The 112,853-nt window shown below is 62.4% G+C and carries 109 protein-coding genes and 4 pseudogenes (2 of these 113 cut by a window edge); 64 read left to right on the top strand and 49 right to left on the bottom strand.

What is annotated here, in order from left to right:
• Nucleotides 1–83, bottom strand: the 5' end (the start) of a protein-coding gene (locus EJ073_RS09115) for a globin family protein (protein ID WP_126055423.1). 343 nt of this gene lie to the left of the window's left edge; 83 of the gene's 426 nt are visible here — the first part of the coding sequence; it begins with the start codon at nt 81–83; its stop codon lies beyond the left edge, outside the window.
• 56 nt (nt 84–139) lie between these two features.
• Between EJ073_RS09115 and EJ073_RS32040 the strand changes: the two genes are divergently transcribed.
• Both EJ073_RS32040 and EJ073_RS09120 read left to right on the top strand, forming a co-directional pair.
• The gene (locus tag EJ073_RS32040) at nt 140–517 is read left to right on the top strand and encodes a hypothetical protein (protein ID WP_245455517.1); all 378 of its coding nucleotides are present in this window, start codon (nt 140–142) and stop codon (nt 515–517) included.
• A 12-nt stretch (nt 518–529) separates the two neighbouring features.
• Nucleotides 530–925: a group 1 truncated hemoglobin gene (locus EJ073_RS09120; RefSeq protein WP_245455518.1), complete on the top strand. Its 396-nt coding sequence runs from the start codon at nt 530–532 to the stop codon at nt 923–925.
• Nucleotides 926–1,061: 136 nt separating this feature from the next.
• On the opposite strand, the gene EJ073_RS09125 is transcribed toward EJ073_RS09120, so the two are convergent.
• The 3 genes from EJ073_RS09125 to EJ073_RS09135 form a co-directional block, all read right to left on the bottom strand.
• Nucleotides 1,062–1,211: a hypothetical protein gene (locus EJ073_RS09125; RefSeq protein ID WP_126055424.1), complete on the bottom strand. Its 150-nt coding sequence runs from the start codon at nt 1,209–1,211 to the stop codon at nt 1,062–1,064.
• 47 nt (nt 1,212–1,258) lie between these two features.
• Complete coding sequence (locus tag EJ073_RS09130) at nt 1,259–1,543, bottom strand: PRC-barrel domain containing protein (RefSeq protein ID WP_126055425.1); 285 nt, start codon at nt 1,541–1,543, stop codon at nt 1,259–1,261.
• Between the two features lie 436 nt (nt 1,544–1,979).
• On the bottom strand, nt 1,980–2,303 hold the full coding sequence (locus EJ073_RS09135) for a DUF2934 domain-containing protein (protein WP_126055426.1): 324 nt from the start codon (nt 2,301–2,303) through the stop codon (nt 1,980–1,982).
• Nucleotides 2,304–2,453: 150 nt separating this feature from the next.
• On the opposite strand from EJ073_RS09135, the gene EJ073_RS09140 reads away from it, so the two are divergent.
• The 3 genes from EJ073_RS09140 (at nt 2,454) to EJ073_RS09150 (ending at nt 4,631) form a co-directional block, all read left to right on the top strand.
• On the top strand, nt 2,454–3,845 hold the full coding sequence (locus EJ073_RS09140) for an FAD-binding oxidoreductase (RefSeq protein ID WP_189347556.1): 1,392 nt from the start codon (nt 2,454–2,456) through the stop codon (nt 3,843–3,845).
• Nucleotides 3,846–3,974: 129 nt separating this feature from the next.
• Nucleotides 3,975–4,055, top strand: coding sequence for an alpha-hydroxy-acid oxidizing protein (locus tag EJ073_RS32045; protein WP_245455704.1), 81 nt, complete (start codon nt 3,975–3,977; stop codon nt 4,053–4,055).
• Nucleotides 4,056–4,178: 123 nt separating this feature from the next.
• Nucleotides 4,179–4,631: a hypothetical protein gene (locus EJ073_RS09150; protein ID WP_126055428.1), complete on the top strand. Its 453-nt coding sequence runs from the start codon at nt 4,179–4,181 to the stop codon at nt 4,629–4,631.
• Nucleotides 4,632–4,704: 73 nt separating this feature from the next.
• Here the strand turns inward: EJ073_RS09150 and EJ073_RS09155 are convergent, their stop codons facing one another.
• Both EJ073_RS09155 and EJ073_RS09160 read right to left on the bottom strand, forming a co-directional pair.
• Nucleotides 4,705–5,397, bottom strand: a complete 693-nt coding sequence (locus EJ073_RS09155) for a BA14K family protein (RefSeq protein WP_126055429.1) — start codon at nt 5,395–5,397, stop codon at nt 4,705–4,707.
• 142 nt (nt 5,398–5,539) lie between these two features.
• Entirely contained in the window at nt 5,540–6,658 is a 1,119-nt protein-coding gene (locus EJ073_RS09160) for a KamA family radical SAM protein (protein ID WP_126055430.1), read from the bottom strand.
• 425 nt (nt 6,659–7,083) lie between these two features.
• Here EJ073_RS09160 and EJ073_RS09165 point away from each other — a divergent pair, with 425 nt between their 5' ends.
• From EJ073_RS09165 to EJ073_RS09175, 3 genes are all read left to right on the top strand, one after another.
• Complete coding sequence (locus EJ073_RS09165; RefSeq protein ID WP_126055431.1) at nt 7,084–7,293, top strand: cold-shock protein; 210 nt, start codon at nt 7,084–7,086, stop codon at nt 7,291–7,293.
• A 115-nt stretch (nt 7,294–7,408) separates the two neighbouring features.
• A complete protein-coding gene (locus EJ073_RS09170) occupies nt 7,409–7,645 on the top strand; it encodes a hypothetical protein (protein ID WP_126055432.1) in 237 nt (78 codons plus the stop codon).
• Nucleotides 7,646–7,741: 96 nt separating this feature from the next.
• Nucleotides 7,742–8,677, top strand: a complete 936-nt coding sequence (locus EJ073_RS09175; protein ID WP_126055433.1) for a hypothetical protein — start codon at nt 7,742–7,744, stop codon at nt 8,675–8,677.
• A gap of 558 nt (nt 8,678–9,235) precedes the next feature.
• On the opposite strand, the gene EJ073_RS09180 is transcribed toward EJ073_RS09175, so the two are convergent.
• From EJ073_RS09180 to EJ073_RS09190, 3 genes are all read right to left on the bottom strand, one after another.
• Complete coding sequence (locus EJ073_RS09180; RefSeq protein WP_126055434.1) at nt 9,236–10,303, bottom strand: cyclic nucleotide-gated potassium channel; 1,068 nt, start codon at nt 10,301–10,303, stop codon at nt 9,236–9,238.
• A 112-nt stretch (nt 10,304–10,415) separates the two neighbouring features.
• Nucleotides 10,416–11,972 (bottom strand): serine hydrolase, encoded by a 1,557-nt coding sequence (locus EJ073_RS09185; protein WP_126055435.1) that lies wholly within the window; start codon nt 11,970–11,972, stop codon nt 10,416–10,418.
• Between the two features lie 98 nt (nt 11,973–12,070).
• Nucleotides 12,071–12,475: a VOC family protein gene (locus EJ073_RS09190; protein ID WP_126055436.1), complete on the bottom strand. Its 405-nt coding sequence runs from the start codon at nt 12,473–12,475 to the stop codon at nt 12,071–12,073.
• Between the two features lie 120 nt (nt 12,476–12,595).
• Between EJ073_RS09190 and EJ073_RS09195 the strand changes: the two genes are divergently transcribed.
• The 4 genes and pseudogenes from EJ073_RS09195 to EJ073_RS09210 all read left to right on the top strand — a co-directional run bounded on the left by EJ073_RS09195 (nt 12,596) and on the right by EJ073_RS09210 (nt 18,949).
• Nucleotides 12,596–13,294, top strand: a complete 699-nt coding sequence (locus EJ073_RS09195; protein WP_126055437.1) for a YafY family protein — start codon at nt 12,596–12,598, stop codon at nt 13,292–13,294.
• A 172-nt stretch (nt 13,295–13,466) separates the two neighbouring features.
• Nucleotides 13,467–15,133: pseudogene (locus tag EJ073_RS32050) on the top strand (acyl-CoA synthetase).
• A 94-nt stretch (nt 15,134–15,227) separates the two neighbouring features.
• A complete protein-coding gene (locus tag EJ073_RS09205) occupies nt 15,228–16,121 on the top strand; it encodes a hypothetical protein (protein ID WP_126055438.1) in 894 nt (297 codons plus the stop codon).
• A 233-nt stretch (nt 16,122–16,354) separates the two neighbouring features.
• The gene (locus EJ073_RS09210; RefSeq protein WP_126055439.1) at nt 16,355–18,949 is read left to right on the top strand and encodes an EAL domain-containing protein; all 2,595 of its coding nucleotides are present in this window, start codon (nt 16,355–16,357) and stop codon (nt 18,947–18,949) included.
• Between the two features lie 15 nt (nt 18,950–18,964).
• On the opposite strand, the pseudogene EJ073_RS09215 reads toward EJ073_RS09210, so the two are convergent.
• From EJ073_RS09215 to EJ073_RS09245, 7 genes and pseudogenes are all read right to left on the bottom strand, one after another.
• Nucleotides 18,965–20,580, bottom strand: a pseudogene (locus tag EJ073_RS09215) (ABC-F family ATP-binding cassette domain-containing protein); the annotation flags it as partial.
• Nucleotides 20,581–20,861: 281 nt separating this feature from the next.
• Nucleotides 20,862–21,605 (bottom strand): 2OG-Fe(II) oxygenase, encoded by a 744-nt coding sequence (locus tag EJ073_RS09220; RefSeq protein WP_126055440.1) that lies wholly within the window; start codon nt 21,603–21,605, stop codon nt 20,862–20,864.
• Nucleotides 21,606–21,731: 126 nt separating this feature from the next.
• Nucleotides 21,732–22,256 carry a hypothetical protein gene (locus tag EJ073_RS09225; protein WP_126055441.1) on the bottom strand — a complete coding sequence of 175 codons (525 nt, stop codon included), beginning with the start codon at nt 22,254–22,256 and terminating at the stop codon, nt 21,732–21,734.
• 14 nt (nt 22,257–22,270) lie between these two features.
• Nucleotides 22,271–22,693, bottom strand: a complete 423-nt coding sequence (locus EJ073_RS09230; protein ID WP_126055442.1) for an OsmC family protein — start codon at nt 22,691–22,693, stop codon at nt 22,271–22,273.
• Nucleotides 22,694–22,729: 36 nt separating this feature from the next.
• Nucleotides 22,730–23,179 carry a hypothetical protein gene (locus EJ073_RS09235; protein ID WP_126055443.1) on the bottom strand — a complete coding sequence of 150 codons (450 nt, stop codon included), beginning with the start codon at nt 23,177–23,179 and terminating at the stop codon, nt 22,730–22,732.
• 61 nt (nt 23,180–23,240) lie between these two features.
• Nucleotides 23,241–24,731 (bottom strand): AMP-binding protein, encoded by a 1,491-nt coding sequence (locus EJ073_RS09240; RefSeq protein WP_126055444.1) that lies wholly within the window; start codon nt 24,729–24,731, stop codon nt 23,241–23,243.
• 81 nt (nt 24,732–24,812) lie between these two features.
• Nucleotides 24,813–25,637, bottom strand: a complete 825-nt coding sequence (locus tag EJ073_RS09245) for a p-hydroxycinnamoyl CoA hydratase/lyase (protein ID WP_126055445.1) — start codon at nt 25,635–25,637, stop codon at nt 24,813–24,815.
• A gap of 104 nt (nt 25,638–25,741) precedes the next feature.
• Here EJ073_RS09245 and EJ073_RS09250 point away from each other — a divergent pair, with 104 nt between their 5' ends.
• A complete protein-coding gene (locus EJ073_RS09250) occupies nt 25,742–26,194 on the top strand; it encodes a MarR family transcriptional regulator (RefSeq protein WP_126055446.1) in 453 nt (150 codons plus the stop codon).
• Nucleotides 26,195–26,332: 138 nt separating this feature from the next.
• Here the strand turns inward: EJ073_RS09250 and EJ073_RS09255 are convergent, their stop codons facing one another.
• Nucleotides 26,333–27,865, bottom strand: a complete 1,533-nt coding sequence (locus EJ073_RS09255) for an acid phosphatase (RefSeq protein ID WP_126055447.1) — start codon at nt 27,863–27,865, stop codon at nt 26,333–26,335.
• Nucleotides 27,866–28,112: 247 nt separating this feature from the next.
• Here EJ073_RS09255 and EJ073_RS09260 point away from each other — a divergent pair.
• The 3 genes and pseudogenes from EJ073_RS09260 (at nt 28,113) to EJ073_RS09270 (ending at nt 30,481) form a co-directional block, all read left to right on the top strand.
• Nucleotides 28,113–29,320, top strand: a pseudogene (locus EJ073_RS09260) (cytochrome-c peroxidase).
• Between the two features lie 104 nt (nt 29,321–29,424).
• Nucleotides 29,425–30,087 (top strand): phytochelatin synthase family protein, encoded by a 663-nt coding sequence (locus tag EJ073_RS09265; protein ID WP_126055448.1) that lies wholly within the window; start codon nt 29,425–29,427, stop codon nt 30,085–30,087.
• 172 nt (nt 30,088–30,259) lie between these two features.
• The gene (locus EJ073_RS09270; RefSeq protein ID WP_126055449.1) at nt 30,260–30,481 is read left to right on the top strand and encodes a hypothetical protein; all 222 of its coding nucleotides are present in this window, start codon (nt 30,260–30,262) and stop codon (nt 30,479–30,481) included.
• Nucleotides 30,482–30,490: 9 nt separating this feature from the next.
• Here the strand turns inward: EJ073_RS09270 and EJ073_RS09275 are convergent, their stop codons facing one another.
• Nucleotides 30,491–31,078, bottom strand: coding sequence for a dihydrofolate reductase family protein (locus EJ073_RS09275; protein WP_126055450.1), 588 nt, complete (start codon nt 31,076–31,078; stop codon nt 30,491–30,493).
• Between the two features lie 103 nt (nt 31,079–31,181).
• Here EJ073_RS09275 and EJ073_RS09280 point away from each other — a divergent pair, with 103 nt between their 5' ends.
• Both EJ073_RS09280 and EJ073_RS09285 read left to right on the top strand, forming a co-directional pair.
• Nucleotides 31,182–31,598 carry a helix-turn-helix domain-containing protein gene (locus EJ073_RS09280; RefSeq protein WP_126055451.1) on the top strand — a complete coding sequence of 139 codons (417 nt, stop codon included), beginning with the start codon at nt 31,182–31,184 and terminating at the stop codon, nt 31,596–31,598.
• Nucleotides 31,599–31,725: 127 nt separating this feature from the next.
• Complete coding sequence (locus EJ073_RS09285; RefSeq protein ID WP_126055452.1) at nt 31,726–32,460, top strand: 3-keto-5-aminohexanoate cleavage protein; 735 nt, start codon at nt 31,726–31,728, stop codon at nt 32,458–32,460.
• 16 nt (nt 32,461–32,476) lie between these two features.
• On the opposite strand, the gene EJ073_RS09290 is transcribed toward EJ073_RS09285, so the two are convergent.
• Together EJ073_RS09290 and add are read right to left on the bottom strand one after the other, a co-directional pair.
• The gene (locus tag EJ073_RS09290; protein WP_126055453.1) at nt 32,477–32,878 is read right to left on the bottom strand and encodes a GFA family protein; all 402 of its coding nucleotides are present in this window, start codon (nt 32,876–32,878) and stop codon (nt 32,477–32,479) included.
• Nucleotides 32,879–32,993: 115 nt separating this feature from the next.
• Entirely contained in the window at nt 32,994–33,986 is a 993-nt protein-coding gene (add, locus tag EJ073_RS09295) for an adenosine deaminase (protein WP_126055454.1), read from the bottom strand.
• Between the two features lie 158 nt (nt 33,987–34,144).
• Here add and EJ073_RS09300 point away from each other — a divergent pair, with 158 nt between their 5' ends.
• The gene (locus tag EJ073_RS09300; RefSeq protein WP_126055455.1) at nt 34,145–34,537 is read left to right on the top strand and encodes a GFA family protein; all 393 of its coding nucleotides are present in this window, start codon (nt 34,145–34,147) and stop codon (nt 34,535–34,537) included.
• Nucleotides 34,538–34,567: 30 nt separating this feature from the next.
• Here EJ073_RS09300 and EJ073_RS09305 read toward each other — a convergent pair whose 3' ends face one another.
• Nucleotides 34,568–36,076 carry a winged helix-turn-helix domain-containing protein gene (locus tag EJ073_RS09305; protein ID WP_126055456.1) on the bottom strand — a complete coding sequence of 503 codons (1,509 nt, stop codon included), beginning with the start codon at nt 36,074–36,076 and terminating at the stop codon, nt 34,568–34,570.
• Between the two features lie 142 nt (nt 36,077–36,218).
• Between EJ073_RS09305 and EJ073_RS09310 the strand changes: the two genes are divergently transcribed.
• Nucleotides 36,219–36,461 (top strand): DUF1127 domain-containing protein, encoded by a 243-nt coding sequence (locus EJ073_RS09310; protein WP_126055457.1) that lies wholly within the window; start codon nt 36,219–36,221, stop codon nt 36,459–36,461.
• Nucleotides 36,462–36,480: 19 nt separating this feature from the next.
• Here the strand turns inward: EJ073_RS09310 and EJ073_RS09315 are convergent, their stop codons facing one another.
• A complete protein-coding gene (locus EJ073_RS09315) occupies nt 36,481–37,539 on the bottom strand; it encodes a Gfo/Idh/MocA family oxidoreductase (RefSeq protein ID WP_126055458.1) in 1,059 nt (352 codons plus the stop codon).
• 94 nt (nt 37,540–37,633) lie between these two features.
• A complete protein-coding gene (locus tag EJ073_RS09320; protein WP_126055459.1) occupies nt 37,634–38,419 on the bottom strand; it encodes a ThuA domain-containing protein in 786 nt (261 codons plus the stop codon).
• Between the two features lie 301 nt (nt 38,420–38,720).
• Here EJ073_RS09320 and EJ073_RS09325 point away from each other — a divergent pair, with 301 nt between their 5' ends.
• Nucleotides 38,721–39,476, top strand: coding sequence for a DUF4239 domain-containing protein (locus EJ073_RS09325; protein ID WP_126055460.1), 756 nt, complete (start codon nt 38,721–38,723; stop codon nt 39,474–39,476).
• A 141-nt stretch (nt 39,477–39,617) separates the two neighbouring features.
• On the opposite strand, the gene EJ073_RS09330 is transcribed toward EJ073_RS09325, so the two are convergent.
• The 7 genes and pseudogenes from EJ073_RS09330 to EJ073_RS09355 all read right to left on the bottom strand — a co-directional run bounded on the left by EJ073_RS09330 (nt 39,618) and on the right by EJ073_RS09355 (nt 47,829).
• Entirely contained in the window at nt 39,618–41,144 is a 1,527-nt protein-coding gene (locus tag EJ073_RS09330) for a tlde1 domain-containing protein (protein WP_245455520.1), read from the bottom strand.
• Nucleotides 41,145–41,757: 613 nt separating this feature from the next.
• A complete protein-coding gene (locus EJ073_RS09335) occupies nt 41,758–42,237 on the bottom strand; it encodes a DUF2231 domain-containing protein (RefSeq protein ID WP_245455521.1) in 480 nt (159 codons plus the stop codon).
• A 120-nt stretch (nt 42,238–42,357) separates the two neighbouring features.
• A complete protein-coding gene (locus EJ073_RS09340; protein WP_126055461.1) occupies nt 42,358–43,626 on the bottom strand; it encodes an FAD-dependent oxidoreductase in 1,269 nt (422 codons plus the stop codon).
• Nucleotides 43,623–44,345, bottom strand: a complete 723-nt coding sequence (locus tag EJ073_RS09345) for a class I SAM-dependent methyltransferase (RefSeq protein ID WP_126055462.1) — start codon at nt 44,343–44,345, stop codon at nt 43,623–43,625. The genes EJ073_RS09340 and EJ073_RS09345 overlap by 4 nt, the downstream gene beginning before the upstream one ends.
• Complete coding sequence (locus tag EJ073_RS09350) at nt 44,342–45,409, bottom strand: type III polyketide synthase (protein WP_126055463.1); 1,068 nt, start codon at nt 45,407–45,409, stop codon at nt 44,342–44,344. Before EJ073_RS09350 ends, EJ073_RS09345 begins: the two co-directional genes overlap by 4 nt.
• A gap of 252 nt (nt 45,410–45,661) precedes the next feature.
• Complete coding sequence (locus EJ073_RS31445) at nt 45,662–45,823, bottom strand: hypothetical protein (RefSeq protein ID WP_189347868.1); 162 nt, start codon at nt 45,821–45,823, stop codon at nt 45,662–45,664.
• Nucleotides 45,824–45,914: 91 nt separating this feature from the next.
• Nucleotides 45,915–47,829 (bottom strand): annotated as a pseudogene (locus EJ073_RS09355) (DUF4396 domain-containing protein).
• 179 nt (nt 47,830–48,008) lie between these two features.
• On the opposite strand from EJ073_RS09355, the gene EJ073_RS09360 reads away from it, so the two are divergent.
• The 5 genes from EJ073_RS09360 to EJ073_RS09375 all read left to right on the top strand — a co-directional run bounded on the left by EJ073_RS09360 (nt 48,009) and on the right by EJ073_RS09375 (nt 52,210).
• Nucleotides 48,009–49,535, top strand: a complete 1,527-nt coding sequence (locus EJ073_RS09360; RefSeq protein ID WP_126055464.1) for a multicopper oxidase family protein — start codon at nt 48,009–48,011, stop codon at nt 49,533–49,535.
• Entirely contained in the window at nt 49,532–50,098 is a 567-nt protein-coding gene (locus EJ073_RS09365; protein WP_126055465.1) for a cytochrome c, read from the top strand. The genes EJ073_RS09360 and EJ073_RS09365 overlap by 4 nt, the downstream gene beginning before the upstream one ends.
• A gap of 56 nt (nt 50,099–50,154) precedes the next feature.
• Nucleotides 50,155–50,304 carry a hypothetical protein gene (locus EJ073_RS31450; RefSeq protein ID WP_190233872.1) on the top strand — a complete coding sequence of 50 codons (150 nt, stop codon included), beginning with the start codon at nt 50,155–50,157 and terminating at the stop codon, nt 50,302–50,304.
• Between the two features lie 114 nt (nt 50,305–50,418).
• A complete protein-coding gene (locus EJ073_RS09370) occupies nt 50,419–50,877 on the top strand; it encodes a hypothetical protein (protein WP_126055466.1) in 459 nt (152 codons plus the stop codon).
• Nucleotides 50,878–51,505: 628 nt separating this feature from the next.
• Nucleotides 51,506–52,210: an SOS response-associated peptidase gene (locus tag EJ073_RS09375; RefSeq protein ID WP_126055467.1), complete on the top strand. Its 705-nt coding sequence runs from the start codon at nt 51,506–51,508 to the stop codon at nt 52,208–52,210.
• 29 nt (nt 52,211–52,239) lie between these two features.
• Here EJ073_RS09375 and EJ073_RS09380 read toward each other — a convergent pair whose 3' ends face one another.
• Nucleotides 52,240–52,560: a hypothetical protein gene (locus EJ073_RS09380; RefSeq protein WP_126055468.1), complete on the bottom strand. Its 321-nt coding sequence runs from the start codon at nt 52,558–52,560 to the stop codon at nt 52,240–52,242.
• A 100-nt stretch (nt 52,561–52,660) separates the two neighbouring features.
• Here EJ073_RS09380 and EJ073_RS09385 point away from each other — a divergent pair, with 100 nt between their 5' ends.
• Nucleotides 52,661–52,837, top strand: a complete 177-nt coding sequence (locus EJ073_RS09385) for a hypothetical protein (protein ID WP_126055469.1) — start codon at nt 52,661–52,663, stop codon at nt 52,835–52,837.
• Nucleotides 52,834–53,043, top strand: coding sequence for a hypothetical protein (locus EJ073_RS09390; RefSeq protein WP_126055470.1), 210 nt, complete (start codon nt 52,834–52,836; stop codon nt 53,041–53,043). The genes EJ073_RS09385 and EJ073_RS09390 overlap by 4 nt, the downstream gene beginning before the upstream one ends.
• A gap of 53 nt (nt 53,044–53,096) precedes the next feature.
• On the opposite strand, the gene EJ073_RS09395 is transcribed toward EJ073_RS09390, so the two are convergent.
• Nucleotides 53,097–54,536, bottom strand: a complete 1,440-nt coding sequence (locus EJ073_RS09395; protein WP_126055471.1) for an FAD-binding oxidoreductase — start codon at nt 54,534–54,536, stop codon at nt 53,097–53,099.
• A 270-nt stretch (nt 54,537–54,806) separates the two neighbouring features.
• On the opposite strand from EJ073_RS09395, the gene EJ073_RS09400 reads away from it, so the two are divergent.
• On the top strand, nt 54,807–55,136 hold the full coding sequence (locus EJ073_RS09400) for a hypothetical protein (RefSeq protein WP_126055472.1): 330 nt from the start codon (nt 54,807–54,809) through the stop codon (nt 55,134–55,136).
• A gap of 115 nt (nt 55,137–55,251) precedes the next feature.
• On the opposite strand, the gene EJ073_RS09405 is transcribed toward EJ073_RS09400, so the two are convergent.
• A complete protein-coding gene (locus EJ073_RS09405; protein WP_126055473.1) occupies nt 55,252–56,184 on the bottom strand; it encodes a dimethylarginine dimethylaminohydrolase family protein in 933 nt (310 codons plus the stop codon).
• Nucleotides 56,185–56,214: 30 nt separating this feature from the next.
• Nucleotides 56,215–57,807 carry an amidohydrolase gene (locus tag EJ073_RS09410; protein ID WP_126055474.1) on the bottom strand — a complete coding sequence of 531 codons (1,593 nt, stop codon included), beginning with the start codon at nt 57,805–57,807 and terminating at the stop codon, nt 56,215–56,217.
• 82 nt (nt 57,808–57,889) lie between these two features.
• Between EJ073_RS09410 and EJ073_RS09415 the strand changes: the two genes are divergently transcribed.
• The 34 genes from EJ073_RS09415 (at nt 57,890) to EJ073_RS09575 (ending at nt 86,534) form a co-directional block, all read left to right on the top strand.
• The gene (locus EJ073_RS09415; protein WP_126055475.1) at nt 57,890–58,786 is read left to right on the top strand and encodes a LysR substrate-binding domain-containing protein; all 897 of its coding nucleotides are present in this window, start codon (nt 57,890–57,892) and stop codon (nt 58,784–58,786) included.
• Between the two features lie 131 nt (nt 58,787–58,917).
• Complete coding sequence (locus EJ073_RS09420) at nt 58,918–60,012, top strand: ABC transporter ATP-binding protein (protein WP_126055476.1); 1,095 nt, start codon at nt 58,918–58,920, stop codon at nt 60,010–60,012.
• Nucleotides 60,013–60,079: 67 nt separating this feature from the next.
• The gene (locus EJ073_RS09425; protein ID WP_126055477.1) at nt 60,080–61,192 is read left to right on the top strand and encodes an ABC transporter substrate-binding protein; all 1,113 of its coding nucleotides are present in this window, start codon (nt 60,080–60,082) and stop codon (nt 61,190–61,192) included.
• A 22-nt stretch (nt 61,193–61,214) separates the two neighbouring features.
• Nucleotides 61,215–62,048, top strand: a complete 834-nt coding sequence (locus EJ073_RS09430; protein WP_126055478.1) for an ABC transporter permease — start codon at nt 61,215–61,217, stop codon at nt 62,046–62,048.
• Between the two features lie 4 nt (nt 62,049–62,052).
• Complete coding sequence (locus tag EJ073_RS09435) at nt 62,053–62,859, top strand: ABC transporter permease (protein WP_126055479.1); 807 nt, start codon at nt 62,053–62,055, stop codon at nt 62,857–62,859.
• Nucleotides 62,860–62,968: 109 nt separating this feature from the next.
• The gene (locus tag EJ073_RS09440) at nt 62,969–63,688 is read left to right on the top strand and encodes an SDR family NAD(P)-dependent oxidoreductase (RefSeq protein ID WP_245455522.1); all 720 of its coding nucleotides are present in this window, start codon (nt 62,969–62,971) and stop codon (nt 63,686–63,688) included.
• 752 nt (nt 63,689–64,440) lie between these two features.
• The gene (locus tag EJ073_RS09445) at nt 64,441–64,716 is read left to right on the top strand and encodes a hypothetical protein (RefSeq protein ID WP_126055481.1); all 276 of its coding nucleotides are present in this window, start codon (nt 64,441–64,443) and stop codon (nt 64,714–64,716) included.
• Nucleotides 64,716–64,940: a hypothetical protein gene (locus tag EJ073_RS09450; protein ID WP_126055482.1), complete on the top strand. Its 225-nt coding sequence runs from the start codon at nt 64,716–64,718 to the stop codon at nt 64,938–64,940. Before EJ073_RS09445 ends, EJ073_RS09450 begins: the two co-directional genes overlap by 1 nt.
• Entirely contained in the window at nt 64,941–65,996 is a 1,056-nt protein-coding gene (locus EJ073_RS09455; RefSeq protein ID WP_126055483.1) for an ATP-binding protein, read from the top strand.
• On the top strand, nt 65,971–67,206 hold the full coding sequence (locus EJ073_RS09460; protein ID WP_126055484.1) for a VWA-like domain-containing protein: 1,236 nt from the start codon (nt 65,971–65,973) through the stop codon (nt 67,204–67,206). The genes EJ073_RS09455 and EJ073_RS09460 overlap by 26 nt, the downstream gene beginning before the upstream one ends.
• Nucleotides 67,207–67,420: 214 nt before the next feature.
• Entirely contained in the window at nt 67,421–67,867 is a 447-nt protein-coding gene (locus tag EJ073_RS09465) for a dCMP deaminase family protein (protein ID WP_126055485.1), read from the top strand.
• Nucleotides 67,867–68,118: a helix-turn-helix domain-containing protein gene (locus EJ073_RS09470; RefSeq protein WP_126055486.1), complete on the top strand. Its 252-nt coding sequence runs from the start codon at nt 67,867–67,869 to the stop codon at nt 68,116–68,118. The genes EJ073_RS09465 and EJ073_RS09470 overlap by 1 nt, the downstream gene beginning before the upstream one ends.
• The gene (locus EJ073_RS09475) at nt 68,111–68,302 is read left to right on the top strand and encodes a hypothetical protein (RefSeq protein ID WP_126055487.1); all 192 of its coding nucleotides are present in this window, start codon (nt 68,111–68,113) and stop codon (nt 68,300–68,302) included. Before EJ073_RS09470 ends, EJ073_RS09475 begins: the two co-directional genes overlap by 8 nt.
• Nucleotides 68,299–68,454, top strand: coding sequence for a hypothetical protein (locus tag EJ073_RS31455; protein WP_190233839.1), 156 nt, complete (start codon nt 68,299–68,301; stop codon nt 68,452–68,454). Before EJ073_RS09475 ends, EJ073_RS31455 begins: the two co-directional genes overlap by 4 nt.
• Before the next feature lie 175 nt (nt 68,455–68,629).
• A complete protein-coding gene (locus tag EJ073_RS31460) occupies nt 68,630–68,806 on the top strand; it encodes a hypothetical protein (protein WP_190233840.1) in 177 nt (58 codons plus the stop codon).
• A 208-nt stretch (nt 68,807–69,014) separates the two neighbouring features.
• Nucleotides 69,015–69,884 carry a hypothetical protein gene (locus tag EJ073_RS09480; protein WP_126055488.1) on the top strand — a complete coding sequence of 290 codons (870 nt, stop codon included), beginning with the start codon at nt 69,015–69,017 and terminating at the stop codon, nt 69,882–69,884.
• 405 nt (nt 69,885–70,289) lie between these two features.
• Nucleotides 70,290–71,222, top strand: a complete 933-nt coding sequence (locus EJ073_RS09485) for an FAD-dependent thymidylate synthase (RefSeq protein ID WP_126055489.1) — start codon at nt 70,290–70,292, stop codon at nt 71,220–71,222.
• Nucleotides 71,223–72,151: 929 nt separating this feature from the next.
• Entirely contained in the window at nt 72,152–72,466 is a 315-nt protein-coding gene (locus EJ073_RS09495) for a hypothetical protein (protein WP_126055491.1), read from the top strand.
• Nucleotides 72,467–72,616: 150 nt separating this feature from the next.
• Nucleotides 72,617–73,231 (top strand): H-NS histone family protein, encoded by a 615-nt coding sequence (locus EJ073_RS09500; protein ID WP_126055492.1) that lies wholly within the window; start codon nt 72,617–72,619, stop codon nt 73,229–73,231.
• A gap of 176 nt (nt 73,232–73,407) precedes the next feature.
• Nucleotides 73,408–74,730, top strand: a complete 1,323-nt coding sequence (locus EJ073_RS09505; RefSeq protein WP_126055493.1) for an AAA family ATPase — start codon at nt 73,408–73,410, stop codon at nt 74,728–74,730.
• A gap of 15 nt (nt 74,731–74,745) precedes the next feature.
• Entirely contained in the window at nt 74,746–75,261 is a 516-nt protein-coding gene (locus tag EJ073_RS09510; protein ID WP_126055494.1) for a hypothetical protein, read from the top strand.
• 17 nt (nt 75,262–75,278) lie between these two features.
• Nucleotides 75,279–78,029: a DNA polymerase gene (locus EJ073_RS09515; RefSeq protein ID WP_126055495.1), complete on the top strand. Its 2,751-nt coding sequence runs from the start codon at nt 75,279–75,281 to the stop codon at nt 78,027–78,029.
• 248 nt (nt 78,030–78,277) lie between these two features.
• Complete coding sequence (locus EJ073_RS09520; protein ID WP_126055496.1) at nt 78,278–78,592, top strand: hypothetical protein; 315 nt, start codon at nt 78,278–78,280, stop codon at nt 78,590–78,592.
• A gap of 1 nt (nt 78,593) precedes the next feature.
• A complete protein-coding gene (locus EJ073_RS09525; protein ID WP_190233841.1) occupies nt 78,594–79,019 on the top strand; it encodes a dATP/dGTP diphosphohydrolase domain-containing protein in 426 nt (141 codons plus the stop codon).
• Nucleotides 79,020–79,119: 100 nt separating this feature from the next.
• Nucleotides 79,120–80,103: a hypothetical protein gene (locus tag EJ073_RS09530; protein WP_126055497.1), complete on the top strand. Its 984-nt coding sequence runs from the start codon at nt 79,120–79,122 to the stop codon at nt 80,101–80,103.
• Entirely contained in the window at nt 80,093–82,252 is a 2,160-nt protein-coding gene (locus EJ073_RS09535; RefSeq protein WP_126055498.1) for a primase C-terminal domain-containing protein, read from the top strand. Before EJ073_RS09530 ends, EJ073_RS09535 begins: the two co-directional genes overlap by 11 nt.
• Nucleotides 82,249–82,791 (top strand): HNH endonuclease, encoded by a 543-nt coding sequence (locus EJ073_RS09540; protein ID WP_126055499.1) that lies wholly within the window; start codon nt 82,249–82,251, stop codon nt 82,789–82,791. The genes EJ073_RS09535 and EJ073_RS09540 overlap by 4 nt, the downstream gene beginning before the upstream one ends.
• Nucleotides 82,792–82,865: 74 nt before the next feature.
• Nucleotides 82,866–83,597: an AAA family ATPase gene (locus EJ073_RS09545; RefSeq protein ID WP_126055500.1), complete on the top strand. Its 732-nt coding sequence runs from the start codon at nt 82,866–82,868 to the stop codon at nt 83,595–83,597.
• A gap of 50 nt (nt 83,598–83,647) precedes the next feature.
• Nucleotides 83,648–84,394: a hypothetical protein gene (locus tag EJ073_RS09550; RefSeq protein ID WP_126055501.1), complete on the top strand. Its 747-nt coding sequence runs from the start codon at nt 83,648–83,650 to the stop codon at nt 84,392–84,394.
• 132 nt (nt 84,395–84,526) lie between these two features.
• Entirely contained in the window at nt 84,527–84,958 is a 432-nt protein-coding gene (locus tag EJ073_RS09555) for a hypothetical protein (protein WP_126055502.1), read from the top strand.
• Nucleotides 84,959–84,961: 3 nt separating this feature from the next.
• Entirely contained in the window at nt 84,962–85,498 is a 537-nt protein-coding gene (locus EJ073_RS09560) for a hypothetical protein (RefSeq protein WP_126055503.1), read from the top strand.
• 198 nt (nt 85,499–85,696) lie between these two features.
• Nucleotides 85,697–85,981 (top strand): hypothetical protein, encoded by a 285-nt coding sequence (locus EJ073_RS09565; protein ID WP_126055504.1) that lies wholly within the window; start codon nt 85,697–85,699, stop codon nt 85,979–85,981.
• The gene (locus EJ073_RS09570; protein ID WP_126055505.1) at nt 85,978–86,229 is read left to right on the top strand and encodes a hypothetical protein; all 252 of its coding nucleotides are present in this window, start codon (nt 85,978–85,980) and stop codon (nt 86,227–86,229) included. Before EJ073_RS09565 ends, EJ073_RS09570 begins: the two co-directional genes overlap by 4 nt.
• The gene (locus EJ073_RS09575; protein ID WP_126055506.1) at nt 86,229–86,534 is read left to right on the top strand and encodes a hypothetical protein; all 306 of its coding nucleotides are present in this window, start codon (nt 86,229–86,231) and stop codon (nt 86,532–86,534) included. Before EJ073_RS09570 ends, EJ073_RS09575 begins: the two co-directional genes overlap by 1 nt.
• Here the strand turns inward: EJ073_RS09575 and EJ073_RS09580 are convergent.
• The 11 genes from EJ073_RS09580 to EJ073_RS31465 all read right to left on the bottom strand — a co-directional run bounded on the left by EJ073_RS09580 (nt 86,518) and on the right by EJ073_RS31465 (nt 110,887).
• Nucleotides 86,518–97,035: a hypothetical protein gene (locus tag EJ073_RS09580; protein WP_126055507.1), complete on the bottom strand. Its 10,518-nt coding sequence runs from the start codon at nt 97,033–97,035 to the stop codon at nt 86,518–86,520. The two genes, EJ073_RS09575 and EJ073_RS09580, sit on opposite strands and share 17 nt — an antisense overlap.
• A 92-nt stretch (nt 97,036–97,127) precedes the next feature.
• Entirely contained in the window at nt 97,128–99,635 is a 2,508-nt protein-coding gene (locus EJ073_RS09585; protein ID WP_126055508.1) for a hypothetical protein, read from the bottom strand.
• Between the two features lie 12 nt (nt 99,636–99,647).
• On the bottom strand, nt 99,648–100,169 hold the full coding sequence (locus EJ073_RS09590; RefSeq protein WP_126055509.1) for a hypothetical protein: 522 nt from the start codon (nt 100,167–100,169) through the stop codon (nt 99,648–99,650).
• Nucleotides 100,170–100,183: 14 nt separating this feature from the next.
• Entirely contained in the window at nt 100,184–102,628 is a 2,445-nt protein-coding gene (locus tag EJ073_RS09595; protein ID WP_126055510.1) for a hypothetical protein, read from the bottom strand.
• 17 nt (nt 102,629–102,645) lie between these two features.
• Nucleotides 102,646–103,524, bottom strand: coding sequence for a hypothetical protein (locus EJ073_RS09600; protein ID WP_126055511.1), 879 nt, complete (start codon nt 103,522–103,524; stop codon nt 102,646–102,648).
• Nucleotides 103,525–103,564: 40 nt separating this feature from the next.
• A complete protein-coding gene (locus EJ073_RS09605) occupies nt 103,565–104,263 on the bottom strand; it encodes a hypothetical protein (protein ID WP_210211279.1) in 699 nt (232 codons plus the stop codon).
• Nucleotides 104,264–104,360: 97 nt separating this feature from the next.
• Nucleotides 104,361–105,572 (bottom strand): N4-gp56 family major capsid protein, encoded by a 1,212-nt coding sequence (locus EJ073_RS09610; protein ID WP_126055512.1) that lies wholly within the window; start codon nt 105,570–105,572, stop codon nt 104,361–104,363.
• Between the two features lie 46 nt (nt 105,573–105,618).
• The gene (locus tag EJ073_RS09615) at nt 105,619–106,896 is read right to left on the bottom strand and encodes a hypothetical protein (RefSeq protein WP_126055513.1); all 1,278 of its coding nucleotides are present in this window, start codon (nt 106,894–106,896) and stop codon (nt 105,619–105,621) included.
• A 5-nt stretch (nt 106,897–106,901) separates the two neighbouring features.
• The gene (locus tag EJ073_RS09620) at nt 106,902–107,237 is read right to left on the bottom strand and encodes a hypothetical protein (protein WP_126055514.1); all 336 of its coding nucleotides are present in this window, start codon (nt 107,235–107,237) and stop codon (nt 106,902–106,904) included.
• Between the two features lie 121 nt (nt 107,238–107,358).
• Entirely contained in the window at nt 107,359–109,638 is a 2,280-nt protein-coding gene (locus EJ073_RS09625) for a hypothetical protein (RefSeq protein ID WP_210211280.1), read from the bottom strand.
• 94 nt (nt 109,639–109,732) lie between these two features.
• Complete coding sequence (locus tag EJ073_RS31465; protein WP_190233842.1) at nt 109,733–110,887, bottom strand: hypothetical protein; 1,155 nt, start codon at nt 110,885–110,887, stop codon at nt 109,733–109,735.
• A gap of 15 nt (nt 110,888–110,902) precedes the next feature.
• Here EJ073_RS31465 and EJ073_RS31470 point away from each other — a divergent pair, with 15 nt between their 5' ends.
• On the top strand, nt 110,903–111,232 hold the full coding sequence (locus EJ073_RS31470) for a hypothetical protein (RefSeq protein ID WP_190233843.1): 330 nt from the start codon (nt 110,903–110,905) through the stop codon (nt 111,230–111,232).
• A gap of 85 nt (nt 111,233–111,317) precedes the next feature.
• Here EJ073_RS31470 and EJ073_RS09635 read toward each other — a convergent pair whose 3' ends face one another.
• The 4 genes in view from EJ073_RS09635 to EJ073_RS32060 are tightly spaced (each overlapping or abutting the next) and all read right to left on the bottom strand, a layout consistent with a single transcriptional unit that may run on beyond the window.
• Nucleotides 111,318–111,617, bottom strand: coding sequence for a hypothetical protein (locus EJ073_RS09635; protein ID WP_126055515.1), 300 nt, complete (start codon nt 111,615–111,617; stop codon nt 111,318–111,320).
• Entirely contained in the window at nt 111,583–111,981 is a 399-nt protein-coding gene (locus EJ073_RS09640; RefSeq protein WP_126055516.1) for a hypothetical protein, read from the bottom strand. Before EJ073_RS09640 ends, EJ073_RS09635 begins: the two co-directional genes overlap by 35 nt.
• Nucleotides 111,981–112,583: a lysozyme gene (locus EJ073_RS09645; protein ID WP_245455706.1), complete on the bottom strand. Its 603-nt coding sequence runs from the start codon at nt 112,581–112,583 to the stop codon at nt 111,981–111,983. Before EJ073_RS09645 ends, EJ073_RS09640 begins: the two co-directional genes overlap by 1 nt.
• A protein-coding gene (locus EJ073_RS32060; protein ID WP_245455523.1) for a hypothetical protein crosses the window boundary here: on the bottom strand, nt 112,516–112,853 show its 3' portion. 13 nt of this gene lie beyond the right edge of the window; 338 of the gene's 351 nt are visible here — the last part of the coding sequence; its start codon lies off the right edge, out of view — the gene reads right to left on this strand; the stop codon is at nt 112,516–112,518. Before EJ073_RS32060 ends, EJ073_RS09645 begins: the two co-directional genes overlap by 68 nt.

Below are 112,853 nucleotides of genomic sequence, written 5' to 3' on the forward strand. Positions count from 1 at the left end.
TAAAATATGGCGGCGGCGGCCGCGCGGATCGGCACGACCTCGCGAAAGCTGTCCTGAACGAGTCTGATCTGATCGGGTGTCATACGCGCGCTCCAATGGTTGGTAGGCGGCGACTTTCCTACCAGGACGTTTCCCAGGCATGTCGCCGCTCGTGGCGGCGTGTTTCGGCGATGTCTCGTTCCGGTATCAGGTTGTATTCGGCGAACCGTTTCACGCGCCAGCCGCGCCGCCCGCGCCTGAACGGAACAAGTCGGGCGCGGCGCTCGTTAATGCCGCGGACCATGCCGGATTAGGCGAAGTGGACATATCCGAAAATCAAATCATTGTCGCCGCCAGGACAGGCCGCGGCTTGCTCTGGCTTAACACCAAGGAACCCAGAGATGAAAACCGCTGTTTCGACCTCTCTCACAAGACGAAGCGTCGTCGCGCTGGCGGCGGCCGCCGCTTCGACAGCCATGATGGCCACCAATGGCGCGCTGGCGCAGGAGCAAGCCAAGCCCGGGAAGAGCCTGTATGAGCGGCTGGGGGCGTGTTCGCCATCGCGGCCGTGGTCGATCACTTCAGCGACGCCATCGTGAAGAACCCGATCGTCGGCAAGAAATCCAAGAATGCGCAGCTGCGGAAATGGCACACCAAGAACCTTGAACGGCTGCCCGGCCTCAAATTCATGCGCACGCTGTGGGTCTGCGACGTTTCCGGCGGCCCGCTCAAGTTCGTGGCCACCAAGCCCGGCGCGACGCCGCTCGGCCTCGAGGAAGCCCATCGCGACTTGCGGATCTCGCCGGCGGAGTTCGACGAGGTCGCGGCCGAGCTCGGGCGGACGCTCGACCACTTCAAGGTTCCGAAGGCAGAGAAGACCGAGGTGCTTGAAGCCTTCGCCGCGCACAAGGGCGAGGTTACCGCCGGCTACGACAAGCAGGGCTGAAGCCCCGCCAGGGTGACGCCCAAAGGTTGCCACCGATGACCCGCAGAGGCGTCGCGCACCGACCCTCGTTGCCGGAGATCGCGGCTGGCCCCCGCCTTGCGTATCGAGGCTGACGGGCCGGCCCGATCTTGCCCGCTCAATGCCGCTTGAAATACTGCACCTCGCGCTCGTGCTTCTCGGCGGCTTCGCGGGTGTCGAAGGTGCCGAGGTTGCGGCGCTTGCCGGTCGCTTCGTCCTTCTTGCGCGAATAGAGCCGGTATTTTCCTGATTTGAGTTTTCGGATCATTGTGTCTCTCCCGAAGCGGAAAGGCCCGGCTGTGCCGGGCCCCTCTTTCAGTCCTGGTGCTCGGGCATGTCCTCGAGCTGGTCCTTCGTCCAGAACGTGACGGCGTGGACGTCGCCGTCCTCGTCGCGCATGAAATCGAGCTGGGTGGCGGGAACGGCGACGGGCTTGGCGCCGATGCCCAGGAAGCCGCCGACGTCGATGACGACCTGGCTGCCGTGCATGTGGTCGACGGAGCCGATCTTCTCGTCGTCAGGACCGTAGATGGTCGCGCCTTCGAGGATGGCCGGGGTCAGCTCGGCGTCGGTGAGCCGTACGTGGTTGGTGTGGTCCATGGGGTGGTCTCCTTCGGGTTATGAAGGATGAACCTGCGAAGGCACCAAGGGTTCCGACAGAACAGACGACCTGGGCAGCGCGGACCACGGCAGCCCGCCGTGCCACGCCTGCTAGCGGCGCGGTTGCGGTTTCGCCACTGTCTCTGAAGGGCTCTCCGAGAGCCGGGCCGAGCGCTGGTCACCAAGCCGCGACGACCTCTTTTTCGGTTTCGGCTCCGCATTGGGGGTCGGCGTCTTGGCGATCAGGTAGTCGGCCCGATTCGTCCGATAGTCTTGCTTGTGGACAGACGTTTTCGGCATCGACATTTTTGATCTCCTTACAGAGATCAACGCGCAGCGACGCCGCCCTGTTCCCGGCTCGATTGAGTCCGAAACCTATTTGTTTTTTACGCAATTGCGGACGGAAAGCCGCCGCGCACTTTTCCTTAAATTGCTTTCAGAGCCGCCGTCTCGCCTTGAGGCTGCGGGCGGCGGCCTCGATCGCGGCGCGGTCGCTGCCCAGCCTGTCGATCAGCTCCTGCGCCTCGTCGCCCGTTATGCCGGTGCGCATGGCCAGCTCCTCGACCGTCAGTATGTCGGTGCTGGCGATCCTGCTGGTTTCCGGCAGGGCGTCATCGGCCGTAAGCGGCAAGGCCGCCTCGCGGTCGATTTCCGCCTCGGCCTGGCTCCAGTGCCGGTCGTGATTGCCGAACAAACGTCCCTCGCGTTCCCAGATCTCATAGGCACGCTGCCTGATCTTCTCCAGCCGATCATCACCCATTGTCGGTTTCTCCATTTCAGCTTTTGCTCAAACGCCGCACGCGGCCGAACGATCCCTGGAATCTGCACGATCGATGCGGGAGAGTTCCCCTGCGTGACTCGAAGCCTCCGCTTCCTCTATAGGAGGGCTCGCCCATGAATGGAGCCACTCGTGAGTGAAACCCTCATCGCCGACCTGCGCGCCGCCTGCCCCAACGCCGTGGTGTGGGACAAGGCCGAGCTCGCCAGTCGCGATCCGGGCTTCGACCAGCGCAATTTCGGCGCTTCGGCGCTGGTGCGGCCAGCCGACACGGAGGGCGTGGCGGCGCTGGTGAAATTCTGCGCGGCACGGGGTTTGAGCCTCGTCGCCCAGGGTGGGCGTACCGGGCTGACAGGGGCCGCCGCGACCGTGGCCGGCCAGGTCATCTGCGATCTCGGCGCCCTGAACAGGGTGGAAGAGATCGACCCGTTCGCGCGCACGGCGATCGTCGGGGCCGGCACGCCGCTCTCGGTGCTGCAGGAGGCGGCGGCCGCGCATGCGCTCGATCCCGGCATCGACCTTGCCGCGCGCGGCTCCTGCACCATAGGCGGCATGGTTTCCACCAATGCCGGCGGCATCATGGCTTTCCGCAACGGCACGATGCGCCATCGCGTGCTCGGCCTCGAGGCGGTGCTGCCCGACGGCAACGTGTTTTCCGACCTGACGCGGGTGCTGAAGACCAGCGCCGGCTACGATCTGAAGCACCTGTTCATCGGCGCCGAGGGCACGCTTGGCATCGTCACCCGCGTCGCCTTGCGGCTCGATCCGGTGACGGGCGCCAGCGCCACGGCACTGGTCGGCGTGCCGGACGCGGCCAGCGCGCAGCGCATCGTGCGGCATTTCCTGGAGCGTACCCAGACACGGCTCAACGCCGCCGAAATCCTGTGGCAGCGTTTCGCCGCCGCCATGAACCGGATGCTCGGCTTCGCGCCCGGCCAGTTGCCGCTCGATGCCCCTTGCCTGCTGGTGCTCGAGCTTGGCGCCGACAGCGTCGAGGCCGCGCGAGAGGCATTGGAGGATGGCCTAGCGGCGATCTGGGAGGAAGCCGGCATCATCGACGGGCTGGTCGCCAGTTCGGTCTCGCAGGCCGGGGCGATCTGGCGGCTGCGCGAGGAGACCGAGATGATCGAGCGGATGCACCATCTGCCGCCGTCCTTCGACGTCTCGGTGCCGGCCGGCGCGCTCGATGCCTATGTCCAGCGCATCGAAACCGGGCTGAAGCGCATCGACGCGACTTACGCGCCTTATGTGTTCGGTCATCTCGCCGACGGTAACCTGCACATCTCGATCAACACCGACGGGCCGGTTTCGGACGCGCTGCACGAGGCGATCGAGGACGTGCTCTATGAGGGCCTGCAGGCAAGCGGCGGCTCGTTCTCGGCCGAGCACGGCGTCGGCCTCGACAAGCGCGACGCCTATGAGCGCCACGCCGATCCGGTCAAGCAGGCGCTGGCGAGGGCGATCAAGGGGATGATCGATCCGGCTAATGTGATGAATCCGGGGAAGATAATCGCGGGGGAGTGAGGCTGCACCCCCACGAAAGTGGGGGAGAGCGACTATCTGGGGTCGCTGGCGCTCGGCGCCCGTGGCTGTCTGGTCGGACGGGCCTGAATCTATGGCCTCGGCGCCGGCGGCGCGACCGCCATCAAGATCCTGCGCAAGGAGCTATCCGCCACCATGGCGCTGACCGGGACGCGGAGCATCGAGGAGATCGACGCGAAGGTGCTGGACTAAACACTTGGGCCGTGAACTCACAATGCGGAATGGCCGGATAGGTGGAAAGCGGACTTGGGATTTGTGGAAAGCACTCATGGCGTGTGCCATGCTAGAACCGCGGTCATCGAGAGTGGTTCATGCATGAAGTGGGAACAGGTAGCATCGGATTTCGCCTGGGACGGATCATGGCGAGACATCTACGTTCTGAACACGTCTGAGGCGGATTGGCAGCGCGTCTGGGACATCCTCCGCGAATGGAGCCCGCCTGCTAATTTCAGTGTCTCCGGCAACATCGAGTCGATGCTATTGGGGGTCGAAGCGGCCCTGGAAAGCGAAACAGCCAGCTTACTGTCTTTTTACGTCGGGCCAATCCAGCTTGCATGTCACTTCTTCAGCACCGTCGAAATTGAGTTCGACTTCGATCCAAGGCAAGTCAGCGGAATACCCGAGGTAGAGCAGCTTGAAGGTTTTATGCGATTGCTCGGTGACGCTATTGAGAAGCAGGTAATTCTCACGCAGGAAAATGATCAGGAGGCTATCATCGCCCGCTACTCTCCCGATCTTGAGAGTGTGGTTTGGACTGCACTTTCATAGCCGAATGTTTGCAACGGGTTGCGTCGACGGGTGCAGATCACTGTCTCGGTCGATCAGGCAGTGGGCTCACTGGCTACTCGCACTGCCGGCGCGGGCCGCCGTCATAGGGCTGGTAGCTGTTGTCTTCCGGCCGGTAGGAGCGATAGCGGCTGAAGCAATAGTCGACATGGTCGGCGGAAACCCCGCCTGAGGCGCCCTCGCCCCACGCTTCCTCGTCCGGCCAGCCCTGATAGGTGCTGCCATAAATCGAGGCGGCCTCCACCGAGCTGTCCCGCACCTTGACGTAGCCCTCATCGGCGCCGCCCGCATCGAGATAGGGCGAGATGCAGCGCCGCTGCTCGCCGCTGTAGGACCTGTAACTGTTGTCGTCAGGACGATAGGAGCGGTAGCGGCTCGCGCACCATTCGAGATGGGCGGCCGGCAGTTCCGCGGCCTGCGCGCTATCCTCGCCGGCGGCCAACGCCTCGCCCTGCCCGTCGCCAGCCTGCGGCTCGATCGAGGCGGTCACCTCGGGCCCGATCTCGGGTTTCGCGGCATCGGCAGGCTTGGGATCGGCCGGAACCGGACGGGCGGCAACACGCTCGAGAGCCTGCTTGGCCGCGCCCACCGGCTCGGCGTTCCTGGTCCAGAGCTCGGCCACGCTTTGGCTCGGGGAGACCGTGCCGACCGGCTTGGCGGCCAGCAGCCAGGTGGCGAAGGCCAGTCCGCTGGCGAAAACCGTCAGCGTCAGACCGAAGCCGCCCAGAATTCCCAACAGAGCTTTCACGCCACGCTCCCTTTAGCCCCCGCTGATAGAAATGCGGAGCCGTGTGGCTGGTTCCAACGAGACGCGAAGGGGGCCCTCGCCGCAAGGCGGGCGGCCGTAACCTGGCTTGGGAGATGACGGGAACCAAGCCCTCGAAGGTTGGCTACCCCACAACCTCCCGATAGGCCCTGACCATGCCATCCTGCCCGCGGATGCGCCACGCCTCCCCGTCCCGGCCCTCGATCGCGCACGATGCCAGCGGTACCTTGCCGCCGCCTTCCGGCAGGTCGATGACATAGGTGGGATTGCAGATGCCCGAGAGGCGCTGGCGCAGCGCGCTCACCAGCGCCTGGCCTTCCGCGATCGTGGTGCGGCGGTGCGCCATGCCGCGTGCCAGGTCGCCATGGTGGAGGTAATAGGGCTTCACGCCAAGCCGGTACATCAGCTCCCGGCAGAGTTCCTCCAGCACCTCGACACTGTCGTTGACGCCTTTCAGCAAAACGCTCTGGTTGAGCAGCACGAAGCCCGCCTGCCTCAAGGTGCGGCAGGCCGCTTCGGTGGCGTCGGTGATCTCCCGCGCATGGTTGAAGTGGGTGACCACCGTCACCATCAGCCGACCCCGCAGGGCGGCGACCAGCTCTGATGTGATGCGCGAGGGCAGCGCGACGGGCACGCGGGTGTGGATGCGCAACAGCCGCACATGCGGGATCGCCTCGACGCGGGCGCGGATTTCGCTGAGCGCCTTGTCGGGCAGCGACAGCGGGTCGCCGCCGGTCAGGATCACCTCGCGGATCTCCTCGTGCTCGGCGATATAGGCCAGCGCCGGCTCCAGCGCCTCGCTTGTGTAGCCACGTCCGATCGATGTCAGCGACTCCTTGCGAAAGCAGAAGCGGCAATAGACGGCGCATTGATAGGTAGGGAACAAAAGCACCCGATCGGCATGGCGGTGCGTCAGCCTCGGCACCGGGCTGTAGGCATGGTCGGCGATCGGATCGTCGAGCTCGCCTTCCGCCTCGACCAGCTCTTCCGGCGACGGGATGACCTGCGCGCGGATCGGATCCTGCGGGTCGTTCCAGTCGATCAGGTCGAGATAGGGTCTTGGAATGCGCACCTTGTGGTTCGCCGCGGCTTCCTGAGCGGCCGCGCGCTCGGCGCGCGACAGCGGCAGCGCGGCGAGATCGCGCACATGGCGCACGCCGGCGCGGACATCGTCCTGCCAGGATGGATCGGCGGCGCGCTGATCGCTTGCGGCCACGTCGTTGAGGTTAGCGTCGGTCGTCATCGGGAGTTTCTCGGTAGCGTTCGCGCGGAGCTATCGAGCGTATGGGCGGCCGGGTCAACTGCCTGTTGCCGCCGTCCGTCGATCGTCGCGACCCTTGGCGCCCCCCTGCCCGGCCAGTCATTTCCCCACATGGGGAGATTGGCAGCTTCGCCGGCGTAACCCACGGCGGCCAAGCCACGACCAAGCCGGGTGGAAAAAACCGCTGCCGAACCCGACCTATCCTTGGAAAAAAAGAATTATTTTCACGCTGCGCCTTGTCTGCAAACCCACAGGCTCTATGTTGCAAGTATCGATCTTGCTTGTTGAACCTTGTTCTGGCGCAATCCGCGCTCTCAGCGATCTTCCTCTCAAAATCGATCTGAAAAGTTTGCCGCGCAGGCTGTACGGCGAGCAATTTTTCTATGGCTGATTGAAAGGAAATCGTCATGAATACTGGAACGGTAAAGTTCTTCAATGCAACCAAGGGCTTCGGCTTCATCGAGCTGGGCAACGGGCAGCCGGATGTCTTCGTGCACATCTCGGCCGTCGAGCGCGCCGGCATGGGGTCCCTCGTCGAGGGGCAGAAGGTCAGCTTCGAAATCGTGAAGGACAGCCGCAACGGCAAGAGTTCGGCCGAGAACCTTCAGGCCGCGTAGACAGATTGCGCTTCTGGTCTTTGACCACGGATGTACTGGCATCGATCATCGAGGCGCATGGGAGAGGCCGGGTTTCGCCCGGCCTTTTTTCTTTTTCATGATTGGAGACAGTCACATGCAGCACCAGCCGATACCCGAAGGAATATTCAAGCCGAAGCCGACAGCCATCGAAACGAAGCAGGACGCCACGACCAGGGCGGCCCGCCAGATCATCGATGGCGAAGCGGCCGAACGCGAACGAAAGACCGAACGCTTGAAGCAGGCCAGGCTTGCCATGCAAGCGGTCGAGGCCGCCAGCCCCGCGGCCAGGTCGCCGGCGAAAAAGCGAACCGGCCGGCGCAAGCAGGCCTAGTGGCGCGAAAGCCGGCGCCGAGGTTCCGTGCCACGAACCATAGGTGTTTGAGCAAAATGGTATTAATCTGCGCAGGCTGGGCTTCGGGGCAGGCCAATGGATTTCGGCGCAGGCCATGGCTACCTTCTCATCGGCGGCCTCATCCTGGTTGGAGCCGGGCTGCTGATCCTATCGCTGATCGTCAATCTTCGCGTGGCGCACAGCGTGCGCGAAGACGTGCGCCATCGTGAAAAGCTGCTGGAATATTACCGGAACATCTTTTCGCAACTGGGCGTGATCCTGATCGGCATCGGCGTCTCGCTGTTCATCTTCTTTTTCCAGCAGAACTATCAGGATCAGCGCAAGCGCGAGATTGAGCTCCAGCAGGTCATGGCAAGGCTGGCGGCGCGCATTGCCCGCGGCGCCCCGGTCGTCGAAACGCTCGGCGAGTTCGACGACGTGCTGGATATTGGCGGCGCCTATGTCGATCCCGAACTCGGCGGAAAGAACGGCGCGATCAGCGCGCAGGGAACCGAGCTCGGCAAACAGGTCGGCAAGATCCTGCTGGTCGAACGCGACGTCGATGTGCAGTCCTTCGACATATTGAACCTGTCGCGTGATTTCGAAACGACGTTCATTGTCAACGAACTCGACCCGACGCTGTGGTTCAACATCGTGCGGGACGAGAGCGAGATCAAATATGCCAGCACCCAGCTCGCCCTCGACTACAAGGACCTGCAGGAGGCGATCGGCGATGAGCCGATCGAGCTTGCTGTAGCCAATTCCGAAAAGGAACGGAAGATCAAGCACGAGGTTCTCGACATCCTTTACGATGCCGACCTGCTGCGCCAGCGCAGCAGGCGATTTCTCGCCCGCGCCTGCTGGCTGTTCAGCAAGGGGCGTGGCTTCGTCACCCTTGCCCCAGCCGAGCAGATCGAGGCCGATGCCGGTTCACAGCAGGAATGGATCGAGCGATCGAAACCGCTGCTGACGCAGTCAAAGTCCGGCAGCGGCGATTGCTTCAAGCTGCTGCACTACGGCCAGGCCTCCTGAGCTGATGACGAGCGGGCAAGGCGCACCGCATCAATGGAATTTTTGGCGGGACGCTAATATACATGGGTGCTCGACTGAGCAGCGTCCGCCGAATGCCATGCGAAGGTTCATCCTCACGGCAATATGTATCGCCGCCGCAACGGGCGCGAACGCCCATGACTGGTACGAAGACAAGATCGACCCGCTGACGAAATTCAAGTGTTGCGGTGGTCATGATTGCCGCGCCATACCTCCATCTTCGGTGCGGTCCAGAATTGACGGCGGGTACACTTACCTGCCGCATGATTTCACCATCCCACGGGAGCGTGTACAGGAATCCCCGGACGGCCAATTCCACATCTGCGAGAATACCTACGTCATAACCCATCAGCCGTATCTGCGCTGCTTTTTCGCACCGCGTGTCAAAGTCTCTCTGCTTCTCCCACGTTGAGGCCAATACTGCGCGTCGCGGCGGCCCGGATCGACATCGGCGGGCAATTGGCAACCTTCCCGTCGCATCCCCTTCCTGACGACCAGGATCGATGAAACAGCATGTCCGGGACTGCACACCTAATGCGGTCAAGCCAACGGCGCCGCGCCTCGCCGCTCTAGCGCGGTCTTGCGGATGATTTCCGCGATCTCCGGGCTGCTGCTGCACAACATCTGGAAATCCGCCGAGTGCAGTGACAGCAGTGAGACCGCCGTTGCGGCGCTGACAGTCGCCATACGCGGTTCGCCGCTGATCAGCGCCATCTCGCCGAAAAAGGCTCCAGGGCCAAGTTCCACCGGGTTCGACATCGCGACGCTGACGCGGCCCTCCACGACGAAGAACATCTGATCGCCGGTCTCGCCTTTGCGGCAGATCACGGCGCCCGCCGGCACGATGCGGGGCCTTAACGCGCGCACGATCTCGACCAGCACGGCCGGGCCGAGCTTCTGAAACAACGGCACGGCGGTGACCAATCGCCAATTACGGACGAAATCCTCGCGGCGAACTTCCTGATAGAAACCGGTGGCAAGAATGCCGGCCCAGAGCGCGAAGATGCCGATGCCACTCATCATGACCAACCCGGCAAGGACGCGGCCGGCGAAGCTTTGCGGAATCTCGTCGCCATAGCCGGTGGTCGACAGCGTGACCACCGCCCACCACATTGCCTGGGGGATGCTGCCGAACCTTTCCGGTTGGATGTCGCGCTCGATGACATAGGCCGCGAGCGCGACACCGAACAGAACGACGCCGAAGAGCGTGGTGACGCCGATCAGATTGCGCGCTTCGTTGGCCAGCACCCTGCCCAGGACCGGGAAGAAGGTCGAGTCGCGCAGCGGTTTCAGCAACCAGACGGCACAGTAGAGGCTGCGGTCGGGCGTGCCGACGAGCAGAAATGCGGCGAGTGGAACCACGACCGCGAGCACATCGATGGCGATTTCGGGCGTCCTGTTCCGCAGGTCTCCCGCCCGGCGCTTGAGCAGCGTCCCAGCCAGTTGCAGAAGATAGGCGCCCCAAATGACAGCGAGCACGGCCGCCAGGGCCAGTCTGCCGCGCCCGGACAGGTCCGGTATCGTCAGCGCAGCCACCGCCAGAAGCCCAGGCGCAGCCAGCACCGCGTTGAGCGGCGCGTAAATTCTCAGGAAAGGCAGTACCGACATTTTATGCCCACGAGCCGCTACCACCTGCAAAATAGAATGCCTTCAAGGCAAGCGCAAAGGTGCTTGCTATCGCTGCTATGTGCATCACCAACGGCGACCTATCTTGGCCAATCTAGTCGGCGACGCGCCGCAGCGTGCCGAGATGATTGTCGTCGAGGAACTCGATGGTGATCGTCGACGCCTTGCCGTCGGGGCCGACGACGAAACTGACGCCCGTCGGCCTGTCCGGCATTTCGGCATCGGGGTAGATCAGGAACAGGTCGCCGTCGAAATGCGTCAGGGAATAGGACCGGGCGCTGGTGGGGCCGACCCTGAGGACAAGGCCGTCTCCCGCGCTCGACACGTCCGCCTGGCCTATGAAGTCGTTGGCGTAGCGGCCGGCATAGGCACTGGCCGGCCCGGCCGGCCTTGCCGGAGACGGCGGCGCGGCAAAGGTGGCCTTGGCCGCCTCGACCACCGGACCGAACATGCCGGCATAGATGCCGTCCCACGCATTGACCCAATCCTGCTCGACAGCACCGTCGAAGACGAGATCGGCGAAACTGTCGGACAGTCCCTCCGGCACGCCTGTCGGGAAGGCGTTGGCGAGGATGACGATGCCGAGCTTCTCCTTCGGGAAGATCGTCACCAGGGTGCGCGCGCCGACGCTGAAGGCGCCCGCATGGCCCCAACTCAAACCGTGCCGGCCGAATTCGACGTTCCAGCCGAGGCCATAGAAGGATTCGCCGCCGGAGACGGGGTTCCTGCCCCGCGTCATCAGCGGCGCATGCGTCTGGGCCAGCGCGTCGGCGGCAATCAGCGTCTTGCCGGCATGGGCCCCGTCGCCCAGCACGAGGCGCACCCATTGCGCAAGATCGCGCGCGGTGGAGCTGACGCCGCCGGCGGGCGCCTGCGCGTCCGGATCGCGCTCGATCTTCGCCGCCCAGGCGCCATCGACCCTGACGTGGAGTGCTGCGCGATCGGGGTGCTTGAGGAAATCCGCATGACGCGAGCTGGTCGAGGCCATGCCGAGCGGTCGGTAGAGCTTTTCCTCGGCCACGTCCTCCCAGGATTTGCCCGTCGGCATTGCGGCGGCGACGGCACCCTCGGTCAGTCCGAAATTGCTGTAGGAGTAGCCGGCGCGAAAGCTCGATGATGGCGGCACGAAGCGCAGGCGGTGCAGTATCTCGGCACGGTCGTAGCCGATGTCCTCGAGGTCGTCGCCGGCGGTGCCCGGAAGCCCGCTGCGGTGCGAAAACAGATCGCGGATGGTGAGTTGGCTGGTCGGATAGGCTTCGGCGAGGCGGAACGCCGGATCGAGGTCGGCGATCTTCGAATCCCAGGACACGATGCCGTCGCCGACCAGCGCCGCCACGACGGTGGCGGACACCGGCTTGGAGAGGGAAGCGATCTGGAACACCGTGTCGGCGTCCACGGTCTCCGGCTTGCCGGCCTCGCGATGACCAAAACCCTTGAGGAAGATCACCTTGTCGTCGTGGACGACGGCGATGGCGAGACCGGGCACGCCACCGTCGGCGACGGTGGCCTCGGCGAGCGCCTCGAGCTTCGCCAAGGCGGCAGCGATGCGCTCGGGTGTGACGGGATCGGCCGGCGCCACCTGCGGCCAAAGCGCCAGGACGGCGATGAAGGCCCCAATCGTCAAATGATAGAGATTGCGACCAAGCCGCATCACGCGCCTCCCTTCCCTGCATTCATCTCACGATTGTACAGGCGGGCGCCGGAGGGGCCAAGGGTTGCGCCCACCGCGAGCGTCGCGCCTCGGCCCCCTCACCTCTCGAACTTCCGGATCGCCTCGGCGGTCACCGGCGTGAAGAAATTGACGAGGTTGCCGTCGGGGTCGCGGAACAGCAGCGAGCGGTTGCCCCAGGGCATGGTGGTCGGCGCCTGCACCAGTGAGCCGGCGATGCGGTCGGCAAGCCGCCGGTAGTCGGCGTCGACATCGGCGACGCGGAACTCGATGATCGCCGTCTGGTTGGCCGCCGGTCGCGCGACATGGTCGCCACCGAAGAGCTGCAGCGTACGCGTGCTGCCGATGGCGAGCGTGCCGGCCTCGGTGGTCAGCTCGGCGAAATCGTCGGTGTAAAGCGTCAGCAGGGTGCCGGTCACCTCCTCATAGAAGGCGACCAGCCGCCTGACGTCGGCGGTGATGATGCGGGTCGAAACGAAATTCATGAGTTTTCTCCATCGGATAGCCGCGGAGTCTTCTCCGTCGGTGCCAGCGCCTGTTGAGGCGCCCTGTGCCGACTTGTGGACCAGGCCTGTTGCCAGCATAGTGGCAGCAGGAGACATGCCTTGCGCCGCGCCGACAGACTGTTCCAGATCATCCAGATCCTGCGACGCTCGACCGACCCGATCACCGCCAGCCGGATCGCCGAGGAGCTCGAGACCTCGCGCCGTTCGGTCTATCGCGACATCGCCGACCTCATCGGCCAGCGCGTGCCGATCCGGGGCGAAGCCGGCGTCGGCTACGTGCTGGACCGCGACTACGACATGCCGCCGCTGATGTTGACCCCGGACGAGCTTGAGGCGGCCGTGCTCGGCGCGCAATGGGTGGCCGACAAGGGCGATGCGGTGCTGGCGGGCGCGGCGCGCGACCTGATCGCCAAGATCGCCATCGCTGTGCCCGAGCGCCTGCGCCCGTTCGTCAGCCACCCCAGCGTCGGCGCGCCGCTCAGCCGGGCGAGCCTGCCCGACGGGCTCGATGTCGCGCGGGCACGCGCATCGATCCGCACAGGCCACAAGATCCGCATCCGCTACCGCAACGAACGCGACGAGGGCAGTGAGCGCGTCGTCTGGCCGACGATGATCGGCTATGCCGAAACGGTGCGCCTGCTCGCCGCCTGGTGCGAGCTGCGCCAGGATTTCCGCCATTTCCGCACCGACCGCATCAGCGCTGCCGCGTTTCTCGACGAGCGCATCGGTTGCCGGCCGGCAGAGCTGCGCAGCCGCTGGAAGCGGCATATGGAGGCGCAAGGATTGCGCCTGCCTTAGCGCATGCCTTCGCCCTCAACGCAGGCAATTGGCGAAAGCCGGCGAGCGCGTCCCCCTCCCGTCACTATAAAGACGCCCTCCCCGGCCATCGCCGCAATCGACCCGCGCCGCGTTTTCGGGCAATCTGGAGGCGTCGGCCCGCCGTCAGGAGATGGCTGGCCGCTGAGGGAGGATTGCCATGACCAGAGCTTCGGCCGGCCTGCCGCGCTACGAGGACGCGGTCCAGAATTTCCACCTCGAGGACGAGATCAGCCGGCTGCACGGAGATCCGGCAACCGGCATCAACGCCTATGTCGAATGCTGCGGGCGCTACACCGGTGAGGACCGGCTGGCGCTGCGCGCCGTCTCGGCCAGCGGCGAGCTGCGCGAATTCACCTTCGACGACCTTGCCGACATGTCCGGCCGCGCCGGCAACATGCTCGAGGGCCTGGGCATCGGCCCTGGCGATGTGGTGGCGGGCATGCTGCCGCGCATCCCCGAGCTGGTGGCGCTGATCCTCGGCGCATGGCGCATCGGCGCGGTCTACCAGCCGCTGTTCACCGCCTTCGGACCGAAAGCGATCGAGCACCGGCTGAGCTACAGCAAGGCCAAGCTTGTGGTGACCAACCCGGCCAACCGCGGCAAGCTCGACGAGGTCGAGAACCATCCGCGCGTCGCCACCATCCTCGGCGCCGGCGACACCCTGCCCGCCAGCGACATCGATTTCGGCGCAGCGCTTGCCGCCGCCGCCCCCGACTGCCCGCCGGCGATGCGCAAGGGCGACGACCTGTTCATGATGATGTCGACCTCGGGCACCACCGGCCATCCAAAGGGCGTGCCGGTGCCGCTCAACGCGCTGCTCGCCTTCGGCGCCTACATGCGCGACGCGATCGGGCTCCGCCCCGACGATGTGTTCTGGAACATCGCCGACCCCGGCTGGGCCTATGGCCTGTACTACGCCATCACCGGGCCGCTGCAGCTCGGCATCGCCACCACCTTCTACGAAGGCGCCTTCAACGCCAGAAGCACCTACGACATCATCGAGCGGCTGGGCGTCACCAGCCTCGCCGGCTCGCCCACCGCCTACCGGCTTTTGATGGCGGAAGGCGCGGAGGCCGCAGCCCGCGTCAAGGGCAAGCTCCGTGTCGTAAGCAGTGCCGGCGAGCCGCTCAACCCCGAAGTGATCCGCTGGTTCGACGCTCATCTCGCCGCCCCCATCCACGACCATTACGGGCAGACCGAGAACGGCATGATGGTGAACAACCATCATGGCCTGGCGCATAGCGTGCGCGCCGGCTCGGCCGGCTTCGCCATGCCGGGCTACCGCATGGTGGTGCTCGACGAGGCGGGCAACGAGCTCGGCCCCAATCAGCCCGGCATCCTCGCGGTCGACATTGCGAAGTCCCCGCTGCGCTGGTTCGACGGCTACCACCAGGCCGAGACGCCGGCGATCGCGGGCGGCTATTACCGCACCGGCGACACGGTGGAGTATGAGCCGGACGGCTCCGTCTCCTTCATCGGCCGCGCCGACGACGTCATCACCTCGGCCGGCTACCGCATCGGCCCGTTCGACGTAGAAAGCGCGCTGATCGAACATCCGGCGGTCAACGAGGCGGCGGTGGTCGGCGTGCCGACCCGCAGCGCACCGAGATCGTCAAGGCCTTCGTCGTGCTGGCTTCGGCCTTCAAAGGCAGCGAGGCGCTGGCCGAGGAGCTGGCCCAGCATGTGAAGAAGCGGCTCTCGGCGCATGCCTATCCGCGCGAGGTGGAGTTCGTCACCGAACTGCCGAAAACGCCAAGCGGCAAGATCCAGCGGTTCTTGCTGCGCAAGGCCGAGGTGGAGAAGCGCAAGGCCGGGTAAAGATTCAGCTCTCCGTAGATTTCCGCCACGCAAAAGCCGCCAATTCGGGCGAAGGCTCCGAAGGGTTTTGATCGCTAACTTTGGGGGCTACGTCATGCGGTTGATCTGGACACTTCTCTTCATGCTTGCGGGCAGCGCGGCACTCGCTGCCTCGCCGGAGGACAACTATATCGCCGCGCGTGACAGGGCGATTGCCGACATCGCCGCGCAGGAAAGCGCGAACGCTCCCGTGGAAACGCTCGATGCCCAGAATGTGAAGGCGATGGCCGATCTCGAAAAGCGCCTATCCGCCCTTCTCGGCCCGCTGGCGGTCGAGGGTTTTCCGGCAACCGGCACGATCAATCTCCAAAGCCTGAGCGACTCCGACATCGGATTCGGCATGCTCGACGGGCTGAGATACACCACGAGCGACGACGGCCCGAGCCTTGTCGCGACGACGCGCGGGCTCGCCGAGCGCTGGCTGAAGTCCAGGGCCGACGAGACCGATGAGAATCTCAAGCTGCCCGCCGGCATCGACGCCGCGCTGAAGCTCGACGCCTTCTACACCCAGGCCATCGGCGCCGATGCCGCCTTCGTCAAGACGCTCGACTTTGCGCTGATCAAGCCCGAAGGCGCCGACATGGCGATCGCGCGGCTGGGCGGCTGGACGCAGGATGTCGGGCCGATCTACGACCAGCAGGTCATCGTCACGCTGGTCAAGGGCGATCGGGTCATGATCGCCGAGGCACCCGCGGCGCCCGCCGTTCCGAAGATCGCGGCTTGCGATGGCTTGTGGACAGCGGCCGACGCCGCCGCCCAGAAATTCCAGGAGGCCTACCAGGCTTCGGAACTCAAGGACGAAAAGTCGTACGATGCCGCCAATGCCGCCTGGGAGAAAGGCGACGCCGACTATCGCGCCTGCATGGGCGAGCGCCTGCCGGGCGATGCGGCCTTCCCGGCATTGCTTGCCCAGGCCCAGGCGCTGGCCGACCACATGGCCGGCAAATAACCGCGGCGTCGAAGCTGCCTATCTCCCCCAAGTGGCGAGATCGGCTGTGTCAGCTCCTCCCTACCCTTGATCCGTGGCGCTTCCTGTCCTTGCAGCAATCGGCCCAATGCTGAAACTTCTGGCCGGCCTGGAAGTCTAAATTTAAGCACTTTCTACTAGGTTCGACCGATCGACTATTGTCCAGGAAGGATATTCGGGTCGAATTGGCCAGAACGGATTTCAGCATAGGCCGCATGAGACAGGCCGTTTTTTCGTCCGCCAACGTGCCGGCGGCGATAGCCTTTGTCGTGCTTCTGATCTGCGCCATATTTGCCGACCAGCAGAACAGAAAAGTCTCCGATCAACTGGTGCGCGCCGATGTCCTGGCCAAGGTCAACATCATCCGCGCCAAGATCGAGGGCAACATCAACGGCAACCTTCAGCTCACACAGGGCCTGGTGTCGGCCATCGTCACCGAGCCCTATATGGGCCAGCAGAGATTTGCGTCGCTCGCCGGCAATCTGTTCGAGCAGAAGTCGCAGCTGCGCAACATCGCCGGCGCGCCGGACCTCGTCATCTCGCTGATGTATCCGTTGAAAGGCAACGAAAAGGCGATCGGGCTCGACTACCGCAAGAACGAGGCGCAGCGCGCGGCAGCGCTTCGGGCGCGCGACAGGCACGAACTGGTGTTCGCCGGCCCGGTCGACCTGGCGCAAGGCGGGCGGGGCTTCATAGGCCGCATCCCGGTCTTCGTGCCGACGGCGGGCGGCGGCGACCGCTTCTGGGGCATCGTCTCGGCGGTGGTCGATGTCGACCGGCTCTACGCGGCGAGCGGCCTCACCGATCCCGCCATCGACATCGATGTCGCCCTGACCGGCAAGGATGCGCTGGGGGGCGGCGGCGAACGCTTCTTCGGCGGCGACAATGTCGTCGCCGGCAATCCGGTGACGGCCGAGGTGGAGCTCCCCTCGGGCTCGTGGCGGATTTCGGCCATTCCCAAGGGTGGCTGGCCGGCGGCACCGAAGAATGAACGGACCTTGCAGGCACTCATGGCGCTCGCCGGCGTGTTGGTGGTGTTGCCGATCCTGGTGGCCGGACGGCTGTTCGGCGAGAGGCAGAAAAACTATGCCGAATTGAGGCGCCTGTCCGGACGGCTGGAGCTCGCGCTGGAGGCCTCGGGCATCGGTGTGTGGGAGCACGATCTCGCCACCAACGAACTGGTGTGGGACGAGCGCGTCAACGAGATTTACGGCAAGCCTGCCGACGCCAAGCCGCGCGGTTATGATGACTGGGCAGGGACGATCCACCCCGACGACATCGAGCGTGCGCGGCGGGATTTCGACCAGGCCGCAGCGACCAAGGGCCTCTACTCCTCGCAATACCGCCTCGTCCACCATGACGGCACTATCCGCCACGTCCGTACACGCGCGACGTTCTTCCAGGACAGCGGCGACACGCCGAAGATGATCGGCGCCGAATGGGACGTGACCAGCGACGTGCTGCTCAACGAGAACCTCGTGCGTGAGCGGCAGCTGTCGGAATCGAAGAACGCCGAGCTGGAGGCTGCCAGCGCCCGCATCGAGCATGTGGCGCTTCACGATTCACTGACTGGCCTGCCCAATCGCCGCTACCTCGACGAGATGCTGGCCGAAAGCGGGGAAACCGGCCGCACCGCGCTGCTGCATCTCGACCTCGACCGCTTCAAGCAGATCAACGACACGCTCGGTCACGCCGCGGGCGATGCCATGCTGGTGCACGCCTCCAAGGTCATCAAGGCCAACGCCAGGCCCGCCGATTTCGTGGCGCGCATCGGCGGCGACGAGTTCGTGGTGGTAGGCCATGGCGCTGGCGACGACAGGCTTGCCGAACTCGCCAGCCGCATTATCGAGGAGATGCGCCAGCCGGTAAATTTCCAGGGCCACCAGTGCCGGTTCGGCGTCAGCATCGGCATTGCCGCCAATGACGGCGTCGACGCCAGGCAGTTGCTCGTCAATGCCGATCTCGCGCTGTACCGGGCGAAAAGCCATGGCCGTAATCGCTACGAGTTCTTCAACGCGGAGCTGCAGAGCGAGATCGTTCGGACCAAGCAGATCGCCGATGAAATCCTGGGCGGGCTGGAGCGGAACGAATTCATCGCTTACTACCAGCCGCAGTTCGACGCCAGGACGCTCGAAATCGTCGGCGTCGAAGCGTTGTCGCGCTGGAAGCATCCGCGTCGCGGCATCCTCGCGCCCGCCGCCTATCTCAAGGTCGCCGAAGAACTGAATGTTGTGGCGCTGATCGACCGCACCACTCTCAAGCAGGCGCTGGAGAACTTCGAGCGCTGGTCGCATCTCAACATTCCGCGCGTTTCGGTCAACGTCTCGGCCAGGCGCCTTGAGGACAGAGACCTGATCAAGGGTCTGCGCAAGCTCGCCATCAAGCAAGGGACGGTGTCGTTCGAGCTGGTGGAGTCGATCTTCCTCGACGAGAACGACGACTTCGTTTCGTGGAATATCGAGCAGATCAAGGGACTCGGCATCGACATCGAAATCGACGATTTCGGCACCGGCTACGCCTCGATCGTCAGCCTGCTCAAGCTGCAGCCGCGCCGGCTCAAGATCGACCGCCAGCTGATCACGCCGATCACCGGCTCAACGGCGCAGCGGCGGCTGGTGTCGTCAATCATCGAGATCGGCAAGTCGCTCGGCATCGAAGTGGTGGCCGAAGGCGTCGAGACGATGGATCACGCGCGCATCCTCAAGGAACTGGGTTGCGACATCCTGCAGGGCTACGCCTTCGGCGCCCCGATGGACGCCAAGACCTTCAAGGCCTTCGCCCAGTCGCGCAAATGGCTCCAGGCGGGGTAGCGGAACAGCCCTACCCCGCAGTCCCGGCGCTTCCTGGCCGGTCCGCGCGACATATTCAGTGTAGCCGCCGCCATAGGTGTGGATGCCATCGGGGTGAGCTCCAGCACGCGGTTGGAAAGCGCGGCCAGGAAATGGCGGTCGTGCGAGACAAAGAGCATCGTGCCTTCGTACTGCGAAAGCGCGTTGATCAGCATCTCCTTGGTCGCCATGTCGAGGTGGTTGGTCGGCTCGTCGAGTACCAAAAGGTTGGGGGGATCGAACAGCATCAGCGCCATCACCAGCCGCGCCTTCTCGCCGCCGGACAGCACGCGGCACTTCTTCTCGATCTCGTCGCCGGAAAAGCCGAAGCAGCCGGCAAGCGCGCGCAGCGGCGCCTGGCCAGCCTGCGGGAAATTGTCTTCGAGCGTCTGGAACACGGTGCGCTCGCCCTCCAGCAGCTCCATGGCGTGCTGGGCGAAATAGCCCATCTTGACGCTCGGACCGCGCGCCACCGTGCCCTGGTCGGGCTCGGAGGCGCCGGCCACCAGCTTCAAAAGCGTCGACTTGCCGGCGCCGTTGATGCCCATCACGCACCAGCGCTCGCGCCGGCGCACCTGGAAGTCGAGGCCTGAATAGATGGTGCGGCTGCCGTAGCTCTTGTGGATACCCTTCAGCGTCGCCACGTCCTCGCCGCAGCGCGGTGCCGGCTGGAACTCGAAGGTCACCGTCTGGCGCCGCTTCGGCGGCTCGACGCGGTCGATCTTGTCGAGCTTCTTCACCCGGCTCTGGACCTGCGCGGCATGCGAGGCGCGCGCCTTGAAGCGCTCGATGAAGGCGATCTCCTTGGCCAGCATTGCCTGCTGGCGCTCGAACTGCGCCTGCAACTGCTTGTCGGCCAGCGCCCGCTGCTCCTGGTAGAATTCGTAATTGCCGGAGTAGGAGGTGAGCGAACCGGCGTCGATCTCGACGATCTTGGTGACGATGCGGTTCATGAACTCGCGGTCGTGCGAGGTCATCAGCAGCGCGCCGTCATAGTTTTTCAGGAATTGCTCCAACCAGATCAGGCTTTCGAGATCGAGGTGGTTGCTCGGCTCGTCGAGCAGCATGACATCGGGCCGCATCAACAGGATGCGCGCCAGCGCGACGCGCATCTTCCAGCCGCCGGAAAGTTTGGCGACGTCGCCGTCCATCATCTCCTGGCTGAAACCGAGGCCGTCCAGTACCTCGCGGGCGCGGCCGTCCAGCGCATAGCCGTCGAGCTCCTCGAAGCGGTGCTGCAGTTCGCCGTAGCGCTCGATGATGGCGTCCATCTCGTCGGCGCGGTCGGGATCGCCCATGGCGTGCTCGAGCTCGCGCATCTGGGCGGCGACCGCGCTTACCGGGCCGGCACCCTCCATCACCTCGGCAACGGCGCTCATACCTTCCATGTCGCCGACATCCTGGCTGAAATAGCCGATGGTGACGCCGCGATCGACCTGGACCTGCCCTTCGTCCGGCTGCTCCTGCCCGGTGATCATTCGGAACAAGGTCGTCTTGCCGGCGCCGTTCGGTCCGACGAGGCCGATCTTCTCGCCCTTCTGCAAGGCGGCCGAGGCTTCGATAAAGACGATCTGACGGCCGTTCTGCTTGCCGATGTTTTCAAGACGGATCATGGAGCGGTCCGGTTAAATGCGCTGACGTGGCGGGATTTGCCCGGGCATACGCGAATGCAGGCGGTAGTGGAAGAGGCAGAAGCGCCGCAGCCAGCATCCGTGGTGATTGGCGAAGGCGGCGGCGACAGTTGATCTCCCCCCTTGCGGGGGAGAAAGCATTTTCCTGCATTTGCGAGCGGGCTTGTCCCCGAGCAAGTGCTTGGAAAATGCCAGAGAGGGGATTTCGTAGGGCGCTGTGCGCTACTTTCTCGTAGGCGCAGTGCCCCCTCTCTTGCGGCGCTTTACTTCGCGTCGTGGAAGATGATTCCCACAGTGTGACGCCGCCCCGAGCGCAGACGACTGACGCCATGGCGCAGGTTCACCCGATAATAGCCCCGACTGCCCTCGACCGGCCGGTTGTGAACGGCGAAGATCACCGCGTCGCCGCGCCTCAGCGGCACCACCTCGGCACGGCTCTGCATGCGCGGGCGCTGCTCGGTCAACACGAACTCGCCGCCTTCAAAATCCTCGCCGGGTTCGGACAAGAGGATCGCCACCTGCAGCGGAAAGGCGAGCGTGCCGTAGAGGTCCTGATGCAGGCAGTTGAAGTCGCCGGGACCGTATTGCAAGAGAAGCGGCGTCGGCCTCGTCTGCCCCTCGTCGTGGCAGCGCTTGAGGAAGGCAGCGTGGTCGGCGGGATAGCGCAGCGCTGCGCCCATCTTCTCGTTCCAGTCGTTGGCGACGCCAGCCAGCCGCGGATAGAGCGCCCTGCGCAGGCCTTCGATCGGATCGGGGAGCGGGTAGCGGAAATAGCGGTACTCGCCCTTGCCGAAGCCGTGACGCGCCATCACCACATGGCTGCGGAAATGTTCTTCGTGCGGATAGAGCGCGGCGATTTCGTCGCATTCGTCGGGGGCGAGAAGGTTTTTCATGACGGCGCAGCCATGGGCGTTGAGTTCGGAGACCAGGGCAGGCCAGTCTTGCGCCTCGACACGCGTTTCGGCGGAGCGGCTGGCGCGTTTGGCGCTGATGGAATGGATGGTCATGGCGGCCTCCTGTCGCTTGCCTACCGTGAAAATGGGGCGGGCGGAGGCTGGGAGCCACCCGTTTCATGCGGAGATTGGGCGCGGCCCTGACCTTCTCCCCTTGTAGGAGAAGGGAAGATCGCGCTTTCACCGCTTGCGATACCCCTCCAGCTCCGGATCGAGGTCGACCCGCACCGCATTGGTGAACACGCAGGTCGCCACCATGATGCCGGCAAAGGCGGCGAGGTTGACCAGCAGCGTGTCATCATAGCGCGCCTTGAGCGCTGCCCAGAGCTCATCCGGAATCGCATTGGCATCGGCGGCGACCGCCTTGCCGAAGGCGATCAGCAGCGTCTCGTCGGCGGTGGGCTCGATTGCCTCTGGATCGAGACCGCCATCCATCAGCGCGCGGCGGAAGAAGGTGACGGGAACCTCGGCGCGCATTGTCTCCGAGATCGCCATCGAAAGCAGCCAGATGGCACGGTCGTCCAGCGTAGGCTTGAGCAGATCGCGCAGCGTGAACCATTCGGCATAGATGCGGTGAGCGGCCGGCGAATTGAGCAGGATGCGCTTCATGTTGGTCATGCGCCCGCGCAAGCTGAGCTCCCTGTCGTGCTCGGCGCGGATTTCTTGCGACGCCGTCGCGTAGTCGATAGGCGGGATCATGGCCATGGGAAACGGTCCCCTCACCCCAGCGACGTGTGCAGTTCGGGGGAGGCGCGCAGCGTGTTGGAGACGGTGCAGATCGCCTCGGCATCCTCGATGATGCGCTGCTTGGTCGCCGTGTCGAGATCGCCGGAAATATCGAGCCTGATGCTGAAGCGGACGATGCGGGACGGCTCGTCCGCCGCCTTCTCGCCGCCGACCTCGGCGCGCACCTCGCCAAGCTGCGCGGCGACCCCAAGGCGCGTGGCAGCGATGCGGGCGCTGAGCACCATGCAGGCGGCGAGCGAGGCGTGCAACAGATCGAGCGGATTGAAGCCCGGCGCGCTCGCGCCGGTCACGATATCGACCGCGCCGCCGGTCGGCGTGGTGACAACCGGCAGGCCGCCGGGTTGCAGGACGGCCAGCGCGCCGGTCGCTCGGGTTCTGATCTTCAGCTCGCTCATCGTATTTCCTCTGGCGTGCCAGGGTTGGTGGACAGCTCAAAGATGCTGCCAGATTGCCTTCAGCGGCGAGCCGATTGCCTGCTCGATCCTGCGCAGCTGGTCGACCGCCAATGAGGTCTCTCCGGGATTGACGACCGTAAGCGCGCAGCTGCCGAATGCGGCAGGCCATACGTAGCGCAACTCGTTGAGTGAGGTCGGCCTTTCGCAGCAAGGCGTTACGACAGCAAGGTCTTTAAAGCCAGATGCAGCCGCCCGGTCCATCGCCTCGCCCCACCAAGCCTCGAGGTCACTGCCGCATAGCGGGCAATTGATGCTTTCCGTGTTCGCTCCGGCGTCGAAGAATGTGACCCCCTCCTCGGATTCAACGCCGATATGTTCGGCGCGTGGAAACAATCCACGCGCGATCGTCACCGCCTCGCTGGCTGCCGCTTCGCCGGGGCGCCAGTGCGGATCATACGAAACCAATCGCAGGTAACTGTCGGACATCCCCCTTCCTGGAGCAGGAAGGGTGTTCAAAGCAAGGTGTTTCGGCCGGATTCCAGCCTCTCTATTTCAGCGCCCGCAGCACATGCTTCTGGATCTTGCCCGATGCGGTGCGCGGCAAAGTCTCCACGGCCAAAAATTCCTTCGGCACCTTGTAGCGGGCGATGCGCGCGGCGCAGTGGCCGGCGAGCGCCGCCGGGTCGAGAGAACAACAGGCGCGCAACACGACGAAGGCGCGGCCGACCTCGCCCCAGCGTTCGTCGGCGATGCCGATCACAGCCGCCTCGTCGATGTCGGGATGGGCAAGCAGCGCCATCTCGACCTCGGCCGGGAAGACGTTCTCGCCGCCGGAGATGAACATGTCCTTGCGGCGGTCGACCAAGGTGACGAAGCCGTCCTCGTCGCGCCGCGCCATGTCGCCGGTGCGGAACCAGCCGTCCTCGCTGAAGGCGCGTGCGGTCTCCTGCGGCCGGTTCCAGTAGCCCGGCGTGACGTTGGGGCCGGCGAGCCAGATCTCGCCCGTCTCTCCCGGCGCGACATCGGTGCCGGCGCCATCGACGATGCGCAGTGAAACGGTCGGCGCCGGCAGGCCGGCCGAGCCCGCCTTGCCGGCGATGCGCTCGGCCTCCAGCGGCATGCCGAGCACCGTGCCGGCCTCGGTCATGCCGAAGCCGTCGACCATCGGCACGCCCTGCTCCAGCCACCACAGAACATCCGCGGCAGGGTTCGGCGCGCCGCCGGTGAAGAGCGCCAAGAGCGATGTCCATAGTCGCGGCGCGAACCCGGGATGCTCGCGCAGCATCCTCGCCATCTGCGGCACGCAGAAATAATGGGTGACGCCGAGCGCCGGATCGGCAAGGCGTCGGTTGGTGTCGCCGGGATCGAAGCCGGCGGAAATCAGCACCGTGCCGCCCTTGAGCAAAACGGGGCGAAGATTGGTGATCAGGCCGATGACATGGAACATCGGCGCGTCGCAAAGGAAGACGCTGTCATGGCCAACGCGGCCGATGACGCCGAAATTGACGGCGGTGGCGAAGGCATTGGCTTCGGTGACGTTGACGCCCTTCGGTTGGCCCGACGTGCCGGAGGTGTAGAGGATGATCGACGGCCGGTCGGCTTGCGGCAACGGACGGCGCGGCGCCGGCGCTTGCTCTTCCACCGCTGCCGCGAAGCGCGAGACGGCGAGCGGGGCGCAGCCGGGCGGCGGCGCAAGGTCGGGCGGGGTGTCATGGACCAGAAGCACGGGATCGCAATCGGCAAGGATGGCCTGCCGCTCGGGCGCGGCAAGCCGCCAGTTGACCGGCACGAAGATGGCGCCGAGGCGCATCGCCGCCTGCTGCAGGATGACGAGGTCGGCGCTGTTGCGGGCCAGCGTGGCGATCCGCTGCCCTTGCTTTATGCCACTGTTTTCGAGCACTGCGACGGCGCGCTGGATGGCATCGTCGAACGCGGCATAGGTCCAGCGCCGGCCGGACGCGAGGTCGACGCAAGCGAGGCGGTCCGGCTGCGCGCGGGCATGCAAGGCGACGGGGTCCGGTGTCGTCCAGGCCGGCATTGCGATCTCCTCCCGTGTCACGCGCCGTATCGGTTGCGGCCGGCATCGATCGCCGGTCCGAGACAGGTCACATCGACCGGATCATCTCGCCTTGTCGTAGGCGCCGAGGCCAGGCTTGTAGCTCTTTTCGTCGATGAACTGGCGGATGCCTTCCTTGCGGCCTTCACTGTCGAAGGAATTGGCCGCCTCCTGCGCCCGCACCAGATAGTCCTCGGCATTGTCGTAGGTCATCTCGGCGACGCGGCGGATGGCGTCCTTGGTGGCCTTGAGCGCCACCGGGTTCTTCTTCAGAAGAATCCCGGCCACTTCGGCGACGCGCGCCTTCAGGTCGCTGAGCGGCACGCTTTCATTGACCAGCTTCCAGGCCGCCGCCTTCCTGCCGTCGATCAGTTCGCCGGTCAGCGCGTGATACATGGCATCACGCATCGACAGCAGATCGACCACCACCTTGGTGGCGCCGCCGCCAGGCAGGATGCCCCAGTTGATCTCGGAGAGCGCGAACTGCGCCTCGTCGGCGGCGAAGGCGAGATCGCAGGCAAACAGCGGGCCATAGCCGCCGCCGAAGCACCAGCCATTGACCATGGCGATGGTCGGCACGCGGTACCAGCGCAGCCGCCGCCACCAGCCGTAAGCCTCGGCTTGCGCCTTGCGCACGGCGCCCAGGCCCTTCGCCTCGGTCTCGCGGAAATATTCCTTGAGGTCCATGCCGGCCGACCAGGCGGCGCCCTCGCCCGAGAGCACGAGAACGCTGACGTCGTCGCGGAATTCAAGCTCGTCGAGCACTTGCATCATGCGCCGGTTGAGCGCCGGGCTCATCGAATTGCGCTTGGCCGGCCGGTTGAAGCGGACCCAGGCGATGCCGTCCTCCACATCGAAGGCGACGGTGTCTTCGGTTTCTCCTGCCATGGGTCAATTCCTCCGAGATCGCTATGTTGCATAGCTTTTATCTTTGCTATGTCGCATAGTATTTTTACCTTGACAAGGGGCCGGATCGCGGCAATCGATCGAACATGGACGAAACCAGCAACGATCTCGCCGAGGACGCGCTCGACGCGCAGATCGGCTACAATCTGCGGCGCGCCTCGGCGCTGGCGCTCAACGATTTCGCTATCGAGATGGCGGAGGCGGAGTTGCGCCCCGTCACCTACGCCATGCTGGCGCTGATCGACGAACGGCCGGGCATCCGCGCCGCCGGGCTCTGCCGGCTGCTCGCCATGAAGAGCGCCAACATGGCGCCGCTGCTGGCCGAACTCGAGGAGCGCGGCCTGATCGAGCGCGACGACCATGCCAAGGATCGGCGCGTGCAGGAGCTTCGGCTGACCGAGGCGGCCAAGGCCGCGATGCCCGCCTGGCGGCGTCAGGTGCGCCTTCACGAGGACCGCTTCCTGCATCGGCTGACCAGCAAGGAGCGGGCAACGCTGCTGCGTCTGCTGCGCCTGATCTGGGTGGATGAGGCGGAGTGAGCGCCGGCGCGCCCTCAACTCCAAGCAAAACAATCCGATAGCGGCGCGTCCTGCGGGATTGATTCATCTGCGGGACATCGGGCCTTGGGCGATTAGCGTTTCCTCTCCCCGCGCATTTGCTGAGGGAGAGGAAGGACGCTATTTCGTCAGATCAAGGGCGGCCGAGAGATCGCCCATCGGCGGCTGCTCGTTATTGCGCAGCGCCTTGTCGCGGGCGACGATGCCGGGCAGCACCGGCAGGTCGTAGCGCGCGGTAATGAAGCGCAGGATCGAGGTCGTGTCGTACTGCGTGTGGTCGACGGTCCCCAGCTTCGCATAGGGCGAGATGATGAAGGCGGGAATGCGGTTGCCCGGGCCCCAGCGGTCGGCCCTGGGCGGCGCGACATGGTCCCAGAAGCCGCCATTCTCGTCATAGGTGACGACGACCAGCATATGCGGCCATTGCGGGCTCTTCTCCAGATGCGACACGATGTCGGCCAGATGCTTGTCGCCGCTGGTGACGTCGGCATAACCGCCATGCTCGTTGAGATTGCCCTGCGGCTTGTAGAAGCTCACTGAAGGCAGCTTGCCGTCGTCGATCGCCTTGATGAACTCGACGCCGTCGAGGCCGCCATCCTTCAGGTGCTCGGCGCGCGCGGCGGTGCCCGGCGCGTAGGCCGCGAAATAGTTGAACGGCTGGTGGTGGAACTGGAAGTTCGGCACTGGCGTGGCGTTCTTGCCGTCGAGCGCCGCCTGCCAGGCGCCGGAGTACCAGGCCCAGGAGACGCCCTTCAGCGACAGCAGGTCGCCGATGGTGATCTCGTGCTGCGGCGGCAGCGTGGTCGGCTGCGCCGGATCGGCCAAGGCCTTGTCACCGCCCTCGGCCGGCTTGTTGGCGCTCGGCTGGTAAGGCGGCTGCATGGTGTTGACGGCGTAGAAATCCGGCGTGATGGCGCCGTCATTGACGAATTTCGGCGCACCGCCCAAAGCCGAGGCTGGCGAATTGTCGGCCATCTTGAGCGTCACGCCGTCGGGCTCGACGACGGCGATCTGGCCTTTGACCGGGCTGGTGTCGGCATGCGGATAGACCGGCGCGCAGGCGCAGGCGAGCATGATGTGGTTGAGGAAGGAGCCGCCGAAGGCGCCCTGGAAAAAATTGTCGGCGAGCACGTATTTCCTTCCCACCGCCCACATTGGCAACGTCGAGCCATCATAGTGGCCCATGACGAGCGAGCCGGAATCGGCCCAGGCGACGAACTTGTCGTTCCGGCCGGCGTCGATCTGCATCTGCTCCTGGTAGAAGCGGTGCCAGAGGTCGCGGGTGATGACGCCGGTGTTTTCATTAAAACCCTTGGGATCGTCGATGGCGAAGCTGGCATTGGCGAGATGCGCGGTCTGAGCCTCCGTCACCGCAGGGGTTACGCCCTTGCCGGTCAGGCCGCCCCAGGCCGGCGGCAGCTCGGCAAGCGGCTTGCCGTCGCGGTCGAGTTGGCGGGCCTGGTCGGCCGAGACATTGGCCAGGCCATTGGCGCCGGGGAAGCCGCCATAGAGATTATCGAAGCTGCGGTTCTCGGCGTAGATGACGACGACGGTGTCGATCTTGTCGAAGCCGGGAGGAGCCGCATGGGCAGCGGCGGTGAGCGATGCCAGGGCGGTGGAGGCCAGGCAAAGCGAGAACAGGGACCTAGTCATGGGGATGCCTCGTGGCTGGGGATGGCTGGAGGACGGCAATCTATGAACAAGCAGGCGCGGAAGCAGCTACTGCGATGCCTCTGTCACTTTTGTGACATTTTCCGCCCTGCGCGAACACGGTTGCGTGAGCGTCGCGACCGGTCATCAATCCGTTGCACTGGGCACCTAGTTCCGGAGGCAAACCGGACCACGCCCTATGCCGACAAGACGATGGAAAAGCCTGACGATCGCTATCGCCACGGCGTCGATGTTCGGCTTCGCCGGACCCGCGAACACGGCAGGCAGCACCCATCCCGGCCCGCTGTCGCGCGCGGAGGCTTTCGCACGGGCAGAGGCGATGACGGCGCTGGGGCGCAAGATGTTCTTCGATCCGTCGCTGTCGGCCTCGCGCAAGCAGGCCTGCTCCTCCTGCCACGATCCCGACCACGCCTTTGGGCCAGCCTCGGCGACACCGGTCGAGATGGGCGGGCCTAATGTCGACCGGCCGGGCCTGCGCGCGGTGCCATCGCTGCGCTACCTGCAGGCGGCACCCCCTTCACCGAGCACTTCTACGATTCCGAGGATGAGGGCGACGAGAGCGTCGACAACGGCCCGACCGGCGGGCTGACCTGGGACGGCCGCGCCGATCGCGGCCAGCAGCAGGCCAGGATCCCCCTGCTCTCGCCTTTCGAGATGGCCAACAAGGATGAGAGCGGGGTGGTCGCCGCCCTGAGCAAGGCCGCCTATGCGCACGATTTCAAGGCGGCATTCGGCGACGATGTGTTCGAACGGCCGGACGACGCCTTCGACGCCGCGGTCGAGGCGCTCGGCGCGTTCGAACAGAGCAGCGCCGATTTCTACCCCTATTCCAGCCGCTACGACGCTTTCCTTGCCGGCAGGGCGACGCTCTCGGCGCAGGAATTACGCGGCCGCGTTCTGTTCGAGGACGAAGCCAAGGGCAATTGCGCCAGCTGTCATCTGAGCCGACCCAGCAACAATGGCGAGCCGCCGCAGTTCACCGATTACGGTCTGATCGCCGTTGGCGTGCCCCGCAATGCGGCGATCCCGGCCAATGCCGATCCCGCCTATATCGATCTCGGCCTGTGCGGCCCGCTGCGCACCGACTTCAAGGGACGCGCCGAATATTGCGGGCTATTCAAGACGCCGACGCTGCGCAACGTGGCGCTGAGGAAAAGCTTCTTCCACAATGGCTATTTCCACACGCTGCGCGACGCGGTCGCCTTCTACGGCAGCCGCGACAGCGATCCCGGCCGCTGGTATCCGAAGAATGCCGACGGCACGGTCGACAAATATGACGACCTGCCAAAGCCTTACTGGCCGAACCTCAACAAGGACCCGCCCTTCGGCGGGAAGCCGGGCGACAGGCCGGCGCTGACCGATGCCGAGATCGACGACATCGTCGCATTCCTCGGCACGCTGACGGATGCCGACCAGCGAGGCGCTCCGGCGCATTGAGATTCCGGCTGTGGACGATGGCGATGCGTGCCGTCTCGGCGCTGATTGACGTTGCGCGCCGGCTTCTGCAATCTCCTTCTGCTGCATGGCTCCGAGGCACAGCGATGAGGCGCAGTCTTGCATTCGGTGTGATTGCCGGTATCGGCCTGCTCTGCGGCGCCGCATTCCTGATTGCAGGTCCGTCGGCAGTCTCGCCGGACAAGATCCAGTCGTCGGTTATCCGCGCTCCCGAATTGATCGACCGTGCCTGGAAGTTGCCCGTGGCCGCTGCTTTCAATGCCGACGTCGAATGGCAATCGAACGCATCAAGGTGCGGTCCGGCAAGCGTGGCAAACATGTTCCGCTCGATCGGCGAAGAAGAGACGACGGAAGCTGAAGTGCTTGCGGGAACGGGAAAGTGCTGGACCGGTTTCTGCATCATCGGGCTGACCCTGGACGAGGTTGCCGAAGTCGCTCGAAGCAAGACCAAGCGGAAAGTATCCGTGCTTCGGAACCTGACTGCCGAGGAGTTCCTCGCGCATATGAAGCGCGCCAACGATCCCGGCCGCCGCTACATCATCAACTTTACGAGGGAGAGGATTTTCGGCGCCGGCGCCGGCCACTTTTCCCCGATCGGAGGATATATGGAGGCCGAGGACATGGTTTTCGTCCTTGACGTCAACCAGCGCTACAAGCCCTGGCTGATCGAGCGCGAACGCCTGTTCTCGGCCATGGACACGATCGATTCCGATGGCGACAGGAAGCGCGGTTTGCTGCTGATCGAGTGACGACGGATGCGATGCCCGGGCGCCTGTCCAGGCATGGCTAAATGCCCGATCTTGATGCCGAAACGACCAAGGCTGGGCTTTCATATGCAATATTGCTAATATGTGTACTCGCTCACATGACTACAGCACGCCGGCTGCTACGGTGGCTGCTCGTCGCATGATGGGGTCTCAAATGCGGTTCGTTGCAGTGCGGGAGCCGCCTGATACTTGGGCGGTGTTTGACACGTGGATAGACGAGCCTGCGGACTACGCTGGCTGCGTGCTTGCTGGTTTGACGTTGCGTGAAGCCCAGTGGTTCGCCGCCGTCGCCAATGTTGAAACCTCCGCGCGGGTGCGCAATCCCTTGGGCGTCGGCACCTTGGTTGAGCCGGCGCCGGTCATCGGGGTCTTCTGAGGCAGCCCCTCACCTCGCCGGCGCGTAGCGGCTCACCACCATGCCGCTGGCATAGGCTTTCGAACCAATGAGCTTCAGCATGGAGAAGCCGCCCTGGCCGAAGATGCGGCGGCCGGCACCCAGCACAGCCGGATTGATGAAGAGCTGGAATTCGTCGACCAGCCCGGCGGCGATCAGCGCCGAGGCGAAACCGGCGCCGCCGAAGACAGCGATGTCGCCGCCCTCGCCCGCCTTCAACGCATTGACCTCGCGCGGCAGGTCGCCGCTTGCGATGCTCGTGCGCTCCCATCGCGCGGCCTTCAGCCTGTCGCTCAGCACCACCTTCTGCGCTGCAACAATGCGCTGGGCAAAGGCATAGAAGCGGTCCTTCGGGAATCTCGTCGCGGCGTTGCCCCAGTGGGTGAGATAGCCCTCCTCCGCCATCTTGCGGCTAAGCAAGATGGTGTCGATGGTTTCGAACACAGCGTTGAAGTCCTGCTTCAGCGCATCGTCCCAAGCGCTGTCGTCGCCCCACTCCCAGAGCTGCCAGCGATGGTCGTCCTCGGCGCCGACGAAGCCGTCGACCGACATCTGCATTTGCAGGATGAGTTTCTTCATTTCCGGTCCTCCTCGTGCTTCCAATCAATTTACTTTTGGAACCATTTGACGTGCGAAGGTAATGGTGTTAATAGTAAAGTGATTTAAAAATGGAACCGTAACTATGTCGACCAGGGAACGGTCCGGCTGCCCGATCAGCCTGTCGCTTGAGCTGTTTGGCGATCGCTGGACGCTGCTCATCATCCGCGACCTGGCATTCGCCGGGAAAAAGCATTTTCGCGAATTCCTGCAGTCGGACGAAGGCATCTCGTCGCGAACGCTCGCAGAGCGGCTGCAGACGCTGCAGGAGGAAGGCATCCTCACCCGCAGCGACGACCCGACCCACAGGCTGAAGGCGATCTACCGGCTGACCGAAGCCGGCGTCGACCTTCTGCCGGTACTGGCGACGCTCGGCGCCTGGGGCAGCAAATATCGCAAGGCCGACGATGATCTTGCGCGGATTGCCACTGAGTTGGCCGGCGGCGGCGAGCCGGCTCTGGCGCGGATAAAGGAGAGGCTGCGGCAGGAAAATCTGGGTTAGGCGGCGCGGCGCAAATCGCCCACACTCCTCGCCTGGATCGCGGCGTCGAAACGATGCCTGTCAGCAGACGTTCCGGTTCCAGTCTATGCGCCTCTGCGTTAGACTCAGCTCGAACAGGATCGCCGCCATGATCGTCCAGGCCTGCATCAACGGCGCCCGCCCCGCCGATTTTCACGCCGCCCTGCCGCTTGACCCGGACGCCATGGCGCGCGACGGCGCGGTTTCGGTTGCCGCGGGTGCCGCCGAGCTCCATGTCCATGCGCGTGGCGCCGACCGGCAGGAGAGCTTGGCGCCGGAAGCGATGGACCGCACGGTGGCAGCGCTGCGCCGCGCTTGTCCGGGAACGCTGATCGGCGTCTCCACCGGCGCCTGGATCGAGGAGGACGACCTCCGCACCCTCGTCGCCATCGCCGGCTGGCGCGAGCTGCCGGACTATGCCTCGGTCAATCTCAGCGAGACGGCCGCGCCGGTCGTGATGGAAAGCCTGCGCCAGCGCGGCATCGGCATCGAGGCGGGCCTGGCTTCCATCGCCGACGCCGAGAGGCTGGTGACGCTCGACCATGGCGGGCGCGTGCTGCGCGTCCTGATCGAGATTTCCGAACAGACGCTCGACGAGGCTTTCCAAGTCGCCGACGGCATCGAAACGGTGCTGGCGCGCGCCGGAATCCGCCGCTCGATCCTGCTGCACGGCGAGAACGCGACAGTGTGGCCGTTCGTCGAGCGGGCGGCGGCTCGAAACCTGTCGACCCGGGTCGGGCTGGAGGACGGCAAGCACCTGCCGGACGGCAGCGTCGCCGCCGGCAATGCGGCGCTGGTGGCGGCTGCGGTGACGATTTATCGGGCAGGCCGATTGCGGCGCTAAGAACGCTCGCCGGAAGTCAGCCGAACGTCGCCAGAGGCTCGGCGCGGATCTCGACCCACGCGCAGCGCCGGCTGTCGTGATAGAAGGACTGGAACGGCGCCGGGAAGGACGGGTCGGCAAAGGCGCCGACGGGAATTGCGATCACACCGGGCTGGCTGTCGAGCCGGTAGTGGACGGTGGTTCCGCAATCCGGGCAGAAGCTATAGCTGACGCGGCCGCCCTGCTCGCCGACACGGGTGAACTCCGCCGCCCGTCCCTGGATGGACACGTCACCTTCCTTAAACCGGACATTGTAGCTAAAGGCACTGCCGGTGCGCCGCTTGCAGGCCAGGCAATGGCACACGGAAATGCGTACGATCTCGCCCGAGCAGACAGCCGAAAGCTGGCCGCAAGAGCATTCCGCGCGACGACTGACCATGGCCGGCTCCTTTCGGCTCCGCCCGGCCTCGTCCGACCAGCGCGGCTGGAGCAGCTTATTGAGTTCGGAAGCGCGGCGGAAGGCTCTCGCCCGTCACGGAGCGCGGCGGCCTTTGTCAGGCCCGCCAGGCCGCCAGATCCGCCAGGACTTGCGCCTTCAGCGCGGGGTCGGCATAGCTCGCCTTGACCGATGTCGCCGCGAGCTCGCGGATGGTTTCGCCGTCCCAGGCGAACGCGTCGGCGCAGGCGGCATAGGATGCTTCCAGCGTGGTGTCGAGCAGCGCCGGATCATCGGTGTTGATCGAGACCGGAACACCGGCCCGGCGCAAGGTGTCGATCGGATGTTCGGCGATCGACCGGTAGAGGCCGAGCGTGACGTTGGAGATCGGGCAGACGCCAAGGGGGATCTGCCTCTCAGCCAGCAGGTCGACCAGGTCCGGCTTCTCGATCGCCCGCACGCCGTGGTCGATGCGGTCGGCGCCAAGCAGGTCGATCGCGTCGCGCACGCCCTCCGGACCGCTGGACTCGCCGGCGTGAACGGTCCGCCGCAGGCCCGCCGCAGCCGCACGGCGGAACGCTTCGGCAAAGCGCGGGCCGGTGCGGCCGGCGACGGCTTCGTTGCCGTCGATCGACAGCGCAACCACGCGCGGATGCCTGATCCCGCTCAGCAGCTCCACCAGCTCGATCGCTTCCTCCGCCGACTGGGTGCGCAACAGGCTGACGCAAAGCCCGACCGGAGGGTGACCGTCCTCTTCGGCGGCCGCGAAGCCGGCGTCGAAGGCGTCGATCATCCCCGGAATGTTCTTGTACCAGTGCGGCCAGTGAGTCGGGTTGACGATGACGTCGGCATAGCGCACGCCGCTCCTGGCCATGCGCTGGGCGAACTTGTAGGCCGTGCTCGCCAGCTGCTCGCGCGTGCGGAACGTGCCGCACAGCCAATCGAGCATTTCGAGGAAACTCTTCAGGTTGTGCGCCTCGAACAGCCTGTCGCGCGGCGCGCGCAACGGAATGCCGGCTTCCTCGCAATTCCTGATCACGTCGTCGGCCTCGAAGCAGCCCTCGACGTGGATGTGCACCTCGGCTTTCGGCAATGCGATGTAGTCGGTCAACGGACGTCTCCCCTGTTCACGCGCCGCATTCAAGCACGAAAAGGCCCGACCCATGCTTCAAGGAATGATTGAAAGAATTGCGCGAGGCGGCGGCAATTGCCGCGGCAGTACCGTTCGTTGTAGCCATTGCGACCGCTTGATTTTGGAGGAGACGCGGCATGGACCCAATCACCGGCGGCTGCCTGTGCGGTAACGTCCGCATCGTTGCGTCGGGTGCCCCATACAGGGTCGGCATCTGCCACTGCCTCGACTGCCGCAAGCATCACGGGGCGCTCTTCTATGCCGCGGCGGTGTTCGCTCAGGATGCGGTGACGATCGAGGGCGAAACGCGCGATTATGCCGGACGGTTCTTCTGTCCGCGCTGCGGCTCGTCCGTCTTCGCCCGCACTGGAGACGAGATCGAAGTTCATCTGGGCTCCCTGGATGCTCCCGACCAACTGGTGCCGACGTACGAACTCTGGACCGTTCGTCGCGAGTCCTGGTTGCCGCCGTTTCCGCTCAAGAGACGCTACGAGCGCGATCGTGACGCCACGGGTCGTAGCGAGGGATAGCCGCGCAGTTTGGGCGGTCACGCCGGGGCTTCAGTCCGGAAGGCCGGCCTTGCGGAAGCCATCGACGAAATGCTGCATCGTCGCGTCGTCGCGGAACGGCTCCGTCGCGACCCAATAGGCGGTACTAAAATGCCGGTTGCCGACGAGGAACAGTTCGACCTCCGCGCGCGCCTCATCGAGCCGGCCAAGTTGCGCAAGGCTTGCCGCCAGGAAACGGCGCGAGCTCGTGCGATAGGTCTCGTCCCGGCGCAGCGTCTCGACGGCGGCTTCGTATTCACGGGCCGCATATTGTGCCTGACCGAGTGTCAGATAGTACCAGCTTGGCGGATAGGGGTTCAGCCGGAATGCCTTGCGAATGTGCTCGAGGCTTACCTCGATCTGCCCGGCCAGAACCTCGATGTCGGATATCGTCGCCCAGGCGTCGGCTTCGTTCGGATCGAGTTCGAACGCCTTGGCGAATTCAGCGTCCGCCTCGTCGAAGCGGCGTTCATAGGCAAGCAGGTTGCCCAGCACCCAGTGGCAGCCGGCATCGTTGGGATCGATCGCCACGGCCTTGCGCGCCAGCTCCAGGGCAACGCTCCGATTGGGTTCGATGGGTTCTCCCCAATGCACCCATTGCATCCAGTGGTTCATGGCAAGCCAGCGATAGGCCTCGGCGTAGTCCGGATCGAGCGAAACGGCGCGCGTCAGCATCAGGTGCGCTTCCCGCGCCGTCTGCGGCGAATCGTCGATCAGCTTGCGCGCCCGCACACACAGATCATAGGCCTCGAGATTTTTGGGCCGGTTGCGCGGCGGCGGCGCGCGCAGCCGGCCAAGCAGTGCCTCGACGATCTTGGCCGTCACCTCGTCCTGAACGGCAAAGATGTCTTCAAGGCTGCGATCGTAGCGTTCCGCCCACAGATGTTCGCCGCTCGAAGCGTCGACCAGCTGGGCATTGATGCGCACGCGCCCGGCGGCGCGCCTGGCGCTGCCTTCCAGCAGGTAGCGCACGCCGAGCTCCTCGGCGATCCCGCGCACATCCATCGCCCTTCCCTTGTAGGCAAAGACCGAGTTGCGCGCGATGACGAACAGGCCCGCGTTCCTCGACAGGTCGGTGATCAGGTCTTCGGTCAGCCCGTCCGCGAAGGACTCCTGCCCGGGATCATTGCTGAAGGCGACAAAGGGCAGCACGGCGATGGACGGCTTGCCGGGCAGCGGCAAGGGTTTTCGCTTCGCCTCGCCGAGCTGTTCGATGACGCCAGTGAAGCGGTAGCCGACGCGCGGCACCGTGGCGATCCAGTCACCGCCATCGGCGGCCGGACCGAGCAGCTTCCTGAGCTGGGCGATCTGGACCGTCAGGTTGCCTTCCTCGACGGCCGTTCCCGGCCATGCGGCATCCATCAGCTCGGCCTTGGCCAGGATTTCGCCGGGACGCTCGACCAGCGCCGCAAGCAGCTTCAGCCCGCGATAGCCGGCGGCCACGGGAACGTCGTTGCGAAGCAGCGTTCCCGCAGACGGATCAAGCACATACGGACCAAAGGCAAAGCGCGATCCCTGCATGCGGCTGATCTATAGCCCATTTGGAAGTTTTGAGAACTATTTGGGAGGGCTTAATTACGCCGCTGCCGGCATCCTGCAGAATTCAACCTCATTCAGGTCGAGGCCCCCAAATCGCATGGGCCTCAAACCACAGGAGGTTGCCATGAACGATACCCTTGCAACGGTCCAGCATTGCGCAGCGCGGCAGGCAGCGTCCGCGAGGCGGGCGCCGCGCCGGTCCTTGACGAGCCTGCGCGGCACGATCGCTGCCTGGCGCAGGCAGGCACGCTTTCGCTGGGATCTCAAGCGAATCTCGGAGACCAATCCGCATCTGATCGACGATATCGGCCTGACCAGACGGCAGGTCGAGGAAGAGATCGCCAAGCTGCCCTTCTGGCAACGATAAAGGCTAACCCGGTTGGCCCTCACTGCGTGTCCGCGTGTGCCCTTAGCTCCGCGCGCTTCTCGTCTGACACCACCGCCAGATCGAGCACCTTCTGCAATTCGGCCGCGTGGCGGAAGGATGGCTCGGGCTGGACGCCGCTCTTCACCGCCTCGGCGAAGCGCTCATAGTTGGTCGGCACCGTGCCGGCGTCGAGCGCCTCCCATCTGGCGTTCTCGACATTGTCGCCCACGCACGCCTTCAGCGCCGAGCCTTCGAGATTGTGCATCACCTCGATGCCGCCCTTGTCGCCATAGATGCGCAGCCTGAGCTCGTTGAGATGGCCGGTCGCCCAGCGGCTGGCATGCACCACGCCGAAGGCGCCATTGGAGAAATCCAGCGTCATGGCGAAGCTGTCATTGGCGTCGAGCCCGTATTCGCCGATGCGGTTGCCCGGCGCCTTGTCGAAGGCGCGCAGGCGGCAAAACACATGGTCGATGTCGAGCGCCGCGCCATAGCTGGCGAAATCGAGGATGTGGATGCCGACGTCGCCGAGCACGCCGTTCGAGCCATGGCCGCGCGACAGGCGCCACAGCCATTTCGGGTCGGTGCGCCAGTCGCCCCAGAATTTCGACACCAGCCAGCTTTGCAGGTAGGAGGCCTCGACATGGCGGACCGTACCGATCTCGCCTGCCAGCACCATGGCGCGCGCCTTCTGCAGAGGTGCCACATTGCGGTAGGTGAGGTTCACCATGTTGACGATGCCGGCGGCTTCCGCGGCGTCCGCCATCTCGGTCGCCTTGCCGAAATTCTCGGCCAGCGGCTTCTCGCACAGAACCGGCTTGCCGGCGGCGATCAGCGCCATGGTGGTCGGGTGATGGATGCGGTCCGGCGTGACGTTGGCGACAGCGTCAAATTCACCCCATTTCAGCGCCTCCTCCAGCGAGGTGAAGCGGTTGGGGATCTTGAAGCCGTCGGCGAATTCGCCGACGCGGGCCGGATCGACATCGACGGCGCCGACAATGTCGACGCCCTCGATGGCGCTGAAGCGGCGGGCATGCTCCTGCGCCATCCAGCCGGTACCGAGTATCAAAAGCCGCATTTTTTGCTCCTCCGAGCGAATTGGTTCGATTCAATCATATCAGGTGGATAACCGCTATTGCTGCAGAGTTCCAGATGGAAAGCGCTGCCTTGAACTAACGGAAGCCGGCCTCGCCGGCCGTGTGCAGCTTGCCGCCGCGCTCGACGATCGGCTCCAGCGCGTTGTCCACCGGCACGTTCGGCGCGTCGTGGATAGCACGCTTCGCGCCTTGCGGGTTCGCCGCCCACTTCACCGCGTTGCGCAGCACCTGCTGCACCGTGGCGTCATGATAGGTCGGATAGGTCTCGTGGCCGGGCCTGAAATAGAAGATGTTGCCGGCGCCGCGCCGATAGGTGAGCCCGGAGCGGAACACCTCGCCGCCCTGGAACCAGGAGATGAACACCGTTTCAAGCGGCTCCGGCACGGCGAACTGCTCGCCATACATCTCCTCGTTCTCGAGTTCGAAACAGTCGCCAAGCCCATCGGCGATCGGATGGCTGGCGCTCGTCACCCAGAGCCGCTCGCGCTCGCCGGCCTCGCGCCATTTCAGCGTGCAGGGCGTTCCCATCAAACGCTTGAATATCTTCGAGAAATGGCCGGAGTGGAGGACGATCAGCCCCATCCCCTCCCAGACGCGGCGCGCCACCCGCTCGACCACTTCGTCGGCGACGGCGCCATGATCCTTGTGCCCCCACCAAACCAGCACATCGGTCTCCGCAAGGCGGGATTCGGGAAGGCCGTGCTCTGGCTGCTCCAGCGTCGCGGTCGAGGCGGAAATGCCGGGGTCGGCCTTCAGCGCGTTGGCAATCGTGGTGTGCATCCCTTCGGGATAGATCGATGCGACCACCTCATTGGTGCGCTCATGGATATTCTCGCCCCAGACGACAGCGCGTATTGTCATGACATCCTCGTGGTGAACCGGAGCCGACCCGCCCCTGGCCATACATAGAGCCTGCGGCCGACATTGAAAGCGCTTTTCGAAGTGGTTGCGAACGCCAGCGGCCTCGTCACCCCAGGCTGGAGCAAGGAGCGGTGCGACGCAGCGAAGACCCCAGGATGACGCGTTCGGGGCTTCGCCAGTGAATGCGCCAGCCTGAAAGCATCCTGCGCCAACAACGACCTAGGCCAATATGCTCCCACCGTGAATCAACGCCTCCCGGCAACCCTTTGGCAAACGCCACGCCTCGGTTACAATACCGGCCATGCGCGAGGCACTGCTTGGGGTCGCGATCTTTGTCTGCCTGGCTGGGGCTTCGCTCACCAGCCTGCTGATCCATGGCCGGTTTCCGCCCCATCACCGCCAGGACGATACCAGCGCGATCGTGCGGCTCGCCGCCAATCTGTTCGTCGTGATGACCTCGCTGGTGCTCGGCCTGATGATCAACTCGGCCAAGAACACGTTCGAATCCATCGACCACAACGTCCATGCCTATGCGACTGAGTTGATTTTGCTCGACAGGTCGCTCAGGCAATACGGCCCCGAGACGCAGGCCGCGCGCCAGCCGCTCATCGCCTATGTGCAGCGCGTCGTCGACGCCACCTCGCCCAGTCAGCAAACCCCGATAGTCGCCAACAGACTGTCGGAGCTTTTGCTCAACAATGTCGGCGACCAGCTGCGGGCGCTGACGCCGCCCGATGACGAACACGTCGCCATGCTGCAGGAAGCCCGCCAGCAGTTGCAGAAGGTGATCGAATTGCGCTGGGTGCTGGCCGAGCAGTCGGAGGGCGCCATCCCCGGACCACTGATCGCCCTTCTGGTTTCCTGGCTGACGCTGATCTTCGCCAGCTTCGGCTTCAGGGCGCCCTGCAACGCCACCGTGGTCAGCACCTTCATCGTGTCGGCGGCGCTGGTCGCCGCCGCGCTCTATCTAATCATGGACATGGATATACCCTTCTCCGGCCCGATCCAGATCTCGCCAGCGCCGCTCCAAAGGGCGCTGGCGGAGCTCAAGCAGTGAGGTCACGAGCCGCGCTGGTTTAAGTCGTTGAGCAACCGCTTGGCTGCCACCGCCGCTCCGTCGCTGTGGCTCGTGCCGGCAAGAGCCACCGTCCAGGCGTGGGTTTCCGGCGCGAGTGCCTTCGCAAGGGCTGCCGTATGATCAGCCCTGGCGGCCTTCCTGGGCGACCTGTGTCAACGGCTTCGACATGCGCGGCACCACCACCAGGCGCTTGATCTTGCCTTTCTTGTAGGCGGCAAGGAAGCGGGCATAGTCCTTGAAGACGACGCAGCCATTGGACTCGGCGCGGCCGCCGCGCAGCATGTAGGTATGAGCAAGCAAGCCGTCGCGGCCATATTTGTTCTTGCCGCTGGTCGGCGTCAGCCGAATCGCCTCGACGCCGTGGAAGCGCGATTCACGCATCGACAGATTGTAGGTGTCGGGCGGCGTCGGGCCGACATTCTTCTTGTTGACGAAGCGCGGCTGGTCGACCATCGAGCCCAGCCCGGAATGGGCCTCGAGCTTGGAGCCATCAGGCATATAGACGGTCCTGGCCGCGATATCGTAGACGGCGACGCCATTGCCCACGCTTGGCCTGTTGCTGAACAGGTTGCCGAACACTCCGCCCGCGCCGCGCTCCGGCATGTCGGGCTTGGCGTAGGCGAGCATCTCCGCGTCCTGGGTCTTCGAGCGCTTGCCCGGCTTGGCCGGCTTGGCCTGGCTGGCCTGCACACCCGGCAGCGCCGGCACGGCCGCATGCTCCGAGCTGCGCGGCGACAGGGCCGGGAGCTTCCCGGACAGCACGTCCGCGGCCTTGGCCGACTGGGCCTTGCCGGTCTTTGACGCCGACGCCTTGGGCGCCTGCTCCTGTGGCGCCTCGATCCGTGGTGCGTCCGCCCTGGAGGCTTGAGCTTTTGGCGATTGATCCGGCTGCTCGATCAGCGCCCGTGGCCGGCCGGTTGGCAACGGAATTGTGTCCGGCATCTCGTCCTGCGGCGGCAGCGAGGCAAGCAGAACTTCGGTCCCTTGCGGCTCCTGCAGCCCGTCAGGCGCGGCCAGCGCCACGGACGGCGGCGGCGACAACATGTCGACCTCCGGCATTGCGTTGGCGAGCGCCAGCGCCAGGCGCGACGAGCGTTCGATCTCCGCCACCGGAGGTCCGAAGCGCACCGATGCCGGGCCCTGCTGGTCGGGCAGGCGAACCGGTTCGGCGAAGCGGGCATCGGCCGGCAGGCTGGCCAGCAGGACCGGCTTGTCCTGCGCGCGGGCAAAGGCATCCGCCAACTTTTGCGGCGACAGCTTTGCGCTGGCGACGACGCTGTCGAAGCGGTCGGCCGGGGCAGTACGCGCCACGGTTTCCGGCGCGGCCGTCCTCGGCGCGACGCTATCGGGCCTTGCCGCAGGACGCAGGCGCGCCATCTTGCCGTCATGCGAGAAATTCGAGGCCTGGCGCAGGCAGGCAGCATCGCAACGCCCGAGGAGCGCCTGCCGGTGCCGGGCATCCGCCGGGAGCGAAAGCGCCCAGGAACTGGCGAGCGCGCGGCGCGGATCGGCAAGCGCGATGGTGCCCGGCGCAAGCAGGCTCGGCGGCAATCGGTTGGAGGCAGCGGTGAGCGAGGTGCCCATCGAATAAAGGCCAGCCAGGGTCGCCACGGACCACAGGGCGAGCGCGGCGCCAACAGCAGGCACCACAACCCAAAGATGACCACCAGATGTCTTCGAAGCTACCCCCTCTTCAGGAGCGTCACCCCGGTACTTCAAACGCAAAAACGCCATACGACCACTCTCAATCGGCATGCCGGTTCGCGGACCTGGCACCCGTCACGATCACAGTTCGCCTGGTGCCCCCTGCACCTTCACGCGTCTGTTGCCGATTGATTCAAAAGATGGACAAAGATGGTTAACCAATCCCTCCACCAGTCGCCGATACGGCGACGGTCCATACGAAAAAAGAGCCCTCCACGGTCTGCGCCACGGTAAAAATGCTCTCCCTCACCCGCTTTGCTGCCCGTTTTTCAAGCCTCTGTCAAGAAAGCGTGAAGATCGGAACCGCAGCAACTCGGGCCGGTACAGGGCGTTTGAGGTCGAAATGCGACCGCCCGGCTGGCATTGGAACACGTCGGTCGAAGATATGCTGGGCCAGCAGGCCAGGCGGTCGAAAGATATTGCGGAGACGGATCTGACCCAAAAAGTCACCTCCGCCCGGAGCGGAGGCGACGACGAAACTCTCGCGCCGCGAACCCGGTCGCCGGCGGCGCGTGCTCACATGCTCATGGCCAGGTCCCGACTATGCTCGCAGCGTTCAGCGCGTTTCGTCGGATCCGTCGGCGACGCCGACATGATGCCGGTAGACCATGCCCCAGCCCTTCCAGCCGGTGAACAGGAGGATGAGGACTACGATCAGCGACAGCACCAGGCCGACCGGCACCACTGCCGCCTCGCCCTGGGCATATCGCGAGTACCAGTTGTAAAGCTCGACCAGCACGACAATGGCGTTGCCGCCAGCGTGCAGCCATGCATCGCGAAGGTTGCGGATCCGGGTATCGCCCAGCACATCGGTAAGGCCGGCAAGAGCGGCCAGCGCGGCCATGACCAGACCGGCCCCCAGCAGCCAGAGCGAAGCGGTGACCCAGCCCGGATTGCCGGTTCGCCAGAAGATGAGGTCGCACACGAAGGTGGCGACGAAAAAGGCGATCGGGAACGGTATCAGCATTGCATGGACAGGATGGCCGGCAATGCTTGCGGTGCTGTGCGGATTGTGGGTGATCGGGTCGCGCGTCATCGTAATGCCTCCCGCAGGCGTGGCGAGCGCCGCCTCGGCCACATACTCATCACCGGGCCTGGCGGCAAAAAGCCGGATACGAACCGAACTCGGACAGGTGCGGAATGTTCCGCAGTCCCGTTACTCCAGGGGCGCCTGTCGGCTTGGAGTTGGGCGTCCTTCGACCAAACCGGGGACGGGTTTCGTCTTGCCGCTCAGCCGTGCGCCCAAGGTCAGCGCCAGCGGAAAATTGCGGACAACCGCTTCCATCAGCGCGGCGCCGCCGGGACCAAGGGCGATGCGGGCAATGGCTTCGGCGGCAAGGATCCGCGTCGAGAACAAGCCTCTCCAGGCCGCCTCGTAGCGTCTGCCCGCCGCTTGGCGTCCCGCCTGTCCGGCCTGAGCGTCGTCGAGTTGCCGCGCCAGGAGCCAGCCGGACTGAAGCGCCATCGATATGCCCTCGGCGATGATCGGGTGCGACTCGCCGGCGGCATTGCCGGCGCGGAAGATGTCCCCTTCGTAGCCGGCGCGGATGCCTGGCCGGATCGGACCGGCGGCGAGCCACGGACCGTCGGCGCTGGCTTCCTCAAGGGCCTCCCTGACGCCCCGGCATGTCGCCATAAGATGATGCTCGACGGCCTCGGCCGCCGAGACGTGGCCGCCGCGCTCGGCGGCAAGGCCGCTGCGCAGCAGGGCGAGCCTATCGCGCCTTATGCAGCACGAGATCGACATGCGGCCATGATCGGCCGTGACCATGCCGCCATAGCCGCCGCGAAACGTGATGAGCGGCATCAGGTCGGGCGCCAGGGACGATCCGGTGAAATGCGCCTTGAAGCCGAGCAGGTCGGAGGGGCGGCTTTTCTTTTCGAGCTGGCTCGGCAGCGGTCCAGGCTCCCACGAGCCGTGCGCGGCGACGACCACCGGCGCCCGCAGGATCGTCGCCTCATCGCGGCAGTCCCTTGCTTCAATCCGCACCGCTTGGCAGTCGCCTTCGCGCTCGACGGCGACGGCGCGGCAGGGCTGGAAGACTTGCGCCCCGGCCGATCGGGCCGCATCGAGGAGCAGGATATCCAGAACGTCGCGGCCCAGCGCGCGGCCGAAGCCGGCTCTTGCCGCCGGCCCGAGCCTTGCGCCCGGCATCTCGGCCTCGATGCAGGCGTCGCCGGAAAAGAGCCCGACGCGGCGGATTTCGGGACCGGCTTCGGCGCGCCATGCATCGCCGATCCCGAGCCGGTCGAGAAGCGTGAGATTGCTTGCCGAGATGTATTCGCCGCACACCTTGCGGCGCGGAAACATGTTCTTTTCCACGATCGCCACGCCCCACCCGCGCCGGGCAAGCGCCAGCGCAATCGACGTTCCCGCGGGGCCGGCGCCGATAACGATCGCGTCGTGGGTGGACGGCCGCCTCATGGCGCGTCCACGGCCGGCATCGAGCTCGCGCCGACGAAGACATGCGAGAAGGCTCCGGCGCGCCGTTCCTCGAGCGGTCTGCCGCCGGCAGCGCTCCAGAGGCTGGAAAGCTCGCGGCCGCGGAAGCCGGCGCGCACACTCTGAGGGGCGTCATGCCTGGTGACATCATTGGCGCCGATCGCCCATAGAAGCCGCGCCGCGGCCAGCGCCCAATTCGCCCGCAGCGGTTCTGTCGCCAGGATGAGCGGAGCCTTGCGCCGCAAAAGCAAAAACAGGCGCAGCAGTCCGGCGTCGTCGAAATGATGCAAGAACAGGTTGACCGTGATCGCGTCGAAGGGCCTGCCGTCCGTCTTCTGCGCCCAGTCGACGACGTCGGCAGTGACGGTTTCGAGCTTCCATCCCAGCCTGGCGAAATCGGCGGCGAGCGCTGGCGTGACGAGACCGACGCGATCGAGCATCGTCAGTTCCACCCCGGGCCAATCGGTGGCCAAGCGGCGGGCCACCTTGAGCATGAAAGTGCCGTCGCCCGCGCCGATCTCCAGAATGCGCTCGGGCGGCTTCGGCAAGAATTTCCGCAGCAGCATGGCCATGATCGGCGCCTGGAACATCAGCGCGTTGATGCGGGCGAGATCGCGGCGCGAGCGCAGCGCCCGCGCATCGTCGGCGGCGAGCCCATCCAGGATTTCCGGGACGAGGCTGCGCTGCGCGAGCGCGGTCATGAGACGGTCCTGAACAGCATGGTCTCGGCCGTCAGGCCGGGTCCGAAAGACATGCCGCAGCCCAGCAGTCCGCCGGGCCTCTTCAGCATCTCCTCCATCACGAACATGACCGTCGCAGACGACATGTTGCCGTAGCGGCGCAGCACCTCGCGCGACGGCTCGAGCGCGGCCGGTTCGAGAGCGAGCGCCCTTTCGACGGCGTCGAGAATGCTGCGCCCGCCGGGATGCACGGCCCAGAGGTCGATCGCCTCCGGCGGCCGGCCACCAAGGATTGCGTCCTGGCTGCTTCGCAACGCTTGCTGGACCGCCCCCGGGACCTTGCCGGAAAGAAACATGTCGAAGCCGTGGTCGCGGATATCCCAGGTCATCAGGTCCCGCTGCTCGTCGGCGACGGCGCAACAGAAGGAGTCGAGCTCGATGCCGGGCGGCTCGGCGGTCACGAGCGTCGCCGCGCAGCCATCGCCCCAAAGGCAGAAAGAGAGCAGCTTTTCCAGCTCGTCGGTCTCCCTGATGTGCAAGGTGCATATTTCGATATTGACCAGCAGGATCCTGGCTCGCGGGTTGGAGCGGACGATGTGGCGGGCAAGCTTGAGGCCGCTGACCGCCGCATAGCAGCCCATGAACCCGATTATCGTGCGCTCGATGCCATCCGGCAGGCCGCAGCGCTGAACCAGATCGAGGTCGATACCGGGCGCGGAGAAACCGGTGCAGGTGGTAACGATGAGGTGGGTGATGCGCGACGCCTCGTCGCCAAGATGCAGCCCGTCGACGCCGCTTTGCGCCAGGACCGGGGCGGCTTCGCTGAACATCGCCATTCTGACGGCCGTTCCGGGAAAAGCGCCACGCCTGAAGGTCCCGGCGAAGTCGGCCGACGGCCCTTCGGGTTCGAGGGCGGGCGCGAAGCAGGAAAAGCGGTGCTCGATGCCGGCGAGGCCGGCCATGCGTTCGAATATTCTCCTGCGATCGGGGGCCAGCATCGAGGCTGCGTAGCGCAGGTAGAACTGGTGGACGTCGTGCTGCGGAACCGCCGTCGCGATCCGGTTGATATAGGCACTGGCGGACACGTTTCTGTCTCCCTGGGCTCGGGCGCGATGCGCCGGAGGGGTTTTTGCTACTGACAGGCGCCAAGCGTTGAGCGTTGCCTATTCGATAAACGTTTCGGAAAACCAGTTTCTTCCTGGCGGTCCAAAAGATTCTGGAAGGATCATACGCAAAATCAAAGTGTTACGGTGTCTTTCGCGCGCGAAGGGCACGCCGGCCACGAGCGCATGGAGCCGGCGGGAATCTTCGGTCCGTCAGGCAAAGCTTCGGGCCGATCACTTGCTGCCTTGCACCGCTCCGGGCACGATCAAGGCTCCCTGATCGCGCTCCGAATACCTGAAGCCGATAAAGAACAAGGCGATGATGATGAGGCAGATCGCCAGCACGGTGGCGAGGATCCTTCCCGGGTGGTTTTCGGCAGGCTGTTTGTCTTCCATGGCGGTTCGCCTCGCTTATAAACCCGACCGGAGCGGCAAGGGTTCCAAGCTCCCAGGCGCAATGGCCGGATGAGGAAGCCGATCGCGGCGATCACGTGACATCGATGACGACCATCAGCCCGCCGCCGCCTTTCTCCTCGACATTGTTGTTCGTCGTGTGGTGCGGGATGTGGCAGTGGATGAGCCACTTGCCCGGGCGCTGCGCCTTCCAGACGGCGTCATACCGCTGCCCCGGGCCGACATTGATCGTAATCGGCAAGGAAGCGCGCCGAGGGTGGGATCGTCTCGCCGTCGCGGGCAACGACCTCGAACGGTCCGCCATGGATGTGCATCGGGTGGATGAAGCCATTGTTCGTGCCAATGAAGCGCACCTTAAGCGTCTCGCCGACCTCCATCTTGATAGTGTCAGTTGAAGGATAAGCCCTGCCGTTGATAGTGAAGAAATTCGGCATGCCGCCGTCCATCGGCATCGACGGATAGGTCAGACCCTCGCGCACCAGCCATTCCTGCAGCTCGATGACATAATCATGATCGGCCACGACCTCGTCGGCAGGATTGGCGGGATCTATGATCAGCGCCCCGTAGAGACCGAGCGCCTGGGTCCGGTCTGGCTTGGCGTGCGGATGGTAGAAATAGGTTCCGTGCTGCGTTGCCGTGAACTCGTAGGAATAGGTCCGTCCAGGTTCGATCGGCGCTTGTGTGATCTCCGCTGGCCCATCCATCTGGTTCGGCAGGATCATGCCGTGCCAGTGAATCGTCGTTTCCTCGGGCAGATCGTTAGTCACGTTGATCCGCACTTTGTCGCCCTGCCGAATGTGAATGCGCGGGCCGGGAATCTGGCCATTATATGCATAGGCATCCACCGCCACGTTCGGCAGGATCTGCCAGCGGATCACCGAAGGGCGGAGTTCGAACACCTTGACGTCGTTCTCCACTCGAAAAGGCAATTCCTGATCGCCTTTTTTCGTCAAATCATAGGTAGCGCTCACGAGGCGCGGGTTGGTGGCTGCCATATCGCGCATGGCGTCAGCCGGCGTATCGCGATCCATGATCATGCCCTGGGGCATGATCACCCCGCCAACGTCGCGGGCCGACAGCGTGAGGTTCAGCCAGTTCGCCGGCGCCGCCATGCCAATTGCGAGCGCGACCAGGGAAACCGCCCCGAGCGCAATCACCTGTGCCGTTGTGGCGTCCGTCTCCATATGGTGGCCGTCCTTGCCTTTGCGGGAGGCCATGTCGTGGCCCCTTCCGTGACGGTCAGTGGCGTCGGCCTGCTGCATCTGCATGTGGGCGTGTTGTCTCTTTGCAGGCTGTTCCCGACTGCCCCTCTCGGCGGGTGGCGGGCGCTGCGTCATCAGCCCGTGCTTCAATTTTCGTGCAACCAGCCACACATTGGCGGGATAGGCGAGGGTAAAACCGGCGATGACACCGATCGACATCACACCCCAGAATAAAAGTTCCGTCGGCTCCATGGCCCGCATGTCGCGGCCCATCATCAGGAAGCTCATGACCGGCGCCATGCCGGCCATCATGAAATTCATGGAGATGAATTCGGGCAGGAAACTCTTGTGCACATTCTCCCAGTAAGTGCCGCCCATCATCGATTTCATGAACAACGACTGGAAGATGAACAGACCGAAGGCAAAGCCGGCCAGATATTCGACGATGAGGTCGAGCCACATGGGCAGGCCGAGCGTGGCGGTGATGACGGCGGCGAGGATGATGCCGGTGGCATCGCCAGCGACGCAATGGATGGTCGAGCCGACGCCCTGTTTCCAGAGCGGGCTGGTGAAGGCCTCATGCTCGCCGGGGCGCGGCTCCTTGTCGGCCAATACATAGAGCAGCAGTCCCAGCGGACCCATATAGAGCGTCACCAGGATAAAACCCCATTTCATCACCACCGGTTCGGGGTTGTTGCGGTACTGGTCGATGCCGACATAGAGGGTCGAGGCCGCCGCAATCGCGAACCAGGCAATGAGGAAATAGTCGATCGGCTGGATGAGCATGATTGCGGCCTCGTCCCATGAAACGGCTGGTTGTATTTCCTGCACATGAACGCGGCCGCGGCCATTGCGATCCGACTGCAGTCCAGTAGCCAGTTCGATCCCGCTTGACCTTCCAGCAACTGGAACCCTTAGCGTGACGGTATCCGGCGGCGGACTTCCTCACTATCCAGGAGCAAAACATGCATCGACGCAGTTTTCTGGCGGCAGGCCTGGCGACGGTTCTGGCGAGCCCACGGGCGCTGGCGCAGATGAAGATGGACGACATGCCGAACATGGACTCCATGCCGGGCATGGACATGGGCGGCCATACCGGACACGACATGGGCACGATGGCGCAAGGCGCAGTCACCCTGCCCGAAGGCCAGCCGTTGCGTGAGCTGCCGCTGCTGGCCAACGAGGCCGGCCGGCCCGACCTTTTCAAGGCGCGGCTGACAGCATCGCCTGCCACGGCGCGTTTCGCCGAAGGGCAAGACACGCCGATCCTCGCCTATAACGGCACGAGCCCCGGGCCGCTGATCGAGGCCTTCGAGGGCGACCGTGTCGAGATCACCTTCGCCAACCGCATCGATGGCGAGGCAAGCACCATCCACTGGCACGGCATGCCGGTGCCGGCCGACCAGGACGGCAATCCGATGGATCCGGTGGCGGCGGGCACCGAGCGCGTTTATGCCTTCGATCTGCCGGAAGGCTCGGCCGGCACCTACTGGTACCACCCGCATCCGCACGGCAGGACGGCCGAGCAGGTCTATCGCGGCCTGGCCGGCGCCTTCGTCGTTAAGGCCAAGGCCGATCCTGTTCCGGCCGAATATGGCGACACGGTGCTGGTGTTCACCGACCTCAGGCTCGCCGCCGACGGCTCGATGCCCGCCAATTCGATGAGCGATCTGATGAACGGCCGCGTCGGCGACCATGTGCTGGTCAACGGCCAGAAGAACCCCAGACTTGCCGTGGCGAAGGGTGCGAAACGGCGCCTGCGTCTCTACAACGCCACCAATGCGCGCTTCCTGAAGCTCGCCTTCGACGGCGCTCCGATGACGATCATCGGGACGGATGGCGGGCAGCTGGCGGCGCCAGTGGCGGCCGACGAGATCCTGCTCAGCCCGGGCGAGCGCATCGAGCTGGTAGTCGCCTTTGACAACCCCGGACCCATCACTCTGTACACGCTCGACTACGATCGCGGCTGGATGGGCACCGGCCGCCCGGCCGATGCGGGGCTGACGCTGCTGACCGTTGACGTCTCCCAAGAAACGGGAGAAGCGATGCCGCCGATACCGGCGCGGCTGCGCCCAATCGCGCCGCTTGCCGCCCCCGCGCTCTCCCGGCGCCTCGTCCTCACCGAGACCATGGCGATGAACGTCACCGGCATGGAGATGGGCTTCCTGATCAACGGCAAGGCCTTCGACATGGGACGCGTCGACATCGTCGGCAAGGCCGGCGAGACCGAGCTCTGGGAGATCGTCAATCGGGCCGACATGGATCATCCCTTCCATGTCCACGGCACGCAATTCCAGGTGATCGAGCACGAGCGCGACGGCAAGGTCTCCAAGCCGCCCTTCCTTGCCTGGAAGGACACCGTCAACGTGGCGCGCGGCGAGACGCTGCGGCTGCTGTTGCGCCAGGAGCGGCCCGGCCGGCGCATGTACCACTGCCACATCCTCGAGCATGAGCAGCTCGGCATGATGGGCGTGCTCGACGTCACGGCATGAGAACCGGCGTCGCGTCCAGAGCGGCGATGCTGGCGCTCGCCGGCTCGCTCGTCCTGTCCTCGCCGCTGGCCGTGGCCTCGGGCGACGCGGTTGTTGCGGCCCGCCAGGCCTCGATGAAGGCGATGGCGGCGGCGGCGAAGACCGTAGCCGAGATGTTCGACGGCAAGCGCGCCTATGACCCAGCCGGCTTCAAGGCGGCGGCCGAGGCGCTGCGCGCCCGCACCGGTTCTGCCCTGATCGGCGAATTCCCGGCGGGCACGCTCGGCGCGCCTTCCGGCGGCAAGGCGGCGATCGACCAGGCGCGGCCGGAATTCGAGGCGCTCGCCCGCCATATCGGCGGGCTCGCCTCGGCACTCGCCGCCAAGGCCGAAAGGGCGCCGGCTGAGATCACCGAGGGCATGCGCATGGGCGCGATGCTGCCGATGGATGGCGGCAGCCTGCTCGGCAAGCGGCCGAATGCCGTGCAGCCTGATCCGGCCACACTGCCGGCGGAGCATCTCCTGCATCTCATCCTGCAGGACTGTTCGAGCTGCCACTCGAAGTTCCGGCAGAAGGTGGAGTGAGCGTGGCCTTCCGTAGCGGCGTTTGCCAAAAATTAACTTGTTGAGCTGACGCTAATATGATGACCAAGAACCTCAACAACGCCACCCCCGACTCTCCGATCCAGGAGGTCAGGCCTTCGCTGGTCGGCAAGGTGGCGCCGGCGCTGTTTCCGCTGGTCGTCGCGGCGCTCGGCTATCTCATCGGCCGGCAGTTCTTTGGATTCTGAGGCGCCGAGCCGCGGGATCAGATCGCAGGCGAAGAACCGTTGCCCTTCGCCGGCATTCGATCTCTCCTTCCCATGCCTGCCCCCTGCCCTAGCTTCTCCTGGAAGGAGGACTGCATGGCGATCTATGGCCTTAGAGTGGTGAGCTTCATCTTCGCGGCGCTGGCCTTCGTGCCGGCGGGGGCGCATTTCTTTTCGATGTACAGCAAACTGAAGCTCGACGGCACCAGCTATCTCGCCGCGCAGCGCGCCTATGACGGCTGGAGCCTGTTCGGTATCGTCGTGCTGGGCGCCTTGCTGTCGAGCGCGGCACTGGCGGTCGTGCTCTATCGCTCAGGCGGTGCCTTCGGCCTTGTGGCGCTCGCCTTCATCGCCATCGGCGCCACGCAATTCGTGTTCTGGAGCTTCACCTTTCCGGTAAACCGGGCGACCCGCAATTGGTCCATGCTGCCCGACAATTGGGAAATGCTCAGGCGGCAATGGGAATATTCGCATGCGGCCGCGGCCTGCCTCAACGCGCTGGCGCTGCTGTTGCTGTTCCTCTCGGCACTGCGCCTCGACGCGCGGACAGCGTGAGGGCTTCGGCTGGGGAATGATTGTAAAACGTTGCTGGGAACCGGAGGCCGTACACGTTGGTCCTAGGCCCTAGGTCGCTATTGCCCAAGTATTAGCATGAGCGCATGTTCAAGCAGCCGGCGAGGTCGCAGAAGCCGGTCAGGCCCGGCGGCCAACCCATACATCACCCCCCTCGGCGGCCGGGCCACCTAACTTCCCGAAAGTGATGAGGTACGATCCCGGTCGCCGGAGAGTTGCGGCGGCGGAGGGATTGGCGACGCAAACCTTCCGGCGCCGGGGCCAGCCGGGGGCGCGAAAAATCGATGCGGAGGCAACAAATGCCTCAGCGCTCCGTCGAAGCAAAAGCTTTTGGCTCAGGGAGCCTTAGAAATGGTGGTGGCGGCGAGCGCCCCAAGCTTGCCCGCCTTGAGCAGTACCGGCCTGGCGTAGGTCTTCTTCACGGAATCCCTCCTTCAGCAGCTGCCAAACTTTCCTCTGCTTCGCCGCTCCTGTCAACGCACCGAGGTTGAGCGGCCTGGGACGGACCTCTGTTCACGCCTGTGATAGCCCCAGCCGACTCAACGAACGCCTGGCACTGGCGCTTTGGTGGAAAATGCGGGATCAATCGACTGCCAGGGAAACGTTGCCGATGTGCAATCTCTACAACATCACCACCAGCCAGGAGGCGATCCGCCAGTGGACGCGCGCCCTGCGCGACGTCATCGGCAACCTCGAACCCTCGGTCGACATCTACCCGAACCAGTTCGCCCCGGTGGTGCGGAACGCCGCCGACGGCACGCGCGAACTCGCCACTCTGCGCTGGGGCATGCCGACACCGCCGGAGCGCATGCGCGGCAATGCCGATTCCGGCACCACCAACATCCGCAACCCGCAATACGCCCACTGGATGCCTTACCTTGGCATCGAGAACCGATGCGTGGTGCCGGTGACGAGTTTCGCCGAGCCCTCGCCCCAGCCTGGCGACAAGGACCCCGAGACCGGCGTGCAGAAGAACTTCTGGTTCGCGCGCGGCGAAGATCGACCGCTGTTCTTCTTCGCCGGCCTGTGGACGCCCTGGCAGGGCGTGCGCAAGGTCAAGGAAGGGCCGGGCGACCACCAGCTCTACGGCTTCCTGACCACCAGGCCCAATGCGCTGATCGCGCCGATCCACGAGAAGGCGATGCCGGTGATCCTGACCACCCAGGAAGAGACCGAGACGTGGCTGACCGCGCCATGGCCGGAGGCGCGGAAGCTGCAGCGGCCAGCGCCTGACGACGCGCTGGTGATCGTGGAGAAGCCGGCGACGCAGATCAAGTTTCCCGCCGAGCCGCCGGCGCAGGGGTCTTTGTTTTAGAAACCAAAGCCGGCAAATGGCCGACCCCTTTATTGCTCATCCCGCCACACGACCCGCCGCACCGTCCTTATTTCGGCAAGCCTTCTCACCCGAATGCCTTGCCTCTCCCCCGCCGTCGGGCTCTGCGTCTCGGCGTGCATGAATTCGTTCTTGCCGCAGCGCTCGCAGCGCATCTTGCTGCCCACGAGGTCAGGTTCGATGTCGCCGAAAATCTTCAGCAGATCGTCGGGCTGATACCAACGCTTGACGTTGCAGAGTCCGCAGCGGACGAGCACGAGTTGCCCGATCTCGTGGGCATTGCTGAGCCGCCGCCCGCCGCCGCGCTTTCGTCTTCTGTCAGTATCAGGCATGACTAATAATAGGAACGCATTCCTCGTTTGGTCAATTCGCCCTTGACATTTTTGTTCCCTTTTTGTTCACTGCGCACATAACGTATGAGGAGCAGCCGGGATGGACCAGATCGTGACACTGGACGGCCGCCAGGAGGCCGCGCTTCAGGCTGTGGCCGACAAGTTCATCGCGCTCCACAAGGGCGACCCCATGAAGGCGCTGAAGGAGATGATCGTGCTCAACGGGCACCTTCAGGAACAGCTCGATGCGCTGCAGGTTTCAAGGAGGCGGCAATGAGCATCCTGCATCTCGACGCCGAAGCGCAGGCTGAATTGCAGGCCGAGGCCGAGAAGCTGATCGCCCGCTACGCGAGCCCGCTGGAGACGGTGAAGGCGCTGATGGCCTACAATTGCGAGTTGGAAACACAAATCCTCGCGCTCGCTCACCGCCACCCGGAGCTGGTGTCGCTGAGCTATGACGATACGCCGGCGATAATCGGCTGAAGCCATGTCCGCGACGGCGCGGTTGTCCACGCCGTCGCCGAGGGATGCTTGTCTCACGCCGCCCGCAGACCTTCCTTAGGGCGCAGGTTCTGGTTCATGCGGAACAGGTTTTGCGGGTCGTAGCGCTGCTTGATCTCCAGCAACCGGCGATAGTTGCCGCCATAGGCCGCTTCGATCCGGTCGGTCTCGTCCTCCGGCATGAAGTTCACATAGGCCGTGCCGACGGCGTAAGGCCGTGTCGCCTCGTAGATACCGCGAGCCCAATCGATGCAGGCCTTGTCCATTGCCGGCTCGCGCCAGCGGGCATGGACGTTCATGACGAAATGCGAGCTGCGCTGCGGAAACGCGGTGGCATCCGCTTCGACGCGGCCCGCCACCCCGCCGACATGGCCGAAGAATATCTCGCATTCGGGACCCGGAAGCCTCGCAATCGCCGCCGTGGTGACCTCGACCGCGCCGTCGGAAAGCTCGGTGAAGTCATGGCTCTTCCAGTAGTTGCGGGCGCCGGGCGTAAGCAGCGGGTCGAAGGCCTGCTGCCAGCCGGTGAACGGATTGACACCGACGACGTCGGCGATCGGCGAGCCGATGGCGCGCAGCTTCCGGGTCGCCTTTTCGCCGGTCTCGATGTCGCCGCAATAGCACATGGCCAGCACCAGCACCTCCTTGCCGTGCCATTCGGCCGGCAGGAAGGGCAGCGGCGGCGCTTGCCGCATGACCACCCAGCAGGTCAGTTCGTCGGGTGCATCTTCCAGCGCCTGCTTATATTCCCGCAGCACTTTCCCGGCATCGGCGAAGGGATGGACGACAAGCCCCGACAGCACTTGCGGCCCGAACTCATGGAGCTGAAACTCGAACGCCGTGACGACGCCGAAATTGCCGCCGCCGCCGCGCAGCGCCCAGAACAGGTCGGGATTTTCGTTCTGGCTGGCGCGCAGCAATTTTCCGTCGGCGGTGACCACGTCAGCGGAAACGAGATTGTCGATGGTCAGCCCGAATTTGCGGGTGATCCAGCCGAAGCCGCCGCCCAACGTCAGGCCGGCAATGCCGGTGGTCGAATTGATGCCGACTGGCATCGCAAGCCCGAAGGCCTGCGTCTCCCTGTCGACATCGGCAAGCGTGGCGCCGGGCCCGACCCAGGCTCGCCGTGCCGCGACATCGACCCGCACCGACTTCATCAGCGACAGATCGAGCATCAGGCCGCCGTCGCAGACGGCGCTGCCGGCAATGTTGTGGCCGCCGCCACGCACGGAGACGAGGAGCTTGTTTTCCCGCGCGAAATTCACGGCGGTAACGACATCGGATGCACCAACGCAGCATACGATCAGCGCGGGCCGCCGGTCGATCATGCTGTTCCAGATGCTGCGCATGTCGTCGTAGGCCGCGTCGCCTTCCCGCAGCGCGGTGCCGCGTATCCGAGCCGAAAGGGCATCAAGGGCCGCGGCGTCGAGCGTCGTCTTGCCGCCCTCAAGGGTGGTGAAGCTCATGGCATTCATGCTTTCCTCCCGTTTTTGTGGTGAGCCCCCCTTCCTGCCTTTTAGTGTGCGCTTATGTTAGCTGTGACGCAAGCAATGGCGGGCAGCGCGGCCCGCCATTGCGAACTGAATTTCTCAGCGGACGATCCGCTGCACGGCGCGGTAGTTGAGTGCTCGCGTTTACCGGCGATCTCCCGCCTTGCCTGCAATCTTAATGGGCAGGAATAACAGAACTTCAATCAACGCAAATTATACATCGCGGGGGATGTGGACCATGGAGGGGAACGCCGCATGAAACGCCTGATGTTTGCCTGCTCGATATCGTCTGGGCTGCTTTTGTCAGCGAACCGGGCGTTTGCGTTCAATTTCGGCTTCGTCAGGGTGCCGGACTGGATGGATCCTTATATCGGCGTGCTCGTTGCCGTCACCTTCTTCTTCTGGCTCGGACTGGCGGCGACAAAGCCGAGCGGCGTGCCGTTCAAGCAGGTGCGGTATGTCAAGGTTTCGCCGATAGCGAATTTCTTCTACCTCGGCATGGCCTTCTTCTTCACCATCATGATGGTCATGCTGTTCGCCGGCATGGGCCTGAGGCGATACGCTGAGTGGACCGGCGCAGCGTAGAGCGGGAGCGAAACGGGACAGATCGACGCTCTTCCGCGCCCCCTCTGTCCTGCCGGACATGTGCCCCACAAGGGACCCACAAGGGGGAGATTGGCAGCTTCGCCGCCGTTGCCCCTCACGCCTTCTCGCGCTTCAGCGCCTGCGCCATGCAGTGGATGCCGCCGCCGGTCTTGGAGATCTCACTCATATCGACGGCCGCGACCTCGAAGCCGCGCGCCCGCAGCTTTTCGATCAGCGTCTGGCTCGATGTCGGCGCGATCACCCTGTCCATGCCGAGCGACATGAAGTTGCAGCCGAGCGCCATCGTGTCCTGGAAGGGCACGTCGATGATCTCGTGGCCCTTGCCCTTCAGCCAGTCGACGATGCCGGGCTCGGTGCAGGCGAGGCAGACCGCGGTAAGCTTTTCGGCGATCGGCACAACCATCAGGTCGATATGGACATAGTATTCGTCGATGAAGGCGATGCGCGTCTCCCAGCCTTCCTTGTCGAACCAGGCCTGCACCTGGCGGGCGCCCTCCTCCTGGGTGCGAGCGCCGCCGCAGCCGATCAACACCACGCCGTCCTCGATGACGTTGAAGTCGCCGCCTTCGAAGGTGCCGGCGGTCACCATATCGTAGATAGGGATGCCGAGCTTTTCATAGGTGCGGATGGCGGCGTAGTTCTCGCCGCGCCGCCACCAGTTGGCCATGGCGGTGATGAAGGCGCCGTAGGGCGTCATGACGCTGGAATCGCGCGAATAGACCTGCATCGGCAGTTCCGGGGTCGGCTCGTGCCAGTGGATGTTGACGCCGAAATGCTCGTATGCCGCGACAAGGTCCTTGTGCTGCGCCTGCGCGATCTGGACGTTGCAGGGCGCCTCGCGCAGATGTTTTCTAGACAGCGAGCTTGTCGACAGGTGGCGCAGAAAGTTGGGCGAACCAAGCAGCACGTCGGTCAGCACATCGGTCTCGTTGGCGAAGCCCCAGGCGGTCAGCGGCTTGGTGCCGCCGGCGGGGTTGCGGCGCTGCAGCGAGAACGGCTCGGCGACGACGCGGTCATGGACGGTCATGGTTGTTCTCCTCGTGGGGTCGTTGATCGGTCATGCAGTGGAGGCGGCCGGGATCCACCAGTCGCGCCCGCGCGCCGTGGCGACATATTCCGGCCAGCGGAAATTGATCGGCGGCTCGTAGTCGCAAAGCGGCGCGATCCAATTCGCGCCGCCGACGCCGCCGCCGGTGCGGGCGACGAACTCGTCCATCGCCGCATCGCGCGCGGCCTTGTCCTCGAGCAGGCGCAGCGCCGTCAGCGCGATCGTCTTCGAAGCGCAGGTCACCATCGGGTCGATCGTCGCGGCAATGCCGCCCAGCGCGTTCATCACCCAGCCTGGCCAGGCATGGCCGTTTGCCGAGCGCAGCGCCGGGCGCGCGACATAGAAACGCGCCGTCGGCGCATGCCAGCTCATGTCGGTGTAGTCGTCCGAGGTCGAGTTCACCTGCGAGGGCGGCAAGTCGCGGCGCAGGATCGCCTCGGCCTCCTGCGGCATGATCAGCCGCTCCAGCTCGTCGATGAACGGGTGTTCTGCCGCCGTACCGCCGGCATTGACCTGGATTTCGCGGGCGATTTTCTTCGCCTTCTCGTCCCAGCGCGGCGGCCCAACGGTCGAGAGCGCTTCATAGGCGAGCCCAGCCATGGCGTGATTGGCGAGGCCGGGCCGCGACTTCGACACCCAATGGCGCTCGTAGCGGCAGCCGCTGATCGCCGCGGCCGCGGCCGCATTGCGGTCGAGCACGTCGGTGACCTGCTCGGCCATGGCAATGGTCGGCACACGGATCATATACTGGATCTCGGCCAGCCCTGCCGGCAGATTGTCGGCGGTCGCCTGGCCTGCGGTCAGGATCGCCTCGCTGATCGACCAGCCGCCCTGGTGCGGCAGCATGGAATCGCGCAGCGTCTTGGAGGCCATGTACATCGTCATCAGCGCGTCGTTGGCGCCCGGCGCCCTGACCGCCGAATGCGCCTGCGGGATCGGCGCGCCATCGCTTGCGCGAACCCACTTTTCGGGTTCGTCGCAGACAAAGCGGTAGATCATCGCGTAGGCGGCGCCGCAATGCGTGTCCCAGCGCGCCGTGTTGCAGAGCGGCAGCATGTAGAAAGGATGGAAGGAGATCATGCCGGCGAGGCCGTCATAATAGCCCCTGGCGGCGTGGATCGGCTTCGAGCCCCTTACCTTCTCCGCCGGCTCGCCGGTGAAGCGCAGCGTGCCCTGTACGCCGTGGCGCTGCATGGCCGCCTTGGTGGCGAGCAGGCCGCCGAGGCTGGCGATGCCCAGCCCCGAATGCGGATCGGTATGGCCACCGGCCTCGAAGCCGAGGCCGGGGCGCGGCCGCTTCACCGTGGCGGCATCCTGGCAGTTGCCGGGCACGGCGTCATATTCGGCATACATGCCGACGGTCGGGCCGACGCCATTGGTCCAGTGGGCGCAAAACGCGGTTGGCATGCCGCCCGAGCCTTCCTCGACGGAAAAGCCCTCGCGCTTCAACCGTTCGACATACCAGGCGGCCGACCGGTACTCGCGCCAGGCGGTCTCGCCGAAGTCGAAGATGGTCCGCGTCCATGCCGACAGCGACGGCTGGATGTCGTCGAGGCAGGCAAGTGCCGTCGCTTGCGCCGATGTCGTGGCCGGTTGCTCCATGGCCAGAAGAAAGCAGTGAAGCGGCCTTTCAAAAAGTGATATGTTTTCCCGGCTCGTGCAAATTCGGTTCACCTGAGGTCCCTTGCGCATACCATCCACACAAGCCCTGCGTGCCCTCGACAGCTTCGCCCGTCATGGCAGCGTCTGGCGCGCCGCCGACGAACTGCACCTCACTCGCAGCGCCGTCTCGCACCAGCTTCGCCTGCTCGAACGCGACCTCGGCTTCGACCTGCTGGAGCGCATCGGCAAGGGCGTCGCGCTCACCCCGCGCGGCCAGCGCTATGCCAGCGACGTGCGCAAGGCGCTGACCGTTCTCGGCGACGCGGTGGGGCGCAATGCCGGCACCGGCGTCGGCGGCTCGTTCGCCGTCTCCTGCACGCCGGGCTTCGCCTCGCTGTTCCTCTGCACCCATATCGGCGAGTTCCGGCAGATGTATCCCGATGTCGCCCTGCACATCCTGACGCCGAGGCGCCTCGACGACGTCAGCAATCCAGACGCCGATGCCTTCATCGCCTTCGGCGTCGGCAACTGGCCGAACCGCGCGGCCGAGCTTTTGTGCGAGATCTCGTTCACGCCGCTCTGCAGCCCGACGCTGCTCAACAAGGTGGGTGGCTTTTCCAAGCCCGCCGACGTGCTGCGCGCCAATCTCCTGCATCTCGGCGACACCGAGGACTGGGCACGCTGGCTGGCGCTTTCCAAGGTGGAGAATCCGGACACCGAGGGCGGCATCTTCTTTTCCGACATGAACCTCGTCTTCTCGGCGGCGATCGCCGGCCAGGGCATCGCCATGGGTGACGAATTGACCAGCCGCAAGGCGCTGAACGAGGGCCGGCTGGTGCGCCCATTCGACATCGCGATCAAATCGCCGCGGTCATACTTCCTGGTGTCGGAGCATGCCAAGGCCAACCATCCGGTGCTGCAGGCGTTCGGCGGATGGCTGCGATCGAAGCTGTCGGAGAACAGGGTCGGGCCGTATTGAGAGCGCGCCATCCATTCCACCCAAACCCACCACCCGTGAATCAAATTTGCCGATCAGGCGAAAACTATTCGGTTGCGGTGAGCCGTCGCCCTGCCCTACGATTTCATCCAGCCACCAAGGAAGAGGCAGGAATGCAGCAACCCGGCCGGGCCGCAGAAATCAAGGCGAACGGGATCGGCAAGAGCTTCGGCTCGTTCCGGGCGCTGGACAATCTGACGCTCGATATCGGCCGCGGCGAGTTCCTGACCCTGCTCGGGCCGTCGGGCTCCGGCAAGACGACCTTCCTGATGATCCTCGCCGGCTTCGTGCAGCCGAGCGAGGGGCAGTTGTTCAGCGACGGCATCGACATCACCGACCGTCCGGCCGAGCAGCGCGCCGCCGGCATGGTGTTCCAGGGCTATGCGCTGTTCCCGCACATGAGCGTCGAACAGAACATCGCCTTCCCGCTCAAGGTGCGCAAGAAATCCGCCTCCGAGATCAAGCGCCGCGTCGCCGAGATGGTCGAGCGCGTCGGGCTGAAGGGCCATGAGAAGAAATTGCCGGCGCAGCTTTCCGGTGGCCAGCAGCAGCGCGTGGCGCTTGCCCGCGCGCTGGTGTTCGAGCCGGGCGTGCTTCTGCTCGACGAGCCGTTCTCGGCGCTGGACAAGAGCCTGCGCGGCCAGATGCAGGCCGAGATGAAGCGGCTGCACCAGGAGACCGGCACCACCTTCGTCTTCGTCACCCACGACCAGAGCGAGGCGCTGGCGCTGTCGTCGCGCGTCGCCATCTTCAACCACGGCAAATTGCTGCAGGTCGGCCGGCCGGACGAGGTCTACGACCGGCCGGCCAACCGCTTCGTCGCCGAGTTCCTGGGCGAGATCAACATGCTGCCGGTGAAGGGCGTGACGCCTGCTGATAACGGCGCTGTCGGCCTGTGCGAAGACCGCGCTGTCAGCATGCGCTGCAAGGCCGAGGCGGTCAAAGGCGACGCCATCCTGGCGATCCGCCCCGAACACATGTCGATCGCGCGCGAGGCGGCTGTCGGCGAGAACGGCATCGCGGCGACCGCGATCGCGTCCACCTATCTGGGCGCTGCGACCAGGCTGGATCTCACGACGCGGCAAGGCTCGCGGGTAACGGTTTCGGTGCCGAACGAGGTAGCGGCCGCGGCACTGAGCAAGGGCAATTCCGTCTGGCTGACCTGGCCGGCCGAAAAAGGTTTCCTTCTTCCGGATGGAGGGCAGTGAGCACCGCTACGGCCTGAACTCGCCGCACCGGTTTTTTGGAATATCAATGAGAACAAGGGGAACTGACATGACCAATACCAAGAAACACACAATCGACTCCCTTGCCGACAGGGCAAGGCGCGGCGAGATCTCGCGCCGCCAGTTCGCGCAGATCGCCGGGCTCGTGCTGGCCGGCACGCCGCTGCTCATGCGCTCGACCGGCGCCTTCGCCGCGGCGAAGGAACTGGTGCTGGTGAACTGGGGCGGTGACGCCATCACCGCCTATGACGCCGCCTACGGCCAGGCCTTCACCAAGGATACCGGCATCACCGTCAAGATGGACGGCTCGGGCCCGACCGAAGGCGCGATCGCGGCGCAGTTCAAGAGCGGCGCCCCGACCTGGGACCTCGTCGACGTCGATCCGTTCTCGGCGATCACGCTGGGCGCGCAAGGCATGCTCGAGCCGATCGACTACACGGTCGTCGACAAGAAGAAGATGCGCGAGGGTTTCGGCTGGGAATACGCCGCCTCGACCTATTTCTTTTCCTATGTGATCGCATACGACTCGGAGAAATACGGCAGCAACGCGCCGACCGGCATGGCCGATTTCTTCGACGTGAAGAAATTCCCCGGCAAGCGCTCGCTCTACAAATGGGGCGTGTCGAGCTGGGAGGCCGCACTTCTCGCCGACGGCATCGCGCCGGCTTCGCTCTACCCGCTCGATCTAAAGCGGGCGCATGACAAGATCGCCGCCTTCAAGGAGAACGTTGTCGCCTATTGGGGCGGCGGCGCCGAGAGCCAGAGCGTGCTGCTCAACGGCGAAGCTTCGATGGCGATCGTGTGGTCGACGCGCGCCTCGCTGATCGAGCAGGACTCCGGCGGCAAGATCAAGTTCATCTGGGACCAAGGCCTGATCTCGCCCGGCGCGCTCGCGGTGCTCAAGAACAATCCCGGCGGCAAGGACGCTGCGATGAAGTTCATCGCCAGCGCGCAGGACCCGCAAAAGCAGCTGGTCATGTTCGACAAGCTCGGACAGGGCCCGGCCAATCCGGCCGCCGACGCGCTGATCCCCGCCGACAAGAAGCGCATCAACCCGGTCGACCCCGAGAATATGAAGAAGCAGATAGCGCTCGACATGGAGTGGTACGCCAAGAACTACGGCGCGGCGCTCGACGAATACACCAAGATCATCTCCGCCTGACCGGCGGAGACGATCATCCGACATGAGAGGCACCCTCTCCGACAGGACAGGCGCGGCGCTGTTGATGGCGCCGCTGCTCCTGTTCCTGGTCCTTGCGTATGCCTGGCCGTTCCTCGGCGTGGTGAAGTGGAGCTTCACCTTGCCGACGCCGGGGCTCGACCAATATAGCGCGCTCGCGACCGACCCGCTGGTGCAGTCGGTGTTCATCCGCACGTTGCGCATCGCGCTCATCGTCACGCTGGTGTCGGTCACCGCCGCCTATGCCATCACCGTTGTATGGGTGCGCGGCAGCCCGGTGCAGGGCGTGATTGCCGAGTTCTGCATCCTGGTGCCGTTCTGGATCTCGGTGCTGACGCGCGCCTTCGGCTGGGTGGCGCTGCTCTCCAACCGCGGCCTGATCAACACCTGGCTGCAATCGATCGGCTTCATCTCCGAGCCGCTGGCACTTGTGCGCAACGAATTCGGCGTCATCGTCGGCATGACGCACTTCCTCATCCCGTTCGCGGTGTTTCCGCTGGCGTCGGCCATGCGCAGCCTCGATGAGCGCGTGCTGCTCGCGGCGCGGGGGCTGGGTTCCAGCCGCATGCGCACCTTCTGGACGGTGTTCGTGCCGATGACGCGCTCCGGCATCATCGGCTCGGCGATGATCGTCTTCGTCTTCTCGCTGGGCTTCTTCGTCACGCCGGCAATCCTCGGCGGCGGGCGCAGCGTGATGATCGCCGAACTGATCTATCTCAGGATCTTCCAGAGCCCGGATTGGGGACTGGGGGCGGCGATCAGCGTCGTGCTGGTGGTCTTCGTCGGCGCGCTGATGGCGCTGCTCTTCCGCTCCGTCAAACCGAAGCAATTGGTGTAGCGCGATGCCGACCTACCGCCCCGGCCCCATCTCGCTGATCCTCGCCGTGCTGGTGGCGCTGTTCCTGCTTCTGCCGCTGCTTGCCGTCATCCCGGTGTCGCTGACGCCGAGCCGGATGCTGGCGATGCCGTCGGGCGAGCTGTCGCTGCGCCACTACCGGGCGCTCTACGAGGATCCGCGCTGGATCGACGCCATCCTGCTGTCGATCCGGATCGGCGTGGTCAGCAGCGCCATCTCGACGGTGTTGGCGCTCTGCTTCAGCCTCGGCGTCTGGATGTTCCAGCCGCGCTTCAGCGCGGCCCTTGTCGGCTTTGTGCTGCTGCCGATGGTGGTGCCGCCGGTGGTCTCGGCGATCACGCTCTACTTCCTGCTCACCTCGATCTCGGGGATGAGCTCGTTCTTCGGCTACGACACCTGGCTCGGCGTCGCCATGGCGCACTCGGTGATGACGGTACCCTTCGCGACCGTGCTGATCCTGGTCTCGCTCAGCCAGCTCGACCGCCGCATCGACCTTGCCGCGCGCGGGCTTGGCGCCAGTGTGTGGGAGCGCGCGACGCGTGTCATCATGCCCAACATCAGGTTCGGCATCGTCACCGCCGCGCTGCTATCCTTCGTGCTCTCCTGGGAAGAGATCGGCGTGACGCTGTTCATCACCTCGGTCAACGCCATAACCTTGCCCCGCCTGATGTGGATGGGCCTGCGCGACAATATCGACCCGGCGATTGCAGCGCTCTCGGTGATCCTGATCATCATCACGGTGCTGGTGCTTGCGGTGAGGAGCCTGGTGACCAGGCAGCGCGGAGCGCGCTAGACCTCAGCGAGAGGTGGCCAAACCTGCTCAAATCGCCAGGCCAACTGCTCGACTTCAATCACGATACGGCGCCTAGTACACGAGACACTGGCGTTTAATGGAGGTGATGATGTCGGTGACTTACGACTTTGCCGGCCGAACAGCCATCGTCACAGGTGGCGCCCGTGGCATCGGTCGAGCGATAGCCAGTAAGCTCGCATTGAGTGGTGCGGACGTTTGGATCTGGGATATCGAGCCTGTCGAACTGGAAGGCACACGCTCCCTTTCGGTGGACGTGACGAAACGCGATAGCGTCATGGAAGCGCTAAGCCTTATGGACACGACCGAAATCGACATTCTCGTGAACAATGCGGGGTGGCTGGGCAGCTACAAGCCGTTCGAGGAATTCGAACCGGCCGAATGGCAGCGAATCCTGCAGGTCAACCTTCTTGGCACGTTCGAAGTTACGCATCGGGTGCTGCCGCTTATGCGACAAGCGGGCAAGGGTCGGATCGTCAACATGGGATCGCTTGCCGGTAAAGAGGGACTGCCGAGCCTTGCGGCCTATTCCGCAGCCAGCGCCGGCGTCATCGCTTTCACCAAAGCGCTGTCGCGTGAGGTCAGCGACACCGATATCCGCGTCAACTGCATCGCTCCGGGTCCGATCGATACCCGCCTGATCCGGGACCTCGGCAACGAGACCGTCGACTCAATGATATCGGCAAGTCCGCTCAAGCGACTCGGCGATCCGAACGAGGTCGCGGCGCTGGTTGTATGGCTTTGCTCAGATGCGAGCGCGTTCAACACCGGCGCTGTTTTCGACATGTCCGGCGGCCGAGCCCGATACTAGCAGCAGAGGTGGCGATAGATTCTTGTGGGCTGGTTGAGCCGGACGGCTTTGGTGAACAGGCATAAACAGTCCAGAGCACCGGCCTGGTAGGCCGTAGGCGAACCCCGGAATTCCGCGGGTTTGGGCCGTTTTCCCCTGTAAAAGATACCCGCCGATCCACTCTATAATTCGGCCTTTCTGTAAAACGAAATCCGGTCCCCAAACCATGTCTGATCAGTCGAATCAGCCACGCACCGCGTCGGCTGTCACCCGGTCTTTTTTCTCGCATCTGGCCGCCGCCGGCGTCTCGCAGGAGACCCTGGCCAAGAGGTCCGGATGCCACGTCAACACCTTCTACAGTTGGAAGACTGGGAAGGCATCCGCGAGCGTTCCCAACATGGAAGCTGCGCTCGCTGTTCTGGGTCTCGAACTCGTCATTCGACCCATCAATTCCAAGCCAGAGGATATCGCAGCATGACCTATTCCCGAGTCAGAAGCGGTCCACTTTCCGGCCGTCTGGTTCACCAACAAAACAAGTTTGATCGCCCGAATATCCGTGGCGATCGGCGGATCGAATTACCCTCCGAACTGACCTGGCTTGATCGTCACCGAGCCAAGAGGTGTCGGGTGGGAGCTGCTACCATACGGGATCAATATCGCCGGGTCGCAACCATTCATTTCAGCAAACACAAAACCAGGGGGCCGTTCGTCGGCGACTGGGGTTTCGGGCTCATGATGAAACGCATCAGAGCTAAGCATTCGAGGAGGTTTAAATGAGCATGTTCACCGCCATCGAGGGAGGCCAAGTGCTTCTCACCAACCGCGGCGTCTATCAGGAAGCCAAGCTCTACAAGCGTGAAGGCGAACTGTTCGCCCAGATCAAGCAGGGCTTTGCCCGGCTGCTGGCCAGCAACCTCACGACTGCGCCCGGCATCCGCTGGAAGGCGATCGACGGCTTCATCTACGCCGAGACCGCGTTCGGTCCGCAGGAGCCCATTCCGGAGGAACCGAAAGTTCAGCCCCGAACCAGAAAGCTGAGGGCAATCTGATGGCCAAGGAACTCGCCGACGTCGACTGCCTGCTGCGCTTTCCGAAGAAGCCAGGCGCCAAATCGATCGCCATCGCCAAGGACGGCGACGATCTCGTGAACGAACCGATCTTCCTGCCCACGTCCGAGATCGAGGTCTTCGACACCGGCCGCAAGGAAGCCGGCAAACCCATCATCACCGTGACCATGCCGCAATGGCTCGCAGAAGCGAAGGAACTCGTCTGAATGTCTGGTCTTCAAGCCTATACCTGCACGCCGCGGCAGATTCGCCGCTTCATCATCCGCTGCATGCGAGCCCGCCGGGTTCCGTTCATCAAGTCCTCGCCGGCCATGGGCAAGAGCGCCATTGTCGCCTCGGTCGCTGATGAATATGGCCTCTTCCTGATCGACCATCGCCTGTCGACTTCGGCGCCGGAAGATCTGTCGGGCCTGCCCCACTTCCTGGCCAACGGGACGGCCGCCTTTGCGCCGTTCGACACGTTCCCAACGGAAGACACCCCGCTGCCGGAAGGCAAGCAGGGCTGGCTGCTGTTCCTGGACGAGTTCAACTCGGCCTCGAAGGCAGTCCAGGCTGCGGCTTACAAGCTGGTTCTCGACCGGATGGTCGGCCTCAAGAAGCTGCATCCCCGCGTCGTCATCGTCTGCGCCGGCAACCTGGCGTCGGACCGAGCCATCGTCAATCCGATCGGCACGGCCATGCAGTCCCGCCTGATCCACCTCAAGATGGTCCTCAGCCATGACGAGTTCATGGAAGACGTGGCCTTCGCTAAGGGGTGGGACAACCGGATCATCGCCTTCCTCAACTTCAACAAGGGCGCCCTGCACGACTTCCGGCCCGACCACAACGACGAGACGTTCTGTTCGCCCCGCACCTGGGAGTTCATGAACGACCTCATCCAGGGCGAGGAAGTCCGCGAGGAAGACGCAGCTCTCTATGCCGGCACCATCACCTCCGGCACGGCGGTCGAGTTCATCACCTTCACCAAGGTGTTCAACGAGCTGCCGAAGATCCAGAACATCGTCAAGGACCCGCTCGGCACCGATCTGCCGAAGGATTCCTCGACCAAGTGGGCAGTCATCACCCACCTGGCTGACCAGGCCAATGACGACAATTTCGGTGCGATCACCGAATACGTCGCCAGGCTCGGCGGTGATTACCGGATCCTGTTCTTCCGCGGCCTGCGCATCAGGAAGCCCGAGCTGCAGAAGCATCCGGCTTTCCGCAAGGCGCTCGTCGAACTCTCGAGGTATTTCCATGACGACGTCCCAGCAGCTGCCTGACATCGACTACTACGCCCTCGACCGGATGTTCGATAAGACCAAGTCCAAGGTGTTCCTGGGGAAAAGCGCTGCTTTCCTCGGGAGCATCATGTGCTCGATGAACTTTTCCTGGGTCAACGACATCGAGACGGCCTGCACCAACGGCATCAGCCTGATGTGGAACCCGTATTTCTATCTGGCCATCCCGGAAGAGACACAGGCCACCATCCTGGTTCACGAGCTCAAGCATCCGGCCCGCCTGGACATGCTGCGCCGTGGATCCAGGGATCCGGAGCTCTGGAACTATGCGGCCGACATCGCGATCAACAACGAGCTGATCCGGGACGGCTACTCGTTCAAGGGCCTCAAGCCCTGGTTCAACTTCGACTACGAGGGCTGGATCACCGAGGACATCTACGATGACCTCTATGCCAAGGAACAGGCCCTAATCCAGCAGATGGGCGGCCCGGGCGCCTTCATCGGTGGCCCGTTGCCGAGCATCATCCCGTCCCCATGGCTGGTCAACCCGAAGACCAACAAGTGGGACAAGAAAGGTGACCTGGTCGAACCAGATGAAACAGACGTCAACCGTGCCCTGGCCCACAAGGTCCTCAACACGGTCGTGGCTGCTAGTCACCAGGCAAACCTGGCCGGCGAGCAGCTGCCGGGCGAGGTCGAGCTGACGTTGAAGCGTTTCCTGCAGCCCAAGCTGCCGTGGGAGACGATCCTGTTCAACTTCTTCAACGAGCTCGCCAAGTGCGACTATTCCTGGGCTCGTCCTAACCGGAGGTATCAAGACGTGTATTTGCCCTCGCTGCAGGACGAAGACGGCGGTCTCGACCATATCGCCTACTTCCTCGACGTCTCTGGCTCGATCTCCGAAGGCGACATCATCCGTTTCCACTCGGAGTTCAAATACGTCAAGGAGCACTTCGAGCCCGAGAAGATGACGATGTTGCAATTCGACACGGGCATCACCAAGACGGAAGTCTTCCTCAAGGAGGATCCGTTCGAGGAGTCGCACATCATCGGCCGCGGTGGCACCTCCCTGGTTCCAGTGCGGCAGTGGATCATCGACAACAAGCCGACAGCCGTCGTCGTGTTCTCGGATCTGCAATGCACGCCCATGGAGGCCCTGCCTCCTGGCGTGAATGTCCCGATCATCTGGGTCGCCCTCAACAACGCCGGCGCCAAGGTGAACCAGGGACAGCTCGTCCATCTCAGGGAATAACTAGGTCCGAAGGTGCTCTACGGACGCAGGGGAGCCGAAACCCATAGCAGGCACCAAAACGGCGATCCTTGAAAAAGCAGTGCTGTCTCCAGTTGGTTGCAGCACTGGCAAGGGGAGCGGGAGTGATGAGCTCTCGGCGTGAACCGGCACGCTTTACCTGGCTAGGACTTCGCCAGGACCGGTAGTCAATTCTCTAGAACAAGGAGCTACCACCATGGACTGGCGGTCCTATTACTACGGCTTTGCCCGTCATGCGGCCCAGAAGTCGAAAGACTCGACCCAGGTCGGCGCCGTGCTCGTCGGGCCGGAAGGCGAGATTCGCCTGACCGGCTTCAATGGTCCTCCCCGCGGTGTCGTCGATTCTGACGTCCGCCGGACCCGGCCGACCAAATACCTCTTCGCCTCGCATGCTGAGGCCAATCTGATCGCTTTTGCGGCCCGGGAAGGCATCCGCACCAAGGACTGCACCGTCTACGTCACCCATGCGCCTTGTGCTGCCTGTGCCCGGACACTGATCCAGGCCGGCATCAAGGAGATCGTCGTCGGCACCGGTGCCTTCGGTGTTGCCGGCAGCTGGTCCGAGGAGAACGAGGCCGCTGCAGCCATGTGCCGTGAAGCCGGCGTCAAGGTCATCAACTTCGTCTGCCAGGAAGCAGCCTGATGGCCGCCCCCAAGAATCCCTATCGGGCGCCAGTGCTCACCAGCAATCCGGTGATCCAGGAGCTCGACCGCATCGTCCGCGCCTCCAATCGCGAGCAGCGGGAGATCATGGGCAAAGCCGGCGTCACCAACCCTGCCTATGCCAGCTGGAAGCGTGGTGATTTCGAACCAACCCTGAGCAGCCTGCAAGCCATAGCCGGAGCGCTTGGCTACCAGGTCGCTCTCATCCCAAAGGAATCAGCCGATGCCTAAGTTCAAGGTCACCAAATGCGTCGACGCCTTCCAGCACTTTTCCATCGTGGTGGAAGCGGAAAATGCAGAGGCCGCTGTCGAGCTCGCCAAGGAAGACGATGACATCCTCGACTGGGTCGACGATGGCGTCACCACCTATGACGACGTCGACTGGGAAAATATCGAGCCGGAGCTGGTCCCATGAGCAAGCCCCGCTACTACCACACGACCGTCGGCCAGGACCATATTCCCGATCGCTGGAAGTGGCTCGACGTGGCCATCCCCTACCTGCTGATCGCCGTCGCTTGCGGCATCGACATCATGGTTCTGCTTTCGCTTGGCTGGCGGCCGACATGAGATCTGGCCCGAACCGCTATCGCCGGGAAATAGACCCGTTCGCTTACACTCAGTTCGGCGACAGGTTCGCCATGGCCGACATCGAGGGTCGCCGCAAACCCGAACACTCACACGATCATCTCCCCTGGTCCTGGGATCCAGAGCCATGGAGCGACGACGAAAAGGAGACACGCTGATGGTCATCGAAAACTTCCTCGAAGAGATCCGGCAGACCAGGTCCCTCATGAAGGTCAGCCTTCAGGAGGCCAAGCGGATCGTCGTCAAACGCCACATCCTGAAATCGATCGAGGAAGCCCGGAATTTCTATGAGCTCCGAGCCCTGGTTCGAACTATCGCTGAGAAGGTGCTCTAATGAAGCTCCGATACGTAATTGAGGTCGACACCCAACGCATACCACATCAGCTGGACGACGACAAAAATTTGGTCGTTAGCGCTAAGCACGGCCAGATACTGCTCAATGTTCTGAAGAACGCCAACGTGTCCTGGGATGCCTGGAAAGAGCTGAACCAGACCTGCTCAATCGACATTGTATCAATCGAAGTGAAAGGAATCTGATCACGATGAGCTACCACGATCGTAAGGCCAACGCCCAGGCACTAGCTGCCGAGGTGCTCTCCAATCACGTCATGAAGGATGGCCTGGTGCGGTCGTTCCGCTTCCATACCCATCATGTCGCCAAGAGCTACGACAAGGGCCGCAAGGGAGATTATCCCTTTGCGATTCATCAGCCGGCGGAGGGCGCCAAGTTCAGCCCGACCGGCACCTACGCCTTCACTCTCACCTGGACACCCGGCCAGCTTGTTCTAACCGGCGATTGTGACGAGCTCACGCTCACCCACTATAACGCCATGCCGACGTTCGAAGAGGCTATTCGGTGGATCACTGAATGCAGTGAGGACTTCGACTATCTCCTGGGCAAATCTAGTGCCCAGCGGGGCTATGACCAGGAAGAGACCTTCCACTGGTTCAAGCAGATGATCAACGAGGAGCTCTTCAATACTCTCCTCGGTCCGCAGAACTGGGCTGACCGCAAACTAGCGCGCAACTTTAAACGCGGCCAGATCCACGAACAGCGGGAGTGGCGCCGGAGTAAGGTCGACTGGGAGAGCCAAGAGGACTGGCTCGAGGATCGACCGAGCCATGTCTTCAATTCACCCGATGACGACGCTTGGCATTGGTGGAGAAAGATTTCCGAACACGCTTCTGTTTACAAGGAGCAGTTCGACATCACCAAAGCCGAGGATCGAAAGGAACTCCTCCGAGAGATCGCAGGCAATTTCGAAGACGAGCATAGTGCTGCAGATTTTCTGTGGGGCGAGCTTGGATGCGACGATCCCAACATCTGTCGCAACTACAACTGGCGTGCTTTCTTCCAGATCGCATGTATCCAGCACGGGTGCCGCTTGATCCTCGATTCAGGTGCTATTTGATCTCCTCGGGCGTGAGAGCCCTGACCACCCACTTAACGGCAACGCATGTTGGCGCGATTTCGCACCTGAATCGCGGCGTGGGTGGTCAGGGAAACTCTAATTCTATGGTTTATGTGGATATTCACGGTCCATTAACTTTCAGTAACATTTCAGTGATTGATAATCCATGACTATTAAGATTTATGGTTTCCCCGACGGAAGGTAACCGTCTCCCATCTCCCCGAAGGAAACCCCCAGCAGTGACCCGCACGCCTTACGACCCCATGCCCGCTAAAACAGCAACTACTAAGAAAAGAAAACGCTTCAAGCAATGTCCAGACTGCCCCTGGTCAATCGACATTGCCAAACGACTTCACCGCAAAAAAGTGTGCTCCCGCCACCATGAAATCCTGAAGGACCTTTTCAATGACCACGATCTCAGCCCAAACCATCTTGCGGAGCCGCCACTCGCAGCGACCTGACAAAGTTCTCTCGACGCTCCTTCTGCGCTACCCGCGCTGGATCCACGCTGAGCTGATGACCCACCGTCAGCTCAGCCGCAACGCCGCCTCCTCCCGGGCGATTCCTGTTGCCAAGTTGATCGCTGATGTTGAGAGCGATCCGGCTGTGCCCATGCACTGGGGAGCGAACCAGAAGGGAATGCAGGCCAATGCGGAGACCGATACCAAGGTCTCCAATTGGGCCTTTGCCGGCATGGGACCGAAGCTCGCCAATGACAGAGCCTGGCTCCAGGCCAAGAATACAGCAGTTGCCGCGGCGAAGTCCTTTGCCAAGGCCGGCTATCACAAGCAGATCGTGAATCGGCTCCTGGAGCCTTTCGCCCACATTACCGTGCTTGCCTCGGCAACCGAGTGGTCGAACTTCATCGCGCTGCGGGACCATTCTGCAGCCGAACCGCATATCCAGATCCTGGCTCGTGAGATCAAGCGAGAGCTCGATCGGACGGACAACATCAACCATTTGCTGCCTGGCATGTGGCATCTGCCTTTCCGCACCGAAGAGTGGGGGAACCAGCGGCTGAACGGCGACGAGTACGAGATCGCTCTTAAGCGCGAGATCGCCCGCTCAGTCGCCTGCTGTGCCTCGACCTCCTACAAGACGGTCGATGGCTTCGACATGACCTATGACAGGGCCATCGATCTGCATGACAAGCTGGTCGGCTCCACGCCGCTACATGCTTCGCCAGCCGAACACGTCGCTCAGGCTGACCGGTGGGATCCAGGCAGCTGGGGCAAGGAGGCAATCAAGGATGAGCTCGGCTGGGAAAACCCTGAGCAGCATAAAAATTTCGTTGGATTTAGGCAGTATAGGGCCATGCTTCCAAATGAGTGTCTGTAAGAACGGTCACGACGGTCCTCGTCGCAACAATGGGAATTGCATTGAGTGCGAAAAGGTCCGTTATAAAACCAGCGAGAAGAAGCGTACCTATCAAAAGGAAAACAGCCGTCAAAGGCGAGAGCGAGTTCGAAATGATCCACTTCTCAATGACGCGCAACGGAAATACATGAAAGATTACCGGGAGGCGAATAAGGAACGCCTCGCGGTTTCGCAGTCCGAATATCAAAAACGTCCGGATGTGGCAGCACGATTTCGCTTAAAGCGAAAAGGCATTGACCCCACTGAACTCTCCCAGATCGTCTTGGAGGCGCAGACGTGTCAAATCTGTAATGGACCGCCGGATGGGAGATGGGAAACCTTGCATGTCGACCACTGCCACGAGACCGGGGGTTTCAGAGGCATGATCTGTCATTCGTGCAATTCTGGGTTGGCTCGTTTCAAGGACAACCCAGACATCATGCGGGCCGCAGCGGCCTATATCGAGCAATACAGGAAACAGCTCCCAAATGAGTGCCTTTGAAAATCCCTAATTCTACAAAACAAAATCCGGAGAAAATGATTCGCGAGCGGTGTCAATATAAATTGCTCGCGTCCACATTAAAATGTGGATTTTTCGTGATTAAGGGATTGTAAACGACCCGGAAATGGGTTTTCATCATCGCAGTTCTGGTGACACAGTCAGAGCGAGGAGCTGGTAAGTCCTTGAGACTTCTGGCATTTTGCGGCGTCTAGCTTTCTTGACCCACTGCGAGACGGCACATTCTTGTCACACGGACTAAACCTTCTGGAGGGTTTTGGGTCCCTCGTTCGCCTGGTCCGATCAACCGTGGCGAACGGGGGATTTGTTTTCTTGGGTGTTGATAATCTCGACATAATCAAGATAATGTGCGAGACATATTTAACAAAACCGAGAGAATGAGAAACTGAAAATGGCCGCCAGATATAAAAGAAAAGCAGACGATACGGAGATCGTGAGGCTCAACAACATCGGCCTGTCGCTCACCAGCATCGGAGAACGGCTCGGCGTGCATCACACGACGGTCAAATACCGCCTGGACGCGCTTGGCATTCCCCCGGCAGACACCCGCCGGGCATTCATGGAGGACATCTTCAGTGCCCTGCCTGTCTCACAGCAGGAATGGTTGATGAACCAGTTGGGACCTGGACACACGGTCAAGGACTTCGTCAGGTCACTGTTGATCAAAGAATTCATGGGTCGGGCGGCGCCGATCACTGAATCCTGATTATTAAGGGATTATCTACCGATTTACGAGATTCTAGCTTGACAAAATAATTGAAAACCACAAGGGTCTCGAAGCGAACCGAATAGCATGATTCGACCGGACAAGGGGTACTAAAGTCTCTGGTCGAATAAACCCGAATAGGAGTTAACAATGAGTGAGCAAGCTACGGGTGAGGCGCCAACTGCCCTCACCCCACGTTTGGTCTTCGACAAAGCTCTCGTGGAGGAGTCCGTTCCGGCCTTCCTCCGCAAGGAACGTGGCGAGCCGCGGGAACCAGGGGATCCGGAGAAGCCCATCGTCGTTCAAGAGCCTGAAGTCGCCGCCGCGGTGACCGAACCCGTCAATCACCAGTCTGAAGATCGGCTGGAAGATCTGGTTGAGGCGCCGGCAGAAATCACCGAAGAGGTGTCGGCTCCCGAAGCCGATGCCGAAGCCAGGGAAGAGGATCCCATCGAGGGCCAGAACCTGGACGAACTGTCGGTCGAAGATCTGCAGCGTCAGCAGGAGGAGATCAACCGCAAGATCCAGGAGAAGCGCCAGGCTGAGAAGCAGAGCGTCATTGCCCAGATCGTCGAGGTGGTCAACACCTACAAGATCCCGGTCGACGAACTCGTCGAAGCCCTGGGCGGCCTGAAGGTCAAGCGCAAGGGCGTCAAGGCCAAGCCGAAGTACCAGGATCCGGTCTCCGGAGCCATCTGGTCCGGCCGCGGCAAGGAGCCTGCCTGGATCAAGGGCAAGAACCGAGCTCCCTTCGAGATCAAGTAATCCGCCTGACGAGGCGGCTAGGGTGCATCATCCGGTCTGAGGTCGCTCTTCGGACGCAGTCCAGCCTGTGAGGCCTGGTCACCCGCTACTATCACCCGCCGGGTCAGCAACGCTTTCGGATAGGCGCCAAGTGACCCGGCATTTCTTTGCCTGGCTCCAACCCACGAGCATATTTTATGAATATCCAGATCCAGCCCAGCACCGCCTACAATCTCAATGACGGCCAGAAGGCCGCGGCAGATGCTTTCCTCGAGTTCCTGTTCAGCGACGACAAGGAGTTCATCATCTCGGGTCCGGCCGGCGTCGGCAAGACCTACCTGATGAACTACATCATCGACAACACGATGCCGCGCTACCTCGAGATGTGCAAGCTGCTCGGCATCAAGCCGGAATACACCGAAGTCGTGATGACGGCGACCACCAACAAGGCGGCCGAGGTGCTCGGCAAGGCCACCGGTCGGCCGACCCAGACGACGGCATCGTTCTTCAACCTGACCGTCAAGAACGACTTCAAGACCGGCGAGACATTCCTGCAGCAGACCTCCAAGTGGAAGGTCCACCAGAAGCTGATCATCTTCATCGACGAATCCTCGATGATCGACACAGGTCTCTGGCGCATGCTCCACGACGGAACCATGGACTGCAAGCTGGTCTATGTCGGCGATCGCCACCAGCTGGCTCCGGTGAACGAGGACCTGTCCCCGATCTACAAGCGCGACTCTCCCATGGTCGAGCTGTTGCAGCCGGTCCGCAACGTCAACCAGCCGGCGCTGATGGCTATCTGCCAGCAGCTGCGCGACACCGTCGCCACCGGAACCTTCAAGCCGATCAAGCCGGTGCCTGGTGTCATCGACCTGTTCGATGGCCCGCAGATGCAGGCCGAGATCGACCGGACCTTCATGAAGCAGAACTCGACGGCCCGAATCCTGGCCTACACCAACAAGCGGGTGATCGAGTACAACGACCACATCCGCAGCATGCGCAACCTGCCGGCGTCGTTCCAGCCAGGCGAAGTCCTGGTCACCAACTCGGTGCTCCACCATCGTCACGGCAACATCGCGATCGAGATGGAAGTCGAGGTGCTCAACAACCACGGCGCCAACCGTGTCATGATCGACGAGGAACACGATGTCAGCCTCGACATCGAAGTCCTGGATCTGCGCGATCAGTTCGGTGACGTCTACCAGCATGTCGCCCTGCCGACCAACCGCAAGCATTTCGACGATCTCGTCAAATACTATGGTCGGGTGAAGAACTGGACGAGAATGTTCTATCTCAAGAACAATTTTGCCGACCTCCGGCCTCGTGATGCGGCCACTGTCCACAAGTCTCAAGGGTCCACCTACGAGACAGTCTTCGTGGATCTTGGTAATATCAGCACATGCAATATTCCGAGCCAGACGGCCCGGATGCTCTATGTTGCGTTTTCACGGGCTCGGAGCAGGGTTGTCCTTTATGGAGACCTTGCAGCCAAGTATGGAGGTCTCGACCTCTCGTAAGGAAAGGATCGAACCATGGCCATAGGACAGCATGGCGACCACCGTCTGTTCACCAACGTGATGACCCTCCTGAAGCTGTTGTTCGAGAGGGAAGAGGCCCAGCTCGCCAAGCGTGAGCTGGGCATGGTTTCCAGGAACACCGCTCTCGGCGGATCGACAGACGGCTTCCGCCATATGGGCGAGATCTATTCCGAGCTCACCGGCGCCAGCCGTCAGCGGGGCAAATACGGCCTGCTGCATCCGAGCCTGGTCGGCGAGATGGATGCCATCCTGGCCGAGCGCAAGACCGTCAACTACGACAAGGACCGCATCCGCCAGGCCTTCACTCTGGTGTTGCGGGACTGCCGGACATGGCAGGACATGCGTGATGCACTGCCCAATTGCGTCAAGGATCTGATCCCCGAGTGCCGCCACCTGGCTCGAACCAGGGAGGAAGCATTCACCTTGGCAGATAATCCCAGATCATATACACAGTATATGCAGTTGCGCGAAAAGATCGAATTTTACGTCGCGGCCAGACTGCTTTACTGAGAAAATCCAGGAAGAAAATGCGGTATTTGACCCTCGGCTCCGAGGAACGGAGCTCCTATCGAATTTGCATTCTCGTCAACGATATCCGAAAGGATGAGATCCTCAAGCACTACATCAAGCCCTATGGCCTCAGCGAGGCCGAGATCATCGTCATCGATCTGCACCAGGCTCCGGGCAAGAAGAAGACGCCGGCGGCCGAGATGAAGGCCTACATCCAGGAGGAGCTGGCTCCGACTCTTGCCGACCTCAACGTCAAGTACCTGCTCGTCGCCGATGGTGAGTATTTCAAGACTTTCACCAAGGCCAAGACGGTCGACAAGGCGATCGGCTATGTGCTCGACACCGAGTTCGGCGACTGGAAGGTCGCCTACGTGCCCAACTACCGCACGGTCTTCTACGATCCGGTCAAGGTGACCCAGAAGATCGAGCTCGGCATCAATGCGCTGAAGAGCTGGCGGACCGGCACCTACCGGGATCCAGGCGTCGACATCATCAAGTTCGCCGAATATCCCCAGACCATCGAAGAGATCAGCGACTGGCTAGATCGTCTCCTGGAGATGGACAAGGATCTGGCGATTGACATCGAGGGCTTCTCGCTGAAGCACTACGATTGCGGTATCGGCACGATCTCGTTCGCCTGGTCGAAGACCGAAGGCATCGCCTTCCCGGTCGACTACGAACCCATCCCCGGCGCCACGGAAGCGCCATTCGGCCGCAACGTCAGGAATGAACTGGTCCGAGCACTGCTCCGGGAGTTCTTCCGCAAATATCTGCGCAAGGCGGTTTATCACAACATCGCCTTCGACGTTTACGTCCTGATCTACCAGCTGTTCATGGATGACCTGCTCGACAACGAGGGGCTCCTGCGCGGCCTGGAGATCATGCTCCGCAACTGGGACGACACCAAGCTCATCTCCTACCTGGCTACCAACAGCTGCGCCGGCAACCGGCTCAGCCTCAAGGACCAGGCCCAGGAGTACGCTGGCGACTATGCCCAGGAGGAGATCAAGGACATCACCAAAATACCCCTGCCGCAGCTCCTCCAGTACAACCTGGTCGACGCTCTCGGCACCTGGTTCGTTCATGAGAAGAACCACCCGAAGATGGTCGCTGACCAGCAAATTGACATCTACGAAACCATCTTCAAACCAGCCATCGTGGACATCGTCCAGATGCAGCTCACCGGAATGCCGATGGACATCGAGCAGGTGAAGCTGGTCAATCAGGCGCTGGAAGGCATCCGTGGTGATGCCTCAGATCGGATGCTTCAGCTGCCAATCATCCGAAAGTTCGAGTACATGCGCCTCGAAGCCTACACGAATCTCAAGAATTCCGAGTGGGTTAAGAAGCGCATGACCATTGCAGAAATGGCTCAGCTCGCCCAGGAGAGCGAAAACGTCCGCAAGGAGGTGACGTTCAATCCGAATTCGGGCAATCAGCTGCAGCAGCTTCTCTACGAGGTTATCGGTCTTCCTGTCATTGATTATACCGATAACAAGCAGCCCGCCACCGGTGGCAAAACCCTCAAGAAACTCGTAAATCACACCTCGGATCCAGAGGTGAAGAATTTGCTCGAAGCGCTCATGGACTTCATGGCGGTCGAGACGATCCTCACCAACTTCATGCCACACTTTCTCAATGCGCGGCTGGGTCCGGATGGTTGGCATTGGCTCTTTGGATTCTTCAATCTTGGCGGAACCGTCTCAGGACGGTTGTCGTCGAGCAAGGTGAATCTCCAGAACCTGCCGGCCAACGTCGACATGGCTTTGTCGGAAGCCTTGCTGGCGAAATTCCCGATCCTGGCACCGTTCGTAAAAGACGGAAAGCTTAGTCTTGGGAAGTTCATCAAGAGCTGCTTTGTGGCACCTCCAGGCTGGTTCTTCTGTGGCATCGACTTCGCCTCACTAGAGGACCGGATCTCGGCACTCACCACGAAGGACCCGAACAAGCTTAAGGTTTACACCGATGGCTACGACGGCCATTCAATGAGAGCTTATGCTTATTTCGGCGATCAGATGCCCGACATCGTGGATACGGTGGAGAGCATCAACACGATGGCTGATAAGGACCACGAGAACAGCAAGAAATATGGACCTCTTCGACAGGAATCGAAGACACCTACGTTCCTGCTGACCTATGGCGGCACCTACATCGGCATCATGCAGCAGCTCGGCTGGGACGAGGCAAAGGCCAAATCGGTCGAGTCCAGCTACCATGAACTCTACAAGGTCTCCGACGACTGGGTGAAAGCCAAGATCGTCCAGGCTTGCAAAGATGGATATGTCACCGCGGCCTTCGGGCTTAGGGTCAGGACGCCAATGCTTCACCAGGTCGTGCTGGGCACTTCCAAGACGCCTTTCCAGGCTGAAGCGGAGGGCAGGACGGCCGGCAATGCATTGGGACAGTCCTGGTGCCTGCTCAATTCCCGAGCAGGCTCCGAGACCATGAGTCAGGTCAGGAAGAGCGAGTTCAAACACTCGATCAAGCCCTGCGCCCAGATCCACGATGCCCAATACTATCTGGCCCGGGACAACGTCGACGTCATCGAACGCCTCAACAAGTGGGTGGTGAAAGCCTGTCAGTGGCAGAACCATCCCGACATCTGGCACGACGAGGTGAAGCTTGGTGGCGAGTTCGGTATTTTCTACCCGAACTGGAGCCATGAGGCAGTTATCCCCAACGATGCTACATCGTCGGAAATCTACGCCGCCTTCGAAAAGCACATCCACAAGCTGAACGGAAAACCAGCTCAAAAGCTTGCTGCATAAGGATCAGGGGCCGGGAGGGAAACTTCCCGGCCTCATTATCTTTGAATATCCCACAATAAAATGTGGGCCAAAATCGAGATAACCGCCTTTCATAAAAACCGCGAAGGTTTATGAGTCGTGCCAACAACGACTCTCTGATCGGGATCTCGGAACCCCAACCGACACATCGTAGTGGATTTGCTCTGGCTTTTATTATCAAGCCGGATTAGGTTCATTATGTTTCAAAATATCTGGAGATAATGCCTATCATGTCCGACAAGATTCATTTCTGGCTCGTGGCCGCCCAGGTTGTGGTGGTCAATCCCAAGACCGGAGACCAGCGGGTCAGCCTCAACGCGTTGCTGACCACCAAGGAGAACTACATCGCCCGGCTCGACCTGGCCAATGCCCAGAAGGCCGTGCTCGGCCGCTTCAGCCAGACCGCCGAGCTGGGCAAGGATGACCAGGTCGCCGACGTCTTCACGGTGAGCATCAGCCATCTCGGCCACATGACGCCGGACGAGTTCCATGCCGGCTTCAACGATGCTCCCGCAGCTCCTGCCGCGGCGAACCAGGTCAACTGACATGAACGCCCCGGTCAAGAACCAGGAGTTCAAGGCGGACGGCGGCAAGCTCTTGCCGTCGCTCCTGCTGGAGGGCGTGCCAAGAGCCCTCATGCTGATCATCGCCGTCCTGTCCTACGGCGCCCAGAAATACGAGGCACACAGCTGGAAGCGTGTCGAGGCATATCGCTACAAGGACGCCAAGCTCCGGCACATGTTCGACGAGCTCGCCGGCCTCGGTATCACCGACCCGGAGAGCGGTCTGTTGCACCTGGCCCACGAAGCCTGCAACATCCTGTTCCTGCTGGAAATGAAACTCATGAATCTGCCGGCCGACGAGTTCCAGCAGCTTCTGCGCTTCAATGCGCCTCCGATGGATCACAAGGTCGCCGCGGCAAAAGCCGAAGCTGAAGCCCAGCTGATGGACCTCTCGAAAATCCTGACCTGATTTTCAAATTATTATTGCAATAATGCGCCAAGGGGATATTCTTCAATCCCCTTGGTGAGATGCGCCCAAAATCCACCAGATAATCCCCTTCGAGGAAAACATGCGCCTGACAAATGTACACGGCCTTAGCTTGCCGTTGGCGGTTTGGCTGCTCCACGATGAGTACGACTACATCGACGAGCCCAATTACATCTCGGCCACCAGCCTGCTGAAAAGCACCCGCCAGCTGGTCCTGTCGCGCCGGGTGAACCATGAAGAGAGGGAGGTCGACATCTCGGCTTTCCTGGCTTCCAGCATGGGAACCGCCATCCACGATTCGATCGAGAAGGCGTGGACCAAGTCCGGCCGCTGGGCGATGAAGAAGCTGGGCTACCCGGACCACATCGCCGAGAACATCTGCGTCAACCCGTCCGAGGAACAGCTGCTCGCCAACACGGCGCTGATCCCGGTGTGGATGGAACAGCGGGCCTTCCGCGATATCACGGTCAACGGCGTCACCTACAAGATCGGTGGCAAGTTCGACCTGGTTCTCCAGGGACGCCTGTTCGACGCCAAGTCGACTTCGGTGTTCGCCTATCTCCTGGGTCGCAAGGACCAGGACTACGCGCTCCAGGGCGGCATCTATCGCTGGCTCAATCCTGAGCTCATCACCGACGAGCACATCTTCATCCAGTTCATCTTCACGGACTGGCAGAAGGCCCGAGCCCGTGGTGATGCGGATTATCCGCAGACCAAGGCGATCGAGTATCCGGTGCTCATGCCCTCCCTGGAGGAGACCGAGCGGTTCATCCGGAACAAGCTCACCGAGATCCAGAAATACGCCAACTCGCCGGACGAGGAGATCCCCTACTGCACCGACAAGGAGCTGTGGCGCGGAGAGACCGTCTACAAATATTACTCGGACCCGAGCAAGACCAGCGGCCGATCCACCAAGAACTTCGACGACAAGTCCGAAGCCCATGCCTTCATGGCATCCAAGGGCGGCAAGGGCATCGTTGTCGCAGTCGCCGGTGAGGTCAAGGCTTGCGAATGGTGCCCGGCGTTCAATGCCTGCAAGCAAAAGGATCAATACTTTGTCTCTTGACCTCTCAACCGTCGATCACCATCCGGCCCTGGAGGAGATCGTCGATATCCTTTGCTCGAAGACCCAGAACACCGACCGCGGCTTCTTCCGGACCGAGGTCGCCTACTTCATGGGCAAGATGGCATCGACCATGCGGGCCACGATCCAGACCAAGGACCGTGGCGAGATGCCGGTGAACATCTATGCGCTCGCCCTGGCCACTTCCGGCTACGGCAAGGGCCACTCGGTCGGCATCATGGAGGAGGAATTCCTCAAGGGCTTCAAGACCCGCTTCATGGAAGATACCTTCCCGGTGGTCGCCGACCAGAACCTGTGGGTGATCGCCAACAGTCGGGCTGCCCGCAACGGCACCGACCAGCAGGAGGAATACGACAAGGCTGCGAAGGAATTCCGCCAGGCCGGCGCCTATCCCTTCACCTTCGACTCCGGCACCCCGCCGGCGGTCAAGCAGCTGCGCCAGAAGCTCCTGATGGCCACCTGTGGCTCAGTCAACCTGCAGATCGATGAGATCGGCTCGAACCTGCTGCAGAACGCCGAGCTGCTGATCCTGTTCCTGGAGCTCTACGACCAGGGCCTGGTCAAGCAGAAGCTGACCAAGAACACGGCCGAGAACCAGCGGGCCGAGGACATGGAAGGCAAGACGCCGACCAACATGCTGCTCTTCGGAACGCCGTCGAAGCTGTTCGATGGATCCAAGACCGAGGAGGAGTTCTATTCCTTTCTCGAGACCGGCTATGCCCGTCGCTGCCTGTTCGGCTACGGCGTGCAGAACAGCCGTGCCCACCAGAACCAGACGGCGGAAGAGGTCTTCAAGTCGCTCACCCAGACGGGTGTCGATGCCGCCGTCACCAAATGGGCTCGCCACTTCTACACGCTGGCCGACCCGGCGGTGTTCGGCTGGAAGATGGAAGTCCCCGACTCGGTCTCGATCGCGGCTCTCGCCTATCGCATCGAATGCGAAAAGCAGGCCGAGAAGATGGCCGATCATGAGGAGATCAAGAAGGCCGAGCTGTCGCACCGCTACATGAAGGCGCTCAAGCTCGCCGGCGCCTATGCCTTCGTCGATGGATCCACCGAGATCCTGATGGAGCATCTGTCATCGGCGATCAAGCTGGTCGAGGAGTCCGGGGCTGCGTTCCAGACCATCCTCAACCGCGAGAAGACCTACGTGAAGCTGGCCAAGTACATCGCCGGCATCGGCACGGAAGTCACCCATGCCGATCTCCACGAGGCCCTGCCGTTCTACAAGTCGAGCCAGGCGGCGAGGAACGAGATGATGACCTTGGCGACAGCCTGGGGCTACAAGAAGCACATCATCATCAAGAAGTCGTTCGCCGACGGCATCGAGCTCTTCAAGGGCGAGACGCTGAAGGAGACTGACCTCGACAAGATCGTCGTCTCCTACTCGAACCACTGGGCCTACAACTACCTGCCCGAGGAGGTGCCGTTCGACAAGCTGCACATCCTCACCCAGACGGCCGACTTCCACTGGGCGAACCACCACTTCAAGGGCGGTCACCGCTCGGAGGAGAACGTGCTGGCTGGCTTCAACATGATCGCCATCGACGTCGACGGCGGGGCTTCGCTCCATCAGGCTCACGAGCTGATGAAGGAGTTCAAGTTCCTCACCTACACGACCAAGCGTCATTGCGACGAGGAGAACCGCTTCCGGCTGATGATGCCGATCAACTACCGCCTCGAGCTCGACCACGACGAATACAAGGAGTTCATGAACAACATCATGGACTGGCTACCGTTTGCGACCGACGAGTCGGCCAACCAGCGAGCCAAGAAGTGGGAAAGCTTCGCCGGCGGGCAACATCACTACAACCTGGAGGGCGAGATCCTCGACGTGCTGAACTTCATCCCGAAGACCAGCCGGAACGAGCTCTACAAGAAGTCGAGCCAGGACCTTGGTTCCCTCGACAACCTGGAACGCTGGTTCGCCTCCAGGATCGCCACCGGCAACCGCAACAACCAGATGATCAAGTACGCCCTGTGCCTGGTCGATGCTGGTTGGGATCTGCCAGCGGTGCAGGCCCAGGTGCATGCGTTCAACAAGAAACTGTCGGACAGCATGACCGAGCAGGAGATCGATTCTACAATTTTGGTCACCGTGGCGAAACGCTTTCAACAGCAAAACGCATGACGATGATCGAGATCTTCAACGGCCGATACTCTGTTGACGAAGACGGTAACGTCTATTCTCTGCGAAATAATGCGGGGAATAGACGGGCTGCTCCTAAATTGATGAAGCTGCGTCTGTCCAAAGAAGGTTACCTAACAGTGACCTTAACCACCGATACCGGGCGCCTATTCTGCCAGGTTCATCGATTGGTTGCTCAGGCTTTTATCCCCAATCCGATGAACAAGCCGGAGGTAAACCACAGGGACGGGATCAAGATTCACAACCGTAAGACCAATCTCGAGTGGGCTACGGAGAGTGAGAATGCACAGCACGCATTCCAACTCGGCCTTCGCGTCGGCAATCCGACCTGGGCAGGGAAAATCAATGCGGATTGTCCCAACAGCAAACCAGTCAACCAACTGGGTTTGGACGGGCAGTTGATCCAGACCTTTCCTTCGATGGCTGAAGCTCGCCGGCACGGGTTCTCGCAAGGGAACATCAGCATGGTGATCTCAGGACAACGAGATCATCACAAAGGGTTCAAATGGGCCTTTGCTTGAAGAAGGCTTGAGCAATCGAGCCTTCTTTTCTGGCTCGATTATCTCCAATAATCCGCAACTAAATCGAGGTTAATATGGCAGAAACAAACGACCAGCTGGTGCTGGTGTCGGGCTTCTCCGGCACCGGCAAGAGCGCCAGTCTGCGCAACATCAAGGATCAGGAACAGTGGATGTACCTGAACACCGAGGCCGGCAAGCGATTGCCGTTCCGGAACCAGTTCAAGAACTTCCGCATCTCCGATCCCTATCAGGTGCTGGAAGGCTTCGATCACGCGATCGCTAACCCGGACAAGTTCAAGGGTGTCATCGTCGACTCAGTGACGTTCCTCATGGACATGTACGAGTCGGTCTACGTGCTCGGCGCCAACGACACCCAGAAGGCCTGGGGCAACTTCGCCCAGTTCTTCAAGGAGCTGATGCAGCAGAAGGTGGTGCAGTTCGGCAAGCCGACGATCGTCACCGCCCACCTGCTCGATAAGCTCGACTCCACCAAGTACGAGCTGAAGACCGAGGTGCCGATCAAGGGTGCGCTGAAGAACAACGGCGTCGAAGCCTACTTCTCGACCGTGGTGTCGACCAAGAAGGTGTCGCTGCTGGAGCTGGAGAAATACGGCTCCGACCTGCTCACCATCACTGACGAAGACCGGGAGCTGGGCTTCAAGCACGTCTTCCAGACCCGGATCACCAAGGAAACGACCGGGGAACGCATCCGGTCGCCGATGGGGATGTTCACCAAGGAGCAGACCTTCATCGACAACGACTGCCAGCTCCTCCTGGATCATCTGGCAAAGTTCTACGCCAACTGATCCAGAAACCGCAAAACCAACCTGAACTAAACCACTGAAAGGACTACCAAATGTCGAATCTCTTCGGCGGACTGACCACCGACGGTCTCGAGGAAACCCAGGACCGTCTCGGCGGGTTCCGGATCCACGATTCCGGCCCGTACACCGGCACCATCAAGGCGGCTTACGCCGGCGCGGCTGCCAGTTCCAAAGCCCAGTCGATCACCGTGATCCTCGCCACCGACGATGCCGGCGAGTATCGCGAGACATTCTGGATCACCAACAAGAACGGTGAGAACTTCTTCACCAAGGACGGCAAGAAGCAGCCGCTGCCGGGCTTCACCCATGTCGACGACATGTGCCTGGTCACGACCAACAAGCCCCTCGCCGCCCAGGCGACCGAGGAGAAGGTCATGAACATCTATGACCCGGACCAGAAGAAGGAAGTGCCGAAGGGCGTCCAGATGCTGGTCGAGCTGCTCGGCAAGAAGGTCACCTTCGGCATCCTCAAGGAGCTGAAGAACAAGCAGGCCAAGAACTCGGCCGGCGTCTACGAGGATACGGCCGACAGCCGTGAGGAGAATGTCACCGACAAGATCTTCCACTACCCGTCGAACCTGACCGTCGTCGAGGCCCGCAAGCAGATCCAGACCCCGACCTTCTACGGCGCCTGGGTCGAGAAGAACAAGGGCCAGACCCGCGATCGTCGCTCGATCAAGGACGGCGTCGGCGGCCAGGCCGGTCGTTCCGGCAAGCCGGGAATGCCTCCCAAGGCCAACGACAGCGCGGCCAAGACCACCTCGCTGTTCGGCGCGTAAGGGGCAGGCAATGCTCATCCCCGTCCTCGGCATGGATCCGGCTCTCGTGAACTGGGGCCTTGCCGAGGCCAACCTCTGCTTGAAGACTGGCGTGCTTTCGACCCCCACCTCACCCTGATCCATCCGGAGGAGTTGAAGGGCAAGCAGGTGCGCCAGAATTCAAACGACCTGCACCGGTCCGAGCAGCTCTCGGCTCCGGTGTTCGCCGCGGCACGCAAGGCGAAGGTCATCTTCGCCGAGGTGCCTGTTGGTTCGCAATCAGCCAGGGCGATGGCCAGCTACGGCATCTGTGTCGGCATCCTGGGAGCTCTCCGGGCAGCAGGGCATCAGGTGATCGAGGTCACCGCCACGGAATCGAAACTGATTTTCACAGGGGACAAGAACGCCACCAAGCGAGATATGATCGACAGGGCGGTCGAGCTTTACCCTGATGCGAATTTTCCGGTGCATGCCGGCAAGATTCCAGATAAAGCTGAACACCTTGCTGATGGGATCGCTGCCATCCATTCGGGCGTGAGAACGCCTGTGTTCCAGAACTTACTCCGACTTTTCCAAGAGGTTTGAACCATGCAGATCAAAATGCGGGCCGTACTGAGCCAGGCTGAGCTCGAGGAGGCCGTGCGCCTGTTCGTGCGTCAGGAGCTCCCGTCGGCCACCGACCAGAACATCACCGTCACCTTCGAGGATGACAAGGACGGCAACCTGACCGCGGCTGTCGACATCGACAGCGCTGATGGTGGCGAAGCTCCGAGCCAGAAGCCGAAGACCACCCGCAAGAAGGCTATTCAGGGCGCCAAGGACGCCACTGTGGTTGCTGAGCAGGCTTCCGAGGAGAAGCCGGCCGAGACTACCGCCAATGTCCAGGAAGAATCGGAGAGCGCTGCTGACGCCTCCAAGGATCTGCCGTGGAAGGAAGATGCCGCCGGCACCGACCAGCCGATCGTCAAGGAAGACAAGCCGGTGACCCAGCCGAACGAGATCCCGGCCGAGACCACCAAGATCTTCCCGGATGCGGTTTCGTCGGCTGCACCGTCGGCACCGAAGCCCGACACGGCTGCCGCTGCCAAGTCGCTCTTCGCCAACCTGACGAAGCCGACCCAGTAAGCCATGGCGGTCATCAAGGCGCTGCTCATTGCAGCGCTGGTCACCTTGGGATTATTCATCATAATCGTGTGGATAATCCCATTAATGACTTTCCTGTTAATCTTCGCTGGTATAGCGGTTATCGCCTACGGGATTCTCAGGGAAGACAAAGCGATCAGCAGGCCCCCCTAGAGGGGGCCTTTTCATTCGGGGAAACCAATGAACCTGTATCACTGGGCGGCCGCCAGCTGCCTCAAGGAGTATTCGGCCGGCGACATCATCGTCATGGCCGAGACGATCGAGGATGCTCGACAGAAGGCCTACAGACACGCCGATATCTGGATCAGAGATCAGCGGGCCTGGTGGTTCAACTTTGACGGCTCAATCGACCGCGAGATGTGGCAGGACAGCTATGACGGCTTTTATCGCCTGCTCAAGGAAGATCTGGCCCAGGAACCAGACTTGATAACCCCTGGTGTCGTCTTCATTCGGGGGTCCGAGTGAGCGGAAACAGCTGCCGGCTCGGCGCCATGAAGGATGCCAAGATCGGTGTCGCAGCCATCTGCCAAGAGAAGGCCTACGTCGTCTTCAACAATGGCGTCCAGTTGCCGATCACCCGCTGGCTCAATGCCGACAAGCAAACCTGTCACATCGGCGAGGAGCCTCGCCATTACGAATTCGGAGATGAAGAACACGGCTATGGCACAGGCAGTTACGACGCCTATGACATGCCGTCCTGGGAGCACCACTGATGCAAGTTCCACTGCCTTGGTCGCCGGCTGACCGCTATATCGTCCTATCGCCCAGCCAGAGGATCGCCCGGGATATTCTCTGGGTCGACCATCAGATCAATCCCAGGCTACCGATCCTGAGATTCTTCGGTCGGGTCGATTCGCTCCGCGGCTATCGCAACATGCCGGTCCTGACCCTGGATCCTCATCTCGAGTTCCGCCAGAGAGACCGTGACGAGCTCAACATCCTGTTCGCCTATAGCAACATCCGGAGCTGGAAGTCCGAAGACTTCCAGCATCTCAAGGATCTCAGTGGATCAAATTGATCCAGGGGTTGAGCCGGAAGGCATGCAATCCCATGCTCGGGCCGATCGAGTAGCCCAGCTTGCCGTCATTGAACAGCGCCAGCGCATTGTCGGCCACCGGTGAACCGATGTCCCCGATCAGCGGGAAGTTGGGCACGGCGGTCATCAGCAGCGAACGCAACGGGTTGTGGCGCAACATGTAGGCAGCTTCCTTCATGATGCGGAGCTTGTAGTTGTAGAACCACAAGAGACCCATGCTCTCGAGATACTGACGGCCGCGGCCGGCGAGCTTGTTGTAGTTGACGAACGCCTCGTTGACCTGGGCGATCGCCTCATGCTTGCCGACCTTCTTGCGGCCGCTCAGGTGGTCATAGAGGATCGCCTTGCCGACGAAGTCGCCATACTGCACCGCACGAGCCAGGCCCTGGAACAGCGCCGTGTCGCGCGTGACCAGCGCATAGCGGGCCGGGGTCTTGAGACCATCGGGCAGCGAGTTGACCTTGCGCTCGACATAGCTCTGCCATTTGCCGTCGGCGATCGCCAGATCCTCGGCCGTGACCTGGCCATTCGAGATGGCCGAGAACTCGCCTGCCTCGATCAGCGGCCAGATCGACATGCGCTTGTAGCTGTCCTGCAGCGAGCGGATCTCGGTCTCGAGCTTGCGGATGGCAACCAGGTCATTCTTGCCCTTGGCCGCCCTGAGCTCTGCCTCGGCCGAGATCTCGCGGCCGCGGCGCTTGATGTAGGCATTGATCTCGGCGGTCTTGGCCGGAACACCCTTCAGCACCTCACGAAGCGGGACACCGCGGTTGAGCAGCTGGAACATGTTCGAGACCATGTTGGCCGCCGGCACGATCACCGACTTGACCACGATCAGGGTCTTGGCATTGGCCACCACCGACTGGATGTTCTTTTCCGAACCAACCAGGATCGAATAGGCGTTGTTGCCAAGGATGCCGGCAGCGAGCTTCTCGAACTCGGTGGCGACAGTCGGCTTCCACCGGGTCTTGCCGGTGAACAGATCTCCGACCGAAGCCTGGCGGGCGCCGAAGGTATCGAGCAGCATATCACGACGGACCCAGAACTGGTCCGGCCCGAACACCTGCTTGATGTAGTCGCGGCTCTGCTTCGGGATCAGGCGTTCAGCCTCGATCAGGATGCGATCGTCGGTCCTTGGATCGAGTCTGGCGATGTTGACGAACTCGTTCCTGCGGCCTTCACGCTGGCCTTTCTGCCAGAGCTGATGCAGCGTGTCGACGAGCTCCTCATTGACCTGCTTTGCCAACAGCTCCTCGACCTGGCGACCACGCCAGACACCGATCATCTGCGCCAGATCCGTCGAACGGTTGAGGCTGATCAGCTTGCTGGGATCGGCCGCACGCTCGAAAGCCACGATCCGGCCGGCATTGTCGTAGACCGGCAGGAGATTTTCCCTGGTAGCCGTCTGGTTCGCCAGCTGGCGTTCGACCAGGCGCACCATCTGAGCGTCGTCGATGCGACCGGCCATGACCTCGCCGACCGTATAGCCGGTCTCGGGATCGACGCCCGAAGCTGTCTGATGGACGGTCTGCAGCACACCCTGACTGAACGGAGCCCGACCGGAGACCGGTGCGAAATAATAAGACCGGTTGCCGAGCACACGATCGGCAGAGGAACCAGTGTAGGCTGACAGGCGCTTGTAGCCGCGGCCTACCAGGTGAGCATGCTCGCTGTCGGAAGCGATGAGCAAGGATCCGCCGCTCTGGTTCTCCGAAGGGATATGTCCCTTGTAGTGATTGAACAACGCTGCCGTGGTTGAGCGTGCCTTGGCGAGCTCATCCGTGCGCTGGCCGACCAGGTAGTTGTTGACGAACTCGACACCATCCTTCTGGTTCCGGATCAGATCAGCGACCATGTCCCTGGATTGCTGGTCCGTCTGCTCGATGGCATAAAGCGTGACCAGGCGGTCGAGGTCATCGACCATCGACTGAGCCGGCGTCAGGTTCCTGACACCCGCAACCGAGAAGGCAGCAATCGCATGAGCATTCCGAAGGAGCTGTGGGCCGTGTTCCCCGGTCACCATGAAGTGAGCGAGCTGCTTTGCTTTCACCAGGAACCGTTGATCGTAAGTCTGTTCAAGGGCCTGAATTTCGGCATTCCGGCGGGCTTCACTGCTTACGAGCTCAAGGCCACCCACGATCCCGTGGCGCCCATGGAGTGCCGCGAGATCCGTCTTTCCAAGCACCTTATAGAGTGCGGTCCACTGGGCAGCTGACACCGGCCGGGTGAAGGCACTGGCCAGCTTCTCCGGGAGCAGGTCACGGAACTGCTGACGGGTCTGCTGCACCTCGGCCCGGACCTTCGAGATCATGTCGAAGACCGGCGCATTCTCACGGGTGCGGCCGACGACATCGGCAACCAGTTCCTTGATCGGGTTCAGACCCTCCCGGCGGTTGAGCCAGGAGACGACACCGAGAGCTGCCTCTTCGGCCCGAGCCTCGTTGATCATGGTGGCCGCGGCATTGACCAGGCGGGCGCCGGCGCGAACGACAGGGCTGCTGCTGGTCTGCACGACCTGGCGGCTCTTCAGCACGGCCTTCTCGCTCAGGTTCTGCGCCGCATCGGCGACGTAGTTGTTGAGCTTGTCGAGACCGTTCTCGGTGGTGCGCTCGATGAAGGTCCGCTGGTCGCCGACGTTCTCGATCATCGCCATCATCAGGCTGTCGAGAGCATCGCGGACATTGGTGTCGTTACGCTTCTCGCCCGACAGAACCAGGGAGAGCCGATCCATGCCGGCGTTGCCCAGGTTGTCGATCGCCGCGTCCAGCGTCTTGGCATTGTCCTTGATCGTCTCCGGCTTCTTCATGCCGGCGAGGATCTTGCGGAACCTGTCACTGGTCATGGCGAGCGAGATGAACGAGCTCATCAGCGAGGACCGGCCATGCTTGTCGGTCTCGTTGATGTAGAGGCCGTTCAGCGCATCGAACATCTGCTGCGCATGGTAGGCGTCAGCCTGGTCGTTCGGATCGTTGTTCTCGCGGAAGTCCGTGACCTTCAGCGACTTGATGACGTCGGCGTAGATATCCTCCATCCGCGAAAGCGAATTCGGGTTCAGCTGCACCTCGGTCGCCAGGGTCGCCTGGATCATGGTGAAGGTGGTCCACGCCTGCATGTTCCCGAGATCCGGGAAGTAGGCAGCAAACGACGTGGCGATGTCGGCGGCCGACTGCTTGGCATCATCGAGCTCACGAGCACGAACCAGGCGCTGGTGATGACCGGTCAGATCCTGGCCGCCCTCGTTCATCCAGGCAACCACCTTCTGGCTCAGCCGCTGGCGGATGGCCTTCAGCCGATCGCTGGTGCCGAAGTAGCGGGACTGGTACAGCGCCGTCGTGGCGAAGTCCTGCTTGAGCAGCTCCACCTGGCTCGGCGTAGCCATCAGGATCCTGGTGTTGAAGCGCAGGTTCGACAGGATCGAGTCACCAACGCGAGGACCTTTGTTCTCGCCACCCCAGATCAGCGCCTTGAGCGCACGAAGCGCATCGCCGACGATCCGGAACAGCGGGTTCTTGACCTTGGTCTTCTGAGCCAGCGTGGCCAGGTTCTCATTGCCCAGCACCCAGGCCATGAACTCGTTCAGCGCCTGAGCGTCACGACCTGCACGCTGATGCTGCAGGATCGCATTCTCGGCCGCACGGCGGGCGCCATAGCCGGCTGCATTTTCGTTGCCATAGTCGAGAGCGAGCCACTCATCCATCAGACCCTCGATGCGGGTGATCGCATCACGCTCTTCCTTGGAGAGCAGCGTCGGGTCGGCATAGAAAGCGTTCACCTTGTCGAAGGTGGCGGCGTGGATCAGCTCGTGGACGATGGTCTCGGCCGACTGGTTCGGGATGAGGATTATCTTGGAAATCGGATCGTATTTTCCAAAGAAATCCTGATCGCTCGGGGTAGCCCGATCAGCGTTGTAAACACCTTCCCAGGCGCGCAGCTGGGCACTGTTGCCCAGCACCAGACGATGTTCGGACTTCTCCAACAGCTTCACGGCCTGGCGCATCATCTCGCGCTGGACCGGGGTCAGCTTGTTGTAGAGCGACTTGAACAGGCCGGTCAGATCCGAGCCAGTGAGCACACGGGCACCGGTCTCATCTGCAGCACCGACTTCTGCGGCCGCGGTCAGAATGGTCTCATCCCCCTGCTCGATGGCGGTCTTGCCGGCTTCCTTCAGCCGGGACTCGGCGAGCAACTCTTGGTAGCGGGCATTCATCGCTTCCGCAATGGTCGCAAGATCGGCTTCCGGATCCAGCTCGACCGAACCTTCGTTGACGAACGGGCTCTCGGAGCTGGCCATCTGGTCGACCGAAAGCGGGAACTCGGCATACACTTGCCGGCGGATATCGGTCTGCTCGGCCACCTGGTTCAGCTGAGCCAGGACCTGCTGCATGTATTCCTTCGCCTCGTCCGGCGTGAGCAACTCTTCCGGCTTAAGTTCGAACTTGCCGGCCTTGGCTTGCGAAATCTCCTTCAGAGCTTGGTTCTGCGGATCGTTCAACGCACCGCCGGGGAACAGAGCTTCCACCGGGCTGTTGCGCAGGAACTCGGCAAAGCTGTCAGCGACCGAACGCACCGGATTGGTGTTACTCGTCCAGGTCTTGAACACAGCCTCGTTGACGCCGCGGGAATAATCCTCGATGGCGTCGGCCGGCATGTTGAGACCGTCGAAGACGTGCAGCACACGGTTCGCTGCCTCCTGGTTCTGAGCCAGGAAGTTGAGCATCATCTGACCATCGCCCGAGCCAACGGTGAGCGTGGGGATCGAGCTGACGCCTGCCAAGGTCGGGCCATAGACATAGGCCGGTGAAGACAAATCGCCCGTCAGCGAGCGAGCAAAGCTCTCCGGCATCGGGATCTCATATTCCTTGCCGTCGATCGTGATCTTGGAATGGATTACTTTCTCGCTACCGTCCGGCTGGATTTCAGTCCGGGTCAGAAGATCCGACTTTTCACCACCCGACAGGAAATAACCTTGGGTCTTGGTATCGATTATCGGAGAATATACCTGCAGATTTTTCAGAATATCATCCAGATCTTTCTGCGACAGGAATTCCCCCTTGTTGTAGTCGTACTTCGCCGGGTCGCCCTTCATCAGGGCGATGCGGGCAGCAATCTCCTGGATGAACATGCCCTTGAGGATGATCGACTGCAGCTGGGTAGCCTGCTGGATCGCACCGGTGGTCGTGTCGACGTGCTGGGTCACCTTCTCCTGGATCGCATCCCGCATCGGGTCGACCAGGAACATCTTGATGTTGTTACGCAGAGCCTTCAGCTGCTTGCGATCGAGCACGAAATCATGCGGATTGACGACGAGCTCAGCCGACTTGCCGGAAACGAAATAGCCTTTCTTCGGATCCTTACGGACCTGCCTGGAGACCAACTCCTGCAGGTCATCGAGGATGACGGGCAGATCGTTGGCCTGCTTGCCGGGGATCGCTTCGGACAGCTTCTCATAGACGGCGCCGATCAGCTCATCAGCGATCTTGCCGGCAATGCCGTTGGCTCCGGAACCATAGATGGTGATGGTCAGCGGGTTCTTGGTGAGACCGCGCTTGATGGTGAGCGAGTCACCGTCGACCGTCACGTTGGCATCGAGCGCTCCCAGGAGTCGCTTGAATTGCTGGAACAGCGCATACGCTTCCGGCGCATCGGCAGCCAGGGTCTCGTTGAGATCGGCCATATTCCGTTCGGTCTTGGTCGAGCTGTCCTCATAGAGGTCAATCTTGTGGAAGACGCCATCCTCGGACTCGCTATTCAGCGTCTTGCCGAGACGGCCGAAGAACACACCACCCTTGGAGATCTGCTTCAGCCATTGCGGCGTGATCGAGCCAGTGGCCCACAGCATCAACGCATTGATCGGACCGTTGGTCTTGCCGTCAGCTTCTAGATAGTTGGCCGTTTCGAATGCCGACAAATCCTGGCCCTGATCCCCGGCGTTCTCGTAACGAGCCAGGGTGAGTAGGGAATGGATTCCATGCGGCTTGAGCTTTGCCGCCTGCAGCAGCTCGAGCGTGCTGGCCGGAATAGGACCCTTCTTGTCGAGCCAGATCTTGAGCTCTTGAACCAGGGGACGAAGTTCACCGCCCTCGGTCATGGCCGTCTTGATGACAGCCTTGACGACGTCAGCCCGGATTGCCTTCTCAGGCTTGACCCCGGTCTGGTCAGCAATACCCTGGCCGATCGTCATCAGGAACTTGCCGAAATCCGATTCAGAAGGATCCCGTAGATCCAGCTTGGTTCCGGTCGGCATGAAGACCTCACGGGCGAGCTTGTCGGCCTGCGGGTTGGAAAGACCAGCCATTTGCAGGCGGCCCAGCTTGTTGACGTGGTGCTTGTAGTAGGTCGGCGCATTCTCGCCGTGCCGTTTCACCGCGGCCATCTGCTTGGCGACGTTGTTGAACGAGTTCACCAGCTGGCGCTGCAGACCCTTGACCGATTCCCAGTGGGCCTTGTTGAGGCCCATCTCGGTATGCTTGCGGTCGAGATCGCCCTTCTTGTAGGGGCGCTCGCTGAGCAGCGAGACGAAGGCTTCCTCGCCCAGGGCCTGGACGAAGTCAAACACATCATGGTTCGGGAAGTAGGGGGTCTTCTGGACATTGGCCAGCGCCTGCTTCTGCTGGTCCGTGGTCTTGACCGTCGGATTGCGCAGCTGGGTGCCGTCGACTTCCGTCACCGGTTCGCCGATCGAGTAGCTTTCGATCTCCTTGGTCTTGAAGGCCAGGTCGGCAAGCAGCTCGTGGGCGCCATCCAGGCTCTTGATCAGCGCCTTGACGTCACTGGTTCGGACATCGAACCAGACGCGGCCGAACTCCTTGTTGGAGACGGCCGGGAATTTTTCCATTCCCAACTTGATCAGGCCAGCAGCCTCGAGCCCGTGCAAGAGTTCGGCCGCAACACCTTCCGGGATACCGCGGGTGAAATCTTCTTTGACTTCACGATTGGCTTCGACGCCCCAGAATTTGCGGACATGCTCAGCCAGGGTACGCTTCGCAATGTCGACAGAGGTGCCGCGGTTGAAAGCGGTCACCATGTCATCGCTGACATCCTGTTCATCGATGCCCATAAAGCGGGCGACATCGCCCCTCTGAAGCTCTACCGATCGGTCAGCCAGGTTGAGCGCCCAGTCAAGAGCAGCGATAACTGCCGTCTGCATCAACTGGGGGTCATAATCCTCCATGTTCTTTTCGAGCAGGTTGAGGACCCGGGTCTCTTTCCAGCGCGTGACTTCAGTGCCAGCCTCCATTTTGGCCTTCAGGCCGTCTTCCGCCATCTTGGCATCGAGGCGGTCGTACATGTGGCTGAGCGCCTTATTGCCCAGAACCAGGAGACGCTGGAAACCCTTGAGATCATCGGCCGTGATCTTGCTCACGTCGAGACCTTCCGCGAAACCGGACACAGCACGAAGGCTGCCCAGCATACGGTAGAATGCCCGGAGCGGTGCTTCAGTCAGGTCGAGCATCCGGGAGTTGATCGTCTTCGGCAGCCGGAACGCTTCATGGAACCGGTTGCGGCCTTTCGGCTGAACCAGGTTGGGGAATGCCTCGGCCATCGTCAGAGCCGGGCCGGTGTCTTCCGTGGCTTCGACAAGATCCAGGACCCGGCGATCGGCAATCTGTTGTGCCGTCGGGGCTTCGGCCGGAAAAGCGTCAGCGCTTTCTTCGGGTTGGGTCTGCTGAGGAACCGTCTCGGCAACGGGTTCCGCGTCCACCTCGACAGGAGCCTCTACAGGCTCAACCTTCACAGTTTCTGCGACCGGCTCCTCGACAACAGGAGCAGGCTCGCTCACTTCCTGAGTTGACGACTTCTCAGTCTCACCGGTAGATTCCGTCTTGCTGACCTCTTCCGCAGGGGTTTCTTGGCGGACATCCCTGGCGGGCTGAGCAGGCGGAAGGGGAAGCTCCACCTTCGCATTGTTGGTCTCTGACGTGGTAGCCGGAGATTTGACAGGTGCAGGTGTCGAGCTTCCCCTGTTTTCATCCAAATTCAGAGCCGGGATCTCGAGCTCGGGGATGCCGAACTCCGGATATTGCTTGGCGATGTCGTTGGCCAGCTGGCTCGTTGCCAGTGCCTCGGCATGGACCTTGCGGGCGAAACGCTCGGAGCCGGCATTGCCGACACGCACACCAACCTTGTGGTAGCCATCGGCCGGCAGGAACTTGTCATCTGGACCCAGTGCCGAATAGGCCACGTTCTGCCCGTCGCCATTGGCGATCGAGGTGTTGAGCGCCACGACCTTGTTGCGCATCGAGCGAGCGAACAGCGCCAGCCGCTGAGCCTTGCGGCGAGCAGTCTGGACATCACCCTGGGCGATGGCCTGGTTGATGCCGGCGACATGATCCCGGAGCGAGGTCTGGTGACCCTTGACGCCGCCATCGGTCTCGATCTGGCGGCCGACGAAGTTCATCCGCTCGTCATGCGCCTCGGTGAGCTTGAGCTCGTCCTGGAGATCCTGCGCCTGGTTCTCGACCGGGCCAGCCTCGGGAAGCCGGTTGCGAGCCTCATAGAGCCGTGCCGAGTTGAGCAGCGAGGTTGCGCTGCGGATCACGCGCTTCTGCTCCGGGGTGAGCTGGATGGTGCCCTCATCCGCCTGGAACAGGACCTGCTCGGCGACATTCGGGTTGACCGCCTGCGGAGCGACCTGAGCCACGTTGACCAGGTTGGAGACGATCTGGTGGCCCTGCTCGGAATTCATGTCGACCTGGGAGAGATCCTGGTCGGGCATCTGCATCTTTTCGCTGGCCCACTCGATGGCCTGCTTGACCTGCGGAACCTGAGCGATCTCCTGCAGGATACCGGCGTAGCTCTGGAAGCGCTGGAAGTCCTCGCTGTCATGCGAGACCTTGTCCATGAACTCGGGGAAATCCTCGAGGAACAGCTTCTTGTTGTCCTGGACGGCCTTCAGCACGAAGGCACCGGCAGCGGTGCGATCTTCCGGAGCAGCGGTCTCGTCGTTGGCAACCTGAGCCAGGGAGCTGACAGCCCCGAAGAGATCGGGCGACTGCGCCACGTTCTGAGCCAGATGGGAAGGAAGCCCGTCGAAAGACTCGGGCTTGATCTGGGAAGCCTGCTGGACCTGGTTGATCCACTTCTGGCTCTGCTCGTCGGTGGCGCCATTCTCCTGGGCAACCGTGCGCAACGACTCGGCGACTGCTGGAGCTTCCTGAGCTGCGGCCGCAACTGCCGGTGCCATGTTCTCGGGCGAGACCGTCGACTCGGCCTGGCGATCGGCGAGGATCTTTTCCCCGCGCTGCTTGGCCGTGTCGGCAACGTATTTCAGGCCGACGCCTGCCGTCTTGGCCGCCTGCTTCAGACCGCCGAGAGCAAGACTCGGAGCCTGGGCGACAGCAGCCGAACCAAGGCCGCCGACAGCGCCCAGCACTGCCTGGTTGCCGACATCCTCGGTGATGCCCTGGTTCGGATCGGCCTGCAGCTTGACGCCAAGGTTCTGGGCGACCTGGCCGGTAACCGACTGGGCAGCTTCCTCGACTGGTTCCTTGATCAGGTTCTGCGCGACTTCAGCGATCGGCCGGAACTTCAGCGGGGCTGCTTCGAAAGCGCCGACTTCGGTGACCTTGCCGATGGCAGCACCGGCAATGCCCTGGATCGCCGCGGCAGTCATGCCGGCGTTGTGAGCGATGTGTTCCCTGGCCGTCTGCGGATCCACACCATTGGCGATCGCCGCCTGGTAGTCAGGCGACGTCTGCATGAGATCCTCATGCGAGCGGCCCATGATGTCGGTGACGGTCTGGGAGTAGGCACCGCCACCTTCCATGAGACCGATTGCTGCCGGGGCAGCAACTCGAGCCGCCATGCCTGCTGCGGTCAAGCCCTTGATGAGCGGGCCGCCGGCGCCGAGAGAACCAGTGCCCTGAGCCACGGTGCTCTTAAGCAGCGTCGGGTTGTCAGCAATCCGCTCGACCGAATTGAGGGCATCACGGCCGATACGCTTCAGGCCGGCGACCATGGATCCATCGGTCTTGACGTCCTGCTCGAACTGCGCCGCCGTGTCCTGCTGATCCAGAGAGCTGCGGACACCCTCGATATATTCGTTGCGCTTGGTCTGCTGCGACATGTCCCGGCGGGTGTAGCCGATGAAGTCGTTGAGCAGCTGGTTGGCGCCGACACCCAGTTTCGGGTTGACGATGCCGGCGCCGAGCACGCCGATCGAACCGACGGCCGAATTGAAGCCGGTGGCGACGTCGACGATGTTGTCGCTGATCCCGCGCCCGGTGGCGCCCTTCATGAAGTTCTGCAGTTCAGCGTTGCCCTGATCCAGCTGGTTCAGCTGGGACTGCACGGCCTGCGGATACTTCTGGCCGAACTCGAATGGCGTCAGGTTCTGGCGATCCTGGAGGATCTGATTGTCGGTCGCGACAGCGTTGCCCCGGTTGATGGCTTCGTTGAGCATGTCCTGTGCCACGCCGCCTTCGGTCGTGGCCTTCCCGATCTGAGCCAGATCCTGGACGAACTTGCTGTTTACGTCGGCCATGGGGTCCTCGGATTATCTTGAAAATGAAAAAGGGAGCGGATGAAAATCCACTCCCTTTATATGCACCTATTTTCAGGTGATTTTCAATCACATTATTGCGGTCGCGGCTGCTCTCCTTGACCGCTGAAGATCGTGGTCGGGGAACCAGGCTCCTGACCAAGCTGCTGGAGCACGGCATTGAGCTTCTCGACGATCTGGAGAGCCTGCGCCAGAGCCGCCCTGTTCTGGGGCGTATCCTGGCCGCGCTGGATCGCATTGAGGATGTTGGCGGCTTCTGCCTGGCTCGAGAGGAGCTGGGCATGGATCGCCGTGATCTGCTGCTGCGAGACGGTGCCGAGACGCTGGTTGGCGATGGCCGAAGAGCCACGAGCCAGCTTGATCGAGCCGTCAACGTTGAAGCCGATCTTGTTGAGATCCTTCTGGACACCTTCCATATCGATACGTCGAGCCGACGAACCACCATTCTCCGAGCCGCCGAAACGATCACCGCTGAACCAGCTGTCCGGGATCAGGCTGCCGAGGATCGGCACCTTGTCGATCGTCGCCTGGAGATCCCTCGACACCGGGTTCTGGGCGATCAGCGCACCAGCTGCCGCCGGCCGGAGCTTGTTACCCGACTGCTGCATGGTCTGGTTGAGAGCCTCGAGGACCGCCTGTTCGTTCATGCCCTCCAGAGCACCGCCCTGGCCGGTCAGGCGTTTCATCACCTGGTTCACCGACTCGGTCGAGTTCTGCGCCTGCTGGATCTGGGCGATGAGCGGGGCATCGGCATTGAAAGCCTGGTCGACCGTCTGCTGATCGAGCAGCTTCTGGGCCGCTGCAGCCGGGGTATCGGTCGATCCGGCATCTTGGTTCGCAGCAACCGGCCGAGCCGCCTGAGCCAGTTGGGCTGCAGCCGTGGCATCGGTAGCCGCACCGGCCGGGGAAACCAGAGAGCCGATCAGATTGCCGGCATCCGTCACGGCCTGCGCCGAGGGAGCTGCTTCCGGAGCAGCCGGCTGACTGACACCATTGGCCGCATCCAAGGCCAGTTGTTGCGCCGGCGTGAGCGGCTGACCACCAGTCGGCACGGGACGATCCGGAGCCTGGCTCTGGAATGCATCGAGCGGCGACGGCGCCTGATACTGATCGAGCGTGGTGCCAACCGGCAGCGTGATCTGCGGACGGGGAGCCGGAGCAGCCTGAGCCGCCGAGGCAGGAAGCGGAGCCACATCGGCCGTCGACTGGCCATTGGTGATGTTGCCGAGCTGGCCACGATCGCCATTCTGGTAGGCCGTGATCGCCGCGGCGAGCTTGTCATCCGACACATTGCGGAAGCCGTCCCACTGACCGCGCAGAGCCGCCATCTTGCCGGCCATCGAGCGAGGACCAGACAGCGCCTTGTCGGCGATGTGCTGGAACATGGCATCCTGGACTTCCGGCGTGAACACCGTGTTGTCCGGCAGGCCCATCTCCTTGGCCGTATCAGCAAGGGTGGAGCCAACGATCTGGTAGCGACCCATGGGCGTTGCCAGGTAGCCGAGCTGCGCCTTCTGGTGCCTGCCATAGGCGCCGTCGGACGAGGCGAACTGCTTCAGGGAGCCGATGGTCTGCTGTGAGACATCGACGCCGGCGAACGCACCGCCACCCTTTTGGGCATGGCCGTAGAGCGTCGAATAGTTGCCGCCGCCTTCCTTGGCATCGACCAGCTGGCTGAGCGGGTTCTGGATCCCTCCACCGGCAGGAGCACGCGGACCAGGCTGGGGAACAGCCTGCGGGACATCGCTCTGGACACCGAGGCTGCGAAGCAGCAGCGTGCCCTGGTCAGCCGTGGCGAAGACCTTCTGATCGGCGGACTGGTTGATGACCTCGATCGCCTGCGCTTTGATGCGCGGATCCTGGATCGTGTCGTCGTTCTGGATCGCCCGGATGGCCACGTCGGGCGTGGCATTGCCGTTGATCTGCTTGAAGGCGAGCTGACGAGCCTGGTCGGTGATGCCCTGGTTCTCCCAGAACTTCTGGTTCTCCAGCACATCCTTCTTGTAGCCGAAGCCGGCCGTGCCGGTCGAACGGGCTGCATCGAGCAGACCAGGCAGTGCGTCGGCCTTGTAGCCGGCATTGAGCAGCGTCTGGGAGTTGTCCGACAGCATGGTCCGTGCCTGCTCGACCTTGGCCGGATCACCCGAACCAGCGAGGGTCTGGACCGTGGCCAGCAACTTGGCCGCTTCCGGCTGGGCGGCAAGCCGAGCCTGGGCCAGTGCATCATCTCGCTGTGCCGTGGTGTTCTGGAACGAAGCACGATCGTTGACCAGCTGCTGGTTCTGGTTCGCCAGAAGCGAAGCATCCCGGGCCATGCCGTATTTCAGGGCATCGGCGGACACACCGGTCGTATCGATGGCGCCGGACTGGAGGGCCGCCTCTAGATCGCCGGGCTTGGTGAAACGCGAGAGAGCCGACAGGTAGGTGCTCGAAGCTGCATCCTGCTTGCTCTGCTTCAGGCCGGACAAGGCATCGCTCAGACCGCCAAAGCCCGACTGCAACAGCTGTGCAGCCAGGCGCTGGGATTCAGCGACACCGGAGAAATTCGGGGCGGAAACTTCCCGCCAGGTCAAGGGAGCCATGGACGAAACCTCTTAGGCGGGAAGCTTGTGGGACTGGTAGTAGGCGTCTGCCGTCGCCTGCGAGTCGCCCTGAGTGAAGGCTCGGGAATTCGAGCGATCCTCCAGCGTGGTGTTGTAGGACTGGATCTGGTTCGCCAGGTTCTTCTGGGCGAACTCCTTCTGGAAGTTGAACTGCGCCTTGGCCAGCTTGTTGGCTTCCCAGGCCTGCCACAGGGAACCAATGGTCTGCAGGCCACCGAGGGCGAGCTTGCCCCAGTCGAGGCCACTGACGCCGCCGAGACCGCTGAACATACCCTTGGAAGCACCGGGAGCTGCCGGGAATGCGCCCGCCGGACCGTTGCCATAGCCGAGGATGCTCGACAGATCCGAGGACTCACCGACACCGGAGATTCCACTGACCGGGGCCGAAGCGGCACTCTGGAAGTAGGAACCAACGGGATTGGAAGCACCGCCCGTCAGATAAGGGGTGGCGACAGCACCGGTGCCGCCCATACCGCTACCGTACTGGTAGATGCTATCGAGATATCCAGCCATTTTCTCACCTATTATTAAGTAAATGCATCCGGGAGTTTTAATGAATATGTCGGGAACTCGTACAGGAGATCCCTGGACATGTCCGCAATATCGCTTCCGGTCATCAAGGTCCGGGTGAGGAAGGTGTCGGAGCTCTCGGCGATCAAACTGTTCGCGGAACTCACGAACATGTTCGGGTCGATGATCGCCCCACCATACCCGAATTCTTTAAAATATGCTTGCTGAATTTTATCAGCGTCCTGTTTTGATTTTTTAGCATAATCCAGGGCCTCCTGCTGGAGGTCGAGGACGTTCTGGTTCCACATGTTGACGACGCCATGAGCGACCGAGTCGGTCAGCTTCATGAGGTTGTCGACGCGCAGGAAGTCGCCCCAGTTGATCGCCAGGGAACCAGACGAGAAGGAGCCGGCCACCTGCCCTGCCAGAATCATGACGACGGCGCCGAGGATGGCTCCGATGATGCCCAGGTTCTTGGTCACCATCTCGAGCAGCGTTGCTAGAACCAGAGCAGCAAGGGCATTGACCACAGCACCGGCGATCGCCGCGGTAAGGCCGGTCAGTCCGAGCGATGCGCCGACGGCGAAGTTGGTGCCCAGCAAGCCGAGACCGGCGCCACCGGTGAAGACAACCGAGACGACGGCGATGACTACGACCAGGAGGATCTTGAAGATGCCGGACTCGTACCACTTGGTCTTGTAGACCTCATAGCAGTTGAAAACCGCGAAACAGCATGCGGTGGCCATCTGGGAGGAAGACGCCAGAGGAGTCTGCCGCCAGGTCTCGTAATGGAGCGGGATGATGAAACCCGATTCATCTGGATCGGCCAGAGCTTTCTTGGTGTCGATCTCGACGAAGTGCGTCTGGTAGACGTAATTCTTGAAGACTGCCCCGACGACTTCCAAGTAGGTGTAGCTGCCGGCCGTCCGCTGCCAGTAGATCTTCATGTGATGGATCGACTCGGCCAAATATGAAGCGGTGCGCGGGCCATCACGACCATTGATGACGGCGGTTCGGTAGATGTCATCCGTGCCGGTGTGCTCGAGCCAGATCTCCCCTGATTTCGCATCTGGTTTTGCCAGCCCGACGCCGCTGAAATCCTTGACATATTTCCAGTTGATGCGAATGTCGTATTTGGAATTTATTGCGCCGGCGCCTGCAATGCGAATAACGGAATTCGGCATTGCCGGGGCAACAGGACGAGGCGGCTCCGGGCCAATGGGGTTTGACTGCCAGAACTGCCAATTGATCATCGCCGAGTCGTAAGCGTCGATCTGATCCAGGTAGTTGGCGTATACCGCTGCCGGGTCGCCGGTCTGGGACTGCTGCAAGATCTCGAAGAATGTATAGATGTAGCGCCGACACTCCCTTTCCAGGACGTTCAACGACACACCGAAGGTCACATAGGCGTTGTCGATGTCACCGAGATTCTCATTGTCGGCGAGTTGCTCGATCAGCTTGTCGAGCTTGCCGCCGGTGGCCTTCTTGAACGCTTTCTTGATCTGCGGGTAGACGTCCGGCAGATAGGTGTTCGAGATGAATGTCGTGTTCAGTCGGAAAGGGATGAACGGGAAAAACTGGCCATAGCTTGTGCCAGACGTCACCAGTTCATCGAGCTCCGCGCTGCCGCCACCTATCTCGTAGATGTAGAGCTGAGTAGTGGAGAAACTCCGATAGATCGTCTGTTGGCTATCGATCCGATAGGATCGGGTGGTTCCCGTGCCGTCGTCGAACTGATGCATGGTTTCGGTCAGGGTGCCGACGCCGTCAGCCGAGTCGAGCGCGCTGACTTTTTCATAGATCGCCTCGATCGCCGTGCCTGGATCGGCATCGGCGTTCAGCAGCGTCCAGTCCGTTGTGTCGGGAAAGCTCTCGCCCACAGCCAGCGTGACCACATCACCGGTGATAGTCGGGCCGACATCGTCCTCAAGCACCTCGGTGAAATAGGCGTAGAGATACTGCCCGTTTGGCTCATAGTCAGGAACTGACACGATCACCGAAGAATCGTCCGGAAAGACAATCGTCATCTCCGCCGTATCGGGGTCATAGTCCACGGTCCAGGCCGTGTCGTAGTCATCCGGCTGGTTCACCAGGAGCCAGCGTTCAGCCCAGTATTTGATATTGGCGTCGTCGACAAAGGCGCTCTCCGCCCACACGGCGAGACCCGGCGTGGTCGGGATGTAAGGAATGACGAGGACAGGATCAATGGTGCCGCGGATCTCCAGCGCACCAGTAGGCATGCCAACCTGGTCATAATTCTCGGGCGTGTTCGCCCAACGATAGAAGTTGCGCAGCTGAATCGCCGGCCCATGCATCAGGCCGGCATTGATCGTGTCGCCCATCGTCTCCTTGGTTCCGGAGAGGACGTTGCGAACCACCAGGCTCTGCATGTAGTCCGGCCGGTCAACCTCGTCACCGGCCAGATTGTAAACCACGGAATCGACCGCGACGATCGTACCCATCGTTAGGCTTCCTCAGATCAGGGGTTGAGGCTGAGGTTGGTCCTCAACTTGCTGAACACCGCATCGAGCGAGGCATTGGTGAACATGGTCGGAGCCAGCAAGCCCTCGTCGATCGTCTTCTGGGTGATCCAGGAGTCGGACAGGAACTTGGCGAACTTGGTCTCGGCATCCCGTTGATAGGACGTGATCTGCTGGGTGTAGAGATCCTTCTGCTTGCCCACGGCGCCGGCGACGGGAAGCGTGTCGGTGCGGGTGTCGAGCGTCTGGGCACGCTGCACCTCGACCTGCTCGCCAAGCAAGCTGGCCTGCTTCGGCAGGATGTTCGCATTGGTGAAGTCCAGGCCCTCGCCCTGCTTGAGCAGGTTGCCATAGGTCGCATCCTCGGTGGAGATCTTGATCTTGGTCAGACCGTAATTGGCTTCGGCCGTCGCTGCCTCGAACTGGGTCCGGACCAGCTCAACACGAGCCGTCTCGAGCTCCACACGGGCCTTGACGATTTCGACCTCGGCCTGGCGTGCCTGGGCCTGAACCAGGAGAGCCTGCCAGTAAGCCTGGTCCTTGGTCAGCAGGAACTGGGTGGCATTCTGCAGGGCGGCTCCGACGATGCCGATATAGGCCTTCGTGTATTCGGCGCCGGAGATGCGACTGGCCTGGTATTCCACCTTGAGATGGTTGACCAGGCTGACCATCAGCTTGTCGAAAACGCCTGAACCACCGACTTGGCCGGTGGTCAGGTCATCGACGGTGATCTGCGGGATCGCGCCATAGAGCGGCCCGGTCCCGTCCGGCAGATCGAACAGCGGATCTTCCAGATTGATCACAGGAAAGGAGAAATCCTTGCCAGTCGTCAGCGTCGTCAGCAGGCTATTGGCGAGGACGTCAGCACCAGATGACATGGAGATCTCCTATTCCTGATTATCAGATAATATTATCTGATTATTCGACGCCGCCGGCCGCAGCCTGCGAAGCTGCGAGACGGGCCAACTCGACCTCGGTGAGCGGAGGCAGGACCTCGAGAGCGAACTCACGAACCCAGTTGGACTCGACGATCTCGCGGCCGCGGTTGTCCTTGCGCACCTTGATGTTCAGGAACTTGCGGTCTTCGAGCTGCAGGAAGATGCAGTACGGGATGTGGTAGCCGTTGTCGGTCACCTCGCCGTAGGGGATGTATTTCCGGACGGCGCCGAGGACCTCGTTGGCAAAGGTGAAGATCTCGCCCGGGAGATCCTTCTTCTTGGGATCCAGGTTGGTGATGCGGACACGGATCAAACGCATGTATTCGTCACGCATCTGCTGGCGGTGGGACTTGATCTTCGGACCGGTAGCCGCGGAGACAGCCGGTTCGGCCGGTGCCTCTTCCTGGCTCTCGGCTTCGCCGTCGAGCTTGGCCTGGATCTTGGCCTTCAGAGCGTCGAGGCCGATGTTGTTCGAGAATTGGATGCCCATCACCCGGGCACGCTGCTTGAGCATGTCGAGCTGGCTCACCTGGGGAGCAGCCGGCTCGTCGTCTTCGACTTCGGGAGCAGCCACGGGAGCAGGCGTTGCCGGAGCAACCGGGGCAGGAGCAGCGGCATTGGCAGTCGTGGTGCCCTTGATGCCGGCGAAAAGATTGTCGGAGGATTTGACTTCGGTCATTGGATTTTCCTTGAAAATACTTGATTGATTTACTTAGAAAATAGGGGAGGGAAGCAGACTTCCCTCCCCCGTTGGTTCACTCAGGCGGTGCCGCCGATTAGATCGGAGCCACGCACTTGATGAGGCCGATGCGCTCCGAACGCTTGACCAGGATACCGTAGTACCACTTGATCGAGCTGAAGCCGGTCTCGCCATACGGGTCGTTGCGGTCGGCAGTTTCCTTGCCGGGCATCTTGGTCAGGACCGAGAACTTCACGGTCTTGCCGTCCGTCTGGAAGCCGATCGTCGAGAACGAGTCGTCGCCGACGACGAGCATCGGGTAGACGTCGTAGTGATCGGTGCCGCCGACATTCGACTCACGGTAGCCGAGGTTGGCCGTGACAGCGGCGCCGGCGCCTGCCCAGCGCAGCATCTCCGGAACCTGGACGATGCGGAAAGCATCGACGGTGCCGATTTCGCCGTTCAGGATCGTGCCGGCATCGCCGTAGTGCTGGACCGCGATGAAGGCCTTCTCGTTGAACTGGTCCTTCATGCCCTTGACGACGGGAACCAGTTCCGAGCCGATGAACATGACGCGAGCCGACGGCAGGGTCTTGGTGTCGACCAGGCGGGAGCCGGTGATCACCTTGGTCTGCTTCGGCGTGCGGTTGTCCGTCAGGATCTGGTCCAGACGCATCAGGTTGGCATAGCTCACGACCGAAGGCGTTGCACCCTCGCCCGTAACCGTGGCCGGGGAGACCGCGTCACCGGCATAGAGGATGACACCGGCAGCAGCCAGCAGATCCTTCTGGAGCACGGCTTCGGTCAGCTGCACGGCACCGTTCATGAGCTCGCGGCTCAGGTGGTCCATCACGCCGTCGTCCGAGTCGAAGTCGATCGACTCCGCGGTGAACTCGGTGAAGAAGCCGAACTTGGAGATCGAGCCTTCACGGCTCAGACGGGTGAAGCCGACGCGGTTGACGCGGCCGCCGTTCTCGGTGAGGACGGGCAGCTTCGACGTGATGGTGCCGATGTCCTTGGACGAGCCATAGAGGTTGCCGTTGGCGATCGTGGCGCCCGAGGCATCGATGCCCTGGTCGTTGATGTTGCGATCGTCGAGCAGCGGGACGTACTCATAGACCTTGATGGTCTTGCCGTAGTGCTTCGGCATGTTGACGGTCGAAGCGAGCGGCATGAAATACTGCTCTTTGCGTGCTTCGATCAGGGCCTTCTTCAGCCAGAAGAAGGTCTGCATCTGGTTGGAACCAGCGCCGTCGATGCCGGAGGCGGTGCCGCCGGCGACCTGGGTGGGGGCGTTGTAATTCAGCATTTCAGAAAATCCACTTTGAAAATCCCGGCCGCCCGAAAAACCTCAATCAGAGGCGACCGTTGAACTGTTTCAGGAAATCGTCATCCGCCATTTCGAGCGGGTTGACGGCGGTGGCTGCCTTGCGCGGAGTCGTCTTGGTTGCGGACGCCGCGGCGGCCTTGTCACCGTTCTGCACCTGGGGCTTCGGGGCTGCGGTCCGGGTGGCGATCACTTGGGGCTGCTGTGTAACCACAGGCTGGGTCTGGATCGGCGCCTTGAAGCCATTGTTGGCTTGCAAGTGGTCCCCGGCGAGCTTGTAAGCTTTGAGGAACGGTGTCGAATTCGGAATGTGACCAAGTAGCTTCTGGCGGTCGATCTCGGCGACGATCTGGTCATAGATGCCAGTGTCACGCTGAGATTGGATAACCCCGAGCAGCTGCGGCTCTTGCCAGAGAGCGGATTTGCTCTCCTGGTCCCACGTCTGGTTGATCGCCTGCAGCGTTGCCTGGCCGCCTTCGTGAGCTTGGATCTCAGTCAAGGCTTCCTGAAACGCCACTTCCTGATCACTGACAGAGTGGTTTTTCGGAACGTAAGATACATTATCGGCGATATTCAAATCAAGGGGGTCAATACCCGCATCCTTGATTAATTTCTTAATCGCATCCGGATTTTTGTTATTAATGTCGATCAGGTACGACAGCTTGCCCTCATCGAGCAGGTCGGCCTTCTCGAGCATCCGGAGCGTCTTCAGGGCCGGTTGCAGGTCCTGGATCTTGCGGCCATAGCCGGCGCCCATCTGCATCAGGCGAATGGCTTCCTCGGGCGTCTTCAGCTCGATCGTGCGGCCGTTCGCCTTGAACGGGGTCATGATTTGCTTGAAGAACGCCTCGTAGTCGACGGGCTTGGCCGGCTCTTCCTTCTTCTCCGGATCCTTGGCTTTGTCGGCGGCTTTGTCGGCGTCGGTCTTTACCGCGTCAGCTTTCGGATCTTTCCCTGCGGCCTTGGACGGATCGTCTCCGGCACCAGTATCTGCAGCGGAACCAGAAGCAGAATCCCCAGGCTTGGGTGCAGATTCGTCGTCATCCTTCGCCTTGGTCTTGTCGTCGCCCGGCTGCTCTTCGGTCTCGCCATCTGCAGCATTGCCGTCGACCTCTTCATTTTCCTGGGTTTCCGCGGCAGCGGCCGCTTCGGTATCGACAGCCTCGGAAACGTCGGAACCAGGGGTTGCCCCCTGGTCCACGACTTCCTCGGCCTTGGGTTCAGCTGCCGGCGCAACGGGCATCGGAGCGTTCAGGAAGTCCTCGTCGGACATCCCGAGATAATCCTTGACGGCCTCGGTGGTCATCTGGATCAGCCCTCGTGATCTTCAGCGCGCAGCTCGGCGAGGGCTTCGTTCATCTCGACGACGTCCTGCTCGGCCCGGTTGCCCATCAGGATGATGGCATTGACCCAGCGCTTGAAATGGCCAGCTGCCTGGGCAGCGGCGAGAGCGTCGGCACGATCGTCCTTGCTCAGGCTCGGATCGGTCGACAGGTGGCAGTAGCGGGCGCACTCTTCCTTGAGGAAACCCTCGGTGATCAGCGCCCGGAAGTCGGCGTTGTCAGTGAGGCGGACCATACGGTCCCGCTGTTCTTGGACGGCCTTGGCGACAGCAATCTGCTGCTCGAGGGCTTGGATATCCGACATAATCGATTCCTATTTTGTGGGAGTTGGATTTAACGATTATCTTTTTATCGGAAAAAATAATGCGGGGTCAAGGCCCCGCATTTTAAAAATATCAATTTCAGTCGGTTATCTGGCGATTATCTTAGATAATCGGTGCCCCTGCCAGGTTCGAACCAGAGCCAAGGGGATCACTCTTGCTCTTGCTGACGGCGTTCCAGCCGACAGCTGCTTCGATGTCGGGATCGGACTCACCGCCATTGGCCTGCTTCTTCGGCTTGACCAGCGCCTTGGTGATCTCCAGATCCTGGTTGCCCTCGGCCTGTCCACGCTGCTTTTCCATCTCCCGGGCGTGCGTGGTGCCGGTCTCCTGCTCGACGGTGTTGAGAGCGCCCTGCTCTGCCTTGACCATCTCGGACCGGGCCTTGGCCTGGTTGAGCTCGATGTCGGACTGCAGCTTCTCGATCTCCTTCTGCTCCTTGGCGATCTGCAGCTGCATGAGCTGCTGCTGCATTGGATCAGGCTTCGGCTCGAACTTCTCGATCTGGTGCTGCAGCTCAGGCATGCGCTTCAGCCGGGCGATCTCGACCAGGATCATCTTGGTGACGTTGAAGTCCATATTGTTGCCCATGGTCTGGAGCATGAACGCCAGGTCCTGGGCCTTGTTGTTGTCGATCTCGGCGGTGGAGATGTCGACCTTGAGGTCGAAGTCGCCGGCCAGGTCCTCACGCTTAATGGTGAGGAAATCCTTCTCGTCGTCGAGCGGCGGACCGCCATTGTGGCCGATGCCAACCGGAGGACGGTTGGTCACCCGGATCACTTCCTTGTCCGACAGGAAGATGGCGTTCATCGCGATGATCTTGCGGCCGATCTGGGTCAGGCCGGAAGCCAGGCGCCGGAGGATCGCCATCTCGCGCTTGGCCGCGGCATCGAGAATTCCCCGGATGCCGGCGGCGACGTCGCCATAGGCATTGCCGGAAAGACCGCCCGAGAACGCCTTGACGCCGGTCAGCGCTTCGGCTTCCTGGTTCTGCATCTGCAGCATGGCCAGGGCCGACTGCGGGATCTCGGGATACTTGTGCTCGATGATGCCCTGGGTCGGATTGATGGTCGGGTTGAACTCGTAATCCTGGCCATTCTCGTAGCGCCGGCGGTTCAGCACATCGAGCATACCCTTGGCGAAACCCTGCTGGCCGTTGGCCGAGCGAGCCATGAGGTCGATCATGCCACGGGAGACGGCGCCCAGGATCTTCTGGTTGTCCTCCAGCAGCTCGGCATCCGACTCGCCCATCACCTGGCGCTTGATCGGCATGTAAGGCGCCACGACGAAGGGATGCTTCCCATCCGGGAAGGGATTCTCTTCCATGCGGATCAGCGTGTTGCCGATCCAGGTGGCGACGATCTGCACCATCTCGCCGGTGCCGTGGACATCGTAGGGACCCCAATATTCGTAGGCCACGATGCGCTTGCGCATTGCGTCGGTGAAGTTGAAGTTGGTGTCGCTCGACAGCGGAGTGTGGTTGGGCTCTGAGGCCACCGAAGCAGCGGCCGATTCCCAGTTGACGAACTCCAGATTCTTGTAGCGGCCCGGCTCTTTCTTCAGCTCGGCCTTCGAGGTTTCGAACGAGATGACGACGAAGCCGGCTTTCTCCAGATCATCGCCGCAGGACGGATCGTAGTAGAAGTTCTCCGGGTTGATGATGCCCAGCGTCGGCCGGTTCTCGATGACCTTCTGGACCTTGACCTTCTGAGTCCCGGTCTTGACGGCGACAGTGACCTGGCCAGTCTCCTCGTAATAGTCGAGGGCGGCCTTGAGCTCTTCAGGCGCCTGCTGGTTGAAGGTGTTCGGATCTTCCTGCTTGAACGCCAGGCCCTGCTGGAAGAGGTCGATATCCTGCTGGTTCTGGGGAGCCAGGTGATCGTAGACCGGGGCATCCTCCTCGACCTCGATCGTCTTGCGGCACCAGCCGACACGCACGATCGCCGTACCCTCGTCGACATTGGCCCGGACGTAGTTGTCGATGAAGCTGACCCGGTTGAGCTTGGTGCGGAACTGCCAGTTGAGCAGCAGCTCGTTCTGGCGGGCAGCCGGACCGTCTTCGAAGGTCACCGGGCTGACGTCGAACAGCTTCTCCGACGAGTTGAACGGCTCGGTCAGCGCCGAGTAGCGCCACTCTGCCTGCCGGCGGATCAGCTTCGGCTGGACCTGGGAACGGCCCTTGATCTTAGGCGGCTTGGACGAACCAGAGACCTCATTGAGCTCCCGCCACTTCTTGACCTTCAGGACGAACGTGTCGTGTGCCGGCCGGGATGCCTCGAGGTCGCCCTGCAGGATTCTGACGTTGGGCTCATTCGGCCAAGTGGTCAGCTTGGGAGCCTCGGACCCATTGAACTGCATGGTGTTGGGATCTTCGGCCTCGGCCATTTTCATCGGTCCATCAAAATGATTTAGTTAAAAATCGGTTGGGAGTTTGCCCTAATATCAATGGGGCATTTTCAATGAAAAGTCACGTCGATTTTCAGAACCACTCGGTAAACCGGGCTTTGAGGCCGTTGGTCGGGTGGTAGATGAAACACTCGACGCCCTGGCGGTTCACGTAGGCGTTGCGATCGTGCCACCCGTCCGGCGCCGAAGGAGAGCGCACATACTCGATGTTGAGGTAGTGGCCCTCGGTCATCGGCGTGCCGCTGATATGCGCGGTCATGCCGTTGTGGTCCTTCTCGCGCAGGAACTCGATCTCGCCACGGGTCTTGCGGATCTTGTGGTGGACGTGATGCAGGAGCCAGTAGAGGTTGAGGCACTCGGAGATGTGCTCGCGGGCTTCCTTGACCATGACGCCGTAGAGCTTCTCCTCCTTGGCTCCATCGCCATGGGTGAGGCCGAACAGGTTGCGCTCGAAGCGGTAGTATTTCCGGTGCGCCTCCGAGATGTTGTATTCGGTGGCGTGGACCCTGGGGTTCCTGGTGAGACGGCCGGCGACAGCCTGGGTCAGAGCCCAGCCCATCAGCCAGTCATGGTTCGACATGCAATGCACCAGGTCGACGTCGGCCAGTTTGGCGCATTCCCCGATCGCGGTGTCCAGAGCGGCGCCGGCGTCCTTGAAGCCCTGGAAGATGGTGCCGTCGGAATCCTGGTAGGTGCCGCTCGTGGTGCTGGTCCGCGGACCGTCGACGTGCAGGATGTCGTTGCCCATGACGAACAGGACACGGCAGATGCCGAACGGCTTGGCCAGCTTCAGCAGCGCCTTGGTGCCTTCGATGACACGATGCATGGCGACTTCGCGGTTGTAGACATGACCGGTCTCACTCTTGACGCACAGCTTCAGGAAATGGACATCGGCCAGGTCGACGACGAGCAGGTGTTCGCCGGCGGGATCAACGCGCTTCGGCAGGGAACCAGGAAGACGAACAGGAGCCTCGGCGACAGCTTCCCGGACCATGTCGAAGACCGAGACGTCCTGGCCGGTGTTCGGGTTCTTGACGAACAGCGAGTAGCCGTTGCCGTTCTCGTCCTTGGTGATCTTCCAGAAGTGGGAGAGGTTCCGTGGATCCTCGATCCCTCCGGCCTGTGCCGCTTCCAGGATCTCGGGATGGTGAAAGTGCTCGAGGCCCTGGTTGAGGATGCGGCCGACCGCGTCTTTGCCGACCCCGACTATACGACCGATCTCGGTCAAATGGGGAGATCCATCATGCTTGAGGACGGTCTGACCCAGCTCCCGGATCCGGGCCTGGATTTCGGGAGGAGTGATGTTGTGCGGCGCCATGTCAGTGGCCCTGATCGCTGCCCAGATGAGCCCGAGCAAACCCACCGTTACGATGCCGACGGCAGTCATCAGGCTCTGGCGCTGGATGGTCTCGGCACTGGTTCGGGTCTTGCGGACGAACCGCATATCGGCCTGGGCTTCGAGCGGGTCCTCGATATCGAGACCCAAAGTCAGAAACGTCTTCTTGACGGCTTCCTGAGCGGCACGCTCAGCGATCTCTTGAATCTCAGAGTCAGTCATATTCCAATTTCCTAAAGTATTATTTCTATTATCTTTGGTGATTATTAACATAATGGCTGCGGAAATTGGAAAGCGCCATTATACGATTATTAATGAGTATTTATTTCAATTGCAAGGTCGGCGGTGCGGCATTCTGATTCACCGCCAGGAGTTCCGCGTATTTCTCGTAATACTCGGCGCAGACGATAAGCTTGGCGTTGGTCTTCGACTGCTGCCGGCGCTCCCGGCGGAGCAGGATCCGGGTGTCGTCGACCGTGTTCAGCTTGGCGTGCTCGACCAATTCCTTGCACCATGTCGGCCAGGGAGCCAGGTGAACCCCAGCCTGGGTCTTGCCGATCGTGGCGCCTGCCTTCTCGAGGCGGGCCTTAGTCGTTCCGCATGCCGTCAATGTCAGCGTCATTGAGAGTGCAACCGCGACCAGCATCCTTGAGAGCTTGGGCATAGGCGATGTCTTTCTTTTCGTTGATGTCGTCGTCTTTGAGCTGCTTGGATTGCAGCTCGGCAATTCGAGCCAGGAGCCAGAAGTTGGCATCATCCCCGGCCTGGCGCTGGCGTTTGAGCTCGGCAATCGTGGCATTGGCCGCGGCGAGCTCGGTGACGTGCGTGTAGCTGTCCACTGCCTTGTCGACGGCGTGACGGATCGACGAAACCTTGTCGACTTTCCACCACAGGAACAAAGCCAGAACCAGGAACAGGGGAACCGGGATCGAGATCTTAAGGACCGGCCAGATCCAGCGGGTCCAGATGAGGAGAGCGAGTTCCATCAGAGACCGCTCACACAAAGCTCGGCTTCACCGATGCGCTGGGCGTCACCCATCTCACGGCGCTTGACCAGGCCAGGGACAACATGACGATCATCGCCAATGCCGGCCTTGTTCCAGGCGGTCTGGGCTTCACAGGCTTGACGCCATTTGCCGGCCGGGATGTAGATCACCATGGCGGTCGAGCCAAGCTGACCTCGGCGAGGGTTCACAGATCCGACGCCAAAGTTGTAGGCGCCGGAGATCATCGACGCCTGGACGCTGACCGGGGCGTGGATGAAGCCTTTGCCCTTGTCGACCAGGGGCAGGTAATAGTCGTGAATGACACGCTTGATCAGCATCGCCTTGCACTGCTCCTTGGTGAAGCTCATGCCGGCGGTGACGGGCTTGCCGTTGATCCGCGTCTCGCCATAGCAGATGTCCCAGATCTTGGCGTAGCGATCCCAGTGCGACTTCAGCACCAGGCCCTCCCACGGAACGATCAGCTTCTCGACGGCGAGCTCGACAGCAGGGGGAGTGATCCCCTTGTCGACCTGCTCATGAATGATCTTCGGGGTGACCTGGGAAGAAAGCGTCAGCAAGCCACTGGCGGACAGTGCGAGCATGACCGCGGCGATGGCGGCCTTTGCGCGGCCGCTTGCCCTTATCTTGTTGATTGGCATTGGTAATCTCCAAATTCATTTGCGGTTGGGGAACGACCCGAGCCCAAACAGCGCCGACTAAAATGATGATGGTGGCCCACCTGAAAATGGCGGGCGGGATCCCGTAGGAATCCGGGTCGAAATAAGGGAGCAGCTGCTCCAGGACTTGAAACAGAAAACCCAGGTAGATCAGCCTGGCACTCCAGGCCCGAAACAGGATCGTGTGCCACCGGT

The organism is Mesorhizobium sp. M4B.F.Ca.ET.058.02.1.1, from assembly GCF_003952505.1.
GTDB lineage: Bacteria > Pseudomonadota > Alphaproteobacteria > Rhizobiales > Rhizobiaceae > Mesorhizobium.

Excerpts from the sequence above, each read along its gene's own strand:
- EJ073_RS09510 (WP_126055494.1), top strand. The coding sequence starts at position 74,746 with ATGGCCATAGGACAGCATGGCGACCACCGTCTGTTCACCAACGTGATG.
- EJ073_RS09515 (WP_126055495.1), top strand. The coding sequence starts at position 75,279 with ATGCGGTATTTGACCCTCGGCTCCGAGGAACGGAGCTCCTATCGAATT.
- EJ073_RS09440 (WP_245455522.1), top strand. The coding sequence starts at position 62,969 with ATGTCGGTGACTTACGACTTTGCCGGCCGAACAGCCATCGTCACAGGT.
- EJ073_RS09320 (WP_126055459.1), bottom strand. The coding sequence starts at position 38,419 with ATGACAATACGCGCTGTCGTCTGGGGCGAGAATATCCATGAGCGCACC.
- EJ073_RS09455 (WP_126055483.1), top strand. The coding sequence starts at position 64,941 with ATGTCTGGTCTTCAAGCCTATACCTGCACGCCGCGGCAGATTCGCCGC.
- EJ073_RS31455 (WP_190233839.1), top strand. The coding sequence starts at position 68,299 with ATGAGCAAGCCCCGCTACTACCACACGACCGTCGGCCAGGACCATATT.
- EJ073_RS09495 (WP_126055491.1), top strand. The coding sequence starts at position 72,152 with ATGGCCGCCAGATATAAAAGAAAAGCAGACGATACGGAGATCGTGAGG.
- EJ073_RS09460 (WP_126055484.1), top strand. The coding sequence starts at position 65,971 with ATGACGACGTCCCAGCAGCTGCCTGACATCGACTACTACGCCCTCGAC.
- EJ073_RS31450 (WP_190233872.1), top strand. The coding sequence starts at position 50,155 with ATGATGACCAAGAACCTCAACAACGCCACCCCCGACTCTCCGATCCAG.
- EJ073_RS09505 (WP_126055493.1), top strand. The coding sequence starts at position 73,408 with ATGAATATCCAGATCCAGCCCAGCACCGCCTACAATCTCAATGACGGC.
- EJ073_RS09250 (WP_126055446.1), top strand. The coding sequence starts at position 25,742 with ATGGACGAAACCAGCAACGATCTCGCCGAGGACGCGCTCGACGCGCAG.
- EJ073_RS09430 (WP_126055478.1), top strand. The coding sequence starts at position 61,215 with ATGAGAGGCACCCTCTCCGACAGGACAGGCGCGGCGCTGTTGATGGCG.
- EJ073_RS32040 (WP_245455517.1), top strand. The coding sequence starts at position 140 with ATGTCGCCGCTCGTGGCGGCGTGTTTCGGCGATGTCTCGTTCCGGTAT.
- EJ073_RS09585 (WP_126055508.1), bottom strand. The coding sequence starts at position 99,635 with ATGGCTCCCTTGACCTGGCGGGAAGTTTCCGCCCCGAATTTCTCCGGT.
- EJ073_RS09315 (WP_126055458.1), bottom strand. The coding sequence starts at position 37,539 with ATGCGGCTTTTGATACTCGGTACCGGCTGGATGGCGCAGGAGCATGCC.
- EJ073_RS09230 (WP_126055442.1), bottom strand. The coding sequence starts at position 22,693 with ATGAGCGAGCTGAAGATCAGAACCCGAGCGACCGGCGCGCTGGCCGTC.
- EJ073_RS31445 (WP_189347868.1), bottom strand. The coding sequence starts at position 45,823 with ATGGAAGACAAACAGCCTGCCGAAAACCACCCGGGAAGGATCCTCGCC.
- EJ073_RS09275 (WP_126055450.1), bottom strand. The coding sequence starts at position 31,078 with ATGAAGAAACTCATCCTGCAAATGCAGATGTCGGTCGACGGCTTCGTC.
- EJ073_RS09605 (WP_210211279.1), bottom strand. The coding sequence starts at position 104,263 with ATGACCGAAGTCAAATCCTCCGACAATCTTTTCGCCGGCATCAAGGGC.
- EJ073_RS09190 (WP_126055436.1), bottom strand. The coding sequence starts at position 12,475 with ATGAATTTCGTTTCGACCCGCATCATCACCGCCGACGTCAGGCGGCTG.
- EJ073_RS09525 (WP_190233841.1), top strand. The coding sequence starts at position 78,594 with ATGAACGCCCCGGTCAAGAACCAGGAGTTCAAGGCGGACGGCGGCAAG.
- EJ073_RS09165 (WP_126055431.1), top strand. The coding sequence starts at position 7,084 with ATGAATACTGGAACGGTAAAGTTCTTCAATGCAACCAAGGGCTTCGGC.
- EJ073_RS09405 (WP_126055473.1), bottom strand. The coding sequence starts at position 56,184 with ATGACCGTCCATGACCGCGTCGTCGCCGAGCCGTTCTCGCTGCAGCGC.
- EJ073_RS09520 (WP_126055496.1), top strand. The coding sequence starts at position 78,278 with ATGTCCGACAAGATTCATTTCTGGCTCGTGGCCGCCCAGGTTGTGGTG.
- EJ073_RS09180 (WP_126055434.1), bottom strand. The coding sequence starts at position 10,303 with ATGTCGGTACTGCCTTTCCTGAGAATTTACGCGCCGCTCAACGCGGTG.
- EJ073_RS09390 (WP_126055470.1), top strand. The coding sequence starts at position 52,834 with ATGAGCATCCTGCATCTCGACGCCGAAGCGCAGGCTGAATTGCAGGCC.
- EJ073_RS09300 (WP_126055455.1), top strand. The coding sequence starts at position 34,145 with ATGGACCCAATCACCGGCGGCTGCCTGTGCGGTAACGTCCGCATCGTT.
- EJ073_RS31470 (WP_190233843.1), top strand. The coding sequence starts at position 110,903 with ATGCTTGAGGACGGTCTGACCCAGCTCCCGGATCCGGGCCTGGATTTC.
- EJ073_RS09540 (WP_126055499.1), top strand. The coding sequence starts at position 82,249 with ATGACGATGATCGAGATCTTCAACGGCCGATACTCTGTTGACGAAGAC.
- EJ073_RS09565 (WP_126055504.1), top strand. The coding sequence starts at position 85,697 with ATGAACCTGTATCACTGGGCGGCCGCCAGCTGCCTCAAGGAGTATTCG.
- EJ073_RS09335 (WP_245455521.1), bottom strand. The coding sequence starts at position 42,237 with ATGACGCGCGACCCGATCACCCACAATCCGCACAGCACCGCAAGCATT.
- EJ073_RS09130 (WP_126055425.1), bottom strand. The coding sequence starts at position 1,543 with ATGGACCACACCAACCACGTACGGCTCACCGACGCCGAGCTGACCCCG.
- EJ073_RS09305 (WP_126055456.1), bottom strand. The coding sequence starts at position 36,076 with ATGCAGGGATCGCGCTTTGCCTTTGGTCCGTATGTGCTTGATCCGTCT.
- EJ073_RS09210 (WP_126055439.1), top strand. The coding sequence starts at position 16,355 with ATGAGACAGGCCGTTTTTTCGTCCGCCAACGTGCCGGCGGCGATAGCC.
- EJ073_RS31460 (WP_190233840.1), top strand. The coding sequence starts at position 68,630 with ATGGTCATCGAAAACTTCCTCGAAGAGATCCGGCAGACCAGGTCCCTC.
- EJ073_RS09185 (WP_126055435.1), bottom strand. The coding sequence starts at position 11,972 with ATGCGGCTTGGTCGCAATCTCTATCATTTGACGATTGGGGCCTTCATC.
- EJ073_RS09590 (WP_126055509.1), bottom strand. The coding sequence starts at position 100,169 with ATGGCTGGATATCTCGATAGCATCTACCAGTACGGTAGCGGTATGGGC.
- EJ073_RS09575 (WP_126055506.1), top strand. The coding sequence starts at position 86,229 with ATGCAAGTTCCACTGCCTTGGTCGCCGGCTGACCGCTATATCGTCCTA.
- EJ073_RS09220 (WP_126055440.1), bottom strand. The coding sequence starts at position 21,605 with ATGACCATCCATTCCATCAGCGCCAAACGCGCCAGCCGCTCCGCCGAA.
- EJ073_RS09225 (WP_126055441.1), bottom strand. The coding sequence starts at position 22,256 with ATGGCCATGATCCCGCCTATCGACTACGCGACGGCGTCGCAAGAAATC.
- EJ073_RS09240 (WP_126055444.1), bottom strand. The coding sequence starts at position 24,731 with ATGCCGGCCTGGACGACACCGGACCCCGTCGCCTTGCATGCCCGCGCG.
- EJ073_RS09500 (WP_126055492.1), top strand. The coding sequence starts at position 72,617 with ATGAGTGAGCAAGCTACGGGTGAGGCGCCAACTGCCCTCACCCCACGT.
- EJ073_RS09425 (WP_126055477.1), top strand. The coding sequence starts at position 60,080 with ATGACCAATACCAAGAAACACACAATCGACTCCCTTGCCGACAGGGCA.
- EJ073_RS09480 (WP_126055488.1), top strand. The coding sequence starts at position 69,015 with ATGAGCTACCACGATCGTAAGGCCAACGCCCAGGCACTAGCTGCCGAG.
- EJ073_RS09370 (WP_126055466.1), top strand. The coding sequence starts at position 50,419 with ATGGCGATCTATGGCCTTAGAGTGGTGAGCTTCATCTTCGCGGCGCTG.
- EJ073_RS09600 (WP_126055511.1), bottom strand. The coding sequence starts at position 103,524 with ATGTCATCTGGTGCTGACGTCCTCGCCAATAGCCTGCTGACGACGCTG.
- EJ073_RS09420 (WP_126055476.1), top strand. The coding sequence starts at position 58,918 with ATGCAGCAACCCGGCCGGGCCGCAGAAATCAAGGCGAACGGGATCGGC.
- EJ073_RS09345 (WP_126055462.1), bottom strand. The coding sequence starts at position 44,345 with ATGACCGCGCTCGCGCAGCGCAGCCTCGTCCCGGAAATCCTGGATGGG.
- EJ073_RS09485 (WP_126055489.1), top strand. The coding sequence starts at position 70,290 with ATGACCACGATCTCAGCCCAAACCATCTTGCGGAGCCGCCACTCGCAG.
- EJ073_RS09410 (WP_126055474.1), bottom strand. The coding sequence starts at position 57,807 with ATGGAGCAACCGGCCACGACATCGGCGCAAGCGACGGCACTTGCCTGC.
- EJ073_RS09435 (WP_126055479.1), top strand. The coding sequence starts at position 62,053 with ATGCCGACCTACCGCCCCGGCCCCATCTCGCTGATCCTCGCCGTGCTG.
- EJ073_RS09235 (WP_126055443.1), bottom strand. The coding sequence starts at position 23,179 with ATGTCCGACAGTTACCTGCGATTGGTTTCGTATGATCCGCACTGGCGC.
- EJ073_RS09445 (WP_126055481.1), top strand. The coding sequence starts at position 64,441 with ATGAGCATGTTCACCGCCATCGAGGGAGGCCAAGTGCTTCTCACCAAC.
- EJ073_RS09580 (WP_126055507.1), bottom strand. The coding sequence starts at position 97,035 with ATGGCCGACGTAAACAGCAAGTTCGTCCAGGATCTGGCTCAGATCGGG.
- EJ073_RS09560 (WP_126055503.1), top strand. The coding sequence starts at position 84,962 with ATGCAGATCAAAATGCGGGCCGTACTGAGCCAGGCTGAGCTCGAGGAG.
- EJ073_RS09285 (WP_126055452.1), top strand. The coding sequence starts at position 31,726 with ATGATCGTCCAGGCCTGCATCAACGGCGCCCGCCCCGCCGATTTTCAC.
- EJ073_RS09645 (WP_245455706.1), bottom strand. The coding sequence starts at position 112,583 with ATGCTCGCACTGTCCGCCAGTGGCTTGCTGACGCTTTCTTCCCAGGTC.
- EJ073_RS09360 (WP_126055464.1), top strand. The coding sequence starts at position 48,009 with ATGCATCGACGCAGTTTTCTGGCGGCAGGCCTGGCGACGGTTCTGGCG.
- EJ073_RS09135 (WP_126055426.1), bottom strand. The coding sequence starts at position 2,303 with ATGGGTGATGATCGGCTGGAGAAGATCAGGCAGCGTGCCTATGAGATC.
- EJ073_RS09205 (WP_126055438.1), top strand. The coding sequence starts at position 15,228 with ATGCGGTTGATCTGGACACTTCTCTTCATGCTTGCGGGCAGCGCGGCA.
- EJ073_RS09280 (WP_126055451.1), top strand. The coding sequence starts at position 31,182 with ATGTCGACCAGGGAACGGTCCGGCTGCCCGATCAGCCTGTCGCTTGAG.
- EJ073_RS09265 (WP_126055448.1), top strand. The coding sequence starts at position 29,425 with ATGAGGCGCAGTCTTGCATTCGGTGTGATTGCCGGTATCGGCCTGCTC.
- EJ073_RS09615 (WP_126055513.1), bottom strand. The coding sequence starts at position 106,896 with ATGACCACCGAGGCCGTCAAGGATTATCTCGGGATGTCCGACGAGGAC.
- EJ073_RS09385 (WP_126055469.1), top strand. The coding sequence starts at position 52,661 with ATGGACCAGATCGTGACACTGGACGGCCGCCAGGAGGCCGCGCTTCAG.
- EJ073_RS09245 (WP_126055445.1), bottom strand. The coding sequence starts at position 25,637 with ATGGCAGGAGAAACCGAAGACACCGTCGCCTTCGATGTGGAGGACGGC.
- EJ073_RS09550 (WP_126055501.1), top strand. The coding sequence starts at position 83,648 with ATGTCGAATCTCTTCGGCGGACTGACCACCGACGGTCTCGAGGAAACC.
- EJ073_RS09625 (WP_210211280.1), bottom strand. The coding sequence starts at position 109,638 with ATGGCCGAGGCCGAAGATCCCAACACCATGCAGTTCAATGGGTCCGAG.
- EJ073_RS09375 (WP_126055467.1), top strand. The coding sequence starts at position 51,506 with ATGTGCAATCTCTACAACATCACCACCAGCCAGGAGGCGATCCGCCAG.
- EJ073_RS09150 (WP_126055428.1), top strand. The coding sequence starts at position 4,179 with ATGAAGTGGGAACAGGTAGCATCGGATTTCGCCTGGGACGGATCATGG.
- EJ073_RS09325 (WP_126055460.1), top strand. The coding sequence starts at position 38,721 with ATGCGCGAGGCACTGCTTGGGGTCGCGATCTTTGTCTGCCTGGCTGGG.
- EJ073_RS09365 (WP_126055465.1), top strand. The coding sequence starts at position 49,532 with ATGAGAACCGGCGTCGCGTCCAGAGCGGCGATGCTGGCGCTCGCCGGC.
- EJ073_RS09530 (WP_126055497.1), top strand. The coding sequence starts at position 79,120 with ATGCGCCTGACAAATGTACACGGCCTTAGCTTGCCGTTGGCGGTTTGG.
- EJ073_RS09545 (WP_126055500.1), top strand. The coding sequence starts at position 82,866 with ATGGCAGAAACAAACGACCAGCTGGTGCTGGTGTCGGGCTTCTCCGGC.
- EJ073_RS09125 (WP_126055424.1), bottom strand. The coding sequence starts at position 1,211 with ATGATCCGAAAACTCAAATCAGGAAAATACCGGCTCTATTCGCGCAAG.
- EJ073_RS09470 (WP_126055486.1), top strand. The coding sequence starts at position 67,867 with ATGGCCGCCCCCAAGAATCCCTATCGGGCGCCAGTGCTCACCAGCAAT.
- EJ073_RS09380 (WP_126055468.1), bottom strand. The coding sequence starts at position 52,560 with ATGCCTGATACTGACAGAAGACGAAAGCGCGGCGGCGGGCGGCGGCTC.
- EJ073_RS09270 (WP_126055449.1), top strand. The coding sequence starts at position 30,260 with ATGCGGTTCGTTGCAGTGCGGGAGCCGCCTGATACTTGGGCGGTGTTT.
- EJ073_RS09465 (WP_126055485.1), top strand. The coding sequence starts at position 67,421 with ATGGACTGGCGGTCCTATTACTACGGCTTTGCCCGTCATGCGGCCCAG.
- EJ073_RS09290 (WP_126055453.1), bottom strand. The coding sequence starts at position 32,878 with ATGGTCAGTCGTCGCGCGGAATGCTCTTGCGGCCAGCTTTCGGCTGTC.
- EJ073_RS09395 (WP_126055471.1), bottom strand. The coding sequence starts at position 54,536 with ATGAATGCCATGAGCTTCACCACCCTTGAGGGCGGCAAGACGACGCTC.
- EJ073_RS09635 (WP_126055515.1), bottom strand. The coding sequence starts at position 111,617 with ATGACGCTGACATTGACGGCATGCGGAACGACTAAGGCCCGCCTCGAG.
- EJ073_RS09450 (WP_126055482.1), top strand. The coding sequence starts at position 64,716 with ATGGCCAAGGAACTCGCCGACGTCGACTGCCTGCTGCGCTTTCCGAAG.
- EJ073_RS09310 (WP_126055457.1), top strand. The coding sequence starts at position 36,219 with ATGAACGATACCCTTGCAACGGTCCAGCATTGCGCAGCGCGGCAGGCA.
- EJ073_RS09340 (WP_126055461.1), bottom strand. The coding sequence starts at position 43,626 with ATGAGGCGGCCGTCCACCCACGACGCGATCGTTATCGGCGCCGGCCCC.
- EJ073_RS09255 (WP_126055447.1), bottom strand. The coding sequence starts at position 27,865 with ATGACTAGGTCCCTGTTCTCGCTTTGCCTGGCCTCCACCGCCCTGGCA.
- EJ073_RS09595 (WP_126055510.1), bottom strand. The coding sequence starts at position 102,628 with ATGGGTACGATCGTCGCGGTCGATTCCGTGGTTTACAATCTGGCCGGT.
- EJ073_RS09640 (WP_126055516.1), bottom strand. The coding sequence starts at position 111,981 with ATGGAACTCGCTCTCCTCATCTGGACCCGCTGGATCTGGCCGGTCCTT.
- EJ073_RS09620 (WP_126055514.1), bottom strand. The coding sequence starts at position 107,237 with ATGTCGGATATCCAAGCCCTCGAGCAGCAGATTGCTGTCGCCAAGGCC.
- EJ073_RS09610 (WP_126055512.1), bottom strand. The coding sequence starts at position 105,572 with ATGCTGAATTACAACGCCCCCACCCAGGTCGCCGGCGGCACCGCCTCC.
- EJ073_RS09475 (WP_126055487.1), top strand. The coding sequence starts at position 68,111 with ATGCCTAAGTTCAAGGTCACCAAATGCGTCGACGCCTTCCAGCACTTT.
- EJ073_RS09170 (WP_126055432.1), top strand. The coding sequence starts at position 7,409 with ATGCAGCACCAGCCGATACCCGAAGGAATATTCAAGCCGAAGCCGACA.
- EJ073_RS09175 (WP_126055433.1), top strand. The coding sequence starts at position 7,742 with ATGGATTTCGGCGCAGGCCATGGCTACCTTCTCATCGGCGGCCTCATC.
- EJ073_RS09160 (WP_126055430.1), bottom strand. The coding sequence starts at position 6,658 with ATGACGACCGACGCTAACCTCAACGACGTGGCCGCAAGCGATCAGCGC.
- EJ073_RS09400 (WP_126055472.1), top strand. The coding sequence starts at position 54,807 with ATGAAACGCCTGATGTTTGCCTGCTCGATATCGTCTGGGCTGCTTTTG.